This is a genomic window from Delftia sp. WSY_7 (genome assembly GCF_043104845.1).
Taxonomy (GTDB): domain Bacteria; phylum Pseudomonadota; class Gammaproteobacteria; order Burkholderiales; family Burkholderiaceae_C; genus Comamonas; species Comamonas tsuruhatensis.
In genome coordinates this window covers 391,737-503,360 of sequence record NZ_JBICLB010000033.1, presented here as the reverse complement: position 1 = coordinate 503,360, position 111,624 = coordinate 391,737, and the positions used below count along the sequence as shown (strand labels likewise).

Below are 111,624 nucleotides of genomic sequence, written 5' to 3'. Positions count from 1 at the left end.
AGCCGGCAGCGGCCCTCACAGATTGATGAACACCGACTTGGTCTCCAGGTAGGCATCCAGCGCGGTGCGGCCCATGTCGCGGCCCATGCCGGACTGCTTGTAGCCGCCGAAGGGCATGCCCGGGTCCAGGGTGCTGTGGCAGTTGACCCAGACCGTGCCGGACTGGATCTTGGGGATCAGCCGGTGGACCTTGGACAGGTTGTTGGACCAGATGCTGGCGCCCAGGCCGTAGGGCGTGTCGTTGGCCCAGGCGGCGACTTCGTCGAGGTCGTCATAGGGCATGGCCACGAGCACGGGGCCGAAGATTTCCTCGCGTGCCACGCGGTGGTCGTGCTGCACGCCGGTCATCACCGTGGGCTGCACGAAGTAGCCGCGCTGGCCTGAGCGGGCGCCGCCCGTCACCACCTCGGCGCCCTGGCTGCGGCCTATGTCGATGTAGCTGCAGACGCGCTCCATCTGCTCCTGCGAGACCAGCGGGCCCATCTGCGCGCTGGGGTCCAGGCCATGGCCCAGGGTGAGTTGGGCGGCCTGGTCGGCCACGTCGGCCACCACGCGGTCGAACATGCTCTTGTGCACGTACAGGCGCGAGCCCGCGCAGCAGACCTGGCCGTGGTTGAAGAAGATGGCATTGGCCGCACCCGCCGCCGCCGTGGCGGGATCGCAGTCATCCAGCACGATGACGGGGGACTTGCCGCCCAGCTCCAGCGTGATGCGCGTCATGTTGTCCATGCAGGCATGGCCGATGAGCTTGCCCACCTCGGTCGAGCCCGTGAAGCTGACCTTGTTGACCAGCGGGTGCGAGACCAGGGGCGCGCCGGTACCGGGGCCGTCGCCCGTGACCACGTTGAACACGCCGGGCGGAAAGCCCGCTTCCTGGATCAGCTCGGCCAGCATCAGCGCGGTCAGCGGCGTCTGCTCGGCGGGCTTGAGCACCAGGGTGCAGCCGGCAGCCAGCGCGGGCGCCAGCTTCCAGGTGGCCATGAGCAGGGGGAAGTTCCAGGGCACGACGGCGGCGACCACGCCCACGGGCTCGCGCCGGGTGTAGGTGAACATCTGCGCCTCGGGCGCGAAGGGCACGGAGTGCTCGTGCGTCATGCCTTCGATCTTGGTGGCCCAGCCGGCCATGTAGCGGATGGAGTCGATGGCCACGGCGATGTCCACGGCGCGCGCAATGGCGGCGGACTTGCCGTTGTCCAGCGATTCGACCTCGGCCAGGGCCTGGGCATGGGTCTCCATGAGGTCGGCCAGGCGCAGCATCAGGCGCTCGCGCTCCACGGGGCGCATGCGGCCCCAGGGGCCCAGGTGCAGCGCGCGGTGCGCGGCGCGCACGGCCAGGTCCACGTCCGCCGGGCCGGCGCTGGCGACTTCGGCGATCACGGCTTCGGTGGCCGGGTTGACGGTGGACAGGCGCTGGCCGGTCTGGGCCGCCACCCATTGGCCGTCGATGAAGAGGTCATGCGTGCCCCGGTTGAGGAAGGCGCTGGCGCGCTCGGTGATCTGGTGCTGGATGTCGCTGAGGTTCATGGTGTGCTCCTTGGTGATGGACAGGGGACAGGGGGTGTGGATTCAGAAAACCTGCAGCAGGCGCAGGTTGATGCGGGCGTTCTCCTTGAAGCCCTGGCGCACATGCAGGTCGCGGCCCACGGTGGCCAGCAGCTGCGTCTTCGGCGCGACAAAGACCGCGCCGCCGAAAGAGACCTTGGTGGTGGACTGGCGGTCGCCTTGCGACACGCCGTTGACCTGGGTCTCGCCGCCCGTCAGGTGCGACAGGCCCAGGCGCAGGTCCGATGTGTCCGACAGGTGGTAGCGCAGCAGGCCCTGGAACTGGAACTGCGCCTTTTGCTTGAGCGTGGCACTGTGGGCGCCGAAGTCGTCGTTCTTGCCGAAGACGGTGACATCGGCCGCCAGGTCCATGGTCACGCGCTTGCCCAGCGGCTTGATCCAGCCGGCCTGCAGGGCGGCCTTCCAGCGGTTCTCGCCCAGGCTCAGCGGGTCGTTGCGGCTGTACTGGCCCGTGGGCAGCCAGACAAAGGGGGTGATGCCGAAGTGCTCCTTGTCGCCGGGCTTGGTCAGCCACAGGGTGGCGGCCAGCATCAGGTCGCCCACGCCGGTGTTGCTGCCCATGGCCGCGATATCGCGCGATGCCGACAGGCGCCCGAAGGGCAGCAGGAACTGCGGGTCGATCACGTAGTCGCCCAGCTTCATGAAGTGCACGCCGCGCGCTATGCCGATGTCCGAGGTCAGCCTCGGCCGTATGGGCGCCTGGTCGCCATTGGCATAGAGGCTGTCCCGCGTGGCGTGCTGGTAATAGACCATGCCCAGCGTGGTGCCGGGCGGCAGGGCGGTGTAGTCGCCTGCGTCGATATCGACGGCGTGGGCATTGAAGGTGGCGCATGCGGCCATGGCTGCCAGGGCCAGGGATGCGCGGGTGAAGGGCTTGGATGGCATGGCGAAGAGTCCGGTCCGGTGTTTTCAGGCAAAGCCCTGCCCAGGCCTGCTGCAGGACAGCAGGGCCGGGGAGGGGAATGGGAGGTTGGGGGAGGGGGAGGGCGGCTCGCGCTGGCTACTTGGGCCGCACTGCGTCGGCCGTGCCCTGGATGAAGGCCTTGATCTTTTCCACGTCGTCCATGCTCAGCTTGCCCGTGAAGTCGGGCATGCCGCGCGACATGGCCGGGCCCTTGAAGATGAACTTGTCCAGGTGCTCGATATAGGCCGGGTCCAGGTAGCCCAGGTTGGGCAGGTTGCCGCCCCGGTCCACGCCGGGCACGCCGTGGCAGAAGGCGCAGTTGCTGACATACAGGGCCGTGCCTTCGGCCACCAGGCTCTTGTCGTAGGGCACGCCCTGCAGCAGCTTGCCCTGCTGGTAGGCGACGAAGGCAGGCGCCTCGGCCTTGCCGTCCAGCGCGAAGGTGTAGACCGTGCCCGGGCCCTTGCGCTCGGTGTGGCGCGCGGCCAGGCCGTAGACGCCGCCCCAGCCCACGGCGATGGAGACGTACTGCCGGCCATCGACCTCATAGGTGATGGGTGCGGCCACCACGCCCGTGCCCGTGGGCTTTTCCCAGAGCTTCTTGCCGTTGCGCGCGTCATAGGCCACGAAGCGGCCGTCGGCCGTGCCCTGGAACACCAGGTTGCCCGCCGTGGCCAGCGTGCCGCCGTTCCAGGGCGAGGCATGCTCCACGCGCCAGCGCTCCTTCTGTGCCACCGGGTCCCAGGCGATCAGGCGGCCGAAGGGCGTGCTCTTGGGCGGCTCCATGTTGACCAGCGTGGCCGTGTTCCAGCCGATATTGCTGTGCGGCTCGGGCAGGGAGCCGCCGTTGAACTTCCAGTTCTTGTTGTCCTGCAGGGTCAGCGGCACATGCTGGGCCGGCAGGTAGGCCAGGCCCGTGTCGGGGCTGTAGGACATGGAATGCCAGTTGTGCGCGCCGAAGGGGCTGGGAATCACGTCGCGCGCGCGGTCGCCGCTGCGCGCAATCGGTGTCTCGATGGGGCGGCCCTTGGCGTCGTAGCCGCTGGCCCAGTTCACGTCGACGAAGTTCTTGGCCGAGATGAACTGGCCGTTGGTGCGGTCGATCACGAAGAAGAAGCCGTTCTTGGGCGCATGCAGGATGACCTTGCGCGGCTTGCCGCCGATCTTGATGTCGGCCAGCACCATGGGCTGGGTGGAGGTGAAGTCCCAGCTGTCGCCCGGCGTTTCCTGGTAGTGCCAGACGTACTCGCCCGTATCGGGGTTCAGCGCCACGATGCTGGCCAGGTACAGGTTGTCGCCACCGGCCGGGCTGCGCTTGGCTTGCGCCCAGGGCGAGCCGTTGCCCGTGCCGATGTACATGAGGTTGAGCTCGGGGTCATAGGCCATGGTGTCCCAGGCCGTGCCGCCGCCACCGGCCTCCCACCACTTGCCGGCCGGGTCCCAGGTCTTGGCGGCGCGGGCCATGGCCTCGTTCTCGAAGGGCTTGGACGGATCGCCTGGCACGGTGAACCAGCGCCACTGCTGGGCACCGGTCTCGGCGTCATAGGCCGTGACATAGCCGCGCACCCCGTACTCGGCGCCGCCGTTGCCGATCAGCACCTTGCCCTTGATGACGCGCGGTGCGCCCGTGATGGTGTACGAGTAGGCGCGGTCGATGATGGTGTCCTGCTCCCAGACCTTCTGGCCCGTGGCCGCGTCCAGCGCCACCAGGCGGCCATCGAAGGCGCCCACATACACCTTGCCCTTGTAGACCGCCACGCCGCGGTTGACCACGTCGCAGCAGCCCTTGAAGCCGTTGGCACGGTCCACGCCGGGGTCGTAGCTCCACAGGCGCTTGCCGGTGCGCACGTCCACCGCATGCACCACGCTCCAGCTGGCCGTGACGTACATGATTCCATCGACCACCACGGGCGTGGACTCCACGCCGCGCGTGGATTCCAGGTCATACGACCAGACCAGGCCCAGCCGCTTCACATTGGCCGTGTCCAGCTGCCTGAGTTTGGAAAAGCGCGTCTCGCTGTAGTCCATGCCGTAGCTGGGCCAGTCCTTGGAACTGCGCGCGTTGTCGCGGATGCTCTGCGAGTCGATGCGCGAGGTGACGGCGCGTATGTGCTCGGGCGAGCCTTTGCTTGGCAGGCCGGCCTGTGCCAGCGCGGCGCCCGGCAGGGCCAGCACCAGGCCGGCGGCCAGCAGCGTGGAGGAAAGCACGTGGGTCTTCATGTTGTCTCGTCTCCTGTGTGGTTTGTTTTTGCGTGCATGGCGCTGGGGGCAAGGGCACCATGTGGGAGACGATAAAAAAAGCGGCCTTCGGTCACAACATTCGGACTTTCCCGGGGGCGGATGTGTACCGCCGTGGAACAGCTCAGAACGTCCGGCTGACCGTCACCCCGGCCGATAGCCCGCGTCCGGCACCCGGCTCGAAGTACCGCTGGTTGCCCTCGTTGACGATGACCGACCCTGCAAAGCGCCGGTCGAACAGGTTGTCCAGCCGCACAAAGGTCTGGGCGCTCCACTGCTGCCATTGCCGTGACCAGCGCAGGCTGGAGCCCCAGACGGTGTAGCCGGCCGCGCGGTCGGTGTTGCGGTCGTTCACGGCCACGGGGCCGCTGTGCAGCATGTCCACGGTCCAGCTCCATTGCGGCGACAGCTGCCAGGCCAGCTCGCTCCACAGGCGGCGCGGCGCGGTGCCGGCCAGGCGTGCGCCGGCATCCACCGGGGCGGTGGGCGTGGTGCAGGGCGTGGCCTCGCAGGTCAGGAAGCTGTCGCGGTAGCGGGCTTGCAGCAGGGTCAGGGCGGTGCTGGCCGTGAGCGGCCCCCATTGGGCATTGCCCGAGAATTCCAGCCCTCGGCGCAGCGTGCGGCCTGCGTTCTGGTAGGTGGCGCGCCCGCCCGTGTTGGACAGCACGGTGAGTTCGCGCTGGGTATGGGTCTCGAACAGCGTGAGGTTCCAGCCCGCGTTGCCGTGGCGCCCGCGCAGGCCGACCTCGACGGTGTTGTGGGCGCTGGCGGCCAGGCCGGTGTTCAGGCCGCTGTTCATGCCATTTTGGCCACCGGGCCGGTAGGCCACTTCGTTGAGCGTGGGCGTTTCCATGCCCCGGCCCACCGATGCGTGGGCCACCAGCTCCGGCAGCAGGTTCACGCGCAGGCCCAGCGAGGGCAGCCAGCCGCGCCAGGCCATGCTGCCGCTGTCGTCGCCATTGCCGGCTGTGATGTAGTGGTCCTCGGAGCGGTAGCGCACGCGCGCCTGGCGCAGGCCGGCGCTCAGGGCCAGGCTCTGCGTGCTCCACTCGGCCTGCAGATAGGGGTCGGCGGAGCGCGCCTGGTTGCGTTCGTCGCGGCGCAGCCGGCCCTGCACGCCGAGCTGGCTGCCGATGAAGTTCTCGTAGCCGCGCCGGGTTTCGCCCTGCCAGTCGTAGGCCAGGCCTGCCGACCAGTCCAGCCGGCCGCCGGCCACGTCCTCATGGGTGCTGCGCCAGCGCAGGTTCATGCCCGCGTAGTCGCGGTCCAGGTCGATCACGCCGCCTGAATGCGAGGGCGGTGCCTGCGTGGCCACGGGAATGGACTGGTACTGCAGCACGGAGCGCGTACCCGCATAGGCCATGAGTTCCAGGCGCTGGCCCGCGCCGAACTGGTGCTGCCAGGCGGCGCCCAGCTGGCGCTGGCGCACGCTTTTGCGCGTGTTGAAGCGCAGCGCGCTGGCCGTGGTCTGGCCGGGGTCGGCCTCGAACTCGGCGCGCGTCAGGCCCAGCGGGTCCTGGGCGCTGGCGCGATGCTCCTGGTATTGCAGCAGCCATTGGTCATCTCCTTGCTGGCGCGACAGTTTCATGTGGGCCGTGCTGCGGTCTGCGGCCGATTGGGGGCGCATGCCGTCAGTGGCGAAGCGCTCGATGTGGATGGCATAGCGCCATGGGGCGGAGCTGCCATCCGCCTGGTCCGGCTTTCCGCCCCCGATCGTTCCGCGCAGCTGGGTGGACAGGCGCCACAGCCCGTCCGGCCCCATGGCCATGCCGCTGCGCCACAGGCCCGGTTCCTCGCCGTCTTCGGTGTACAGCAGCAGTGCGCCGCCTGCGCTGTTGCCGTAGAGCACGGCGGCCGGGCCGCGCACCACGTCCAGGCGCGCGGCGTTGCCCAGCGTGAAGTTGGCGGCCTGGCCCTGGCCATCGGGCGCGCCTGCCGGAATGCCGTCCACGTACAGGCGCAGGCCGCGCACGCCAAAGGTGGAGCGCGCACCGAAGCCGCGCACCGAGATCTGCAGGTCCTGGGCGAAGTTCTGGCGGTTCAGCACCACCAGGCCCGGCACGCGCGCCAGGCTTTCGGACAGGTTGACCTGCATCTGCCCCTCGCGCAGCACCGTGCCGTCCACGCTGTCGATGGCGGCCGTGGCGCGCCACAGGTCGGGGCCGGTGCCGGGCTGGCTGGCCGTGATGACCACGGGGGCGAGCAGGGCCTCGCTGGAGTCCTGCGCTGCGTTTGCCGCCTGGGCGGGCAGGGCGTGCAGCGTGCAGGCCAGTGCGGCGCCCAGGGTGGGCAGGGCGGGCAGGGCGGGCCGGGGGTGTCTTGTGCTGTGTGGGGAGCGTGTCATTGCGGGCGGGCCTGTGGCGATGCCCGAGGTTACCGAGCCCGGCAAGCCGTTCCAACACGGGTGATTTCCCTAGTGCTGTCCTGTGCCGTGGCGGAACAACAATCGCGGCAGTTTTGATGTCCGTCATGCAACAGCCGCCTCCCGCCCCACTGCCCTCCAATCCCTTCTATGCCTCGCGCCAGGACCGGGTGGCCCTGGCGCGCGAGCGCTATTTCGAGCGTGGCGAGCGCCCATCGGGCCTGGTGTCCGAGCCCGTGCTGCAGTCCTGGACACGCTGCCTGGGCGCCAGCCGCAGCCCCGACGAGAAGATCAGCTTCGACCCGGTCAGCAAGATCCGCACGGCCACCTTGCTGACCCACAACCGCGCGCTGATCGAGGCGGCGCGCGACCCCATCGCCGAACTCGAGACTGTGATCGCGGGCAGCCAGGCGCGCGCCATGCTCACCTGCAGCGAGGGCGTGGTGCTGATCGCCTCGCGACCCACGCCGGGCGACGGCCCGCTGCTGCTCACTGCGGCTCGCGTGGGCGTGAACATCGCCGAGGATGCCGTGGGCACGGGCGCACCTGGCGTGGCCGTACGCACGGGCGAGGTCTGCCATGTGCGTGGCGGCGAGCATTTCTTTCGCTGCCTGGCCTCGCTGCACTGCGCGGCCGCGCCCGTGCGCGACGCCAGCGGGCGCACCGTGGCCATGCTGGACCTGAGCAGCGAGGCGGGCCCCTTTCGCTTCGACGCAGGCGCCATGGCCCACATGTACGCCACCTGCATCGAGAACCGGCTGCTGGTGGGCGCCGCCCGCATGCACCTGCTGCTGCGCCTCCAGTCCAGCCGCAGCATGTTCGGCACGCCGCTGGAAGGGCTGGCCGCCGTGGATGGCGAAGGCATGGTGCGGTGGTTCAACGGCGTGGGTGCCCAGTTGTTCGACTGCCCGCGCCGGCCCGCCGAGGGGCTGGCGGCAGAGGAAGTCTTCGGCCTGGGCCTGAACCAGTTGCTGGAGCTGGCCCACCACGGCCAGGCGCGCCCGCAGATGCTGCCCACGGGGCTGACGCTGTGGATGCAGGTGCAGCTGGATGAGGCATCTTCCCAGGTCGAAGAGGGGCTGCCGGCCATCGAGGCCCTGCCGCCGCCCGCCGAGGCGCCGTCCGAGGCACCGTCCTCCCTGGGCGAGGCCAGCCGCGAGCTGATCGAGCAGGCCCTGGCCCGCTGCCAGGGCAATATCTCGCAGGCCGCCCGCATGCTGGGCGTCTCCCGCGGGCTGCTGTACCGGCGGCTGCGGGAGTGGGGGCGGCTCTAGCTGGCCAGCGCGCTGCGCATCCATTCGATGAAGACCCCTGCCTGGGCCGGCAGCGCACGCCCTGCGGCGGGCACGGCGCGCAGGCCGCCCTCGAAGGGCACGAAGCCATGGGGCGCCACCAGCAGCCCCTCCTGGAGCTCGCGTGCGATCAGCCGCTGCTCCACCAGGGCAACGCCCAGGCCCGACAGTGCCGCCTCTATGCACAGGTGGGTGTGGGGGAACGCCAGCGTCTCGCCCAGGGCCACGGGCTGGCCCGTGAGGGCTTCCCACTGGTTCCAGGCGCTGGCCGTGTACTCATGTGCAATGCGCGCGCGGTTGGCGGGCCGGCGCCGGGCATAGGCCGGCGTGCAGACTGCGCCGAAGTGCACGGGCGCCAGTTCGATGGCGCGGCGGCGGTCTGCCTCGCCGTAGGTGGACAGGTCCCAGGCAATGATCAGGTCGGCGCCCTCGTGGCGCATCTCGCGCGCCGAGGTCATTGACAGGCGGATGCGGATATGCGGGTGGCTGCGGTAGAACACCGCCAGCTGCGGCACCAGCCAGCGCATGGCAAAGGTGGCGCTGCAGGCCACATGCAGCCCCGGCGCCTGGGCGTCGCGCGCCAGCTGGGCATAGGCGGCCTCCAGCTGGTCGAAGGCCGTGCGCACCGAGGCATGGAAGGCGGCGCCGGCCTCGGTCAGGCGCAGGCCCGTGCCTTCTTTCTCGAACAGCGCCGCGCCCGCGTGCTCCTGCAGCAGGCGCAGGTGGCGGCTGATGGCACCGTGGCTGCGGCACAGTTCCTCGGCCGCGCGGGTCACCGAGCCGGTACGGGCAATGGCCTCGAAGGCGCGCAGGGCGGCCAGCGGTGGCAGTTGTCTCATGGCAATCAATTCGTCAGAAAAGCTGACGCATGGGCAGAAAAACTGCATTGTCCCGCATCGCCGTGATTTCTAGCATGGAGGCCTGTTCATTGGAGTTGTGCAGGCTTGCCAACTCCTTTGCACAGTTCAATTTATTGACGAAAAGGAGTTTCCATGCAGATCACCGATATCGCGGCCCATGAGGCGCTGGACAGCCGGGGCCACCCCACCGTGGAGGTCGAGGTCGAACTGGAGGACGGCGCGCGCGGCCTGGCCCTGGTGCCCTCGGGCGCCTCCACGGGGCGGCACGAGGCGCTGGAGCGACGCGACGGCGATGCCTCGCGCCATCTGGGCAAGGGCGTGCTGGGGGCGGTGCAGGCCGTCAACACCGAGCTGCGCGATCTGCTGCGCGGCATGCAGGCCGACGCCCAGGGCCGCATCGACACGGCCATGATGGCGCTGGACGGCACGCCCGGCAAAAGCCGGCTGGGCGCCAACGCGCTGCTGGGCGTGTCGCTGGCCGTGGCCCGCGCGGCGGCGGCCAGCCAGCGCATGCCGCTGTGGCGGCACATGGGCGGTGCCCAGGCGCGCGTGCTGCCCGTGCCCATGATCAATGTCATCAACGGTGGCGCCCATGCCGACAATCCGCTGGACTTCCAGGAGTTCATGCTGCTGCCGGTGGGGGCGGACAGCTTCGGTGAGGCGCTGCGCATGGGCGCCGAGGTCTTCCACACGCTGCGCCATGCGCTCAAGGCCGCAGGCCACAGCGTCAACGTGGGCGACGAGGGCGGCTTTGCGCCCGCCCTGCGCAGCGCGCCCGAGGCGCTGGACCACCTGATGGCCGCCATCGAGCGCGCCGGCCTGCGCCCCGGCAGGGACATCGCCCTGGCCCTGGACCCTGCGGCCAGTGAATTCCATGGCGAGGACGGCTACCGCTACGCGGGCGAGGGCCTGGTGCGCAGCCGCCAGCATCAGGTGGACTACCTGGCGCAACTGGTGGAGCACTACCCCATCGTCTCCATCGAGGACGGCATGGCCGAGGACGATATCGAGGGCTGGCAGGCCCTGGGCCGGCGCCTGGGCGGACGCTGCCAGCTGGTGGGCGACGATGTGTTCTGCACGAACCCCGGCCTGTTCGAGAGCGGCATTGCCCGGGGCGTGGGCAATGCCATCCTCGTCAAGATCAACCAGATCGGCACGCTGACCGAAACCTGGGACGTGCTGCGCCTGGCGCATGGCGCGGGCTATGGCGTGGTGATGTCGCACCGCTCGGGCGAGACCGAGGACACCAGCATTGCCGACCTGGCCGTGGCGGCCCAGTGCGCCATGATCAAGACCGGCTCGCTGTCGCGCGCCGACCGCACGGCCAAGTACAACCGGCTGCTGCGCATCGAGCGTGAACTGGGCCCGGCCGCCGTCTATGCGGGGCGCCGTGCGCTCAAGGGCCGGGCGGGTCAGGAAGCCGTGTCGGCCGCTGCGGGTGTTGCGGGGGTTGCGGGGGTTGCGGGCGCCCTGTAGACCAGCACCTTGAGGCTGCGCTCGGCGTCGATGTCGGCGAAGGTGGCCGGATTGGCCAGGCGCTCGACGAATTCCAGCTCGGGCGCCACTTCCTGCATCTGCGATGTCAGGAACCGCGTGCCCATCTCGGGCGCGTTCAGGCACAGCAGCACATGGCCGCCGGGGCGCAGCAGGTCGGGCAGGCGGCGCATCAGGCGGGCATAGTCCTTGGTGGCGACGAAGCTGCCCTTCTGGTAGCTGGGCGGGTCCACCACGATCAGGTGGTAGGGCCCGCCGCGCGTGATCTTGCCCCAGCTGCTGAAGATGTCGTGGGCCAGGAAGCTGGCGCCCGACAGATCGTTGAGCCGGTGGTTCTGCTGGCCCGTGGCCAGCGCGCCCTGGGCCATGTCCATGTTCATCACATGGCGCGCCCCGGCCTGCAGGGCCACCACCGAAAAGGCGCAGGTATAGGCGAACAGGTTGAGCACCTTGATGCCGTGGCGGTGCTCGGGATGGTTGGCGACATGCTCGTGCACCCAGCGCCGGCCTTCGGCCATGTCCAGGAACAGGCCGTGGTTCTGGCCGCGCAGCACCTGCACGCGGTAGCGCGTGCCGGCCTCGGTGACGATGTGCGGGTCTGGCACTTCGCCGGCCATGAGCCGGGTTTCGGCGGGCGCGGCGGGCTGGCGCAGCTGGTAGACCCAGTTCAGGGGCTGGCCCGGTGCCAGTTCGCTCCAGCGCAGTGACAGCGCCGTGCCGATGGCGGCCAGGGCGTCTTCGTCCAGCGGCTGGAAGCTGGTGAGCACCAGCACGGGCGGAAAGGCATCGAGCACCAGATGCTCGCAGCCCGGGTACAGGCCGCCACGGCCGTGGAAGATGTGTTGGGCGTCGGAGGGCAGGGCCATCCGGGCGATGGCGTCGAGCAGGGCTTGCATGGGAAAGGCTGGGTCTGGCAGGGGCGCCGGGCATGCCCGGTGGAGCCGCTTGGAACCAGGCAGGGGCCGACGAAAAGGTCTGCCAGTGTATGCAGTTTGGGGCCCAGCCCAGGCAAACCCGGGCTCAGGCCCCATTCAGCGGTGCTGCGGGCAGGCTCAATGCCGCCAGCCGCGGCGCACCTCGAAGAAGCTGCACTCGCCATCGCCCAGGCCCTGCATGCCGGCCTCGGTGGCGGCGCGGGCGGCTTTCATCCAGCGGGTGAAGGCGAGCTTGGCGTCTTCGCTGATTTCCTCTGGAGGCATGTCCTCCAGCCCCTGTACGAGCGACAGGGTTTCGCTGACCTGCTCGGCACTGCCGAGCTGGCGTTCCAGCACGCGGGCATAGCGTGCCTCGGCCTTGTTGCGTTCCTGCTCGGGCAGGTTGGGGTAGTCACACAAGGTGACGGTGAAGGCGGCTTCTTGCATGTCCATGGTTCATGAGATGAGGATGATGACTGGCGAAATATACAGTAATAACTGGCTGCACATCCAGTACTTATCCAGTGTTTTTTTACAGTGTCGTGCCGGTGGGGTCGCTGCGGGCAGCGGCGGCAGCCATGCGGCCACAATCGCCTGCAAGGAGAAAACCACCGCCATGACGAACGAATCGACCACGGGCAGCCCGGCCTGGGACCCCGAAGCCACGGGCCATGCGCTGTTTGCCACGCGCTTGGGGCCCTGCGGCGTGGCCTGGGGCGAATGCGGCCTTGCGGCCTTTCAGTTGCCCGAGGTGGACGGCCCGGCTGCCACGCGCACGCGCATGCTGCGCGGCGTGCAATCGCGCAGGCCCGGCAGCTATGCGGCAGCGGTGCGCGCCGAGGACCTGCCGGCCAGCGTGGCACAGGCCATCGCCGGCGTGCAGGTGCTCATGGCGGGCCATGGCGAATGGACCGTGGAGCCTTCCGCGCCCAGCGCGCAGCAGTTGCGTGACGGCCCGGTGCTGCCCGATCTGCGGGCACGGCGCATGCTGCCCGCAGGCCAGGCATTGCCGGATCTGGCCGAGCTGGCGCTGGACTGGCACGGCGTGTCGGAATTTCACCGCCGCGTCTACGAGCTGACGCGTGCCATCGCTCCCGGCCATACGCGCACCTATGGCGAGATCGCGCGCGAGTTGGGCGAGGTGGGCCTGTCGCGCGCCGTGGGACAGGCGCTGGGCCTCAACCCCTTCGCGCCCGTGATTCCCTGCCACCGCGTGCTGGCCGCCGGCGCCCAGCCGGGCGGTTTTTCGGGCGGCGCAGGTGCGCTGACCAAGCTGCGCATGCTGGAGATCGAGGGTGCGGCCTGGGGCGGCACGCGCTCGCTGTTCGGGGATTGACGGGCCGGACACGCATGTGACATGCGGCATGGCGGGGCGGCTTGCACAATCGCCGCTGCAGGCCGTCCCGGCAGGGGAGGGCCGCCCTCCATTCCACCCATGACCGGCACACAAGACCCGGACCAGGAGACAGACGAATGACTCGCAATGTGCAGCAACTTTTCGACCTCACCGGCAAGACCGCCCTGGTGACCGGCGGCTCGCGCGGCCTGGGCCTGCAGATGGCCCATGCGTTGGGCGAGGCGGGCGCCAGGATCATGCTGAGTTCGCGCAAGGCTGCCGACCTGGAGGAAGCCGCCGCCGAGCTGCAGGCCGCAGGCATCGACGCCCGCTGGATCGCCGCCGACTGCGCCAACGAGGCCGACATCGAGCGCCTGGCCGCCGAGACGCTGGAGCGCCTGGGCCAGGTGGACATCCTCATCAACAATGCGGGCGCCAGCTGGGGCGCGCCGGCCGAGGAGCACCCGGTGGCCGCCTGGGACAAGGTGATGAACCTCAACGTGCGCGGCTACTTCCTGCTGAGCCAGCAGATCGCGCGGCGCAGCATGATCCCGCGCAAGACCGGGCGCATCATCAACCTGGCCTCCATCGCAGGCCTGGGCGGCAACCCGCTGGGCATGAAGACCATTGCCTACAACACCTCCAAGGGAGCCGTCATCAACTTCACGCGCGCGCTGGCCGGCGAGTGGGGCGTGCATGGCATCACCGTCAACGCCATCTGCCCGGGCTTTTTCAAGACCAAGATGGCCAGCGTGCTGATCGAGACCCTGGGCGAGGACGAGATGAAATCCCATGCCCCGCTGCGCCGCCTGGGCGACGACGAGGACCTCAAGGGCCTGACCCTGCTGTACGCCAGTGACGCGGGCAAGCACATCACGGGCCAGTGGATGGCCGTGGACGGCGGCGTCAGCGCCCTGGTGGGCGGCTGAACGCGGTGGCGCTGCTGCCGAGGTGACAGTTTTTCCCGCAGATCGTGCCGCCGCGCGCCATGGTGCCTTCGGGCGCCCTTATGCTCGCCTGCATTGCGATCTGAACTGGAGAATTTCGTGCTGGATTTTGGCCACCCCATCCCCTTCGTCGACCACCTGGGTTTCACCCTGCACCGCATGGAGGACGGGGAGTCCGAACTGCGCTTCGAGGCGCGTCCCGAGCACCTGAACACCTTTGACGTGACCCACGGCGGCGCCACCATGACCCTGCTGGACGTGACCATGGCCGTGGCCGCACGCAGCCTGCAGCGCGACATGGGCTGCGTGACCATAGAGATGAAGACCAGCTTCATGCAGCCGGCGCGCGGCCCCCTGGTGGCCAAGGGCGTGGTGCTGCACCGCACGCGTTCCATGGCCTATACCGAGGCGCGCGTGTTCGATGCCTCGGGCCGGCTGTGCAGCCATGCGACCGGAACGTTCAAGTACATGCCGCGCGTGGCCAAGCCGGCCGCCGCCGAGACAACCCTCGCCACGGACTGATCCGCACGGCGAATTTGCCAGATACCCAATGCCACACGCCAGCCCCGGCAGCACCGGGAACTGGTTTCATTGTTTGTGATGCCACCGGAGGTTTTCCCATGCCCGTGAACCAGCAGATCCTGCTCGACAACCGCCCCGAGGGCGAAGCCGTGGAAAGCAATTTCCGCCTTGTCAGTACCGAGACCCCGGCGCTGGCCGAAGGCCAGGTGCTGGTGCGCCACCACTACCTGAGCCTGGACCCCTACATGCGCGGCCGCATGAATGACAGCAAGAGCTACGCCCAGCCGCAGCCGCTGGGTGAGGTCATGATCGGCGGCACCGTGGGCGAGGTGGTGGAAAGCCGCCATCCCAAATTTGCCGTTGGCGACAAGGTCGTGGGCATGGGCGGGTGGCAGGAATACAGCGTGGTCGATGGCGATGCGCCCGGCATGCTGCGCAAGGTGGACACCACCCATGTGCCGCTGTCGCACTACCTGGGCGCCGTGGGCATGCCCGGCGTGACGGCCTGGTACGGCCTGGTCAAGATCATCGCCCCCAAGGCCGGCGAGACCGTGGTGGTCAGCGCCGCCACGGGCGCCGTGGGCAGCGCGTTCGCGGCCCTGGCCAAGGCGCGCGGCTGCCGCGTGGTAGGCATTGCGGGCGGCCCCGAGAAGTGCCGCTACGCCACCGAGGAGCTGGGCTTCGACGCCTGCATCGACTACCGCGAGCACCCCGACACCAAGACCATGGCCAAGGCGCTCAAGGACGCCTGCCCGCAGGGCATCGACGGCTACTTCGAGAACGTGGGCGGCTACATCCTCGACGCCGTGCTGCTGCGCACCAACGCCTTTGCGCGGATCGCGCTGTGCGGAATGATCGCGGGCTACGACGGCAAGCCGCTGCCCATGACCAATCCCGCGCTCATCCTGATCAACCGCATCCGCATCGAAGGCTTCATCGTCAGCGAGCACATGGAAGTCTGGCCCGAGGCGCTGCAGGAACTGGGCCGCCTGGTGGGCACCGGCAAGCTGCGCCCGCGCGAGAGCATTGCCGAAGGCATTGCTTCCGCACCCTCGGCCTTCCTGGGCTTGCTCAAGGGCAAGAACTTCGGAAAGCAACTCGTCAAATTGATCTGAACCACCACAAAAAACCAGGAGACAAGGGAATGATCAAGAACTTCAAGGGCAAGACGGCCGTGCTGACGGGCGCGGGCTCGGGCTTCGGCCTGGAGTGCGCGCGCATTGGCGCGAAGCTGGGCATGAACCTGGTGCTGGTCGATGTGCAGCAGGAGGCTCTGGACAAGGCTGCCGCCGAGTTCGAAGGGCAGGGCGTGTGCGTGCTGGCGCGGCGCGTGGATGTGTCCGACGCAGCCCAGATGCAGGCCCTGGCCGACGAGGTGCGCCAGCAGTTCGGCGCGCCGCACTTCGTGTTCAACAACGCAGGCGTGGGCGCGGGCGGGCTGGTCTGGGAGAACACGCTGGAAGATTGGCAGTGGGTGCTGGGCGTCAACCTCTGGGGCGTGATCCACGGCGTGCGGCTGTTCACGCCCATGATGCTGGAGGCCGCCAAGGCCGACCCGTCCTTCGAGGGCCACATCGTCAACACGGCCAGCATGGCCGGGCTGCTGGCGCCTCCCAACATGGGCATCTACAACGTCAGCAAGCATGCCGTGGTCAGCCTGACCGAGACGCTGTACCAGGACCTGGCCCTGGTCTCCGACCAGATCAGCGCCAGCGTGCTGTGCCCCTTCTTCGTTCCCACGGGCATCAGCCACAGCGAGCGCAACCGCCCCAGCCATCTGGCCGCGCAGCCGCTGACGGCCAGCCAGAAGATCGGCCAGGCCATGAGCGAGAAGGCCGTGGGCTCGGGCAAGGTCACGGCCCCCGATGTGGCGCAGAAGGTCTTCGACGCCATTGCGGCCAACCAGTTCTACATCTACAGCCATCCGCAGGCCCTGGGTTCGGTCCAGACCCGCATGGAGGATGTGGTGCAGGGCCGCAACCCCACCGACCCGTTCGCGCACAAGCCCGAACTGGGCGCCAGCCTCAAGGCCTCGCTGCGCGCGGCCTGAGCGTCAGTCCTCTTCGTCCGGGTCCGGCCTGTGGGGGGCTGGCCTGGCGGGAGCCTCGGCCTTTTCCTCTGGCGGCGCGGAGGGCAGGGGCCGCACCAGCCGCACCATGAGCTGGTTGCCGCGCCCCATGTCGGGCCGCGTCTCCAGGCTGTCGAGGTCAATCGCCCAGGCCTGCTGGGCCGACAGCTGCGTACCGGCGCTGCCCGAGATGTTGCTGTAGTTGTAGGGATTGACGGGCCGTGCGTTCACCGCTGCCGTGCCCGTCCAGTGCCAGCCGCGCGGCGCGCCCGGGAACAGCTCGGGCGACAGGCCTTGCGGCCGTATATCGCGCGAGATCAGCCGGCGCATCTCGTTGACGCGCGGCAGGCGCCAGCGCACGCCGTCCTGCTTGGCCCGCTCGGCGGCCAGGGCCTGCGCCTGCTTGTGCGTGAACAGCTCCGGCAGGCCCGCGCAGGTCTTGCCATTCCAGTGCATGCCTTCCACGCAGCGCGGCCACAGCAGGCGGGCGCGGCGGTCGATCACGTCGCGGCCGTCTTCGGACACTTCCAGCATGGCAGTGGCGCCGGTCTTGGCGTCACCGCGGGCCTGCGGCGGCGCCGCATGGGCCGGGCCCTGCATGCACGTGCCCAGCAGCAGGGCGGCGAGCAGGGGCCTTGGCAATGCGTTGAGGGTCGGCAGGAAGAGGGGCGTGGATGAGTGCATGGGGTGTCTATGCTGCTGTGGTGGCAATCTCGTATCCGAGCGTAACAGGGTTGCAGCCCCGCAAACTTGTGCCACGGCAAGCCGCCAGCGCCGCACGCGCCGGCCTGCCTGCCCAGGAAATGTGAGCACCGCCCTGCAGCCCGCAGCGCTTGCCGCCACAATGGCGCGTCTATGTCTGCGTCTATGCCTTCTCCCTCTTCTTCTCCCGCTTCCCCTGATTCCCACACGCTGCGCCTGGTGCTGATCCTGGGCCTGCTCTCGGCCATCGGCCCGTTTGCCATCGACATGTACCTGCCCGCGCTGCCCCAGATCGGCAGCAGCCTGGGCGCCCAGGTGGGCGCGGTGCAGGCCAGCCTGACGGCCTTCTTCCTCTCGCTGGGCGTGGGCCAGCTGCTGTACGGGCCGGTCTCGGACATGGTGGGGCGCAAGCCGCCGCTGTACTTCGGCCTGGCCGTGTTCGCGCTGGCCAGCGTGGGCTGCGCCATGGCCACCAGCATCGAGACGCTGGTGGTGCTGCGCTTCATCCAGGGCCTGGGCGCGGCGGCCGGCATGGCCGTGCCGCGCGCCGTGGTGCGCGACCTGCACACCGGCCATGCGGCGGCCCGCATGATGTCGCTGCTGATGCTGGTGTTCAGCGTCTCTCCCATCCTGGCGCCGCTGGCCGGCAGCGGTGTGATCGCCGTCAGCAGCTGGCGCGGCGTGTTCTGGGCCGTGGCCGTGGCGGCCGTGATCGGCCTGGCGGCCGTGTTCATGGGCCTGAAGGAAACGCGCGGGGCCGCCGCGCGGCTGGACAGCAGCGTGGCCGGCGCACTGCGCGCCTACGGCGTGCTGCTGCGCGACTGGCATTACCTGGGCCTGGTCTTCATCGGCGGCTGCGCCATGGCGGGCTTTTTCGTCTACCTGGCTGGCTCGCCCTTTGTGCTGATCAACTACTACGGGCTCAGCTCCACCCAGTACAGCCTGGCCTTCGGGCTCAACGCCATCGCCTTCATCGGCGCGGCGCAGTTCACGGGCTGGCTGGGCCAGCGTTTCGGCCTGGTGCGCGTGGTCAAGGTGGCGGCCACCGGCTCGGGCCTGGTGATGCTGTCGCTGCTGTCGTACTACCTGCTGGGCGGTGAGCGGCTGGCCGTGCTGATCGGCCTGTACTTCGTGGCCAGCGCGCTGATGGGGCTGGTGATTCCGACGACCTCGGTGCTGGCGCTGGAGGAGCACGGCGCCATCGCCGGCACGGCCTCGGCGCTGCTGGGCACGCTGCAGATGCTGTCGGGTGCGGCGGCCATGCAGATCGTGGGCCTGTTCTCCACGGGCAAGCCCCTGCCCATGGTGGTGGGCATGGCCACGGGCGCGCTGATCGGCGTGGCGCTGGCCTGGATCACGCTGGGCGGCGCACGTGCCCACCGCGTGGGTGCAAAGGGCCATTCATGAGCCTGGCACCCGCGGCAGAGGCTGCGCCTGTCCACGATGGACTTCCGTCAGGCCCTCGCGGCCAGGCGATGCTGGTCATCATCCTGGGGCTGACGCTGTCGGTGCTGGACAGCACCCTGGTCAATCTGGCACTGCCTGCCATGGCGCGCGAGCTGCAGGCCAGCTCGGCCCATACGCTGTGGGTGGTCAATTCCTACCAGCTTGCCAGCCTGGTGCTGCTGCTGCCGCTGGCGGCCCTGGGCGAACGCCTGGGCTACCGCCGCGTGTATCTGGTGGGCATGCTGGTGTTCTCCCTGGCCTCGCTGGCAGCCATGCTGGCCACATCGCTGCCCACGCTGGTGGCGGCGCGGGCGCTGCAGGGCCTGGGCGCTGCGGGCGTGATGAGCGTCAATGCCGCCCTGGTGCGGCTGATCTATCCGCGTGCCTTGCTGGGCCGGGGCATGGCCGTCAATTCGCTGGTGGTGGCCACGGCATCCATGGCCGGGCCTTCGGTGGCGGCGGCCATTTTGTCGGTGGCCAGCTGGCCCTGGCTGTTTGCGGCCAACCTGCCGCTGGGCCTGTTCACGCTGTGGCTGGGACGCCGGGCGCTGCCGGCCAATGCGGTGCCGGCACACGCGGGCGCGCGGCTGTCGCCGCTGGATGTGCTGCTCAACATCCTCATGTTCAGCCTGATCTTCCTGGGCGGCGAGCAGCTGGGCATGCGCGCCGGCGGTGCCCAGTCGTCCCTGCCTTCGGGCTGGTGGCTGCTGGGCGCGGGCCTGCTGGTGGGGCTGTGGTATGTGCGCCGCCAGTGGCGCCTGCCTGCGCCGCTGCTGCCGGTGGACCTGCTGCGCATTCCGGTGTTCGCGCTGTCCATGTGCGGATCGGTCAGCGCCTTCTGCGCGCAGATGCTGGCCTACCTGGCCCTGCCTTTCCTGCTGCTGGAGTCGCACGGCATGTCGCCCATCGAGGCCGGGCTGCTGATCACGGCCTGGCCGCTGGCCACGGTGATGACGGCGCCCATTGCGGGCCGGCTCATCGGCCGCTATGCGGACGGGCTGCTGGGCGGCATCGGCATGGCCATGTTCGCCTGCGGCCTGTGGGCGCTGGCGGCCATGCCCGATGCGCCCTCGACCCTGGACATGGTCTGGCGCATGCTGCTGGCGGGCAGCGGCTTTGCGCTGTACCAGTCGCCCAACAACCACACCATCGTGACCTCGGCGCCGCTGGCACGCAGCGGCGCGGCCGGCGGCATGCTGAGCTCGGCGCGGCTCACGGGGCAGACGCTGGGGGCCGTGGTGCTGGCCACCATCTTCACCGTCTCGGGCGGGCATGGCGGCCATGCCGAAATCGTGGCCCTGGCCGTGGCGGGCTGCTTTGCGGCCATGGCGGGCGTGTTCAGCATGCTGCGCGTGCGCACGGCGCCCGCCGCAAGGCACTGAACAGACCGGCAAATGGCATTGAACTTGCATGTGTCGGCGCGCTCCGACACCTGCATCATCCTGGATGGTCTTGCCACGAGACTGCGGTGGCATGCCATCCACTTTACAAACAAGAAATATGGGCACTGCACAATCGTGCGATGCCCCCAACGACTTCGCTGTTCCTATGAATTTTGACGTGCCTCTTTCGCCGAGTACGCGCCTTGCGGCGCCTTCCGATTCCCAGCCCGGCGCAGGGCACGCACAACCTTCTGCCTCGCTTGCACGCAGCAAGCGCCCCGGTGCTGCCGTGCTGTGCGCGCTGGCACTGGCCGCCAGCCTGGCCGCCTGCTCCAGGCAGGATGCAGCGCCCGCCGCCGCAGCCAAGGCTGCGCCCGAGGTGGGCGTGGTCACGCTGCAAAAGCAGAGCCAGCAGCTGGAGGCCACGCTGCCGGGCCGCACACGCGCCTCGCTGACCGCCGAGGTGAGGCCCCAGGTCTCGGGCATCGTGCAAAAGCGCCTGTTCACCGAAGGCGCCCTGGTGCGCCAGGGCCAGCAGCTCTACCAGATCGACGCGGCCTCGCTGCGCGCCACCGAGGCCAGCGCCCAGGCGGCCCTGGCCAAGGCCGAGGCCAGCGCCCGCACGCTGGAGGCCACGTCGCGGCGCAATGCCGAGCTGGTCAAGATCGATGCCATCAGCCAGCAGGCGTTTGAAGAAAGCCAGGCCGCCGCAGCCCAGTCGCGCTCGGACGTGGCCGTGGCCAAGGCCAATCTGGAGACCGCGCGCATCAACCTCAAGTACAGCCGCATCGAGGCGCCCATCAGCGGGCGCATCAGCCTGTCCACGGTGACGCCGGGCGCGCTGGTGACGGCCAACCAGACGGAGGCGCTGACCTCCATCGTGCAGCTGGACCCCATGTATGTGGACTTCACCCAGTCCACCAGCGAGCTGCTGCAGCTCAAGCGCGACTGGGATGCCGGGCGCTTCCAGAAGGTGGAGGGCGACAAGGTCGCCGTGCGTATCCGCCTGGACGATGGCACGGAATACGGCCACCAGGGCAAGCTGCAGTTTGCCGGCGTGATCGTCAATGCCACCACGGGCAGCGTCACGCTGCGCGCCGTGGTGCCCAACCCGCAGGGCCTGCTCATGCCCGGCATGTATGTGCAGGCGCTGCTGCCCACGGGCCTGGCGCCCGAGGCGCTGCTGGTGCCCCAGCAGTCGGTGACGCGCGACCTGACCGGCAAGGCCAGCGTGCTGGTGGCCAAGGCCGACGACGTGATCGAGCGCAGGCCCGTGAACATCGACCGGGCCGTGGGCAATATGTGGCTGCTGCAGGACGGCCTGTCGGCCGGCGAGCGCGTGGTGGTCGATGGCTTCCAGCGCATCAAGCCCGGCGACAAGGTGCGTGCCGTGGAGGTGGACCTGCGCGCCAAGGCCCAGGCCCGCAAGGGCAAGCCGGCCGACGGGCCGGCAGCACCTGGCGCTGCGGACAAGGCGCCTGCTACAGCTCCTGCACCGGCAGCGGCTCCTGCTCCCGCCGCCGGCTAAGCCGCAGGAACCCGTCACATGGCTCAGTTCTTCATCAACCGGCCCATCTTCGCGTGGGTCATCGCCATCGTCATCATGCTGGGCGGCGCGCTGTCCATCTTCACGCTGCCGCTGGAGCAATACCCCGACATCGCGCCGCCGCGCGTGACCATCGGCGCGCAGTACACGGGCGCCTCGGCCGAGACGGTCGAGAACTCGGTGACCCAGATCATCGAGCAGCAGCTCAAGGGCATCGACAACATGCTCTACATGAGCTCCACGTCCGACGCCTCGGGCCGCGCGCGCACCACGCTGACCTTTGCGCCGGGCACCAACATCGACGTGGCCCAGGTGCAGGTGCAAAACAAGCTGCAGTCCGCCGTGAACCGCCTGCCCGACGCCGTCAAGAGCCGGGGTGTGTTCGTGAACAAGGGCGGCCAGGACTTCCTGGTCATCTACAGCTTCTTCTCCAAGGACCCGGCCATGACCGCGGTCGACATCGGCGACTACCTGACCAGCAACCTGGTCGACGTGATCGGCCGCCTCGACGGCGTGGGCGATGTCAACGTCTTCGGCACCAACTATGCGATGCGCATCTGGATGGACCCGGCCAAGATGGAGAAGTACGCGCTGATGCCGTCGGACCTGGTCAATGCGCTGAACTCGCAGAACGCCCAGGTCTCGGCCGGCCAGCTGGGCGCGCTGCCCGCCGTGGCGGACCAGCAGCTGAACGCCACCATCACGGCGCGCACCAAGCTCAGGACGGTGGAGCAGTTCGAGGACATCGTCCTGAAGTCGTCCGTGGACGGGTCGGTGGTGCTCATGAAGGACGTGGCCCGCGTGGAGCTGGGCGCCGACAACCTGGCCATCAAGGCCAAGCTCAACGGCCTGCCGGGCGCGGGCATGGGCATCGTGCTGGCCGATGGCGCCAACGCCATGAACGTGGCCGACACCATCGCCGCCAAGCTGGCCGAGCTCAAGCCCTTCTTGCCCAACGAGATCGACTACTTCGTCAGCTCGGACTCCACGCCCTTCGTGCGCGCCTCCATCAAGGAAGTGGTCAGCGCGCTGGGGGAGGCCATGATCCTCGTGGTCATCGTGATGTTCATCTTCCTGCAGAACTTCCGCGCCACGATGATCCCCGCCATCGCCGTGCCCGTGGTGCTGCTGGGCACCTTCGGCGTGCTGTCGCTGGCCGGGTACTCGATCAATACGCTGACCATGTTCGCCATGGTGCTGGCCATCGGCCTGCTGGTGGACGATGCCATCGTCGTGGTGGAGAACGTCGAGCGCGTGATGCACGAGACGGGCATGTCGCCCAAGCAGGCCACGCGCCAGTCCATGCGCGAGATCACGCCGGCCCTGGTGGGCATCGGCGTGACGCTGTCGGCCGTGTTCGTGCCCATGGCCTTCTTCGGCGGCTCCACGGGCGTGATCTACCGGCAGTTCTCCATCACCATCGTCGCGGCCATGGCGCTGTCGGTGTTCGTGGCGCTGACGCTCACGCCGGCGCTGTGCGCCACCCTGCTCAAGCCGCCCGCAGCGGGCGGGGCAGGGCATGACCGCCCGATCCGCAGCGGCATCCTGGGGGTGAACGACCGGTTCTTCCGCTGGTTCAACCACCATTTCGATGCCACGGCCGCGCGCTACCAGGGCACGGTGGCGTACTCGCTGCGCCGCGCCAAGCGCATGATGCTGATCTTCCTGGCCGTCTGCGGCGTGGTCTGGCTGCTGATGGCGCGCCTGCCCACGTCCTTCCTGCCCGACGAGGACCAGGGCTTTGTCTTCGTCAACATCAACCTGCCTTCGGGCGCGGCCGACACGCGGCTGCAGGGCGTGCTCGACGAGGTGCGCGACTACTTTGCCAGGCAGCCCGACGTGCTGAGCTTCTACCAGGTCTCTGGCCTGAACGGCGACCAGGCCTCGGCACGCGCCTTCGTGCGGCTGAAGACCTGGGAGGAGCGCCCGCTGCCGGGCCAGTCGGCCTCCGAGATCGCGCACCGGGCGACCCGGGAGCTGGCCTCCATCCGCGATGCGCGCGTGCTGGTCATGCTGCCGCCGGCCGTGCGCGGCCTGGGCTCCAGCTCGGGCTTCAACTTCATGATCAAGGACATGAACGGCCTGGGCCACCAGGCGCTGCTGCAGGCCAAGGAAAAATTCCTGACCGAGGCCCGCAAGCGCCCCGAGCTCACCAATCTGCGCATGACCAACCTGGAGGACGCCAGCGAGCTGCGCCTGGACATCGACGACCGCAAGGCCGCCGCGCTCGGCCTGTCGTACACCGACATCAACAGCGTGCTGTCCAGCGCCATGGGCGGCACCTATGTCAACGACTTCCTGAACAACGAGCGCGTCAAGCGCGTCTACATCCAGGGCGATGCGCCGCACCGCATGCTGCCCCAGGACATCGCCAAATGGACGGTGCGCAACGGCAAGGGCGAGATGGTGCCGTTCAGCGCCTTCTCCAGCAGCTATTGGGCCTACGGTTCGCCCCAGCTCATGCGCTACAACGGCAACCCGGCCTACGAAATGGAAGGCCGCGCCGCGCCGGGCGTCAGCTCGGGCACGGCCATGCAGATCGTCGAGGACATCCTGCGCACGCTGCCGGCCGGCATAGGCTACGAGTGGACGGGGGCCTCGCTGCAGGAGCGCCAGTCGGGCGCGCAGGCGCCGCTGCTGTACGCCATCTCCATCCTCTTCGTGTTCCTGTGCCTGGCGGCGCTGTACGAGAGCTGGACCGTGCCGCTGTCCGTGATGCTGGCCGTGCCGCTGGGCGTGGTGGGCGCGCTGGCCGCCACCTATACGCGCGGGCTGACCAATGACGTGTACTTCCAGGTGGGCCTGCTGACCACGGTGGGCCTGGCATCCAAGAACGCCATCCTGATCGTGGAATTTGCGGTGCAGCTGCAGGAGCAGGGCAAGAGCATCTTCGACGCCGTGGTCTCGGCCGTGCGCCTGCGCCTGCGGCCCATTTTGATGACCTCGCTGGCCTTCGGCTTCGGCGTCATTCCGCTGGCCATCGGCACGGGTGCCGGCGCGGGCGGGCGCAATGCCATCGGCACGGCCGTGCTCGGCGGCATGCTGGCCTCCACGGTGCTGGGCATCTTCCTGGTGCCGGTGTTCTTCCTGCTGATTCGCAGCTGGTTCAAGAGCCACTCGCGCACGGATGAAGAAAGCCCGCAGCAGGCAACCGACTCACCCCATACCAATACCACCAAGGAGAGCGCAGCATGAGGCGCCGAATGCACCGTTCCACCCTCGCCGCTGCGGCCGCGCTGGCGGCCCTGCTGTCCGGCTGCAATCTTGCGCCGCAGCACCGCACGCCGGACATGCCCGTGCCCGACACGGTGGGCAGCACCGCAGCCAATCCGGCACAGGCCGACGAGGCCAGCCTGCAGGCGGCCGCCGCGCTGGACTGGGTGCAGTCCCGGCAGCTGCGCGAGGTCATTGCGCTGGCCCTGGCCAACAACCGCGACCTGCGCGTGGCGGTGGAGAACATCGAGCGCGCGCGTGCCCAGTACGGCATCACGCGCGCCGACCTGCTGCCCAGCGTCAACGCCCAGGCCCAGGCCAGCCGTGCGCGCACGGCCGCCGGCATGACCAGCGCCACGCAATCGGCATCGGTCAGCACCCAGTACACGGCCCAGCTGGGCTTTGCCAGCTACGAGATCGACCTCTGGGGCCGCGTGCGCAACCTCAGCGAGGCCGCGCTGCAGCAGTTCCTGCAAAGCGAGCAGAACCGGCGCAATGTGCAGATCGGCCTGGTGGCCGACGTGGCCAACGCCTGGCTCACGCTGGCCGCCGACCAGGCCCGCCTGCAGCTGGCACGCGACACCCTGGCCAGCCGCGAGAAGGCCTACGAGCTGACGCGGCGCATGCATGAGATAGGTTCGACTTCGGGCCTGGTGCTGGCCCAGAACCAGACCACGGTGGACACGGCGCGCGGCGACGTGGCCAGCTTCACCTCCCAGGTGGAGCGTGACCGCAACGCCCTGCAGTTGCTGGTGGGCGGTCCGCTGCCCGACAGCCTGCTGCCCGGCGCCGCCACGCTGCGCGCCGGCGCCCAGCCTGCGGCGGCGCTGCAGCCCGTGCCTTCACCGCTGCCCTCCAGCGTGCTGCTGGTGCGCCCCGATATCCAGGCCGCCGAGAACAACCTGCGCGCCATGGAGGCCAACATCGGCGCCGCCCGCGCAGCCATGTTCCCCACCATCAGCCTCACGGCCAGCGTGGGATCGGGCAGCCGCGAGCTCGATGGCCTCTTTGGCGGCAGCAGCAGCAGCACCTGGAGCTTCATCCCCCTGGTGCGCCTGCCCATCTTCGACGGTGGCCGCAACCGTGCGGGCGTGCAGGTGGCCGAGGCCAACCAGCGCATCGCCATCGCCCAGTACGAGAAGGCCGTGCAGACGGCCTTCCGCGAGACCGCCGACGTGCTGGCCGACCGCGCGCAGTGGGACGAGCGCCTGGCCGCCCAGACCAGCATGGTCGCGGCCACGCAGAAGGCCTTCGACCTGTCGGAGGCACGCTTCAAGGCCGGCGTGGACAACTACCTCACCGTGCTGGATGCGCAGCGCAGCCTCTACACGGCCCAGCAGACCCTGATCGGCCTGCGCCTGTCCGAGCAGCTCAACCGCGTCACGCTGTGGAAGGTGCTGGGCGGCGAGCAGGTGCAGGCGCCGTCCGCCTCTGAGCCGGCGAATTCCTGAGCGCGGGCGGTGTATTCTGCGGGCCCGCAGAACTTGCCGCCCGACCACGATGAGCCCCTTTGCCAACACCCCCGAGCCGCCTTACTACGCCGTCATCTTCTCGTCGCGCAGAACGCCGGACGACGATGATGGCTACGGCCTCATGGCCCAGCGCATGGTGGACCTGGCCGCGCAGCAGCAGGGTTTCCTGGGTGCGGAAAGCACGCGCGGCGAGGACGGTTTCGGCATCACCGTGTCCTACTGGTCCACGGCCGAATCCATCGCGCGCTGGAAGCAGGATGCCGAGCACCTGGTCGCCCAGCAACTGGGCAAGGACGCCTGGTACGAGCACTATGAATTGCGCGTGGCCCGCGTGGAGCGCGCCTACGGCAAGCGCTGAACCCGGGCCGCCTCCGCCTGGACCACGGCCTCGGCCAGCAGCGCGATGGAGCGCGGCGCGCAGCCCTCTGCATCGTTGCTCACCGTCACGAAGGCGGGCAGCCCGCGGCTGGTGATGCCATCGATGGTCTTGGCGAGGATGGCGCGCGTGTGCGCATCGGGCGTGCGGATCTCGTCGAAGGGGTCGTGCTTCTTTTGCGCATCGGGATAGCCGTAGGCACCGAACTCGCGGTTCAGGTTCCAGCGGCAGACCAGCGGGGTGGGCCACAGCCCGCGCAGAAAAACCAGTTGCTCCTCGATGGGGGGCATCTTGCCGTGCAGTCCCAGGCAGAAGGTGGCGCCACTGGCGCGCAGGGTGTCGGCCAACTGCGGCGTCAGCAGATCCGGGTCGCGCACCTCCACCGCCACGATGATCTGCGCGCCCAGCGGATGGGCGGCCAGCGCCGCGCGCACCGCCTCCAGCATGGCCTGCAGCCGCGCCAGCAGTTCGGTGGGGCGGCTGAGCAGGCCCCAGGTCATCGGGCTGAGCTGGAACACCAGCACGCCCAGCCGCTCGCCCAGCCCTTCGAGCGTGGGCTCGACGAAGCTGGTGACGGCCAGATCGGGTTGAAGGAACACCGGGTTCAGCGACATGCCCTTGCCGTCCTCGTCACGCACCTGCGCGTCGGTAACCACGGATGGGCACTTGACCACGAAGCGGAAATCGGCCGGCACCTGGCCCGCGAAGGCCAGGTACTGGCTGGCCGTCAACGGCCTCCAGAAGCTGCGGTCCACGCAGACCGTTCGCATCAACGGATGCCGGCCATAGGCCTCCAGCCCCTTCTTGGCCAGCACGCTTTTGTCATAGGCGCCATCCCAGATCAAGCCTTCCCAGCCCGGGTAGGACCAGGTGGAGACCCCCATGCGCAGGCCCTGCGCAAGCTGGTCCGCCAGCGCCTGCCATTGCAGGGCCTGGGGCGCCAGCTGCACGGCGCCGGCGGCCTTGCGCGGTGCCGGTGTGCGGCCGGCAGGCGCGGGCGGCGGGGCAGGGGCCGATGGTGGGGGAGAACCGAACAGATCGTCTTGCATTCGAAGCTGGTGATTGTGGCAGAGGGTGCCTGCCGCAGGGCCCCGGCAAAAGCAGGCAGTGGATTGATTTTGCAAGCCCTTGAATTCATTGGCCTGCAAGAAATGCTTGCATTTGCGGGTCGGCCGCGAGCGGCCCGGCCCGAATCGCGTGTGGCACACTTGGCCGCTTTTCCGGATTCCACGCCACGGGGCGCCTCTCGAATGCAAAAAATCATTGCCCAAATCGCCGCAGAACTGAATGTCAAGCCGCAGCAGGTGGGTGCCGCGGTCGAATTGCTTGATGGCGGAGCCACGGTTCCGTTCGTCGCGCGCTACCGCAAGGAAGTCACGGGCGGACTGGACGATGCCCAGCTGCGCCAGCTCGACGAACGCCTGGGCTACCTGCGCGAGCTGGAGGACCGCCGGGGCGCGGTGCTCAAGGCCATCGACGAGCAGGGCAAGCTGACCGACGCGCTGCGCCTGGCCATTGCCAATGCGCCCACCAAGCAGGAGCTGGAGGACATCTACCTGCCCTTCAAGCAAAAGCGCCGCACCAAGGGACAGATCGCCAAGGAATTCGGCATCGAGCCGCTGGCCGACAAGCTGTTTGCCGACCCCACGCTGGACCCGCACAAGGAGGCCGAGGCCTTCTGCAAGCCGGCCACCACCCTGGACGACGGCAAGCCGGGCCCTGATTTCTCGACCACGTTGGCCGTGCTCGATGGTGTGCGCGACATCCTGTCGGAGCGCTGGGCCGAAGACCCGGCCCTGGTGCAGAAGCTGCGCGAATGGCTGTGGGAAGACGGCCTGCTGCGCTCCAAGAAGGTCGAATCCAAGAACGAGAACGACCCCGAGGTCGCCAAGTTCCGCGACTATTTCGAATACGACGAGCCCATCGGCCGCGTGCCTTCGCACCGCGCGCTGGCGGTGTTCCGCGGCCGCGCGCTGGAAATCCTCGAGGCCAAGCTGGTCCAGCCCGTGGAGCCCGAGCCCGGCCAGCCCAGCCTGGCCGAAGGCAAGATTGCCCTGCACCTGGGCTGGAGCCACGCCAAGCGCGCCAGCGACGACCTGATCCGCAAGTGCGTGGCCTGGACCTGGCGCGTCAAGCTCAGCCTGTCCACCGAGCGCGACCTGTTCTCGCGCCTGCGCGAAGACGCCGAGAAGGTGGCCATCAAGGTCTTTGGCGACAACCTGCGCGACCTGCTGCTGGCCGCCCCTGCGGGGCAGCGCGCCGTCATCGGCCTGGACCCGGGCATCCGCACGGGCGTCAAGGTGGCCGTGGTGGACAGCACGGGCAAGCTGGTGGACACCACCACCATCTACCCGCACGAGCCGCGCCGCGACTGGGACGGCTCGCTGGCCGTGCTGGCCCGCCTGGTCGAAAAGCACCAGATCAACCTGATCGCCATCGGCAACGGCACTGCCAGCCGCGAAACCGACAAGCTGGCCGCCGACCTGATCAAGATCGCCAGCAAGGCCGACCGCCAGATCGAGAAGGTCGTGGTCAGCGAGGCTGGCGCTTCTGTGTATTCCGCCAGCGAGTTCGCCTCGCAGGAAATGCCCGACGTGGACGTGAGCCTGCGCGGTGCCGCCAGCATTGCGCGCCGCCTGCAGGACCCGCTGGCCGAGCTGGTCAAGATCGACCCCAAGAGCATTGGCGTGGGCCAGTACCAGCACGACGTGAACCAGAGCGAGCTGGCGCGCCAGCTCGACGCCGTGGTCGAGGACTGCGTGAACTCCGTGGGCGTGGACCTGAACACGGCCTCGGCGCCGCTGCTGTCGCGCGTCTCGGGCCTGTCGGGCAGCGTGGCCAAGTCCGTGGTGCGCTGGCGCGATGCCAACGGCTCCTTCAGGAGCCGCAAGCAGCTGATGGACGTGGCCGGCCTGGGCGCCAAGACCTTCGAGCAGGCGGCGGGCTTTCTGCGCATCCGCGGCGGCGACAATCCGCTGGACATGACGGGCGTGCACCCGGAAACCTACCCGGTGGTCGAACGCATCATTGCCACCACGGGCAAGAGCGTGGACCAGCTCATGGGCCGCTCCGAAGTGCTCAAGGGCCTGAAGGCCGAGCAGTTCGTGAGCGAGCAGTTCGGTGCCATCACCGTCAAGGACATCCTGGGCGAGCTGGAAAAGCCCGGCCGCGATCCGCGTCCGGACTTCGTCGTGGCCCGTTTCAATGACGGGGTGGAGGACATCAAGGACCTCAAGGAAGGCATGACGCTGGAGGGCACGGTCAGCAACGTGGCCCAGTTCGGCGCCTTCGTGGACCTGGGCGTGCACCAGGACGGCCTGGTCCACGTCAGCCAGATGAGCCACAAGTTCGTCGAGGACGCGCGCGAGGTGGTCAAGACCGGCCAGATCGTCAAGGTCAAGGTGCTGGAGGTCGATGTGGCGCGCAAGCGCATCAGCCTGACCATGAAGCTGGATGCGGCACCGGCGCGGCGCGACGGCCCCCGTGACAACCGCTTCGAGAGCGCAGGCCGCGGCAGCCAGGGCGGGCAGCGCCGTGCGCCCGAGCCGGTGCAGCAATCGGCCATGGCCTCGGCCTTCGCCAAGCTGCAGACCCGCAAGTAGTCCCGCGCACGGCAAGGCAGGAAACGCGATGGCTGCGCATGCACTGGACCTGCAGACGCTGTTGGCACAGGCCCTGGCCCTGCCGGCGCAGCCGCGCATCGTGGCCTTGCTGCTGCGCGAGCTGGTGCCCGAGCAGCCCAGCCTGCGCCGGCTGAGCCAGCTCTTCGCAGCCGATCCTGCGCTGGCCGCCGGGCTGCTGGCCCAGGCCAACGGCCCGGTGTTCGGCATGGCGGGACGTGTCACCGGCATTCCCGAGGCGCTGGCCCTGCTGGCGCCCGCGCAGCTGCGCCAGATCGTGCGGGGCATACCGCTGGGCGTGGGCGCCCATGCCGTGCCGGGCATGGCCATGCCGGCCTTCTGGCGCTACAGCGTGGAAGCCGCCCGCGTGGCGCGAGCGCTGGCCGGCACCGTGCAGGCCAGCCCCACGGCGGCCTATGCCGCAGGGCTGATGCATGGCCTGGGGGAGCTGGCCATGCACATGATCGACCCCGGCCGCGCCGCCACCATCACCGAACTGGTCGGCCCGCTGGACCCGCGTCGCGCCGAGCTGGAAATGCGGCTTTGCGGCTACACATACAGCCATGTCAGTGCGGGCCTGGCCCGCCGCTGGAACCTTCCGCCGCTGCTGGCCGATGCGCTGCAGCACCTGTACGCGCCGCTGGCCCAGCCGGGCTTCGATCCGCTGGCCTGCGTGCTGCACATCGCTGCCTGGCGCGCCCGCTCGCGCGAGGCGCAGTGGGACGAGCGTGCCCTGGCCGTGAGCTTTCCCGGCGAAGTGGGCGTGGCCCTGGGCCTGGACATCGACATGGTCCTGCGCCAGGACCCGGTGGACTGGATGGCCGACACCGGCCTGGACGTGGTGCTGTAGCGCCTCGCTCCTGCCTCAGTGCCTGTGCCAGGGCGCCGGCACCATGTCGAACAGCGGCGTGGGATCGCGCCGGTAGGGCGCGGGGCTGACGGGCGCCATGGGCTGCATGGTCATGGGGTCTATGCGCGCCAGCTGCTGCATCCATCCGATGTCCACGCCGCCGCCCGGTGCGGGGCGCGAGTAGATCAGCTCCAGCATGCGACGCGATGCCACATGGCCGTGGGAAGCGGCCTGCTGGTACAGGCGCAGCGCCTCGGTGTAGTTGGCCGGCACGCCGTCGCCGCGGTGGTAGCGCTGCGCCTGCTCCCATTGCTGCTGGGCCGTGACGGGCTGGCGCACCTGGATGTCCTGCTCGCTGGGCGCTCCACTCAGCTGCGGCGTGCGCTGCATGGCCTGCGGCCCCTGCGCTGCAGGCGTGGAGCTGCCCTGCGCCGACACCAGCTGGCCTGCGGGCCGCAGGCGCTCGCCCAGCATCTGTGCATTGGTCGCGGCGCTGGATGAGCGCGCCGCTGCCGCGCGGAACTGGCGCAGCGCTGCCTCGGGCTCGTCCTGCGCGAGCAGGGCCAGGCCCCATTCCAGCTGGGCGCCAGGGCTGCCCGAACGTGCCGCGCGCTGCAGCAGTTCCTGGTCGGGCGTGCCTGCCACGGCCAAGGCCTCGCCCACGGGCTCGGCCGTGGACAGCGGCGCCAGGCGCCGGGCCAGCAGCCATTCCAGGTACTGGGCGCGGGCCGGGTCGGTCTTGGCCAGCTGGGCGATCCAGGGCCTTGCAGCCGGTGGATCGGGGGGCTGGCCGCAGCCGTCCATGGCGCACCAGGCCAGTCCCGCGCTGGCCAGCGGATGGCCGGCGCGCTGCGCGCGCTCGAACCATTGCCTGGCCTGCGGCCCGTCCTGCGCCATGGCAATGCCATGCAGTGCCAGCAGGCCCATCACCCATTGCGCCTCGCGCTGCGTGGCCAGGCTCACGCCCTTGCCTTCGGCGCGGCTGCGTAGCTGGGACAGGGCCCGTTGCTGGGCGGTGTCCGAGGTCGAGGTGATGTTGCTGGTGCCTGGCTGGGAACCGTACACGCTGGCCGTCGCCACCCGAATGGGCATGACCGGCGTGAAGCGGGCCGCCGCCTGCACATGCGGCAGTACGGCGGGAGCCAGACCTGGCAGCACCACCAGCAGTCCGGGCAGCACAAGCCTTGCGGTCAGGCGCAGCCCGATGCGCCGCCGTGGCGGGGATTCATGAGCGCTGGAGGGCATGGCAATTGCCTCTGTTTGGCTTGTGACGTGCACCGCTCATCAGCGCTTGGCCTGGGCCGGAACCACCTGCCAGAAGCGGGCCGAGCCGGTGTACTGGTCGGCGCCCAGAGAGTTGGCCATGTACTGGTTGACATCCTCCAGGGAGCGCATGCCCGGGATGGCGATGAAGGCCTTGCCCTGGAGCAGCGTGGGTAGCTTGTCGGTCATGTTCTGCTCGGTGGCGAAGCAGGCCACGCCTTCCTTGCCGGGAGGCCCGGCGTTGATGACGTAGCCGGGGTTAGGACTCATCCAGTCTGGCAGGCGAACGGATTGGGCGGCGGTGATCCAGCCCGAGCGGTTCACATCGTTGGGCACCAGCCGGGTGACCTCTCCATCGGCACCGGCCATGAAGCACGACAGGTAGGAGGCGCGCGACACGGTGGTGGACAGGAACAGCTGCTCACCCGTCTCGAAGGAGGTGCGCGTGGGCGTGATGTTCTCCACCCACAGGTCCAGCTTGCGGTCGGGCGCGGGGGCGCCGTAGCGGTAGTCACCCGTGGCCACGGCCACGTTCTCGGAGGCGGTGGTGACCGGTGCCGCACTCTTGGTGTTCCAGCCGATGCGCGTCATGTGTCCATCGGCGCTGACGGCCACGAAGTCTCGCAGTGCGCGCTCGTAGGTGCTGAAGTCCACCACGCCATTGACCACCATGCCGCTGTCGGCCTGGAAGCGCCCTATGGCCTCGCGCCACTGCGGGTTGCCTGCGGTGAAGGCCGGTGCGTCGGGCGGCAGATAGCCCTTGCTGATCAGCGACTGGCGCACCAGCTCCTGGTGGATGCCGGCTTCGCCTTCCTCATACCAGTCGCGCAGCTGACGCTGGAAGTCGGGATGGGTCTGGTCCAGCGTCAGGCACTGCCAGTAGGGCAGGCGTGACCATTTGCCCAGCAGCTCGATCATGCCCAGCTCGACCAGGGTGCGCACGGCCGGGCCCGAGCCCTGGGCATAGTCGCGGCCCACGCTGAACTGCACGCCGTAGTTGCCGATACGGCCCGACAGGTCAAGGCCCTGGCTGCCGTTGCCGATGACGACTTCGTTGGCCGAATCCAGGCCCGGAATGATGGTGCGCGTGCGGAAGTCGCCCAGGTGCAGCTCCATGCCCAGCACGGCGCCGCTGCGGTTGGCGCTGTAGCCGGTTTCCAGGCGCGAGGCGCTGGTGCCTATGTCCACGTTGTTGCGCAGCACGTTCTGGTCCATGAAGGACACGGCGCCCGACACATACAGGGCCGGGCGCTGCAGCTGGATCTGGTTGTTGTTGAGCAAGATGGTGGTGAGGTTCTGCACCGTGTCCTGGCGGGCGATGTCCACCTCATAGTCCACGTAGCGGAAGGCGCTGCTGACGCGCGACATCTGGGACAGGGCGGTGACCACCATCTCCTTGGCGGCCACGGCCACGCGGCCCGAATAGTCGGGCAACTGCTTGCTGGTGATCAGCACCGTGGGCATGTGGCTGTTGCGGAACATCCTGTCCATGCACATCAGCGAATCGGAGAAGCTCGATATGGAGCGCACCGGCCGCACCACCGGGCGGTCGGCCGCATAGACTTTTTCCAGGTATTTGGAATCCTTGCGCGCATCCAGCGGCGCGCAACCCGACAGCAGCACGATGGATGCCGATACCGCGCAGGCCACCACCCGCATACAGCCCTGTCTGCCAGCCCATCGCTGGCGGAAAGTCCCTCGGTTGTCCGCATGTCCGCCGAATGCCGGCTGCAGCGCGGCATCGGGGCGGGGAAGTCCTGGCGTTGGAAGGCGGTTGCGCATGATGGACCTCTGCTGGAAAACGGCGAGCCAGGGCACTGGCGCCCAGGGGCACCGGCACCGGAAATGGGTTTTGGAAATGAAAGGCGGCCGGGTCGCGGGCCGCCTGGCCGCACTAGCGGCAGACGTTGATCAGGTCGCCCTTGAGGACCACGATCTGGTCCTTGGTCTGTGGCCCGTAGCGGTTGAACGCGCTGGCGTTGGTGTTGCTGGCCAGGTCCTGGGTGCAGGTGCGCTGCATGCCCGTGCTGCTCGTTGTGGTCGTGGTCACCACGTTCGCCTCGGTGGAGATGCCGGGAGCATTGGTCATGGACATGGCTTCGTAGCGCGCGATCTTGGCCTTGACGTTGATGGGGATGTCAGTGACGGTGTCCAGCCCCGACGATGTCTGCTGCTTGGCCGTGGGCAGTCTCAGATAGTCGACAGGCTTGCTGAGCACCACTGGATCTTCGCCGGGGGCTGCTGCATGAAGGGGGGGCGCTCCGAGTGCGAGCCAGGCCAGTAGGGCAGCCGAACAGAGATGGGCGGCGGTGTGCATGGTGGGCTCTCCTGGTGCGGTGAGCTGGCTATTCGCCGGGAAGGTGCTGCCGGAAGGCCTGGGGCCGTCCGGCAGTGTCCTTCGTCCGGCAGTCAGGCTCAGTGGTTGTTGTAGCAGGTCACGCAGCCGTTGTTGCTGGAGATGTTCTGTACTGCCATGGAACCGTTACCGGCATAGTTGACGATGCCCGAGTTCTTGGCAGCCACCACCTGGATCGAAGTGTTCTTGACTTCCACTTCGCCATAGTTGGAGGCCAGGTTGTTGACGGCCACTGCTGCGTAGCCATCGGCCTTGTTCAAGATGCCGCTGCCGGTGGCAGCGACGACCTGCAGAGAGCTGCCACTGCGGTCGATGGTGACGTTGCCTGCATTGCTGGCCAGGTTCTGGGAGGCCTTGCCACCGCCCGTTGCTACGTTGAGCACGCCGCTCCTGTTCAGCAGGGTGACCTGAACGCTGGGGCCGTTGATTTCGATCTGGGAACTGCTGCTGCCGCCGCCGCCACCACCGCCACCGCCACCGCCCATGGGGCCAGCCATGGCTGCTGTTGCGATCAGGCTCAGGGAAAGAATTGCAAGCGATTTCATGATGGCTCCTTGATAAGGAATCGGACTACCAGGAAAAGGTGTGTAAGCACCCGTTTTTCAGACACTTTGCGGAGGTTTCCGGCCTTGTCTCCCTGGACCCCAGCTCGTTGTCTGGACTCCAATGTGCTTGGGGTGCCCCTGCCGTTCCATCTCTTGTACGGGGTAGCCGTGAGCGCTGATCCACGTGGCGGGTACTTACCCGTGCAAACCTTTGGCTGGCGGGCTGCATCGCGTTAAAGCAGCGGCATTGGGAGGTGAATGGAGTTGGGTAGTTTCAAGGTGTAACGACAGAAAATTTGCAGTTGCAGCTTCGCTTCAGGCCGTTGATCCGGCGGGCATGGGGCCATCCAGACAACCCGGTGTATCGAATTGCATACGCTCGGTGCAGGCGCAGGAGGAAGGCGTTGAACCGGGGGCTGTCATGAGGCTGGATCAAGGGGAGGATGGCGGGCATCGGCAAGGGCATGGCCTGCCAGGCCCGACAGGCCTGCCGGTCAGGTGATCAAGAAAGTACGGACCCGGCTTCTCACACAAATGTGTTAATTTGCAAGCTACGCAATCTTTCACAAACTTCGTCAAAGATTGTGGATATCGGTGGCGATTTCTCTTAATGTGAAAGGCGCGTATGTGATCGGTTGCGTCATATACATGACGTGACATTTGAGGAGAACAGCATGAATCCATCCGACGTTCCCGCCGATGCCCGTCCCCTGATCGCCGATTCCTCGCGCGCCCAGGCCATGCTGGGCACGGGCCTGAGTTCCGCCATGTGGCCAGACTATCTGGCCGGCCAGCCCGACAAGCCCGTGCGCGTGCTGCTGGTCGATGACGATGCCCACATCCGCATGGTCATTGCCCAGGAAATCATGAACGACCCGCGCACCCTGGTCGTGGCCCAGGCCGGAAGTGTCCGAGAGGGTCGAAAGGCCATTCGCCAGCACGAGTTCGACGTGATGCTGGTCGACCTGAACCTGGGCGATGGCGAGGGCTTCGAACTGCTGGACATGATGAAGACCGTGCGGCCCACGGCCGAGGCCGTCATCATCTCCGTGATGGAAAACGACGAGCAGGTGCTGCGCGCCTTCGAGCTGGGTGCCACGGGCTACCTCGTCAAGAACTCCTGGTTCGGCAACTACCCGCAGGCCGTGCTGCAGGTGGCCAATGGCGGCGCATCCGTCACTCCCAGCCTGGCGCGCAGGTTGCTGCAGCGCTTCGACAAGACCCAGGGCGCCGAGCCCAAGCGCCGCTCGCCCGACGAGGCGGACCGCCTGTCCACCCGCGAGCGCGAGGTGCTGCGCATGGTCGCCAGCGGCTACACCAGCGCCGAGATCGGCTCGCGCCTGATGATCAGCGCCATGACGGTCAACACGCACATCAAGAACATCTACCGCAAGCTGCAGGTGCGCACACGCGCCCAGGCGGTGCGCTTTGCATCGCTGCGCGGCCTGTTCTGATTGGCTGGCGCCGCAGGGGCCCGTGCGGCCCGCCCCACCGCCGCTTCCCACCGCATGGCCATGAAGGACTCCCTTCGCGCATTGGCAGTCTGCCTGGCACTGGGCCTGCTGCAGATGCTGGCGCTTTGCGCCTGGCTTTGGCAGCAGGGCGACCAGGCTCCGCTGTGGCTTCGCCTGTGCAGCCTGGCCCTGCTGGTCTTGACGGCCTTGCTGTGTGCGATGGGTGCCTCGCGCCTGCGCAGGCTGCTGCTGTGGCGGCGCAGGCGCAGCCCCCGGCCTTCGCGCGAGGTGCAGGCCGAGCGCCGGCGCATTGCCGCCGATCTGCACGACGGCGTGGGCGGCCTTCTGGTGAATGCCATGGCCTTGCTGGAGCCGAGCGAAACCCGGCAGCGCCAGGCGCAGGAGTTGCTGGAGCAGGCCTTGCTGGACCTGCGCCTGCTGGTGGACGCCATGGACGCCGTGGAGGACGCCTTGCCCGTGCGCCTGGCGCGCCTGCGCCACCGGCTGCAGCCCGTGCTGGACCGCCGTGGCATGCAGATCCGCTGGAGCGTGGCCGATCCGCAGTCCGAGCCGGGCCTGCCCGATCTGCCCGATCTTCCTCGAGGCCAGTCGTCCCAGCACCTGCTTGCCATCACCCAGGAGGCCGTGAGCAATGTGCTGCAGCACGCACAGGCCAGCACGCTGTGGCTGGTGCTGCAGCCCCTGGAGCCGGGTATTGCGCGGGCGAATGGCGCCCATCCCGGCGCGCGCCGCGAGCTGCGCTGGGAGTTGCGCGTGGAAGACGACGGCCGCGGCCTGCCGCCCCGTACACCCGATGAGGCGCAGGGCATGGGCCTGGCAGGCATGCACCGCCGTGCCCACGCCATAGGGGCTACGCTGGACCTGGCGCCGCGTGCTGGCGGCGGCACGGTGGTGCGTGTGCGCTGGTGAGCTGGCGCGCTGTGGCAGCGACGGCGGCGGAGTTCCAGCGATTGCGGTGCCCGCTGACAGGGCCGGCCCGCAGCGCGCTGTGCAATCCCACGATGGGCGCAAGTGCGGCAGCATCCACGCACGTATCCAAGCCCTGATGCCTGTCCCCCCATGAATCCACATCCCGACCTCACACCAGCGCCTTCCAGAAAACCAGGCGCTGAGAACGCCGCAGCCGATGCGGCCGGCAACGCGGCCGCTGCCGACGCGGCTTTCGCACGCAGCGTGCGTTCGGCCCTGCCGGGCCTGGCACAGCTGGCCGACATGGTGCCTGCGCTGCGCCTGCTCACCGGCCTGCTGGTGGCCAGCATCATCATCGCGGGCCTGTATTTCGGGCAGGGACTGCTGATTCCGCTGGCCCTGGCGCTGCTGTTCGGTTTTTTGCTCGATCCTGCGGTCTCCCGGCTCAGGCGCTGGGGCCTGCCGCGCATGGCGGCGACGCTGCTGGTGGTGGTCATGGCGCTGGCAACGCTGGCCGGAATGGGTACCTATCTGGGCAGCCAGGTACAGCAGCTCAGCGCCGACCTGCCCACTTACCAGAGCACCATCCGCGACAAGCTGCGCAGCCTGCGCAGGAATGCCAACATGCCCAGCGCCTGGGACGGCGCCCTGCGCACCTATGACACGGTGGAGCGTGAGATCTCCCGCGGCGCCACCACGCCCCGCGTGCAGAAGGTGGAGATCCAGTCGCCCGAGCAAAAGCCCACGGCGCGCATGCTGCAGTGGCTGGGCCGAGTGGCCGAGCCCGTGACCACGGCCGGCATCGTGCTGCTGTTCGTGATCCTCATCCTGCTGGACCGCGATGACCTGCGCGACCGGCTGCTGCGCCTGATGGGCGGCAACCTGCATGTGGCCACCGACGCGCTGGACGAGGCCTCGCAGCGCATAGGCAAGTACCTGCGCATGCAGTTCGTGGTCAACATCACCTATGGACTGCCCATGGCGGCGGGGCTGTGGTTCATCGGCGTGCCGGGCGCCATTCTCTGGGGGGTGCTGGCGGCCATCATGCGGTTCGTTCCCTATGTGGGCGCCATGATCTCTGCCGCCTTCCCGCTGGCGCTGGCCTTTGCGGTGGATCCGGGCTGGCAGATGCTGCTGATGACGCTGGGGCTGATCATGGCGCTGGAGCTGATCAGCAACAACCTCATCGAGCCCTGGCTGTATGGCAGCAGCACGGGCCTGTCCACGCTGTCCATCATTGCGGCCGCGACCTTCTGGACGGCGCTGTGGGGGCCGATAGGGCTGATCCTGTCCACGCCGCTCACGGTCTGCCTGCTGGTGCTGGGCCGCTACATACCGGCGCTGCAGTTCATGGAGGTGCTGCTGGGCAGCTCCCCCGTGCTGGGTCCGGCCCAGCGGCTGTACCAGCGCCTGCTGGCCGACGATGTGGAAGATGCGGTCACGCTGGCGCATGAACTGGTGGACGCAAGGCTGCCAGCGCGGGCCTCGGCGGACGAACGCTCGGCCGCAGTGGCCGGCTTCTATGACGAGGTGGCGATCCCCGCGCTGCGCCTGGCCACCCAGCAGCACCTGGAGTCGGCCACGGCCGAGCACCGGCTGCGCCTGTCCAGCGGCATGGATGCCTTGGTCGAGGAGCTGCGGGAAAGCCATCCCGCGCCCGCAGACCTGTCCTCGCGGGCCCTGCGCATCCATTGCGTGGGTGCGCGCTGGGAGGTCGATGCCCTGGCAGCGGCCATGGTGGCGCACAGCGAGGCGCTGCGCGGCCACGTGGTCAGCTGCTCGGACTGGGCGCTGGCGGCCGATCCGCAATGGCGCCAGCTGGGGCAGGGCGAGGGCGGCGGCCTGCCGCAGGGCCATGCAGGCGCACAGGCCCTTGCCGAGGCGCAATTGCTGGTGCTCTCGGTCTTCAGCGCCCAGCCCCAGACCGTGGCGCGCCAGATCATGCGGCGGGTGCGCCGCCACTGGCCGCATCTGCGCGTGGTGCTGGCGCTGTGGAATGCGCCGGCCGTGGTGTCCGACCCCGAGTTCGCGCGCCGCTGCGGCGCCGCCGCCTGCGTGTCCAGCCTGCGCGAGCTGCAGTTGTGGGTGGACGCCTTGCGCCTGTCCGACGCGGCAGGCCAGGGCCTGGCCGCGCCCATTCCCGATGACGATGAGCAGCGCGTGCGCCAGCTGCGCGACAGCGGCGTGCTCGGGCCCGGCCTGCCGCCGCTGTACCACGAGGCAGCCCAGCAGGCCGCCAATGCCTTCGACGTGAAATGGGCCCAGGTCTCATGGGTCGATGCCGACCGCGTGCACACGCCCGGCAGCCTGCTGGTGGCGGATCAGGGCGACCCCGCATCGGCCGGGATGCCGCGCGGGCAGTCCATCTGCTCGTATGTGGTGCACGGCGGCGAGCCCCTGGTGGTGCACGACGCAGCGCGCGACCCCCGGTTTGCCGGCAACCCCGCACTGCAGGCCATGCGGCTGCGCTTTTACGCAGGCGTGCCGCTCAGGAACCGCCACGGCGCGGTGCTGGGCAGCTTCTGCATCATGGACGACGCACCGCGCGAGGTCTCGCCGGCAGATCTGGAGCTGCTGGCCGTCATGGCCGAGCAGCTGATGCAGACCGTGGAAGTGCGCCGCATGATGGAAAGCGGCGCAGTGCCGGCGCCGGCTCCCGCTCCCGCGTCTGTACCGGCCCAGTCACCGGAGCAGTCACCGCCCGGCCACTGAGCCCGCTCACAGCGGCTACGGCGGCTCACAGCGAGGTGGCCAGCATCTGCTCGTAGTCGTCGGCGCTGGCCAGGCGCGGATTGGTGCCGTGGCAATGGTCCTTGAGCGCCCCGCCGATCACGGCCGCGAACTGGGCGCGCTCCACGCCCATGGCGGCCAGGCCCGTGGGCAGGCCCAGGCGGGCGTTCATGTCGCGTATGGCTTCGGGAATGTCGCTGCCCGAGGCCAGACCCATGGCGTGGGCCATTCGCTGCAGGCGCTGTTCGGCGCGCACGCTCTCGGCCTCGGCATTGAAGCGCACCACGGCGGGCAGGAACATGGCGTTGAGCGTGCCGTGGTGCAGGCGCGGGTTCACGCCGCCCAGGCTGTGGCTGAGGCTGTGCACGCAGCCCAGACCCTTCTGGAAGGCCATGGCGCCCTGCATGCTGGCACTCATCAGCTGGCGGCGTGCCTCGGCGTCCTGGCCATTGCGGGTGGCGCGTTCTATGTGCGCCCAGCCGCGCGTGAGGCCGTCCAGCGCAATGCCGTCGGCAGGCGGATTGAAGGCGGCTGCCATGAAGGTTTCCATGCAGTGGGCGATGGCGTCCATGCCCGTGGCGGCCGTCAGCATGGCGGGCAGGCCGTAGGTCAGTTCCGGATCGCAGATGGCGGCGCGCGGCACCAGGTGCCAGCTGTGAAAGCCCAGCTTGCGGTGGTCGTCCACGATGATGATGGCGCCGCGCGCCACCTCGCTGCCCGTGCCGCTGGTGGTGGGCACGGCAATCAGCGGTGCCACGCGCTCGGTGATGCGCGGCGAGCCGCCCTCGATGGTGGCGTAGTGCGACAGCGGCCCTTCGTGCGTGGCCGCAATCGCCACGCCCTTGGCGCAGTCGATGGCGCTGCCGCCGCCCACGGCGATCAGGCCGTCGCAGCGCTGCTCCTGGTAGATTGCAGCGGCCGCACGCACGGCGGCCTCGGTGGGGTTGGAGGGCGTCTGGTCGAACACTGCGTGCGGCATGTCGCCCAGCCCATCCAGCGCCTTTTGCAGCACGCCGGCCGCCTTGACGCCCTGGTCGGTGACGATCAGCGGCCGCGTGATGCCCACGCGCTCGCACTCCTGGCGCAACAGGCGCACGGCGCCGAAGTCAAACTGGATCTGGGTGACGTAGTTGATGAAAGCCATGGTCGGTGACTCGTTGCGGGCCGCTGCGGCCCGTGGTGGGGATCAGGGGGAGTGCGCCGAATCTAGACCGCGCGTGCTGCACTGCAAACAAAGCAAACCCTGAGAGGGCGCCTGCGCGGTCACGAGGGCGACAGCACGGGCGTGCACTGCCATCGCATGGCTGCCAGGGCCTTGTGCTCGCGGCACAATGCCTGCTGCGCGGCGCCTGCCGTGCCTTGCCAGATGGCTCCGATCGAACCTGTCCCTGAACTTGCTCCTGAACGTGCCCCAGCCCGAATCCCGCCCCCACGCCACGCCGCTGCCGGCGTCCCTGACCCACCAGATGCGCGATGTGCTGCGCCGCATGGAGCGCGCCGCACGCACGCCCATGCACCAGCTGGGCGCCGAGGGTGCGCGCGCCGCCTATGAGGCGGGCGCCGGCGTGCTCGAAATTCCCAAGCCCGTCCTGCCGCGTGTCGAGGACCTGCAGATTCCCGCGCGCGATGGCGCCTTGCTGCCCGCTCGGCTCTATGCGCCTGAGGAGCGTGCCCAGGCACCGGCCTCTGGCCTGCCCATGCTGCTGTACCTGCATGGCGGCGGCTTCACCGTGGGCAGCGTGGCCACGCACGACGTGCTGTGCCGCCAGTTGGCCCACCTCTCGGGCGCCATGGTGGTCTCGCTGGACTACCGGCGTGCGCCCGAGCACAAATTCCCCACGGCCCACAACGACGCCTGGGATGCGCTGCAATGGCTGGCTTCGCAGGGCGCCTTGCTGGGCGCCGACCCTGCACGCCTGGCCGTGGGCGGCGACAGCGCGGGCGGCACGCTGGCCGCAGCCTGCGCCATCCATGCGCGCGATGCAGGCCTGAAGCTGGCCCTGCAACTGCTGATCTACCCGGGCACGACGGCCCACCAGGACACTGACTCGCACCGCCGTTTCGCCCACGGGCTGGTCATTGACGAGCCGGCCATCACCTGGTTCTTTGCCCAGTACCTCAACAGCCCTGCCGACCGCGAGGACTGGCGCTTCGCCCCGCTGCTGGCGCCTGACGTGGACGGCGTGGCCCCGGCCTGGATAGGCCTGGCCGAATGCGACCCGCTGGTGGACGAGGGCGTGGAATACGCCGACAAGCTGCGCATGTCGGGCGTGCCCGTGGATCTGGAGATCTACCGGGGCGTGACCCATGAATTCGTCAAGATGGGCCGCGCCATTGCCGAAGCGCGCCGTGCACATGCCGACATGGCGCGCGCCTTGGCCGACGCCTTCGCGGCCTGAGAGCCAGGGCACCCAAGACACCCAAGACAACAGGAGAGAAAAACCCATGCAACGCCAAGATTTCCGCACGCTGCAACGCATCGAAGTGCGCTGGTCCGAAGTGGACGCCCAGAAGATCGTCTTCAACGCCCACTACCTGATGTACGCCGACGTGGCCGTCACCGACTACTGGCGCCAGCTGGGCATGCCCTATGAGTCATCCTTCGCGGCCCTGGGCGGCGAGCTGTTCGTCAAGAAGGCCACCACCACCTACCACGCATCGGCCACGCTGGGCGACGTGCTGCATGTGGGCATACGCTGTGCCAGGCAGGGCAATACCTCGCTGTTGTTCGAGGCCGGCATCTTCCGGGGCATGGAACTGCTCAACACCGTGGAACTGGTCTATGTGTTCGCCGATGCCACCACGCGCCAGCCGCTGCCCGTGCCGCAGCAGCTGCGCGACGTGCTCACCGCCTATGAGGCAGGCCAGAGCGTGGTGCGCGTGGCATCGGGCAGCTGGAACGACCTGGGCCGCGACGCCGAGCGCCTGCGCCTGGCCGTGTTCGTGCACGAGCAGGGCGTGCCGCGCGAGATCGAGATCGACGAGTTCGACCCCGTGGCCCGCCACGCCGTGGTCTACAACGGCCTGGGCCAGCCCATTGCCACCGGCCGCCTGGTCAGCGACAGCCCCGGCGCGGGCAGGATCGGCCGCATGGCCGTGGACCGCAGCGTGCGCGGCGGCCGCTGGGGCCGCATCGTGCTGGATAGCCTGGTGGAGGCCTCCCGCCAGCGCGGCGACCGCGAAGTCGTGCTGCACGCGCAGCGCCATGCCGAGTCGTTCTACCTGCGCGCGGGCTTCACGCCCGAGGGCGAGCCCTATGAAGAGGCCGGCATTCCCCACATCACCATGAGGAAAGTGCTCACCGCCTGAGCTGCAGGCAGCTCAGGCGGTGCAAGGCCCAAATCTCAAATGTCCTCGCGCAACGCGTAGGGCAGGGGCTTGAGTTGCAGCGCCAAGGCCTGCGCGGCATCGGCGCGCTGGCCCTCGCCCAGGGCGGCGTGGGCCAGCAGGCGCTGCTCAGCCGAGCTGATCTGCATGGAGACAATGGCGTCCCAGCCCCCGCCGGGCGCCGGGGCGGCCTGGACCACGGTGCCGGTGGCCTGCTCCAGATCCTCGGGCGTGAAGACTTCCATGCCGGCTGCCAGCGGCTGCTGGGCATGGGCGATGTAGGCGCGGCGCTTGAGCGTGCCCCGGAACTGGCTGCGGGCCACCACCTCCTGGCCCGGGTAGCAGCCCTTCTTGAAGTTCACGCCTTCCACCGATTCGTAGTTGAGCATCTGCGGCACGAAGGCATCGACCACGGGTGTCGACAGCGTGGCGATGCCGCTGGCGACTTCGCTCCAGAGCCAATCGGCCTCACTGAGTGCGGGGCCTTCGGGCAGGGGCGCACCGACAGGGGCCACGCGCAGGGCGCGCGGCTGGCCGGCGGCCGGGTACAGGGCGATCAGGCTGGCGTCGCCGTCATCGGTCTTGGTCCAGGGCACGGCTGCCGGGCCCAGGGCCTGTACGGCGGCATCGCCAGCCAGCCCGTGGAGCGTGAATTCGGCCGTGGCGTCGCTGAGCTTGCACTTGGCGCGCAGCACGAACATGGACAGGCGCTTGAGCGTGGGTGCCAGCAGGCTGCGGTCGCACAGCAGCAGGATCTCGTCCTTGCTGCGCTTGAAGCCGATGAAGCTGGCCAGCATGCGGCCCTTGGCCGTGCAGAACGCCGCCAGACGCGCATGCTGCAGATCGAGCAGCGCGAAGTCGTTGGTCAGTTGGCCATGCAGGAATGGGGCGGCGTCTTCGCCGAGGGCGCGTATCACGCCGAGATGGGAAACGGGGGCGATGCCGTTCAGTAAAGGCTGGGTCATGGCTGAATTATGATCAGCCGCTCTATTGCTTGCTTGGACCGAGGTTGTGCGCTTTATCTTTCGCGCTTTGATGATGCTGCTGGTGCTGGCAGCCGTGCTGGCCGGTGCCGGCTGGTGGTGGCTGAACCAGCCCCTGCCGCTGTCCCAGCCCACGCTGGAGCTGGAGGTCGAACCCGGCACCACGCCGCGCGGCGTCGCCCGCGAAGTGGTCAAGGCCGGGGTGCAGACCGATGCGCGGCTGCTGTACGCCTGGTTCCGCGTCTCGGGCCAGGACCGGCAGATCAAGGCCGGCAACTATGAACTGACCACGGGTCTGACCCCCTATGTGCTGCTGCAAAAGCTCGCGCGTGGCGAGGAATCGCTCAAGGCGCTGACCCTGGTCGAGGGCTGGAACTGGCGCCAGGTGCGCGCAGCCCTGGCTCGCGAGGAATTCCTGCGCCAGGAAAGCGCGGGCATGGACGATGCGGCCCTGATGCAGGCCCTGGGCCGTCCCGGGGTGGCGCCGGAGGGCCGGTTCTTCCCCGATACCTATACCTATGCCAAGGGCAGCTCCGACCTGGCCGTGCTGCGCCGGGCCCTGCATGCCATGGACCGGCGCCTGGCCGATGTCTGGGCGCTGCGCTCGGCCGACACGCCACTCAAGAGCCCCGACGAGGCCCTGGCCCTGGCCAGCATCGTCGAGAAGGAAACCGGCCGCGCGGCCGACCGTGCCCAGATCGCAGGCGTGTTCACCAACCGCCTGCGCATCGGCATGCTGCTGCAGACTGATCCCACCGTGATCTACGGCCTGGGCGAGAAATTCGACGGCAACCTGCGCCGCCGCGACCTGCAGACCGACACGCCCTGGAACACCTACACCCGCGCGGGCCTGCCGCCCACGCCCATCGCCATGCCCGGCAAGGCCGCCCTCATGGCCGCCGTGCAGCCCAGCCAGACCAAGGCGCTGTATTTCGTGGCGCGCGGAGACGGCACCAGCCATTTCAGTGCCTCGCTGGACGAGCACAACCGCGCCGTCAACCGCTACCAGCGCGGCCAGCAAAAGCCCTGAGCAAAAGCCCTGAGATATTCCCCAGGGCTGCTGCGCTCTGCGCAGCGCTTGCGTATCCTCTCTTTCCATATGACCACTGCAACTCCCGCCGGCCTGTTCATCAGCTTCGAAGGCATCGATGGCGCCGGCAAGTCCTCGCACATCGCGTCGCTGGCCCAGGCTTTCCGTGACCAGGGCCGCACGGTGACGCTCACGCGCGAGCCCGGCGGCACGCCGCTGGCCGAAAAGTTGCGCGCGCTGATGCTGCACGACGCCATGGACCCGCTGACCGAGGCGCTGATCGCCTTTGCCGCGCGACGCGACCACCTGGTGCAGGTGATCGAGCCCGCGTTGGCGCGCGGTGAGGTCGTGCTCTGCGACCGCTTCACTGATGCCACCTTTGCCTACCAGGGCGCAGGCCGTGGCTTCGACCTGCAGCCGCTGGCCACGCTGGAGCGCATGGTGCAGACGGGCACCGCCCCCCAGCCCGATCTGCTGCGCGAGCCCCACCTGACGCTCTGGTTCGACCTGCCCGCCGAGGTGGCCGCCGAGCGCCTGGCCTCGGCCCGCGTGCCGGACCGCTTCGAGTCCGAACCCGGCAGCTTCTTCGCCCGCGTGGCCCAGGGCTATGCGTCGCGCGCTGCAGCAGCGCCCCAGCGCTTTGCCCGCATCGACTCCAACGCCAGCCGGCATGCGGTCTGGCAGCAGATCACGCAGGTCATGGTGCGCCGGGGCTGGCTGGCCATCATGGTCGGCGGCCAGGGAGGTGCGGCATGAACGAAGCCCTGCCACAGCCGGCCGAGACCGACACCTCCTGGATTGCCGAACAGCGCACACGCCTGCTCGCACAGCGCGGCCATGCCTGGCTGCTGCAGGGGCCTTCGGGCCTGGGGCAGTACGCGCTGTCGCTGTCACTGGTGCGTGCCTGGCTGTGCGAGTCGCCGTCGCCGCAGGGCGCCTGCGGCCACTGCGGCAGCTGCCATGCCATCGACGTGCGCGCCCATGCCGACCTGTGCGTGCTCATGCCTGAGGTGCAGATGATGGCGCTGGGCTGGCCCCTGCCCGAGAAGGCCCAGGCCGACATCGACGACAAGAAGCGCAAGCCCAGCAAGGAAATCCGTGTCGAGGCCATGCGCGACGCCGTGGAGTTCTGCCAGCGCACCAGTGCGCGCGGGCGCGGCAAGGCCGTGCTGGTCTATCCGGCCGAGCAGATGAATGCCATCACGGCCAATGCGCTGCTCAAGACGCTGGAGGAGCCGCCAGGCGATGCGCGTTTCGTGCTCGCCAGCGAGGCATCGCACCAGCTGCTGCCCACCATTCGCAGCCGTTGCCTGATCCACACCATGGCCTGGCCGGATCAGCAAGAGGCCCTTTCCTGGCTGGACACGCAGGGCGTGCCCCCTGAAGCGGCCGCCGTGGCGCTGCGCGCAGCAGGCGGGCGGCCCGGCGATGCACTGGCATTGGCGCAAAGCGGTGGCGGCAGCGACATGGCGTCGTGGTCACAGCTGCCGCGTGCGCTGGCCAAGGGCGATGTGGCGGCCCTGGCCGCCTACGCGCCGCCCCATGCCGTGGAGGCCTTGCAAAAGATCTGCCACGACCTGATGGCGCTGGCCGCAGGCGCCGCGCCGCGCTACTTCACGCCGGCCGACCTGCCTTCGCGGCCGCTGGACATGGGCCTGCTGGCCGAATGGTCGCGAACCCTGGCCCAGGCCGCGCGCACGGCCGACCATCCCTTCAACGCAGGCCTCATGGCAGAAGCCCTGGCCGCAGAGGCGCGGCGCGTGCTCATGTCCGGCCAGCCTGCCCGCCAGCGCCGGGCATGAAGGGCGGGGCACGGGAGAACATGGCCAGGCGCTTTTCGCCACATGAAAGCCCGGCCTGTTAACCTACGGCCCTGGGCCCGGTGCCGATTGCGCCGGCCGCTCACCGAACCAATGTCTGCAAACCATCCATGAGCACCGCACCCTCCACACCCCGTCCCAGCGTGATGCAACTGGCGATCAAGGAAAAGGCCGCGCTGTACGCCGCCTACATTCCCATGTTCGCCGAAGGGGGCGTTTTCGTGCCCACGCAGCGTGAGTACCGTCTTGGCGATGATGTCTACGTGCTGCTGACCCTGCCCGACGAGCCCCAGCGCTATCCCGTGGCCGGTCGCGTGGCGTGGATCACGCCCGCACGCGCCTCGGGCAACCGCACGCAGGGCATAGGCATACAGTTTCCCAAGGACGAGAAATCCGCCGAGCTCAAGGCCAAGATCGAGAACATCCTGGGCGCGGCGCTGAGCTCGGACAAGGCCACGCAGACGGTCTGATGGCTGCACCTGTTTCAGGTGCACCTGCCTGCCATGCATGCCGACAGGGAGGACAGCTCCCGGGTCGGCATGGCTGTTTCTGAACCACGAGATTCCATGTTTACCGATTCCCACTGCCATCTGAACTTCCCCGAGCTGCAAAGCCGCCTGCCCGAGATCCGCGAGGCCATGGCGGCCGCGCGTGTCACCCGCGCGCTGTGCATCTGCACCACGATGGAGGAGTTCGGCGATGTGCACCAGCTGGCGCTGGACCACGACAATTTCTGGGCCACCGTGGGCGTGCACCCCGACACCGAACACATGACCGAGCCCAGCGTGGGCGACCTGGTGGAGCGCGCCGCGCTGGCGCGCGTGGTCGCCATCGGCGAGACGGGCCTGGACTACTACGGCATGGAAGACCGCAAGGGCGGCCGCACCATTGCCGACCTGGAGTGGCAGCGCGAGCGCTTTCGCGTGCACATCCGCGCGGCGCGCCAGACGCAAAAGCCCCTGGTCATCCACACCCGCAGTGCCTCGGACGACACGCTGGCCATCCTGCGCGAAGAAGGCGAGGACGGCTCGGCAGGCCAGGCCGGCGGTGTCTTCCACTGCTTCACCGAGACCATGGAGGTCGCGCGCGCGGCGCTGGACCTGGGCTACTACATCTCGATGTCGGGCATCGTCACCTTCAAGAACGCCCAGCACCTGCGCGACGTGGCCGCCTTCGTGCCGGCCGACCGCCTGCTGATCGAGACCGACAGCCCTTATCTGGCGCCCGTTCCCTATCGCGGCAAGACCAACAATCCGTCGTATGTGCCGTACGTGGCCCAGCAGATTGCACAGGTGCGCGGCATTCCGGTCGAGGAGGTGGCGGCCCTGACCAGTGCCAACTTCGATCAGCTTTTCAAGGGGGTTGTCGCATGAGACTGAATGCTGCGGCCGTCGGCCGCGTGGACCGTCGCCGCTGGCTGGCCCGGGCCGGCCGCGCCCTGACGGCCGTGGCTGCAGCCGGTGCCGGGCTGGCGCACGCCAGCCAGTACGACGACTACGTGCGTGCCATCGTCAGCGACAACGAGCGCGCCATGGTCAACCTGATCTTTCGCGGCTTCGATCCCAACACGCGCGACACGCGCGGCCGCCCGGGCCTGGTTGCGGCCCTGCACCAGGGCTCCCTGGGCGTCTTCGACGTGCTGCTCAAGTCCCCCGGCATCAAGGTCAACGAAGCCTCGCAGCAGGGCGAAACGCCGTTGATGATGGCCTGCATCAAGGGTCACCTGGACCTGGCCAAGGAACTCATACGCCGGGGCGCCGATGTCAACCGCCCCGGCTGGACACCGCTGCACTACGCCACCTCGGCCGACCTGCCCCAAACGCTGGACATCATCAAGCTGCTGCTGGACAAAAGCGCCTACATCGACGCCGAATCGCCCAACGGCACCACGCCGCTGATGCTGGCTGCCCAGTACAGCAGCGAAGCCGTGGTGGACCTGCTCATCGCCGAAGGCGCCGACGTCATCCTGCGCAACCAGCGCGGCTTCACCGCCGCCGACTTCGCCAGGCAGGTGGACCGCCAATACATGGTCGACAAACTCACCAAGGCCATCAAGGCCGAACGCAAGACCCAGCCCTCGCGCGGGAGCTGGTAGCCGCCAGCTGCAAGCCGCAAGCGAAAGCGGCATGGCCGCCCCCACTCCTGTCCGCTCAGGTGGCGTGGTTCCTGCTCAACCTGGCATACAGCCCGTCGCGCGCCAGCAGTTCGGCATGCGTGCCTTGCTCGGCGATGCGGCCGCGCTCCATCACCACCACACGGTCGGCATGTTCGATGGTGGACAGCCGGTGGGCGATGACCAGGGTCGTGCGGCCCTGCATCAGCCGTGTCAGCGCCTCCTGCACCAGGCGCTCGGATTCGTTGTCCAGTGCCGAGGTGGCCTCGTCCAGGATCAGGACCGGCGCATCCTTGTACAGCGCCCGCGCAATCGCCAGCCGCTGGCGCTGGCCGCCGGACAGCTGGCTGGCGTTGTGGCCCACCACCGTCTGCAGGCCCTGGGGCAGGCCGCGCACGTGCGAGCCCAGGTTGGCGGCGTCCAGCGCCGCCCACAGCAGTGCCTCGTCTTCCACGCCACCCAGCGCCACATTGGCGGCAATGGTGTCGTTGAACATCACCACGTCCTGGCTGACCATGGCGAACTGCTGGCGCAGGGCGGCCAGATCCCATTCGGGCAGGGGGGTGCCGTCCAGCAGCAACTGCCCATCCGTGGGCTGCAGAAAGCGCGGCAGCAGGTTCACCAGCGTGGTCTTGCCCGCGCCGGAGGGGCCGACCAGGGCCACTACCTCGCCCGGGCGCACGCGCAGGTCCACATGGCTCAGGGCGGGCGCCTTGTCCTCGCCAAACTGAACGGACACGTCGCGCAGCTCGATCTCGCCACGCGCCTTGCCGGGCACCTGGGTGCCGCCGGTCTCGTCGCCCGAGCCTTCGAGCAGATGCAGGCCGCGCTCCAGCGCCGCCACGCCGCGCGTGATGGGGTTGGCCACATCGGCCAGGCGGCGGATGGGGGCAATCAGCATCAGCATGGCCGTGATGAAGGCCGCGAAACTGCCCACCGTCACATCCTGCACATTGGCCGCGGTGGCTCCCGTGCCCCGGCTTTGCCACAGCGCGATGCAGATCACGGCCGACAGGGCAGCAGCGGCCAGCAGTTGGGTCAGCGGCGTCATCGCGGCAGAGGCGATGGTGGCCTTGATGGCCAGCTTGCGCAGTTGCCCGCTCAGGCCGCCAAAGCGCTTTTGCTGGCCCTGCTGCGCGCCATGCAGGCGCACCATGCGGTGGGCCAGCACGTTCTCCTCCACCACATAGGCCAGGGAGTCCGTGGCTTCCTGGCTGATCTTGGTGATGCGGTACAGGCGGCGCGACAGCGTCTTCATGATCCAGGCCACGCCCGGCACCACGGCGGCCACCACCAGCGTCAGCTGCCAGTTCAGATACAGCAGGTAGCCCAGCAGCGCCACCAGGGTGAAGCCATCGCGCGAGATGCCCAGCATGGCCTGCACCAGCAGGGTGGAGCCGGTCTGCACCTCATAGACCACGGTGTTGGACAGCGATGAGGCCGACTGGCGCGAGAACAAGGCCATGTCGGCCGCCAGCAGCCGCTCGAACAGGCGCCTGCGCAGCGCCAGCATGCCCTCGTTGGCAATGCGCGCCAGCGCGTACTGGCCCACGAACTGCGACAGGCCCCGCACCAGGAACACGCCGATGATGGCCAGCGGCACCGACCACAGGGGCAGCGTGCCGTCGGTGAAGCCGCTGTCCAGCAGCGGCTGCAGCAATGCCGGTATCAACGGCTCGGTGACCGCACCCACCAGCGTGGCGGCCACGGCCATCGTCCAGGCCAGGCGCTGACCACCAAAATAGGGGGACAGGCGCTTCAGGCGCTGCGACAGGGTCAGGGTGCTGGCGAGATCATGGGCCGCCGGTGCGGCGGACGGCGCAGGGGCCGGCGGCGGTGAGGATGGTGCGTGCATGAAGCGCGGATTTTACGGCGGGCTTGCCTGGGGCTGCCCCATGGGGAACCGATGCGGCTGGCGGGGATCGACAAAGCCTGGGCCGACAGACCCTACAGTGCACGTTCTTACATCGTGACGCATCCAGTGTGTGTAACATTCGCACCTGTGCAAGTACCGGGGTCTTCCCGTAGATATTGATGAATGCCAATGACTATTGACCGACTCCTTTCTCCTTCCTCCCTGGCGGCCGTGCCGCGCCCTTCGCGCCGAACCCTGCTGGCCGCTCTTGCCTCCACTCCTGCAATTCCCGCGCTGGCCCAGTTCCGCGTCGAAGTGACGGGCGTGGGCCTGACCCAGTTGCCCATCGCCATTGCAGCATTCAAGGGAGAAGGGCAGGCGCCCCAGAAGATCTCGGCCATCATCCAGGCCGACCTGGAGCGCAGCGGTCAGTTCCGCGCCGTGGACACGGCCGGCGTGCAACTCGATGAAACCTCGCGCCCCGATGTCGCCATGTGGCGCCAGAAAAGCGCAGATTCCCTGGCCGTGGGCAGCATCACGCGCCTGGCCGATGGCCGCTACGACGTGCGCTTTCGCCTCTGGGACGTGGTCAAGGGCCAGGACCTGGGCGGCCAGGGCTTTGCCGTCACCACCGGCGACCTGCGCCTGGTGGCCCACCGCATCTCCGACTACATCTACGAGAAACTCACGGGCGAGAAAGGCGTGTTCTCCACACGCATCGCCTACGTGACCAAGGCAGGAAGCAACTACCGCCTGTGGGTGGCCGATGCCGATGGCGAGAACGCGCAGTCCGCCCTGTCCAGCCCGGAACCCATCATCTCGCCTGCCTGGTCGCCCACCGGCACCCAGCTGGCCTACGTGTCCTTCGAGTCGCGCAAGCCCGTGGTCTATGTGCACGATGTGGCCAGCGGCCGCCGTCGCCTGGTCGCCAACTTCCGGGGCTCCAACAGCGCGCCGGCCTGGGCGCCCGATGGCAACTCGCTGGCCGTCACGCTCAGCCGTGATGGTGGTTCGCAGCTGTACCTGATCAGCGCCCAGGGCGGCGAGCCCCGCCGCCTGATGCAAAGCAGCGGCATCGACACCGAGCCGAACTTCTCCAGCGACGGCCGCTCCATCTACTTCGTCAGCGACCGTGGCGGCGCCCCGCAGATCTACAAGGTGCCGGCTTCCGGCGGCAGCGCGGAGCGCGTCACCTTCACCGGCAACTACAACATCTCGCCCAGTGTCAGCCCCGATGGAAAGTGGCTTGCGTACATCTCGCGCGTGGGCGGCGGCTTCAAGCTCCATGTCATGGACCTGGGCACCGGCACCGTGAATGCCATCACCGACACCACGGCGGACGAAAGCCCCAGCTTCGCTCCCAACAGCCGCCTGATCGTCTACGCCACGCTGCAGCAGGGCCGCGAGTCCCTGATGACCACCACGCTGGACGGCAAGATCAAGGCGCGGCTGGCAGGGCAGGGCGGAGACATCCGCGAGCCCGACTGGGGTCCGTTCCAGCGCCAGTGATAGCCCGGCTTCCTCGATTTCTTTTCAGTCAACAAGTCAACTCAGCACGAAGTCCATCCGGACATACGGAGATTTTTCATGATCACCATCAAACGACTTTCCCTGGCACTTGCAGTCACCGCACTCATGGCAGGTTGCAGCTCGGGCGTCAAGCTCGACGAAACCCCGGTCACCGACGCGGGCGCCTCCAGCACGGGCCAGGGCAGCGGTGCCGGCACCGGCAGCACCTCGCAAAGCGGCATCTCGGGCGTGGACCTGACCGGCTCGGCTGCCGACAAGGCAGGTCCCCAGGGCGTCAGCCGCATCGTCTACTTCGACTTCGACAGCTACGTCGTCAAGGCCGACGCCCAGCCCCAGATCGAAGCCCATGCACGCTTCCTGAAGGCGTCTTCTGCACGCAAGGTCCAGATCGAAGGCCATACCGACGAGCGCGGCGGCCGCGAATACAACCTGGCTCTGGGCCAAAAGCGCGCCGAAGCCGTGCGCCGCTCGCTGGGCCTGCTGGGCGTGAGCGACGCGCAGATGGAAGCCGTGAGCTACGGCAAGGAAAAGCCTGCCTCCGAAGGCCATTCCGAAGACGCCTACGCGCAAAACCGCCGCGCAGAACTGTCCTACCGTTGATGAACATGCAGCGCTCCCCGATCCTGCATCGCACCGCGCTGCGCACGCTGCTGGCTGCCGGCCTGATGGCCGGCTACGCCGCCAGCGGCCATGCCGCGCTGTTCGGCGATGACGAGGCGCGCCGCGCCATCCTGGAAATGCGCCAGCGTGTCGACAGCATGCAGCAGTCGCAGCAGCGCATGACCGAGGAAAGCGCGCAAACGCGCCGTGGCCTGCTCGAACTGCAGTCGCAGATCGAGCAGCTCAAGTCCGAGCAAGCCAAGCTGCGCGGCCAGAACGAGCAGCTGCTGCGCGATGTGGCCGAGCTGCAGCGCGGCCAGCGCGACATCGCCAAGGGCGTGGACGAGCGCCTGCGCCAGTTCGAGCCGGTCACGGTGACGGTGGACGGCCAGGAATTCGCGGCCGACCCGGCCGAGAAGCGCGACTTCGAAGCCGCGCTGGCGCAGTTCCGCGCCGGCAGCTTTGCCGAAGCCGGCACGGCATTCTCGTCCTTCCTGAACCAGTGGCCCAAGAGCGGCTACGTGCCCTCGGCACGCTTTTGGCTGGGCAACGCGCAGTACGCCAATCGCAACTACAAGGACGCGATCTCCAACTTCCGCGCGCTGCTGGCGGCAGCCCCCATGCATGGCCGGGCGCCGGAGGCGGCGCTGTCCATCGCCAACTGCCAGATCGAGATGAAGGACACCAAGGGCGCGCGCAAGACGCTGGAAGACCTGATCAAGGCCTATCCCAACGCCGAAGCCACAGCCGCGGCCAAGAACCGTCTCGCCAGCCTCAAGTGATGAGCGATACGGCCTCTTCATCCCCTGCGGGAGAAGACAAGACAGCGCCTGAAGCAGGCGCTGTTTTTTCTGATGCCGACCTGCAGCGCCGCTTCGGCGGCCTGGAGCGCCTGTATGGCGTGCCGGGCGCCGCGCGCATCCGCGCCGCGCACGTCGTCGTGGTGGGCATCGGCGGCGTAGGTTCGTGGACCGCCGAGGCGCTGGCGCGCAGCGGTGTGGGCGAGCTCACACTCATCGACATGGACCATGTCGCCGAGTCCAACATCAACCGCCAGATTCACGCGCTCTCCACCACCGTGGGCCAGGCCAAGATCGAAGCCATGCGCGAGCGCATTGCCCAGATCAACCCGGCCTGCCGCGTGCACTGCATCGACGACTTCGTGGATCCGGACAACTGGCTGCACCTGCTGCCCCAGAACGCGGACGCCGTCATCGACGCCTGTGACCAGGTCAAGGCCAAGACTGCCATGGCCGCCCATGCGCGCGCCACGCGCCAGTGCTTCATTTCGGTCGGAGCGGCCGGCGGCAAGCGCCTGGCGCACAAGGTGGACATCGAAGACCTCAGCGCCACCACGCACGACCCCCTGCTGGCCCAACTGCGCTACCGCCTGCGCCGCGAGCATGGCGCACCCAAGGAAGGCAAGCGCATCGGCATCGCCTGCGTCTTCAGCCGCGAGGCCGTCGCCCCGCCCGATGCCTCTTGCGCCATCGAAGGCGACGGCACGCTCAACTGCCACGGCTACGGCTCGGTGGTAGCCGTCACCGCCACCTTCGGCCAGTGCGCCGCAGGCTGGGTCATCGATCAACTGAGCCGCATCAAGAATTGAGGCGTAAAATTTGGTGCTAGAATCTATGTCTTCGCTGAGCAGCATCTGATGCATGCAAAGCGTGGTTCGGGTCTTTAGCTCAGTCGGTAGAGCAGCGGACTTTTAATCCGTTGGTCGCGAGTTCGAATCTCGCAGGACCCACCAACAAACACGCGGAAGCCGCGCTATCGTAAAGGTAGCGCGGCTTTTGTTTTATTCCCAATTTGGGAATAGAGGTCAGCCCAGGGACTGTCGTTTTGAGACCTTCGAGCGGTCGTAGACCCGGGCCGTGGTGGCCGAGCTGGCGTGAAGCTCGGGCAGGGCGCCATACCGTGCCTTGTGCTGGGTGGTGTAGTAGGCCCGAAGATCGTGGAAGGTGAAACGCCTGCTGATCACCTTGGTCTCCAAGGCCTCGACCATCGCCCGCTGCCAGCCCGTGGTGAAGCCCGATTCGGTGAGCGGGCTACCGTGCTGGTTGATGAAGACGTGCAGCGATGTCTCGGGACGCGGCAGCTGCAGCAGCCTTTTGGCCAGGTCCAGCATGGCCGGACCCATGGCGATGTTCTCGGCCCGCTTGGTGCCGCCGTGCTGCTTGGCGCGCATCAGCCGGATCTCGCCGGCCTGCATGTCGATCTGCGGCACCTGCAGGGCCAGGAACTCCACGCGTCGCGAGCCAGCCAGGGCGGCAAACTCCGCCATCAGGGCCAGGGTCTTGCGCGCAGGGCTGCCGGCCTCCAGCCAGTCCAGGAACGCGCGCAGCTCGGCCGGCTCCGGCGCCTCTGTCCGGGCTCGCTCGCTGTTTTTCTTGACCTGCTTGCATGGGTTGGCGTCGATCAGCCCGCGCTCGATGGCCACGTTCATCAGGTTGGAGAGCAGGGCGATCTCTCGGTTGCCCCGGACGGGTGCGTCTGCACGCTCCACGCGCAGGAACCTGGCGATGTCGGTGGGACGCACCGCGGCGGCAGGCACCTCGCCCATGACCTCGATGAGCTTCACGCTATAGGACTCGTAGTCCTTTTTCGTGCGCTCCCCCAAGACCGTCCAGCGCGCGGTCTTCTGGTACAGGCCCCAGAGCTCGCGTATCGTGCCCTGGGAGTTGGGCGCGTGGTTCATCTCCAGCACGGCCTGCATGGCCGCCGTGCGGTCGGTGCCCAGGTTGATGGGCTTGCCGCCCACCGGGTGATATCGGTAGGTGACAAGCCCATTTTTGCGAGGCCGGGCCTCCATCCTCGGCAGCAGGCCGAAGCCTGATGCTCGCTCTCTTCTGCGACCCATCACTTACTCCATTTGAATCCGCGTTCGGACGCGGACGGCTTTTTGTTGTTGAGCTTTTCGTCCGCCATGGTGCGGCCCACCAGGGGCAGTCCATCCGGACGGATGCCGGCTATCGGGAGGCCCAGCACCTGCTCGATGTACCGGCGCTGGGCGAAGCGCTGCTTCAGGGGCTTGCAGAGGCCGTCGATCTCCTCTTCGGTCAGGTAGAGGCTGGTGGTGATGGCTTCTGCTGTCACGGCTTGGGCCCTCCTATCGTGCGCTGGGGGCGTTCGGCCCGGGTGCTTGGGCGCCGGCCCATCTCTTCGCGCAGCTTGTTCGCCTTGCGCAGGGCACGACGGGCACGCGCCAGTTGGGCCTCATCTTCAGCGAGATGCTCGGGGTATACGCCCTCCAGCTTGCGGGTGGCCTCGAGGATGTCCGCCATAGCCTTGACGGCATGCCAGAGCGCTGTGGTGTCCTCCCGCGTGAGGCGGTTTTCTGCTCGGCGGCCGGTCATTGATCAGTCTCCCGAGAGGGGCAGGCGCACTGCGGCGGGGTGGCGCCATCGGCCTCGGCCTTCTTTCCACGCTCCTTTGCGGCCAAAGCGATCTGAGCCACGTCAGTGGCAAATATGACCACCATGCAGACGCAGAACGCGAAAATGCCACGCCGGATTGATTTCCAATTCTTCTCGTGATCAAAAGGGGTGCTCATGGGTGAATCTCCTGGATCTGCTTGCGCGCCACGTTGAGCACGCCGGCCGCTTGGTTCAACGTGCCGGCCGTCTGCGGGTAACGCTTCGAAGCGGCCTCCATTTCCCCCAGCCGGCGAGACAGCAGGGCCAGGATGTCGGTATGCATGGCCTGCCGGCCGGCGTTGAACTCATGGCTGGCGAGCCCGCGCACCAAGTCCTGCACGGCCTCCTGGCCCTCGCCAGGATGTGGTTCGGTGCTGGTCGTCTGGTCCAGGGCCTGCTGGATGCGGGCCGCCAGCTCAGCCGACGGCGACGTGCCCTGAGCCATGCAGGACTGCGCCAGGGCCAGCAGATCCCGGGCCTGGGCGCCCGCGATGTGTGCAGCCTGCAGCTCGGCCTGCAGCACTGCCACCTTGGCGCGAGCCTCGGACAGCTTCTCGAACGGGATTTCATGGCGGCCATCGGCGGCCAGCACCACGGGCACCGCATCGCCCACCACCTGCTTGGCGTGCGTGCGCAGGGCCGTGTATGCCTGGGCAATGGGCTGCAGCGCCCCGTCCGTGGCACGGCCGGCCGGCTTGGCCAGGGCGCGCGCCATCATGTGCAGCAGGTGGTGGGTCAGCGCTTCGTGCTGCTCCAGCCAGGCTGAGCCGTTGAGCGTGCGCGGCGCCATGGCCAGGAGGGCCTGGGCGCTTGTCTTGGGTTTGCGTGCTTCAGCCAAGGCACAGCCCTCCGGCGAAGATGTGTTGCAGTTCCTTCAACGGCGGCGTGCCCGCTTCCGCCGGGTCTTCGCCATGCAGTCGCCCTGCGGAGTAGACGATCTCGGAAAGCTGAGCAATGCGAGCCGCCAACCCATGGAAGACGGGCTGCGCATCAAGGTCCAACTGATCGGCCAGCCGCACCATGGTCTGCGCCAGGCGCTGAACTTCGTAGTTGGCACTGCAGGCGAGCTTCCGCCATTCGACCTGGTCCTGTTGCTGGGCTGCTGGTGCTGCTGCGTCTGCCATCAGCTCGGCCACGGGCATGTCCGCGATCCAGGCCAGGTCGGCCATGGCCTGGTCCAGCAGCTTCTTGGCTTCGGCAGGTTCTGCTGGTCCGGGAGCACGGCGCGCGGCCTTGATCAAGGCCACGATATCGAAGGCAAAGTCGCGTGCACTGGACAGATCGTTGATGAATCTCTCGGCATAGTGCTCGATGTCATCTTTTGCCGTGAGCAGCAGCCTCACTGGCTCGCATCGCTCAGTTTTGTCGGGCCAGCAGTTGCTGGAGACTTCCAAGGAAGAACCTATGCGGAAGAAGGTCGCCAGCATGCTGGCAGGCGTGCGTATGGGGTCGGTGGTCCCGGAAGCGGGGCGGGGCGCAGCGGCCGGCTGCTGGATGCGGGGCGTTGCCCGAGTCCGGGCCTTTGCAACGGCGGTGCTCATTGAAGATCCTCCAGCTTCGAAGTGTTCGCGCCTCGATACAGCATGTGCTTCATGTCCAGCACGCGCAGTGCGTCTTCGTCAATGAAACTCATCAGGATGCTGTTCAGGTCCCGGATGCGCGTGCCATAGCAGCGCAGCAGGGCAGTGATGCGTGTGAAGTTCACAGCCTCATCGTCCAGTTCGTCGCCCATCAACGTGACGGCATCCGCCAGACCCTGGATGTCATAGGAGCAATCGAGGGCGAAGAGGCGGATGGTTTCGAGAGGCGACTTGCCAGCGCCCTGTTGTGCGGGTCGGGCTTCAGCTTGAGCGCCCACCATGGAGGCGCCCTGGATCGTCGCAAGCGCCCGCAGCTGCGGCAAGTCCTGGCTGGTGTAGGCCTCCTCCAGTGCCTTTGTGAGTGCCATGGCGTGGCCGGCGGCCAGCATGCAGTGAACAGTCAATCCCACTGCAGCGGGATTTCGTTCTCTTGCTTCGGCAATTGCGCTATCCAGGAGGGTGTAGCCCAGGCGCAGCTGTCCCAGCATATCGGCCGGCATGTCATCGATGCCGGCTTCGAAGTCCGTGTCGTACACATGCCGGAAGAGCAGAGCGGCGTCTTGCAGCGACTTGATGCGCCAATGGTCCGACAGCCTCTCGGCTGCGCGGGCCATCTCCGCGATGTTGCAAATCACTATGGCTGCATCACGGCAGAGCGTTTCGGCTTCTGACTTGGGCGCTGTTTTCTGCGCGGCAACCGGGGCAGATGTGGTCCGGCGTGCATTGGGTTTGAGGGCTGCCGTGCTCATTCGTACCTCCAAGCGGTGCTGTTGACGGGCTTGAGGACCTCGGTAATCTCGCCCAGCACTTTGATTCGAGCGCGCAGGTCTTCATCGACTTCGCGCCAGTCCCCTCGGTTGCTGTCGTTCACCCAAAGCGCGCTGGTCCCGCACGGAGTGGGCTTGAGCTGGAACTTGCGGGCACCGTGCCATGGAGGGGAATGGGGATAGCTGACGACCACAAGGTAGAGGCCGTCGTAGCGGATCTCGCGTCGCTCGAAGTTCACCTCGATGACATCGCCGCGCCCGATCTCCGGATAGAGAAGGGTGTTGGTGATCCACAGTCGCTGCAGCCCCATGAAGCAGTCCAGCTGCGAGGGCTCGGCGATGGGCTCTACGAGCTTCGCCGGGAGGGACCAGTCGCCCGTCGTTTGGGCGCCAGAGCATTGTTCCTGGGCGCAGCGGGGTGCTGCGACAACGGCTTGGGCATGGCCCGGCCTTGCGCCCGTAGCTGGGCGCGCGATAATCGCGTTCATGATTCGGTTTCCTGGGAAGGGTTCGGATCTAGAAGCCCTGAAGCGCTCTCACCTGCTTCGGGGCTTCGCCTTTTTTGGCCTGCTTCGGCCAGGGGGGCGGGTGTGGGGTGGTCACTGGTTGGTGCCCTTCTCCTGGCGGGCTCTGCTCTCCTCAAGGCGGTGCACTACCTCGGCCGTAAGGCTGCGCCGGGCCGTCTCCGCCTGTTCTTGCAACCAGGTCTTTAGTGCAGCGGGCAGACGCACATTAGTCTGGACTTCGCTTTGTGCCATAGCTTTTCCTTTCATGTAGCACTTTGCTTGGATGTCAATGTAGCAGTCTGCTTGGTTGCGTGCAAGCACTTTGCTTGGATAATCGCGGCATGGCCTCTGATGACGTACAAACCAACCTTCGCCTGTCGGCTGATCTCAAGGATCGGCTGGTGGCCTCTGCAGCCAAGAACAATCGTTCTTTGAGCGCTGAGGTTTCCTCTCGGCTCGAGGAATCTTTTGCTCCCAACCTTGACGCGGTCAGCGTGATGGACTGGATACGCCTGACCGGGGTAATCGGTCGCTTGGCTGCGTACATTGATGAACGCAGATATGAGACCGGCGCCGATGCGAGCACGGCCGCTATGGCCTCCGCAGTGGCGCATGCCGACTTCGAGAAGATTCAGGCCTCCTTGGCGGAGGATCTGGACCGCCCTGCAGACGACGAAAGCGTGCGCGACTTCGCCACGACCATATGGCGCGCGGGTGTGGCCAGTCTGTACGCCAGCAAAGGCATGTCGCCACCCACGCACCCCAAGGCAACGACCTACGAATACCGTCGCAGAACCCATCTTCCACCCTATGAAATCGTGGAGTCTGGCAATGCGGTGGAGATGGGCAGCGCGGAGAAGCCGGCGCCTGCTGCGAAGCGGACTCGCAAGCCCAAGGCCTGACGCCAGGCGCCGACGAATTTCGTCGCCACCTCGCGTGGTGCAGCTTCCAGGCTCGAACCTGGGAACCCCAGCCCGAGGTAATACGTCGGCTTGGTTCATGGCCTGCTGCTGGGTGTTCCGACGAATTTCGTCGCAACCCGTCTGGACCTTTTCCCCAGAATTGGTGAAAAGTCCATGGAGATGGTGCAGATCTGCACCATGAACAAAATCAACAGCTTGGACCGTTGTGGAAATCACAATAGTTGCCATCACTCCACCGCCTTCGGCCAGCGGCGCAGGCGCTTCAGCGTGCGGCTGTGGGTCATGACGCGGTAGACGGCCAACACACCGCCCAGATTGCGCAGCACGATGTAGTCGAAGCCGCCGGCCGTGGCCGGGCCGCTCAGGTCGGCCGCCGGCTGCAGTGCGCCTGGCTTGCGCAGGTGGAACGCGATGGCGCGTGTGGTGAGGTCGTTCAGCTCGTTGCTCATGCCCAGCCTCCCGAGATCAGATTGCGGATGATGTCCGGGCCTTCGGCGCGGTCGGCTGCGTCGCGCTCCTCCAGGTGTTCAAACACAGCCAGGGCCTCGGCTTTGGTGCGCGGCTTGATCTGGGCGAGCTGCCGAAAGCAGAAATCGGCATGTTCCTGGAATTCCGGCCAGTGGTCGCCAGCCATGTCCACGCTGGCCTGGCGAAGTCGATAGAGGGCGCTCTCGTACTCCCGGGCGTGCAGGCAATCAGCCAGCGTTGACGGCACGAGCGCCGGATGCTTCAAGAAGCGCGCGTCTGCCTTGTCCGCGTCGTATTCCCAAGAGGAGCCCTTCTTTTTTCGCAGGCCCCTCAGCGCGGTCTTGCACGCTGCTTCAGACGGCGTGTCGGCGAAAAGGCCATCCACAGTGCCGAAGCGGGACATTGCCTCATCCTTCCGCGCTTGCCGTTGCAGCGTGTTCTCGGCCAGCGACTCTAGGTTGGCGAAACCGAAGGTCATCAGCACAGCCGCGAAGTGGCCATTGGAGACGCGGGCGACGTACTGGCGGTACCGGTCCTCAAGGTCTTTGGAAGGGGTCTTGATCTGCTTGAAGGCCAGCAGTGCCTTGTCGATCAGGGCCGGATGGGCGGTCTTGATGCAGTCGCGCAGCCAGAGGACTGCATCCAGCTCGCGATCGCCGGTCTCGTTCTTGGGTGCCGGCGTTTCGGGTATCGAGAGGGCGGTGCTTGTGCTGGTCTGCATTGGCGGCAGCGTGAAAAGCGCCCGGAATGCTTGGTTGTCTTGCATGGCAGGCCTCACTGCAGGGTGTGAACGTTGCCGGCGATCTCGAACAGGTCGCCATGCTCCGCGACGAAGCGGGGCACGTCCTCGTCAGGGATGCCGAAGACCTTGGCGATCTGGTGAGCACTGAAAACCGGGCAGCCTGCGTCATCGACCAAGCGAGCCTCTGGCAGCAGTCCGAGCTCCTGAGCTTTCGCCCAGGCGGCTTCCTGCAGCTCCGGCGGTGCGTATTCCATAGCCTGTCGCACCCATGCTCGGTAAGCGGGCATGCGCCGCGCCTCTTCGCCGTAGATGGTGCGCAGCGCTTCGAGGCCTTCGCTTGCCTCCATGAACTTCGTGTGGCCGACAGCAGCCATGAACAGCCCGGACTGGGCCAGGGCTTCGCGGAAGTCTTCGTCGGACATGGCATGGGCAAACTGCATTGCCAGGGGGCGTAATTGAGCCGGCGGCGCGCCATCTCGCGCCGCTTGCTGGAAGCGGGCAATGCTGTCCTTCGGGACGGAATCGATAGCGTGCAGCTTCTCCATCAGCGCCTCGAAGGCGTTGCGCAGCTGACGGCTGGCGGCAAGATCCTCTTCGTCCTGCTCCGAATGAAAGGCATTGGCGGCGATGGTGTACAGGATGGCCACCTTCAGCTCATCGTTGCTTGGCAGATTCATGCTGCCTCCCGCTCGAACTGCTCCAGGCGCAGCTGGAAGGTGACGGACTGCTCGGTGGCAGCGGCCACGTTGAATCGCAACCAGGAACGGACCGCGGCCAGCTCGATGGGCGACAGGTCGGCGTGCGCGACCCAGACCACCTCGCCGCCACGGATGACGGGATAGGTCTGGCCCTCGGCCTCGAAGGCGATGTCGTGGGACGCAAGGTCGCGGACCCGGGGCACCAGCGGCAGGAAGTGCTGGTCCAGCGCGTTCGCGGCGATGGTGAGGCATTCCAGCGCGGCCTTGCCGCCCAGGTATTCGGTCGAAATCGTGCCGTTCTGCCATTCCGCTTCCACGTTCAGGGCGCGTGCGGTGATGCGCTCCAGGATCTCGCGCGGCACGGTGGCCAGGTCCAGCGCCATGACGGGACCGTCGGCTGTGAAGGATGTGAGCAGGGTGGGGTGGCCGGGGCAGGTGGCCACGCTGAGCATTGCTTCGGGCATTTCAGCTCCTGTGGGTTAAAGGCGTTGACGGGCGGCGCGCTCCACTTCGGCGCGGCGGTCCAGGTGCTTTCGACGCTGGCTGCTCAGGTGGTTGCGCCACAACAGGCCGGCGGCCCAGCGCAAAGCCGCGATGGGCCCGGCGCCAGTGCTGCGGCGCATGACCATCAGGCGCCAGAGGCAGCGGATGGATTGGCGGCTCATGACGGGTCCGCCTGCTCGAGGCTGCTGCTGTCCAGCGCGGCGCCGAGTGCGGCGGCCTGGGGTGGCAGAGAGGCGGGGGCATGGGCGGCCTGCAGCACGCCGTTCATCGCGCGGCGGACGCGGGCGGCGTGCTCGCGGCCCAGGCCATGCGCCAAGGCCAGCAGGCCGGCTTCCAGGGATTCGAGAGTGGGGGCCCCGGCAGGGCCCAGCAGATCTGCCGGTGCGTGGCAGTCCAGCGCAGTGGGCACGGCGGAATGCACGCGGCCGCTCTCGCCCTCGGCTTCGCACCAGGTGGCCAGGACGCGGGCTTGAGCGGCCCATTCTTGGGCCATCGTCGCCTGGGTCCTGAGCAGGGCGGCAGCACTCGGCCAGCGACGGCCTTGGATGGCATCAGCCGCCAGTGCGCATTGCTGGCTGTGCTGTTGGGGTGCCGCCTTGAGGATGGCAGCGATCTCTGTGGTGGGCATCTTCACTCCATGCGCCGGTGAACAAGGCGCTGATAGAAGTATGCTTCATGCATAACTTTTTCGTCAAGCAGTTTGCATAACTGATATGCGACGTGCTTTCGTCAGGGCATAAAAATGGCCACCGATCAGGTGGCCGATTCCACAAAGTCCGGGCCTACTCCTTGACCCACTTCCCGATGACCACGCCGCAGATGGACGCGTTCCCGTTGATCTCCATGTACCGGGGCTTCCAGTCCGGATTGATGGCCTTCAGCATTCGTCTGCCGTCTTCCTCGATGAGCTGCTTGAAAGTCGCCTTTTGCTGGTCGTCGAGGCGGACCACCACGCGGTCGCCATGCTGGGCGTCTTTTGTGGGGTCCACAAAAATGATGTCGCCTGACCTGTAGCTGTGCCTGGCTGAAGGGTCATACATGCTTTCCCCCTCCACTTCAAGACAGAAGGTCCCCCGGCCATGCCGAACCGGGCACGGCAGCCAGTCGAGCGCATCGCCGGGCTGAAGACTGTCCACCATGTCGCACCACTCCCCGGCTTGCACAAAGGAGATGAGCGGCACAAGGCCTTGTACCGCCGGCCCGGCCACGACATTGGGCGCTTCCACGGGCTGGTCGAGCCATCCAGCGGGTTTGCCGTAGGCCTCTTCGATCCGGGCGGCCAACTTATCCCCAAGACCTCTCCCGCCGTTCTGGATGGCGCTCAGGTAGGACTTGGGCGATCCGATCGCCCTGGCGACCTCGGCCTGTCCGCCGTTTTCATCGATCAGCACGCTCAGCCAGTGCCGTCGGCGCTCCATGCGTGGATTTTCTTTTTCCATGCGCACATGGTAAGCGTATTGCATAACTCTTGGGTATGCAGTACGCTTCGGGTGTCGTTCAGCATTTTGTATAACCATGAACCTACGCTCCTTTCTCGACGCGCAGCCGCGCGGCTACCTCAAGCAGCTTGCCAAAACGCTGGGCGTGACATCTGTTTATCTCTCCCAACTGGCGGCAGGCCAGGGCGGCCGCGAGCCGAGCCCCGCGCTGTGCGTAGCCATCGAAGTGGCCACCGGACGCCAAGTGATGCGTTGGGATTTGCGCCCAAAAGATTGGCGCCAGATTTGGCCTGAACTCATCGCACAGGCTGGTGCGCCTGTCGTTGCAGAGGCCATTGCCCATGCGTGAGCGCCTTGCCATGGCCAGGGCTCAGAACGGCGAGCGCCGGCCGCGCTGCTGCTGGTGGTCTGCGTCCACAACGACCCGGCTGCCACGCGCCTTGATCACCAACTCGCCGGTAGACCAGGCCAGTTCCAAACGCGAGACGGTCATGACCTGCTCGCGTCGGCCTGTCGCCGGGTTGATGTTCTCGCTGAACGCAGTGTGCGAGGAGCGGTGGAAGGGCGTGACGGCTGCGGATTGGTTGTTCATGTCTGCGATTCGGTTGAGCTGTTTTTCAGCGGTGACCGAATCGTCTTTTTTTTGCCCCGAAAAAGCACCCCTCACGTCCCCTCAGATTGAGGAGGGTCGAGGGGTGAAAAGAAAACTGCAGAAAAATCAATAGGTTAACGCCATGAAGTCCATTTATGAAGACGAGTACGACGCGCTGGCTCAAATGATCGCCAATAGCGAAAAGTCGGCAAAGGAACTGGCCGTTTATCTGTTCCCGCACATGAAGCTGGAATCGGCACACGCGCGCTTGCGCGCCTGCATGAATGCTGAAAAGGACGAGCGCCTGACGTTCGGCCAGATCATCGCGGCCATGCGGTTCTGCGGCCGGTACGACCCGCTCATGTACGCCTGCGACGAGACGCTGCATGCCCGGCCTGACCGCAAGGCGCCAGAGGACCAGGCGGCGCGCATCGCCGAATCCATCGACAGCGCCACGGCCACGCTGAACCAGGCCCTCAAGGCGCTGGCAGCCCTGCAGGCGCACAGCGGTGGCCAGGGCGCGAGGGCCGCTGGATGACTGATGGCCCAGGAAAAGGGAACTCGAACACCATGAGCGCAGATCTACCCCCGCCCATGACGCCGCCTGACTGCAACCTGCGCGGCCTGCCATGGATGCCCCTGGAGACCGGGCGCCTGCTCGACTCCGACCTGTTTCTGCTCAGCACTGGGGACGAGTTCAAGGCCGCCGTGGCCTTGTGGTGCAAGAGCTGGAACCAGATTCCTGGCGGCAGCCTGCCCAGCGATGAGCGCCTCCTCGAAGCGCTGTCCGGATCTCGCAGCTGGAAGAAGGTGCGCGACATGGCCATGCGCGGCTGGGTGAAGTGCTCAGACGGCCGCCTCTATCACCCCGTGATCGCTGATTTGGCGGTCCAGGCCTGGGACGGCCGGCAGGTTCATATGGAAGGCGTGGATTCGAAAAAGGTCCGCCAACAACGTTGGAGAGAGCAATTGAAGGAGCTGTCAGCGCGCCTGCGAGACGCTGGCGTGACGCCTCCCGCCAATCCGACAAAGGCAGAACTGGAGCGTCTCATCGCTCTACATGTAGACGGTCATGTAGACGCTCAACCGTCTACCAAAGCGTCTCGCGCACCGTCTACCAGAGACGCGACTGAGATGGCTAATAAGGGAGAGGGACAGGGAGAGAGACAGGGAGAGTTAATACCTCCCGTACCTGACGGTACGGCCCCTCCATCCGGCGTCTCCAGCCATGGCGCGGCTCCTGGCGACGGAACCCGCAAGCGCAGCAGTGGCGAGGCAACACGGCCCGAAGACGTGCCCGAAAAGGTCTGGCAGGACTATCTGGCCTTGCGGAAGAAGCATCGCGCACCCCTGACCGACACCGCACTGGACGGCATTGCCCGAGAGGCCGCGACGGCCCGCATCACCCTGACCCGGGCGCTTGAGGTCTGCTGTGAAGCGGGATGGCGAGGCTTCAACGCGAGCTGGTACGCCAAGCGAATCGGCGATGACCGTGGGCCGTCTGGTGGCCACGGCCAGCCCCGAAGCAATGCCGGCCGCCACAGCGGCTTCACCCATGAACACAGCGATTACTACGACCAAGGTGTCCCGGATGACGGATCAATTCCAGCATGAGCGCGATGAGCGCATTGCCGCAGCGATGCGTGAGCAAAAAGAGGCAGAACGGAAGGATCGGCTGAGCAGCCGGATGGCACGCAGTGGCCTGGTGGGCCGGATGCTGGAGTGCTCGTTTGCCAACTATCGCCCGTTCCATCCCGGCCAAGCGGATGTGCTGGCCGCGTGCCGCAAGTTCGCCGAGGAGAACGACTTCCGCTCGGGTGGTGGCCTGTGGATGATCGGCCCGGTGGGTACGGGTAAAACCCACCTCGGCTGCGCCATGGTGAACCACGTCATCCACGAGCGTGACCTGGGCGCCCGGATCCTCAGCAGCCGGCAGATCGTGCGCATGCTGCGCGCTACGTGGGGCAGCAGCGGGTTCCAGGCCAGTTCCTGGGACCGGCCGGAGACCGAGAGCGAGCTGATCGCGAGCCTCGGCAGCGATGCTCTGCTGGTCATCGATGAAGTCGGGGCCAGCATGGGCACGGACGCAGAGCGCCTGCAGCTGTTCGAGGTGATCGACAGTCGCTACGCCATGCAGCGGCCCACGGTGCTGCTATCCAACCTGGCGATCAACGACATCAAGGCCTCGGTCGGCGAGCGCTCGTTCGACCGGCTGCGCGAAGGAGCGAAGGCGCTGAAGTGCAACTGGCCCAGCCACCGCGGGGGCGCTGTCGAATGCTGATAGACGAGTTTCCAGCCGACGAGAAGGACCGCGCAGAATTGCGCAGTCGTCCCACCGAGCGCCGCATGCCTGCCAGCGTGGCCTCGGAAGCCGCGCTCCTGGGCGGCCTGATGCTGGACCCGGAGGCGTGGGCAGCGCTGCCTGAGCTGGACGCCATGGCGTTCTATGCGCCCATGCACCGCGAGGTGTTCCGTGCCGTCCGGGCCCTGGCCACGGCTGGCGCGCCCACGGATCCGGTGTCGGTCTTCGAGGAGCTGCGGCGCCAAGAGGCAGAGACCACGCTGCCGCAGCTGACCGACCTCGCACAGTTCCTGCCGGGCCAGGCCAGCATGCGGCGCTACGCCGACGAGATCCTGGACCAGCACCGCCTGCGGCAGCTGATCCAGGCCGGCACGGCCATGGTGGACGCGGCCATGGAGCCCGGCGCCCTGGCTGCGGCCGAGATCGACAAGGCCCAGATGCTGCTGGCCCAACTGGCCACCAGCCGGGGCCGGCGCGGCCCCAGGCGCATCAGCGATTCCGTGACCGAGTACCTGGTGCTGCTGCAGGAGCTGAGCGACGGGCGCAACCCGGCCATGGCCACCGGTATCCGGGGCCTGGACAAGTTGCTGAACGGCGGCCTGCGCCGCGGCGAGCTCCTGGTACTGGGCGCGCGGCCCAAGCACGGCAAGACCGCGCTGGCCCTGGCCATCGCCCGGCACCTGGCCCTGCGCCAGAGCGTGCTGTTTCTGAGCCAGGAGATGCCCATCGCGCAGCTGATGCACCGGCACACGGCGGCGGCCGCTGCCTTCGACCTCAGCCGCATCCTGGCCGCCGATCCCCAGGACGCGGACATGTGGCCGGCGGTGACGGCGGCAGCCCACCACCTGGAGCGGCTGCACCTGCACCACGACGACCAGACCAGCCTCACGCTGGGCGACATCCGGCGCAAGGCCCTCAAGGTCAAGCGCGAGGCCGGCCTGGACGTGATCTTCGTGGACTTCCTCCAGCGCATGGCTGCATCCGAGAAGGACAACCGCTCGCGCGACCTGGACCTGATCGTGAACGGCATCAAGGACCTGGCCATGGACCTAGACATGGCGGCCGTGGTGCTGAGCCAGATGAACCGCAAGGCCGACGAGACCTATGGCCGGCCCAACATGTCCCACCTGCGCGAGTCGGGCGCCATCGAGGCTGCTGCCGACCAGATCGCGCTGCTGTTCACGGACTGGGCGCACCCGCAGAGCAAGCGTCTGCCCGAGCTGCAGGGCTACAGCGAGCTGGAGATCGTGGCCCACCGCAACGGCCCCCAGGGCCTGGTGCCGCTGCGCTTCATCGGCCGCCACCAGCACATCACCGATTGGGACGGGCCTCTCCCGCGCCGCATGGCCGCCGGCCCGTCCACCCCTGTTTCCAAGCACTGGCAAGACCGCGAAAAGGAGCAACCATGACCAGGACCCCTACCAATCCTGCTGACGCGCAAAAGCCTGCGCGCCCAGTCCATCCAACGCGGCAGCGAATACTGGACACGATTGAGGAGTTGGTACAGCAGAACCAGGTGGTCACACGAGAGACGCTGATGGAGCTGACAGGCCTGTCCTATCACGTCATCGACGATCACGTCAGCCGCATGGTCAGTGACGACGGCACCCTGCGCCGGGTACGGGCAGGCGTTTACGTGCCGTGTGAACCGCCGCCAGAGCCGCGCGCCGTGTCGGTGACAGACCTTCCGGATGGCACATCCCTTATCGAAATCGGGGAGCTGGTTGCGAGGGTCTACCCACGCGAGCGTCGGGCACTTGCCACTCGGCTTGCAGGGGACGCTATGCAGCTGAGCAATATCCAGAACGGAGAAAACGTAAATATGCTTCTAAACGAGGTCATGCGTGATCTGAAGAAGATGAAGCGCGATCGTCGGGGAGAATGAAAATGGGTAGAAATCATCTGTGGACGCCCGAAGAGATTGCATTGCTCGGCACGATGAGCGATGAGAAGATAGCTCATCTGGTGGGATTATCTGCAAAGACAGTTTTTATTGAGAGGAATGCGAGAAATATTCCGCCTAGTCAAATACATAATAAGCCGGTTATTGATGAATTTTGGACTTCTGAAAAGATAGCTTTGCTTGGGAAAGAACCAGATCTCAACATAGCAAAGAAGTTTGGTATAGGTAAATGCATAGTGAATATAAAGAGGCGGAAGCTTGGTATTCCGCCATATGATCGATTATCTGAAAGATGGACGCCCGAAGTAGTTGGGTTGCTTGGAACAATGTCCGACGCCAAGTTAGGGAAGTTGATTGGTGCAAATAGAAGAACTGTTAAAGCAAAACGAGAGAGCTTGGGGATACCTGCAAATCAGGGGAGGTGCCAGTGGACTGCGGAAAAGATTGATTTGCTGGGGACAGCTTCAGACTTTGAAATAAGCAAGCACCTTGGAATTAAAGAGGATACCGTTGCCTACGCGCGTCGAAGCAGGGGAATTGCGCGTTGGAAATCCGATACTTGGGCGGATGCGGTCTTGGCGCAGTTCGGGGTTATACCAGATGGCCAAATTGCTCTATTAGTTGGTAAATCCGTGAATGCGGTTATTCGCGCACGAAGAAAAAGAGGCATACCCAGCATGGGGCGGCCGAAGGCGAAGGCTGAGGAAAGCCTGGAGATCCTGGGAACAAAGCCGGACTCACAGATTGGCCGGGAGTTGGGAGTGAGCTTGCACGCAGTCTACAAGGTGAGAAAGGCTCACGGGATCACTGCGTATGCCAAGCGCAGGCCGTGGACGCCTGAGGAGGTAGCGCTGTTCGGCAAGCTGTCGGACGCGGAGATCGGGCGAAGGACCGGACGAACTAAGGCCGCCGTGAAATTAGAGCGAACTAATAGGCGCATCCCTGGGATCGATCCTGGAAAGGCGACATTTCTGAATCGGCTGGCGAAGGCCGGAAAGATCTGAGTCAGCGGGGCACAACGTGCCCCGTGTGGCACACTCGCTTGGCTCCTGGCGGAGGAGCGGCTGAAGAGGCATGCTACTGCTGTGCCACCGTGGTGCTAAAAATAGTCTTTCAAAAACTGCCACGCAGAAACCAAGAGCGAAGCAAAGGCTATCCAAAGTGATATCCGAACATTGCTCTGCGCTTTGCTTGCATCTGCTTTGGCCTCTGCTACTTGTTCTTCTGAGATTTCCACACTGCGACGCAAAAGCGCCAATTGCTCCTGTTCCCGCCGCACTCTTTCGCGCTGGGGCTTGTGGATGGTTTCTTCTACGTATTTGGCGTGATCCATCTGCTGCTGAATGAAGTCGGCTTCGCGCTTGACTTGAAATTCTTTTGAATCTAAGGCTGGCACGTCAGTGATGGCCGAAAGCATTTGATCGGCTGCTTTCTGGATCGCCTCTGGGCTGTCTGGATATTGATCCTTGAAGAAATCGGCCGCATTTTTGGATAGGGCTGCGCCAGTGACGACGTCAGCCCAATCAGAAGGCGTGATGCCTGCGGCATGGCCCGCAGCCCAGTTCAAGCTTCGAAGAATTTCGCCTGCAGTCAACGCAGCGTGGTCTTCAGGGCGAAGACCAAACATGGCCGCAGCATCCTGTGGAGTGGTTCCCGCCGCCACTCTTCCAAGATTTTCTATGCCATGCTGCGCTTCGTATAGCGCTGCCGCTTTCTTTTCGAAGGTTTCCGCAGGATCGAACCCAGGCAGTGAAGTATGAAATGCAGTTGCCGCCGCGCTTTTTAGGTTCAAGGGGTCTGACATAGATTCAAGAGCCTTACGTCTGCTTTCGTCCGCATCGAATTGCCGGGCAATGAACTCTGAAACTGCCTTTTTCTGGTCGAAAGTGGAAAAGGCACCTTTGAGCGCTTCTTCATACGCAGTCAGATGGTTTTCGGATGGGAAGGCCGCGGCGAAGAGGTCTGGAAGATGACTGGCAGCATCTTCGCGCCGCAAATATGTTGCACCTTCGGACTGATCAGTCGATGGGGATACGGCACGCTTTGGTAGTGCAGCTAGAAGCTGGACCAAGCGTGTTATCGCTTCCGATTTGTTGGCGTCGTGTTGCGGCTTTTCCGAGTCCATCATCCCTGCCTCTGGTGGTGACTGTGTTTGCGCATTGTGTCATCACCCCTCTGGGGTTTCCATTCCGTCGCCACACCAGGAACCATCCTGGCTGTGGAAACCCCAGCTATCCCCCCATCTTCAAGCGCTCCCAATGCGGAGGGCGCGACACCGGCCAGCACCGATTGGACGGAGATCGAGCGCGTCTACCGCACCACGAACCAATCCCTGCGGGAGATCGCTGAAGCCCATGGGCTGACGCACTCTGCCATTGGCAAGCGCGCCCGGGCCAGTGGCTGGACCCGGCCTGACAAGCCCGGCGCCACGCCCAAGGAGATCGCCAAGCTGGATCCACGCCAGCAGCGCTTCGTCCGCGAGTACCTCATCGACCCCAACGGCACGCAGGCGGCCATCCGGGCGGGCTACAGCGCCCACACGGCCACGGTGCAGGCGTCGGACCTCTTGAGGAGACCTCACGTCCAGGATGCGATCCAGGCGGGCCAGAAGAAGCTGCAGGACAAGCTGGACATCAAGGCTGAGAACGTGGTGCGGCAGCTGGCCCTGATTGCCACCGCTGACCCCCGAGAGCTGATCGAGGTGCGTGTCGGCTGTTGCAGGTGCTGCCATGGCCAGGGCCACCGGTTCCAGCGCACCGAGCTGGAGATGGCCGAGGACCGCAAGCGCTGGGTCGCTGCGGGCAAGCCGGCGGAAGAATTCGACGAGCAGGGCGGGGCGGGGTACAGCCCCCACCTGCTGCCCCATCCCGAGTGCCCAGGCTGCGGTGGTTGCGGCGAGCCGCGCACGGTGCTGAAGGACACGCGCCACCTGAGCCAGCGCGCGGCCGCGCTCTATGCCGGCGCCAAGCAGACCAAGTACGGCGTGGAGATCCAGATGCACTCGCAGCTGGAGGCCTGGGAGAAGCTGGCCAAGAACCTGGGCCTGTACGCCCGGGACAACTACCAGCGCTCTGATCCGCTCTCGCTGCGCGACATGTCGGACGCTGAGCGCGCGATGCGCATGCAGCGTGTCCTGGCCGCCAACCCCGAGCTGATGTCCACTCTGGGCCTGGTGCTGGGCGGAGGGCTGCCCGAATGACGGCGCCTGCCATCCCCACCTCGGCGGAGATCCTGCGCCGCCTGAAGCTGCTGCCCGAGGCACAGCGCGCGCAGCTGGACAGCTTCCTGCGAGTCGCGGACCCGGGCATCTGGGTGCCCCAGCCCGGCCCGCAGACCATGGCCTACAACTGCCAGGCCGACATCCTCTTCTACGGCGGCGCGGCCGGCGGCGGCAAGACCGAGCTGCTGCTGGGCCTGGCCCTGACCGCGCAGGAGCACGCCATCATCTTCCGGCGCCAGGGCGTGCAGCTCAAGGGCCTGGTGACCCGCATGGCCAAGATCCTGGGCACGCGCGACGGCTACAACAGCCAGGACAAGCTCTGGCGCCTGCCTGGCGACCGCCTGCTCGAGCTGGGCAGCGTGAACGAGCCCGAGGACTGGGAGAAGTACGCCGGCCGCCCGCACGACGCGAAGCTCTACGACGAGATCTGCCACTTCACGGAGACGCAGTTCAGGACGCTCAACGCCTGGATGCGCACGGACAACCCGAAGGTGCGCCAGCGCATCGTCTGCGCCGGCAACCCGCCCACGGGCCCGGAGGGCGAATGGGTGAAGCGCTTCTGGGCGCCGTGGCTGGACCCGCGCCACCCGAACCCCGCCAAGCCCGGGGAGCTGCGCTGGTACATCTCCAACGAGAAGGGCGAGGACCAGGAGGTGCCTGGCCCGGAGCCCGTGATGGTGTCCGGCGAGCTGATGCAGCCCAAGAGCCGGACGTTCATCCCCTCGCGCGTGGATGACAACCTGTTCCTGATGGCGACCGGCTACAAGGCCCAGCTGCAGGCCCTGCCCGAGCCCCTGCGCTCCCAGATGCTGCGCGGCGACTTCAGTGCCGGCGCGGCCGACCCGGTGTGGCAACTGATCCCCACGGAGTGGATCAAGCTGGCCATGGCACGCTGGAAGGAGCCCGAGAAGAAGGGACCGATGACGGCCATGGGGTTCGACCCGTCGCGCGGCGGCCTGGACAAGTCCTCCGCAGCGCGGCGCCACGACCGCTGGTTCGACCGCTTGGTGACAGCGCCGGGCGTGGTGACGCATGACGGGCCCACAGCCGCGGGCTTCGTGACGCCCCTTGTGCGCGACGGCGCGCCCATCGCGGTGGACAGCATCGGCTGCGGCTCCAGCGCCTACGACTTCCTGGTGGGACTGGGACTGCATATCCATCCAGTGGTCGCATCCAACGCCAGCGAGCACATGGACAAGGCCGGCCAGCTGCACTTCCGCAACAAGCGCGCAGAGATGTACTGGCGCCTGCGTGAGGCCCTGGATCCGCACGGGCCCGAGCCCATCGCGCTGCCTCCAGACCCCGAGCTGGAGGGCGACCTGGCCGCACCCCGGTTCAAGGTCGTGACCATGGGCAAGGGCACGGCCATCCAGATCAACAGCAAGGACGAGATCCGCGAGGTGCTGGGTCGCTCCCCCGACAAGGGCGACAGCGTGGCCATGACCTTCGTGGACGACCTGCCGGCGCCCATCCCCCTGATCCCTGGCCATGGCCCGCGCCAGAGCCTGCAAGACCGTGTGCGCGCCATGGCGCGTGGTGGCCGCCGTGGCTGGGACCAATCAGCAGCATGACCATGAACAACACCATCTCCATCACCAGCAGCCTGGACGACGCGGCGCGTGCCAACTGGAACCGCTACCAGTACGGCAAGGACCGTGGGCACCTCGACTACCTGCCGCAGGCCCAGCGCTGCGAGGACATGTACATGGGCCAGGGCAAGCAGTGGACGCCCGGGGCGCGCGCGCAGCTGGAAGAGGAGCGCCGGCCCTGCTACGAGCTCAACGAGATCAAGCCCTCCATCAACGCGGCCATCGGCTACCAGATCCAGAACCGCGTGGACATCGCCTTCAAGCCGCGCGGCGGCGACGCGGACCTGGACCGCGCCACGATCTTGTCCAAGGTCGCCATGCAGGTGGCCGACATGGTGGGCCTGCACTGGCACGAAACCCAGGTCTTCAGCGACGGCGTGATCCAGCAGCGCGGGTACTTCGACCTGCGGATGTGCTTCGACGACAACGTCCTGGGCGAGATCGCCCTCAGCACGCTGGATCCTATGGATGTGATCCCGGATCCGGACGCCAAGAGCTACGACCCGGACCAGTGGAGCGATGTCATCATCACGCGCTGGCTCACCCTTGATGAGATCGAGCAGCTGTACGGCAAGGACGCGCGCAAGAAGGCCGAGGACAGCCACGACGGGGGCGTGGACTTCGGCGAGCTGGACGACGAGGAATCGCGCAGCAAGTTCGCGAGCCGCAACCGCCTGGGCGCCTACGACGCCGGTTCCGTGGCCGAGGATGGTCTGGTGCGCTACCGCATCATCGACCGCCAGCGCTGGGTCTTCGAGCAGACGGCCTGTATGGTCTGGCCCAACACCGGGGACGTGCAGATCGAGGAGCACATGGCGCCGGACTCCATCGAGGACGCGCTGGCCCAGGGCGCGGTGCGTGCCAAGCGCATGCGTCGCCGGGTGAAGTGGACCGTCACCACGCTGACCGCGACGCTGCACGACACCTTCAGCCCCTACGAGCATTTCACGGTGGTGCCGTACTTCGCCTACTTCCGGCGCGGCCGTACCGGCGGCATGGTGGATGACGCCATCGGCCCGCAGGAGATCGTCAACAAGGCGATGTCCCAGATCATCCATATCCTGAGCAGCTCGGCCAATGGTGGTTGGATCACGGAGCAGGGCAGCATCACCAACATGAGCCCCGACGAGCTGGAGATGCGCGGCGGCGCCACTGGGCTGCACATCGAGGTGAAGAAGGGAGCCAGGAAGCCGGAGAAGATCCAGCCCAACCAGGTGCCCTCTGGGATGGACCGCATCCTGGACCGGGCCAGTGGCGTGCTCAAGGACGTGACGGTGCCCGAGGCCATGCGCGGCATCGGCGGCGCCAACGAGCCCGGCATTGCCATCCAGTCCAAACAGTTCGCGGCGCAGCAGCAACTGGCCGTGCCGCTGGACAACCTGGCGTACACGCGCCGGCTGCTGGCCAAGCGAATCCTGAAGCTGATCCAGCGCTACTACGACAGCTACCGGGTGTTCCGTATCACCGAGACCGATCCGCTGACCGGCAAGCCCACGGACCAGACCCTGGAGATCAACCGCTTCGATCCCGGTACGGGCCGCTACTTGAACGACGTGACCATCGGCACCTATGACGTGGTGATCACGGAGCAGCCGGCCCAGGTCACCTTCGAGAACTCGCAGTTCAAGCAGGCACTGGAGATGAAGCAGGCCGGCGTGGCCATCCCGGATCCGACTCTGATCAAGCACTCCAACCTGGCCGACAAGCAGGAGATCCTGGCCAGCATGCAGGGCCAGCAGCCGCCGGTCGATCCGCGCGCCGAGGCACAGGCCCGGCTGATCGACGCCCAGGCCCGCAAGACCGATGCACAGGCCGTGGACGTGGCCATCAAGGCGCAGTACAGCGGCACGCAGGCTGCCCTGGAGATCGCGCGCAACCCGGGCGCGGCGCCCATCGCCGACTCCATGCTGCGCTCTGCCGGCTACGTGGACCGCGACGCCGGACCCATCGTGCCGCAGCCCGGCCAGGTGCTGCCGGGCCTGGATGCCCCACAGCGCAACACCGACCCGCTGACACCTGCCGGCCCCGCCAGTCCGGCGGCGGGCCAGGAGGCCGGCATCGAGCGACCCGGCCCGGACCTGGGCTGACACCACCACGAACTGAAGGAGAACCCCATGGCCAAGGCCAGCACCACATCCATCCCATCGGACGCCGACTGGCGCGCGGACGAAGACATGCGCACCCTGGCACGCGCCGAGGAGATCCGCAAGGACCCGAAGCGCCTGAAGGCCGCCCTGGCCAAGGCCAAGGAAAAGATCGCCGAGCTGCAGAACCTGCAGACCCCCGGCAAGAAGTGACCCACCAATCCACCACCGAAGAGGAAGAACCATGAACCCGCTGCTGAAGAAGATCCTGTTCCGCTACATGGCGCCTGCTGGCGAAGAGGGCTCCGACACCACCGGCACCGACACCGCCGTGGCAGATTCCGACGACGACTACCTGGCCCTGCCCGAGGAGGAGCGCCGCAAGCTGCGCGGCGACCTGGACGGCGACGACCTGAGCCAGGAATCCCTGCAGGCTCTGGTGGCCAGCGAAGGCGGAGAGGGCGGTGGCCAGCCGCCCGCCGGCGGTGACGCGGCCCATGGCGCCGAAGATGATGGCACTGGAGGCCAGGGCACGCGCGGCGGCGGCATCCCTCGGGCCCGCTTCAACGAGGTCAACGACGAGCGCAAGGCCGCGCTGGAGCGTACTGCAGCGCTGGAGGCTGAGCTGGCTCAGCTGCGCGGCGGCCAACCGGTCCAGACGGCCGCTCCTGCTGCTGCACCAGCACCGGCCGCTGAGCGCCGGGAGCTCGATGTCGCCCAGGCTGAGGAGCAGTACGCCCAGCTGATGCTGGATGGCGACACCAAGGAAGCCGCCAAACTGCGCATGCAGATCAATGCGGCCATCGAGGACGCCGCTTTTGAGCGCTACCGCCAGGCCAACGCCGCCAGCGCGGCGCAGGCACGGGCCACCGAGACCGTGGAGAGCCTGATCCAGGCCTATCCGTGGCTCGAGGAGCCCGAGGGCGCGGAGGCGATGGACCTCATCGAGGCCTCCGTGGCGTTCAAGACCAGCCGCGGCATGCCCCTGCACCAGGCCATGACAGAAGCAGTCCAAACCATCGCGCCGCGTTTCGCGCCGGCAGGTCACCCCCCTGGGGGTATCCAGGGGCAGGGTGGTTCTGTTGATATACGCCCTGAGCGAGCCGCACGGCGCGGGGCCCAGCACTCGATGCTCCAGCCCCCCAGCGTGCAGGCCGGCCTTGGAAACCGCTCCACGGCGGCGGCGATTGATCCCACCAAGATCACTGACGACGAATACATGGAGCTTCCAGAGGCCGAGCGCAAGCGCCTTCGCGGCGACTGAGCGCGGCTCAACCAGCCGGCAAGGCTTCACCCACCTTGCCGGCGCGGCATCAACGGGTTGTCGCCCTGGGCGGGCGTAAAGCTGCCTGGCGCCCTTGGCCGCCCAAAGCCATGTCTCTCGCAACTGGGCGGCGTCATGTCCCGAAAAGTGAACCAACTTCCAGGAGCATGAAATGGAAACCAATTTTGCTGCATTGACCCCAGTCCAGAAGCTGGCCTGGGCCCGTGAGACCTGGGGCGCCGCGCGCGACCTGATGTTTCTCAAGAAGTTCGCGGGCAAGGGCGAGAACAACATCATCCAGGTGGTCAAGGAACTGACCAAGAACGAGAAGGGCGCCGAGGCCTGCGTGATCCAGCTGGTGGCTGACTTGGTCGGAGACGGCGTTCGCGGCGACAACGAGCGCGAAGGCAACGAGGAATCCATGCAATCGCACAGCCAGATCATCACGTATGACCTGCTGAGCCACGGCGTGAAGAACACCGGCAAGCTGTCCGACCAGCGCAGCACCATCAACTTCCGCCAGCAGGGCCGCGACAAGCTGTCCTACTGGCTGGCCAACCGCTGCGACCAGCTGGCATTCCTGACCATGTCGGGCATCAGCTACGAGTTCAACAACGACGGCTCCCGGCGCGATGCCGGCTCGGTCTTCCCCAGCCTGGACTTCGCGGCCGACGTGCGCCCGCCCAGCGCCAAGCGCTCGCTGATGTGGGACGGCTCGGGCCTCGATCTGTCGAACACGGGCGCTATCGCCTCGTCGTTCAAGCCCAACTACAACATGATCGTGCAGGCGACCACCTACGCGAAGGAGAACCGCATCAAGCCGCTGATGGCTGGTGGCAAGCCTCACTACGTGGTGTTCGTGCAGCCCGGTACGCTGGGCCTGCTGAAGCAGGATCAGGCCTATCGTGAGGCAGTGACGGCTGTGGCGGCGAAGGATGGCCAGAACTCTCCCTTCTTCACAGGCGCGACCGTCACCCTCGACGGTGCCGTGATCCACGAGTTCAACCTGGTCTACAACACCAAGGGCGCGGCCGCCGGCCAGAAGTGGGGCGCGGGCGGCAACGTCAACGGCACCCGCACGCTGGTCTGCGGCGCCCAGGCCCTGGGCATGGCGGATCTGGGCCCTGGCGACTGGGACGAGAAGACGTTCCAGTACAACAGCCAGGTGGGCCTGAACATCGACAAGCTGGTCGGCTTCCTCAAGCCCCAGTTCTACTCGATCTACAACAAGTCGGTCGAGGACTTCGGCCTCTTCACCATCGACCACTACCTGCCCTAAGCAGGCCTCTCACCGGGGCCTGCGGGTCCCGGTGCTCTCTCCCTTTGCTGTTGAAGGAGCGCACCATGCCCATCAAAAAGAACCCCTCGCGCCAGGAGCTGATCGTCGCCTATCTGGACATCGGTTTCGGCGATCCAGCTGCCTACGGCACGGCAGAAGCTGCCATCGACCTGCCGGGCAATGCCATCCTGGTCGGCGGCGATGTCACCGTGCTGACGGCCTGGAACTCGGCAACGAGCGCCACGCTGAAGCTGGGCGACACGGCCGACGACGACCGCTACACCGCCACGCCCATCGACCTGAAGACCGCAGGACGCACGGCGCTGACCATCACTGGCTGGCGTCACCCCATCGCCGAAAGCCTGAAGGCCCTGCTGGCCCAGGCCGGCGCGGCTGCCACGGCCGGCCAGGCCCGCATCTCCATCCAGTACTACGTGCCGGGCCGCTCGGCCTTCACGCAGGCCTGATTCTTTCTCGGTGGCCAGGGCTTGTAAGGGCCCTTTACCCGGTGGCCACGTGCCGCCGGGCCTTTTCTCCGAAAGGACAAGACCATGAACTCCATGAAATTCCGTGCCCCCGGCACTGATCCTCTCCCCGTCTCGCTGACATCCGGCCACACGATGGTTGTGCCGGCCACGCCCGAGGGCATTGATGTGCCCCAGCGATTCCAGCGCGAAGCCATGGCGCGCGGCGCCGTGCTGGTCGAAGGCGGCACCGCCGAGGTGAAAACCCAGATCCTGGCGCGGCAGTTGGCCATTCGCGAGGCCCTGCAGGCCATGATTGCGGGCGGCAGCAAGGATGACTTCACCGGCGACGGCAAGCCCAATCTGGTGCGCCTGAAGGCCGTTACAGGTTTCCCGGTTTCCCGCGAGGAAGCCGATCAGGTCTTCGCCGAGCTCGGCGGCGACGCCCAGGCGTAAGCAGCCATGCGGGTCGAAGAGATCATCCGGCGCTTCCGCGAAGCGGTCCGCGACACGGCCGACCCGCCGTTCTGGTCCACGGAAGACATCGTTGATTACCTGAACGAGGCTGTACAGGAGGCGTGCGAGCGGGCCAAGCTGATTGAGGACCGCGCCACGCCAGCCGTGTGCACCATCACCCTGGAGCCCGGCAAATCCTCCTACGACCTGCACCGCAGCGTGCTGCAGGTCAAGCGCCTGGTCTTTCGCGGCCGCGTGCTGGAGGAAACCAGCGTCGAGGAACTGGATTGCAGCCATGGCGCCTGGGAGACCCGCTCTGGCATGCCCCGCTACTGGGTCTTCGACGGCGCCAACAGCCGCGGCACGCCCCGCATCAGGCTGGTGCCCACGCCCGTGGAGGCCGGCGAAATCGCGCTGACCGTCTACCGTGGCGCGCTCAAGCCCATCGACCCGTGCAACACCCAGGCCCAGCCCGAGATCCATGAGCGCTTCCACATGCGTCTCATGGACTGGATGCTGCACCGGGCCTATCTCAAGCAAGACGCGGACGCCTTCGACCCGGCCAAGGCCGCCACATCGCTGGCCCTGTTCGAGCAGGCCTTCGGGGAAAGGCCGGACGCCAACGTGCAGCGCAAGCACAGGGACCGCCGGCCGCCCATCGTGCAGAGCAACTGGTGAGTGCCCCCTCTGGGGTTTCCAGTTTCCACAGGAGCCATAGAGACTGCATTGGGTAACACCCAAGAGGTCTCCCATGGCACAAGTTCAATCTCCGGCGGCGCGCCGGCTCCTGGCCCTCGGCAACGGTGGCCACATTCGCGGTCCCGGCACCGGCACCTCCGACTCCATCGACATCAAGGCATCCGACGGCGAATTCATTCTGCCCGCCGACACGGTGAAGAAGGTGGGCGTGAAAAGCCTGCGCGATCTGGTGGCCAGCACGCACACCCCCACGGGCAAAGGCCAAGCTGACCACTACGCAGACGGCGGATTGGTGGACGATCCCAGCGCTGTGACGCGCACCGGCAACAGCTACAGCGGCACCGACATTCGCGGGAACATCACCATCAACGGTCGCGCGCCTGGTGGAACCTACAGCGAGAACCCGGGCATGCGGCCTCCGCCGGCCGCCGCTCCTGCGGCACCGGGTGCTCAGCCAGCAGCATCTACTGGTGCTACACCTGCAGTTCCCGCCGCTGCCACTCCAGCACCTGCACCGGCCGCACCCATGGATTGGGCAGCACGCAACGCGCAGCGCAACCTCGAAGTCACCGCCAGCTCCATCGTGCCGAGCAGAGACCGTGATGCCGCGCAGGCAAGGCTGAATGCGATGAACCAGCCTGCAGCAGTGCCAACGCCTGGTGCACCGCAGCAGCCTGGTGTGCCGGGCCTGCCCCAGTACCAACAGCCCGCCGCCACTGGCACACAGCCTCGCCCTCTGTATGGCACGCAGCCGCGGCCAGGATTCGCCGACGGTGGCTTGGTCAAGGCCGACGACCAGGGTGGTCGGCTGCGCAGTCTTGCTGAGCGTGTGGCGCAAATCCCCACCGATGGGTACCAAGCGGGGCCCGTCGCACGCGGCTCGCAGGATAGCGTCTGGGATTCAGAGTTGGGGCGCAATGTTCTGAATACGGCGAATGCGCTTCCAGCTGCAGGGTCCATGCTTAAGGCCGGGCGCATGGTGGGCGCTGCCGCCCAGTCGTTGAGTGCGGCGCGTGAGGTGGGGGCCGCGAACGCAGCTATCGCCGCCGGTCGTGCGTTCACCGCACCAGCCCTTGGGGCCGCCTCGCTTTCCAGTGCTGGCAGCACAGAGCGGCCTGCCGTTTCCTCGGCAAACGCTGCCCCCGCTGCCGCAAACCGTGCGGCTGACCTGGGCCACTACAACGAAGGCGAGCTGATGGGACCGCCCAGCGAAGCCATGCCGTCGCGGGCCACAGCAGCCGCTCCGACACCCGCGCCTGCGCAACCGGCCGGCAACGGCGCTGGCAACGAAGCCTACAGCCGGCTTCTGGCCCTGGCCACTGGATCTGCCGCGCCCGCCCCTGGTGTGTCAGTCCCCACGATGCGCCACAGCGGCAACGATTGGCAGGCCCGCAACGACCTGCGCAACGCCTCCGTATCGGCCAGCTCGATCATGAGTACGCGGCGCTGGGGCGGTCGAGGTGCCGAGAACAATCCCGCCATGCAGGAGTACCGGGCCATGCTGGCCACGGACCAAGCGCTGCGCCAGGCTGAACCAGCAATCCAGATCGCGGGCATGCGCGAGCGCGGGTCGCTGCAGCGCGAGGGCGTCCAGCAGCAGGGGGCCAGCCAGCGTGCAGCCCTCGGCGCGCTGGGCACGGCAGATTCCAATGAGATCGCTCGTGGTCGCTTGAGCCTGGAGCAGATCGCGTCGGGCTACCAGAGCCGTTCTGCTGCCCGCCTTGAGGCGGCTCAGCAGGCAGTGGAAAACGCCCAGACGCCAGCCGAACAGCGCAGCGCCCGCCAACGCCTGCTGACGCTGCTGGGCAAGGACGGCGAGGACCGCTGGAAGTCTGTTGCTCTGCAAGGCGGTACTGACGCTCAGGGCAACAAGACCGAGAGCATCCTGGGTGCGGTCAATGAGCGCACCGGGGAAATGCGGCGCATGCCGACCCAGGCGCAGCCCGCAGCCGCGCCGCCCGACGGCAGCATGGTGCGCGGCAAGGATGGCCGGCTGTACGAAGTGAAGAATGGCCAGCCCGTGCTGGTGGGAGGCTGAGCCATGGCGGACGTGAACTGGAACGATTACACGCCCGTGGGCGGTGGCTCTGCTCCTGCAGCGGAGCCTGTGGACTGGGCGCAATTCGATGTGGTCAAGCCGGCCAGCACTGGGCGCAAGCTGGCGGACATTGCCACGGCCTTTGCCGGCGGCGCCGTGGGCGCCACGAAAGCCATCGCTGACGCCGGCGGCGCGGGTAATGCTGTATCCCAGCAGCTGGGCAGCGCCCAGGACACGGTGCAGAGCTGGCTGAGTCCCCAGCGGCAGGCCGAGAAAGCCGCGCGGGCACAGACCATCCGCGAGGCCGAGCAGTCCGGCTCCGTGCTGCGCGAAGTGGGCGCGCAGCTTGGCGGTATCGCTGAGGCGCCTGTCAGCACCGTGGCGGAAGCAGCCGGCTCTGTGGTGCCCATCGTGGCATCCATGTTCACGCCGGTGGGCCGCAGCGCGGCAGCCCGCACGGCGCTGGGCGCCGGCCTGGGTGCAGCGCAGGGCGCGGGCTCGGTGAAGGGCAGCATCCACGAAGCGGTGGAACAGCAGCAACGGGAGCAGGGCGCCACGCCGGAAGCCGCACGCCAGGCTGCAGACCGTGCGCAGGCGTACATCGGCCCCAACGCCGACAACATTGCCTTGGGCGCTGGGCTGGGCCTGGTGACGGGCACGACCGGCGTGGAGCGGCTGGTGAGCGGTGCGCTGGCCGGCCGGGCCACCAATCAGGCGCTGCTGCGGCGCGCGGCCACGGGCGCCGTGACCGAAGGCCTGCCCGAGGCGGTGCAGGGTGGCCAGGAGCGCTTCGCTTCCAACGTGGCCCAGCAGCGCGAGGGCGGCGACGTGCCGACCTGGCAGGGTGTGGCAGGGCAAGCAGTGGCCGAAGGCGTGGCCGGCGGCCTGCTGGGTGCCGGTACCGGCGCAGCGGTGCGCGGTGGTCATGGGGCGACCGGGCAGACCCAGGGTGAGCCGGGCCAGCAACCGATTGCCGAGCCCGCCCCAGACGCCGCGCCGGCGCCGGCGGCAGCACCAGCGATCGACCCCAACGCCGGCCCATTGTCCAAGGCTGCTGTCATGGCCGGCGACCTGGGCCTGGCGCCCACGCCCGTGGCACCCGCACCCGCCAGCGCGCAGGAGACCATGGCCGAAGCCATGCCGCGCATGACCGAGGAGCAGCAGCGTGCCGCGCGCATCGTGGAGGCTGACCTGGCCCGCGACATCCCCGCAGGCGTCCGAGCAGCGCGCGAGGCGGAGGCGCGCGACCTGGCCGCCGCCGCGCCGGCCGCTGAGGTGGACCTGGGCCCCGCCGACATGGAGCAGGGGCGCATCCTGCGGAACTTCGAGCCGCGCGGGCCGCTGCCCGACGTGGCCGAGTACGCGCCGCTGATCGAGCAGGCCATCAAGCCGGAGCTGCGGCCACAGTACCGGCGTCTCCTGGCTGAGGCCATGGACGAGAACAGGGCGCCCAGGAAGGGGCTGGTGCCCGGCGCGCGCGAGGCTGCCGCGCAGGCGCTGCACGCGACGTTCTCCCCTGATGCTTTCATGGCGTCGCGCGCTGCCCGGCCGGATGAACGGCTGACACTGACCCCAGCCGAGCGCCTGGCCTTCGGCAACGAGATCGACTTCGCGCCCGCTGCAGCTCCAGCCGTCGCCGATCCGGCGGCCGAGCAGATCAACCAGCTGGCCCTGGCGCAGCAGCTGCAGCCCGGCGCGCCGCTGCGTCTGGACCAGGCCCACGGCCTGCGCCGCCAGGCCGCCGCCGCCGGCATTCCCGTGTCCGTGGTGCCACACCCCAGCGGCCGGGGCTACGACGTGCAGCCCACCGTGCGCCTGCCCGAGGAACAACGCGCCGCAGTGCCGCAGGCCGGCCCTGCGGTGCTGGGGTTCGATGCCGGGCCATCTGGCCGTATGGTGGCGGGCCCCGAGGGCGTGCGTCCCGAGACGCGGGCTGAAGCAGTGGCGAACATCAATGCCATCCAGGCAAAGCGCCAAGCGCTCGATGCTGAGCGCCAACGCCGAGCCGACCTGGGGATGAGCAATATCACGCCCGTGCGCTCTCTGCCCGTGGAGCCCGTCACGCCAGCACTGACCTACGACAACTCGCCCTCTGGTCGCATGGTTGCCGGTGCCGATGGCGTGCGCCCGGAGACCCGCTCCGAGGCCGTCTCCCTGATCAACCAGCAGCGGCAGCGGCGGCAGGAGGTGGAGGCCGAGCGCGCGCGCCGCGCTGATCTGGGTCTGAGCAACCTGACGCGCATCACACCGCTGGACGAGCAGCAGGATGGTGCAGCGCCTGGCCCGCAGCCGGCGCCCACGCCCAGCCCCGAAGTCATCGAAGCGCCCGTGCGCGAGGTCGGCGCCGGCCCGGCCAGCACCATCACCATGCCCGACGGCCGCCCGTTCGCCACGCGCGAGCAGGTGCAGGCCGAGCTGCAGCGCCAGGGCCTGACCAGCACCCACGAAGCCGCGCCCGCCCAGGGTGACCCGTCACTGGGGTTCGTGGGCCAGCAGCGTACTGCCGCCCGGCCAGCGAACTGGCGCACCAACGCCATGCAGGCCGGCCGTGTGGCCCGTGGCCTGGGCCTGGAGCCGCGTGGCAAGCGTCTGGCGGAGATCGTGGCCGACATCGATGCGGCAGATACTGCGCGCCAGCTACAGCCTGCTGGAGTGGATGCTGCGGAAACAGGAGCGTTGAGCGGCAACGCTTTGAAGCGGGAAAATCCCGTTGCAAGCAGCGCGGCTGCGGCGGCCGCACAGGAGCAGCGCAATGCTTTTCGTGAGGTGGAACGTCGCCGCACAGCGCCGGGCAATAGGGCGCGGGCCCAGTCGGCTGAAGCCAACCCTATGCGCGCATTCCTAGGCAAGTATGGCGTGGCCTTGGGCCTGCGCGCGGAGTTCGCGCCCGGCCGGGCAGAGCAGCGCGCCGCAATGGTGCCGGGCTACGGCCCCATTTTCCGGAAGACCGGCATCCAGCTTGATGCGCTGGCCCAGGCCGCCGTGGAGGAAGGCTTTCTGGTCGAGCCAGACACCGCCCAGCTGCATGGCCTTATCAGCCGGGCGCTGCGCGGGGAGCGCGTGATCGCCCAGTATGCGGATGGGGTGGCCGATGCCGAGATGCAGGCGCTTGTTGCACGCCAACGTGCATTCGATGAAGATGCTCGTGCTGAAGAGTTGGCATCAGGCCTCAACGATGCTGAGGTCCTGGCCCTTACGGATGACGACATTCCCTGGGATTCCAAGGGCAACACTACTACCGAAGCGGCCATGCGCTCGCTCGGCTTTTCAGAACAGGAAATTCAAGATGCCATTGCCCAAGAGTCCCGAATCGCGCAAGAAGGTGGCGCAGGCGATGGCGGCGCTGATGAAGCTGCCGCCCGCGCGGCGCAAGGAAATCCTGCGCAACGAACTGAACAAACGCAGCCTGGACGTGCCGCAGACGCTGGCCCAGTAGCCGGTCAGCAGCCCAGCACTGCGCCTGAAGAGGCCCGCGGCCCGGCCAACAAATCCAATCAGCGCCCCAGCGATGATGGCGAGGCGGTGCTCTACAGCGCGACCAGCGACGTGCCGCCGGGCTCAGGCCTGACGCTTGAACAGGCCCAGAAGGCGGTGGACGATGCCCTTGCGGGCCTGCGGAACCCGCCACCAGTTCGCGTCGTGCTTCGGAGCGATGAGCTTGGGGTCGATGCGCCCGACGGTGTAATGGGTGCGGCGATACCAGGCGAGGGACGGATCGTCATCGTTGCTTCCGCCCACCGCAGTGCTGACGCTGTTGTCGAAACCCTGTTTCATGAGATGTTCCACCTGGGTGTGCGCAATGTCTTGCCAGGCTCCGATTATGTGCAGGCCATGCTGGATCTGGCAAAGCGCGATGCCAGGGTGCGGCAGTATGCCATCGACTGGAAGGAGCAGGCCCCCGACGCGCCGCTGCAGCTGCAGGTGCTGCGGGACATGGGCTTGCGCGGCTCCGACCTGACGGCTCGCTACGAGGCCCTGGCCATCGAGGAGGGCCTGGCCGTGGTGGCCCAGGAGCTGCGCGCCCAGCAGCAGGCCGGCACCAGGATGGGCCTGCGCATCCGCGCCCTGGCCAACTGGCTGGCCGGCGTGGCCGAGCGCATGGGCATGCAGCGCCTGGCCGGCCGGATCCGCAACATGACCTACAACGAGGCCGAGCGGTTCGTGCTGCGCGCCATCGAGAGCGCGGGCGAGGGCCGCACCCCCGCGTCGGCTGGTGGGCCAGCAGGCCTGGCGCGCTACCGCACCCTGGGAGATAACCCGGCGAGCCAGCGCGTGGGCGCCACGCTGCAGGCCATGACGGCGACCAACGCCAAGAAGATTGCCCACCACAAGGCGACGGACCTGCGACCCCTGGGCCTGGGCTTCCTGGGCCGCCGGCAGCTGGTGGACGTCTACGGCGACATGCTGCCCGAGCTGCGCACGTACAGCGACCTCATGGCCAGGATGGACGCCGACAAGAACGAGGCCGGCGCCGGCGCGGACCAGTTGGCCCAGAACTGGGCCAAGCTGGCCGACGAGCGCGCTCTGGCCGAGCTGATGCACGATTCGACCCTGGCGCAGATGGATCCGGCCGCCGACTACATGGCCAGCGACAACCGCGTGCAGTACGGCGCGCTGCGCCGCCGCTTCGAGGCCCTGACGCCCGAGGCGCGCGAGGTCTATACCAAGGCCCGGGATACCTACCGCCAGCACATGCGCGACGTTCGCGCGGCCATCAAGGAGCGTATCGAGCGCGCCGGCGGCATGAGCAGCGAGCGCAAGGCGGCCATGCTCAAGCGGATGGATGACGAGTTCTTCGGGCAAATCAAGGGCGTGTACTTCCCCCTGGCGCGCTTCGGCCAATACGTGGTGGTGGTCAAAGATGCCGAGGGAAAGACCGCCAGTGTCAGCCGGGCCGAGACCATGGCCGAGGCCGATGCCATGCGCGGCCAGATGGCCACGGCCTTCCCCAAGGACAAGGGCTTCAGCGTGGGCAAGGTGCTCAAGGCCAAGGACTTCGTGGCCGAGCGCGACACCGTGGGCCGGGGCTTCATGGAGCAGCTGTATGGCGTGCTGGACAAGCAGGGCATGGACGCCGCCCAGCGGGCCGAGCTTGAGGATGCGCTGGGCCAGCTCTACCTGTCCTCGCTGCCGGACCTGTCCTGGGCCAAGCACGGGATCCACCGCAAGGGCACGGCCGGGTTCAGCCAGGACGCGCGCCGGGCCTTTGCCCAGAACGTCTTCCACGGGGCCAGCTACCTGGCCAAGCTGCGGTATGGCGACCAGCTGCAGGACCAGCTTGGCGAGATGCAGCGCCGCGTGGACCAGGGCGCGGGCGATGCCGGCTTCGACTCGGTGAAGGGCCAGCAGGTGGTGGACGAGATGGTCAAGCGGCACGACGCGGCCATGAACCCCAAGACCAATGCGCTGTCCACGGCGCTGACCAGCGTGGGCTTCATGTTCCACCTGGGCCTGTCCCCGGCCTCGGCCATGGTCAACCTGACCCAGACCGCCCTGGTGGCCTACCCGGTCATGGGCGCACGCTGGGGTTTCCGTAAGTCGGGCGCCGCGCTGCTCAAGGCCAGCCAGGAGGCGGTGCGCGGCAAGAACGACATCACCGGATCGCTTAGCCCGGACGAGAAAGCCGCCTTCGACGAGGCCGTGCGCTCGGGCGTCATCGACGTGACCATGGCGCACGACTTGGCCGGCATTGCCCAGGGCGAGGACCGCAACGTGTCGCACAAGCTGCGGCCGGTCATGAACGCGGCCAGCTGGATGTTCCACCACGCCGAGAAGTTCAACCGCCAGGTGACCTTCGTAGCGGCCTACCGACTGGCGCGCGAGACGGGCATCAGCCAGCAGCAGGCCTATCAGGATGCCGTACAGGCCACCTACGACGGCCACTTCGACTACAGCGCGAATAACCGCCCGCGCGTCATGCAGGGCAACGTGGCCCGGGTGCTGCTGTTGTTCAAGCAGTATGGCCAGAACATGGTCTACACACTGGTGCGCAACGCCCAGCAGGCCCTGACCGCCGGCAAGCCCGAAGACCGCGCCGCCGCGCGCAAGGCGCTGGCCGGCCTGCTGACCACGCATGCCATGGCAGCCGGCGTGCTGGGCCTGCCCATGGTCACCACGCTGCTGGCCGCGGCCTCGATGCTTGGCGGCGACGATGACGAGCCCTGGGACGCGCAGGTTGCCATGCAGAACATGCTGGCCGACGCCTTCGGGCAGAAGCCGGCCGAGGCGCTGTCCCATGGCCTGTCCCGCCTGACGCCCTGGGACATCTCGGGTCGCGTGGGGCTGAACCAGCTGATCCTGCCGGACCTGCAGGAAGGCCTGGAGGGGCAGCGCCTGGGCGAGTCGGCGATGGCCGCCGCCCTGGGCCCCGTGGCCGGCATCGGCATCAACGCCCTGAAGGGCCTGCAGGAGATGAGCGAGGGCCGGTACCAGCGAGGGCTGGAGACGATGGCGCCCAGCGTGCTGCGCGGACCGCTCAAGGCCTGGCGCTACGAGACCGAGGGCGTCAAGGACAAGACCGGCATCGTGGTGCAGGACCAGGTGGACGCCGCCGCCGTGGCCGGGCAGGCCGTGGGCTTCTCGCCATCCAGCGTGCGCAACGCCTACGAAGGCAAGTCCGCCATCGTGGGCCAGGACCGCGCGCTGCAGGCACGGCGCAGCGCCTTGGTGGAGCAGTTCGCCATGGCCGCCATGGCCAAGGACGAGGAGGGAAAGACCGAGGCTCGGGAAGCCATCCAGCGCTTCAACGAGAAGAACCCGGCCCGCCGCATCCAGCCCATGCAACTGGCCCAGAGCGTGCGCATGCGCGAGAAGCGGATTCGGGAGGCTGAGGATGGGGTCTACCTGCCGAAGAAGCGGCGCGATGCCATGGAGGCAGGGCGGTTCGCGGTCGAGGAGTAGGGTCAGCGGAGGAGGGGCCTGGGCTGCCCCTCTAACCCGTTGATTTCATTAATCTCCTGCAGAAAGCAGGAAATGCCCTCCCTGTTCCTTGCCGGCATCCAGAGGACGTAAATCGTTGTTTTTGTTCAATTCCGGCACAACCCCGGAGATGCCGCTTCGCGGTGCCTACAGGACAACGGTAACTGTCAACTCTGGCAAAGCGCCAGGAATGGGCAGTCATGGAAGCATGGCAAGCCTCAAAAGAAAAACAGCCAAGTCAGCAGGGGTCCACCTATCAAGGCAGCCACCGCAGTAATCATGGCCTCGCTCTCTGGCGTGTGGCGCCCGCTGGATTGCAGCACCTCTCGAGTGGCCCAGCCCACAGCGCAAGACAGCACTACCAGCCAGACTATGTTTTCGACGCCTATAAAGCCGACGGAGCCCGGCGCTTGATCAAGTGCAGCCTGCGCACCGAATGGAAGGCTGGCGAATACAGGTAAGCTCCACCTCATGCCTATCTCCATCATTCAAGTTGATATGGCAACATTGTGCCAGATCGTCGGCTAAGCACTTGATCTGGCCTTGACTATTTTCTACGCTAATTACATCTGCCCTGGTGCATTTATGGCCTGGGATGATATAGGCATCTGTAGAAATTTATTTCGTTGAACTGTATCGAAGGAGACTGGAATATGAGCGATTGGGAAAGTAATTTCGGGTCAGGTGTTTCCGCAGAAGGTGTTATTGGTTCAATTAACGCTTGGAATAGCTATGAAGAGCGCGAAGAAATGTTAAGAATTAAAGAGGAGCGCTCTTTAAATTCTATGGCTTTTAGAAGTGATCCAGATATAAAACTAGAATTCTTAGAAAAATTTAAATCTCTTTGTGGTATTGGAGATTTAATTGCGGAAGATCGCGACTTAAATAAAATTTTTAGCCAATATGATGATGCAATTTCGGAATTGGAAGTTAATTACCGTATTCCCAAGGATCTTGTCTTATTGGCCAATATGATATTCACGGGTTTGCGGAATGAGCGTCGATCTTCTATGGCGACCGTAAAGGATGATGCGGAAGCTGCTCAGTGGTTGTGTGATTTTTTTGACTCGATTGTGCCTGGAACAGATCTTCGATTTATTGGCCAGCGGTTCAAGGTTACTTTGGCTTCTGCGGCGCTGGCTTGCTTGCAAGGTACATATGGTAATGAGAATAAAGATTGCGGGAGAATTGCTTACGATATTCTATGTGTTCAGGCGCGAGGTGTGAAAGTTCAATCTGAATTAGTGGAGGTGGTAAAAAGAGTTCTTTCCAAACAGTTTGAATTTAGTGATATTGATTTTGCGCTCCAGTGTGGTTGGGATAGATCCTCTTTGGGATTTCTGATTTTGTGGTTCCTTCTGGATGAGCAGTTGGATATGGCTGCAGAAGTTGGCGCTGTAGAGAGGGTATATAACGTTGGCGATGGGGGTCGGCGCATGATTTGGTGGAGATATGCCAGAAAGTTAATTGAACTAGTTAAAGTTGCTCCGGCACAAAGGATTAAATTGATCGATCTGAATTCGCTGGAGAGATTGGCGGGGTCTTTCGATAAATCTTAGTATGTTATATTTTCCGTATATGCTGCTTTTTCGGTTTGCTCTGAGTAAAATTGATAATTTCTAGAGGATTGAAATGATAAATATTGCTAGCTACCTGTCGGATTATTTGGCGCCGGCTGCTGCTGCACTTGCAGCTGTGGTTGCTTATTTGGCTGTTTATAAAAACTCTCAGCCGCAAGTTGTGGCATATTATCAATCAAGTGGTCGCCAACAATCGATTATTGAGTTGGTTATTGAGAATGTTGGCACTGGAAATGCATTTAATATAGCGTTCTCGCACCCTATACCTATTGGTTTTTTTGGTATTAAACACCCAGACGGCAAAGGGAAATATATACCGGCATCGGGTATTCCATCTCTTGCGCCAAGACAAAAATTGGTTTTTTGGGGAGGGCAATATGGAGGATTGTTAAATGAGATTGGGGAGAAAGGTTTAAGAATAGATATTTCGTATGAGTTTAATCCGCCTTTGTGGCGCAATAAAAAAGCTAATGACACATGTGTTTTGTCGGTGAAGCATCTTGAGGGAATGACGACAGTGAAGAGTATGGAGGAGGCAGTGGTTAACGCAATTGATGGGAAAAATGCGAGTACGATTTCTGATATTCGCAGCGCACTTCAGGGCATCGAAAGCCACTTGGCAAAACTTGCAGCGTCTACTGACGATGCAGCTGAGTGAGGCAGTGAATGAGCGATAAATTTGACATAGGAGGTTCTGGGAATAAGACTGCAGGGGCCGCATAAACGCTTCTGCAAATCTAGGTTTATATTCCCAAAAATTGATTTAACCTATTGATTTTTATGGATTGAGAGTCTGACTTTTAATCCGTTGGTCGCGAGTTCGAATCTCGCAGGACCCACCAAAGAACACAAGGCCTCGTAGCAATACGAGGCCTTTTTTCTTTGCTATCGAAGAAGTAGCAAGATGGGGCCGAAATTTCCAGGCCGCGTTCCGCAACTCTGGGCGTGTTCCGCAATTCACCGAACGGGCTTCACCTTCTTGCCCACCTTGTGGCGGATGTACTGGGCGGTCATGCGCTCCGTCGTGTGCTCCAGCCGTATCCCGCCGTCGTCATCCAACGTGTTGGCGGCCGTGGCGCGCAGGCCCCGTGGCTGGAACTGCGCCTTGGGAATGCCGGCGGCATCCCGAGCGGCGTCGAAGCGGTCCCGGAGCATGTTCTTGGTCAGAGGCTGCCGGCTTCGTTGAGCTGGCCGAGCAGGATTCGAACAAGCCGAGCATGTGTTGTGCGTGTCTGCGGGACGAGCAGGTTGTGGATCGTCTGGACACCGCGCTACGTCAATCCACTACGGAAATCTTGAGCGCGTACGCCGAAGACTTGCCTTGGCGGGCGGCTGCGCGGTTGAGGAAGACACGCACACGGTAGTCACCGCTGGCGGGCAATGCACCGGTCCATGTGGGGCCGTCTGCCACCTCGCCCCGGTACAGCGCTTCCTCGCTGCCGGGCGGCAGCACGTTGAAGTAGGTGGAGGTGGATTTCGTCTCCATGTGCACGGTCATCTTCTGCCCGGCAACCGCACGCACTATGTAGTCGCGCGCCTGCTCCTTGTTGCCTTGGAGCTTGCCTTGGACAGTCGCGCCCGACGTGCCTTTCTTGAAGGTCACCGCAGTGGACGGAACGTCCGCCTGGGCGATCGCCGGCATTTGTACAAGCGTGATGGCAGCGAAAAATGCAGCTGCGCAAATTCTGGAAAGCATGCTGATCCTTTCTAAGAGGCACTGATCGCCTCGCTTGCATGCAGGCTACCAGATGATTTTCCGCTTGGGCGCACCCGACGGGCGTGGTTTGCAGGAAGAACTCCGATCGGTGCCGAGGCCTGCATTGACAGGTCCTCCCGTCGCGCCGCCCCCGCCGATGACGGTCATGGTTGTGATGCCTGCAGGCACCGTGCAAAGTTGGGGGCCGCCAGCGGCCGTTGTTGATTTGGTGTTTCTGCTCGCTTTTTTTTTCCCTAGATGCCTAGAAATTGAAACGGTAATGATTCCTGAAACTGCCGCGTGGCATCGCCCGAGAAGGTGTGGTTCTGGTCTGGGCCCAGATCCAGCTTGAGAACCTTGCCGGTTTTCTGGCTGAAGTCGAGTGCCTTGAGGTCTATCCAGAAGGTATTTGGCGTCAACGCTGATTCGAAGAAGTAGAGCTTGCGCTGGTGGTCGAAAACGGTTCTCCAGCGGGTTGACGAGATATTGGGCTCCTCCGGCGTATTCAGGCCGTAGGGCACCGAGGCGTTGCGGATCACGCTGAAGACGCTGGCCAGCGCCTTGTTGGGGTCCTGACTTTTGGGGATGGCGTTGACGTAGAAGGATGCGCGGGCAAATCGATCGGCGGCGCGATTGGTGCCGGGCAGCATGGTGGTGCCGCCCACTTGCTGCCAATAGGTGTTGAGAGCCAACTGCTGATCAAACGTCGGTGAATTGGTCATGACCTGGTATTGCCGGCCGTGATGTATCACCTGCCGGCCATTGATGTACTCGACGATGGCGCTGTCGCCGCTGGCGTCGGACATCGAGAGATGCAGCGTCGTCAGCCGGTTCTCTCCGGGAACGTTGTCGGAGACGATGGTGAAAGGTTCTTTCTCCAGCGCCGCAACGGCTTCCTGGACGGTGGCGAAGTTGTCCAGCACGTATTGCGCCCAGGCTGCAATGGTCAGGCCAGGCTTGCTGCCCGCACCGAAGGCCGGGTATTGGGACTCCACCAGCCAGAGCAGGTTGGCGTTGAGGCCGGCTTCATTGACTCCATCGGTGGTGGAGACGTCATAGCCCGAGGTGATGACGCTTCCGTATTTGGACGTCCAGCGCAACGAGTTGGGGCCTGCCTTGCCTGAGCGCTCCATTCCACGCGGGAGCACCCAGAGATTGCTGACGATGTCGCTTTTCCAATCCATGGAGCGCGCGGTGACGACCTGGCCATTCGCACCAAGAAAGACAAGGCGGGTGCAGGCCCAGGTGCCGGGCAGGGCCGTAAGGCCGGCAATTCCCATCAGCAATGCGCCCACTACGGGGTGAATCTGCAGTCTGCGTTTCTTCATGGCAACTCCTTTGCAGGCAAATGGACTGGCGCAGTGTAGTGCGTCATTCGTACCCAGGTCAGAAATGGCCGCCTTGTGAAAAGGCGGGCCGGCAAACTGGCGGTCATTGGAGATGCCGCGCATGGACCTGCGCGCATGCGGGTGCAGAGGGCACCGCTGTCAGATGGCGTGGCTGAACATGGGGCTGGCCAGCATCGCCACCGCAAAGGAGATGGCGCAGATTGCAGACCACAGGAATACGAGGAAGAGGTGGCGCATCGTGCAGCTCTCGGGAGTGTTTGGTGGTTCTTGCCAGTTCAATTGCGGATGCGGTTCAGAATGCGCAGCCCGAGCATTGAAAGGCGTTCCAGCAGAGGCCGTGGCTCCATGCGCAGCAGCAACAGCTGCTGGCCGCCGCGCACGGGAAAGGCTTCCAGCAGGCTGCGGTGGTAGCGGGCATCCGGGTCCGGGTTGAAGCTTTCTGTGGGAACGACTCGATGCATCTTGTATCTCCGTCATGTGATTTCGGAAGCCTTTGGGGAGCGCGGCCTCTGACGGGATCTATTTCAATTGGTTTCGCGGCGTTTCCGTGCGGGTCAAGTTTGTGGCCGCATGTAGGCCGGGTCTGTACGCTGCGTATGTGTTTTGCGCACGCGCTGTGCGGCCTGTCCGCAGGTCTTCACAGGTGTGAGCAGCGCGTCGGCAACGGCTTTGCGGCGGCTGGCAGTCCCTAGAATTCGGGATCCCCATCTCATTTGCCAGGAGTTCCATGTCCTCCGTTCCCACGCTTCAGATCCGGCCCGTTGCACAGGCGGACCATCAGCAATGGCTTCCTCTTTGGCAGGGCTACAACGCCTTTTACGGGCGCGCTGGCGAGACGGCGCTGCCCGAGGACATCACGCAGGCGACCTGGGAGCGCTTTCTCAATCCGCTGGAGCCGGTGTTTGCGCTGGTGGCAGAGAGCGAGGGTGAGCTGGTGGGCCTGGCGCACTACCTGTTCCACCGCAGCACCACGCGGCTGGAGCCCGTGTGCTATTTGCAGGATCTGTTTGCCGATGCACGCCGGCGCAAGCAGGGCATAGGCAAGTCGCTCATCCGCGCGGTCTACGAGCAGGCATCCTTGGCGGGAGCGCGCCGTGTCTACTGGCAGACGCAGTCTTCCAACGAAGCGGGCCGTGCGCTGTATGACCAGGTGGCCGAGCATCGTGGCTTCATCGTCTACGGGCACGAACTCCAGGGCAGAGCCTGACGCTTTGTTGTCAGGTTGGCGATCCAGAGAAGAAACCTGTTGAAACAGCGGGTGCGCGCAGCCGATGCAGGTCCGCCGGGGGGGCTTGGCAACCCTAGAATCACGCGTTGTCCTTTCGCTGCTTGCGCTGCACCCCCATGTCCAATCTCATCGTCCACGGCGGCACGCCCTTGCGCGGCCGCGTCGTTCCTTCCGCCAACAAGAATGCCGTGTTGCCGATCCTGTGCGCCACGCTATTGACCGATCAGCCGCTGCGGCTGCATGGCGTGCCGGACATCACCGATGTGCGCAAGATCCTGGACATCTTCCGCACGCTGGGCAGCGAGGTGCAGCTGGACGAAACCACACGCACGCTGCAGTTGCATCATCGCGATACGCGCTTTGATGCATCGTCGCATCGCCTGCCGGAGGAGATGCGCTCTTCCATCATGCTGGTGCCGCCGCTGCTGGCGCGCTTTGGCGTGGCGCGGCTGGAGGACAACATCAAGGGCTGCACGCTGGGCGTGCGTGAGATCGATCCGCACGTGGACATCTTCCGCTCCTTCGGAGGTGAGGTGGAGCGCGCCAGCGGCTCGCTGCTGATCCACAGCGCACAGCCGCTCAAGGCCGTGCGCCACTGGCTGGACTACGCCTCCGTCACGGCGACAGAGAATTTCGTGCTGTGCGCCGTGGCCGCGCAGGGCGAGTCCATGCTGACCAATGCGGCCTGCGAGCCGCATGTGCAGGAGTTCTGCCGCTTCATGGTGATGATGGGCGCCGACATCGACGGCATCGGCACCTCGCGGCTGACGGTGCGTGGCGGCGCGCCGCTGAGCGGCGGCGAGTTCAGCTTCGAGGAAGACTTCCACGAGATCACCACCTTTCTCGCGCTGGGCGCGATCACGGGCGGCGATGTGGAGGTGCGCAACAGCACGCCGGACAACTTTCCGCTGATCGACCGCACCTTCGCCAAGTTTGGCGTGCAGGTGGAGCACAAGAACGGCTGGTCACGCGCGCTGCGCTCGGGGCCGCTGAAGGTGCAGACGCCGTTCACCAGCAATGTGCTCACCAAGGTGGAAGCCGCTCCCTGGCCGTACTTTCCGGTGGATCTGCTGCCCATCTTCATTGCGCTGGGCGTGCATGCGCAGGGCAATGCGCTGTTCTGGAACAAGATCTACGACGGCGCGCTGGGCTGGACGGGAGAGCTGTCCAAGTTCGGCGCCCATGTGTTTTCTTCGGACCCGCATCGTGTGGTCACCTTCGGCGGCAATCCGCTGACGCCGGCCGTGGTGGAGAGCCCCTACATCATCCGCGTGGCGATTGCGCTGTTCATGGTCGCCAGCAGCATCGAGGGCCGCTCGGAGATCCGCAACGCCACGCCGATCCGCCGGGCGCATCCGCACTTCGTGGAGAACCTGCGCAGTCTGGGCGCTCGGGTGGAGTGGACCAACGAGGAGTGATGGAAAGCGGCGATGCGCAGGCTGCTAGGCCTGCGCCGCCGCATCCGAGAATCTCTTGGCCGCCCTGAGCAGGTAGCTCACGGCATAGAGGATGGGGTCGTCCGTCTCGTCGTCGTTCACGCGGTCAATGATTTCCAGCAGGCCCTGAAGGTCGGCGGACATCTGTGGCAGCACGCTGCTGGCCAGGGCCTCCACCGGCTGCTCGGCAGCGGCGCGGTCCGCCTTGTGGTGATAGCCGCGCAGCAGGTCGCGGACACCGATCACCATGGCGCGGCTGGATCTTTCCACATGCATTTCCAGCACGCTCAGCGCTGCGCTGATGTGGCATAGCGCGTCTGTTGCCAGGGTCTCCGGGTCGGGCGGGCTGGCGACGGCCTGCGCAGGATGCACGGAGGCTGGCATGTCTGTGTCCGGCATGGTTCTGTCCTTGCGCAATGTGTCCTGGATTCAGGGCTGGTGGTTCGAGGGCGTGGATGTGGGCTTGCACAGCCCCCGGGCGGGTCGTTTCGAGTTTTATGCCAACTTGGAATCATGTCAACTAGGCATGAATCTGAATTTGCATCCGGCAGGTACCATCGCGCAATGCAACGCAAACCCTTTCCCAGCGAAACCCAGGAGCGCTTCATCGTCCGTTTTCCGGATGGCATGCGTGATCGCATCTCGGAAGCGGCAAAGGCCGGCCACCGTTCCATGAATGCAGAAATCGTTGCGCGCATACGGCGCAGCTTCGAATTGGACGAAGCCGGCGATGCCGACCAGGCCGGGGTCGAGCAGGGTGCGGCGGGATTGAGAGAGGAAATTTCGCGCCTGTGCCAGTTGCTGCAAGAGCACAAGGACGCTGCGGCAGGCTTGTTCGAGGCGCACAAGGAAGCGGTGGTGGACGAGGCACTGAAACGCCTGCGCTCCGAAACAGGCATGGCGGCAGGCCGCGCTCCGGGGAAGAGATGAGGCTGTAGGCCTGAGACCACGCTCATCGTTGCCGAGCGCTGGCGGCTGTCCTTGCGGGGCGCGCTTATCGTTGCGTCGGGTCTGCAAGGATCCATCCCTTTTTTAGAAGCTCTTGCAGCAAAGGACGCAGCTATGAACACGGATCAGATCAAGGGCACGCTCAAGGATGCCGCAGGCAAGGTGCAGCAAAAGGCTGGCGAGTTGATCGACAGCCCCGAACAGCAGGCCAAGGGCATTGCGAAGCAGGTCGAAGGCACGGCTCAGAAAAAGCTGGGCGATGTGAAGGAAGCCCTGAAGGATGCGAAAAAGTAAGGCGCCCACGCTGCCTTGATGACGAACAAGCCCGCCACTCCCTGGCGGGCTTTTCTTTTCAGCGAGTTTTGACGGGCGCAAGCCCGAGCAAGGCGTTCCTTGCTTCCTTTGTCAGGCGGTCTGGGGCAGCTTGCGGCCGGGGTCCGAGGCCACGTGCACACGGTCACGGCCTGCCTGCTTGGCGGAGTAGAGCAGGGCGTCGGCGCGCGTCAGCGCATCGGTCAGGGCGGTGTTGGCGGCCACGGGGGCGATGCCGAAGCTGATGGTGATCCGCTGGCCGGCTGCCAGCACATAGCCGTCCGCGCTGAGCTGAGCGCGTATGCGCTCGGCCACGCGCTCGGCCTCCTCGGGCGTGGTGCGCATCAGCAGCAGCACGAATTCCTCGCCGCCAAAGCGTGAGACCAGATCGTCGCTGCGCACATGCTGCTGCAAGGTCCTGGCCACGGCCTGCAGAACGCGGTCGCCACAGTCATGGCCCCAGCTGTCGTTGATGCGCTTGAAGTGGTCTATGTCGCCGATCAGCACGGAAACCGGCGCCATGTGCGAATCGGCCAGGCGCAGCTCGGCGGCCTCCTGGAAGGCGCGACGGTTGAGCAGGTTGGTCAGCGAGTCGTGGTTGCGCTCCTGGCGCAGCGCGGTGAAGACATCGCGCACCGTGCAGGCCAGCAGCATCAGGGTGAACAGCAGAGCAAACGACAGCGTGCTGACCAGAGTCACCAGCCAGTAGGTGGAGCGAGCAATCTCATTGAGGTCGGTGCTGCCCAGGGCCAGCACCAGCAGCGGCCGGGCGGCGGTGTAGCCGGCAAACACCACGTAGGACCAGTAGAGCATTCTCTCCAGCCAATCCTGCGGTGGCCGGCGCCGCAGCATGGCGGGCGCCGGCAGCAACTGCAGCAGGCCCAGGCCTGTGTTGAGCCAATGCACGCGTACCCACAGATCGACCTGGATCCGGCTGTAGTAGTACAGCGCGGCCAGAACCACCGCACCTATGAGCAAACCCAGCACGGGATGGGCCGAGACCCCGTAACGCCCCGCCATGCAGCGCGCAAAGCACCAGGTGCCAAACAGGTACATGGCGCCTGTGTACACGGCCCAATGGTGGAGTTGTTCGCGGGGGGCAATGCTCTGCCATGCAAGCGCCAGGGAAACCAGGGCATAGCCGCCGGCGATCCACAGCAGATAGCGCTGGCGACGCTGCACCAGCCAGCACACGGCCAGCGTGCAACTGAGCAGCAAAATGCTCAGCGGCGCAATCAGTACATAGAGGCGATCGGTATCGAGTGACACATCCACAGCGTGTTATGCACTTGCAGGTGCGAAAGACGGCGGCTGGCAGCTTCCAAGCCCAGGCATTCAATGGCGCGGCAGCCGCAAGCGTCATTGCATTTTGCATCCGATGTCACCGGCGCTTGCCACTGCATATGCACTGTTCCGCGTTGTGCACAGCGGGTGATATCGGGTCTGCCCGCGCGCAGCCTCAAGTTCCCGGTATTTCTGACGAAAAAGCAAGTCATCTTTTCCGGATTGATGGGCCATGTCGATATGGCGGGGCTTTTCACCGGAAGACGGCCGGCGCTAGTGCGCGTGGCCTGTTGTTTCACCTTTCCTCTGTTCAGTTTTTCCGACGAGAGTTCTACGAATGAAATTTGATCAATGGAGCGTGTCCGCCAAGCTTTGGGGCACGCTGGGCGGCTTGTTGGCGATGATGCTTGCGGTATCGCTGTGGGCACAGTTTGCGGCGGCCCGCGCCATGGACCAGGGCATGCAGACGCTGTCCGAATATGAGAACCGCATCGGTCTGGCCATTCAATGGAAGGGCGCAACGGAAACCACGGGCGAGCGGGTGCTGGCCAGCAATGCCTCCACCGATGAGGAATTGACTCGCCTGCTCGACGGCCGGGTCAAGGAGGGCTCTGGCCTGATCACCAAGCTGCAGGCCGAGATCGTCAAGGGTGCCAGCGAGGCCGACAAGGCTGCGCTGGAGCGCATCGCCAGCATCCGTGCCGAGGTGCTGGCGCTGAACAAGCGGGCCCGCGAGATCAAGTTGACGGGCGATGCCGCGGCGTTCCGCGAGTTCGTCCAGCAACAGTACCTGGGTGCCATCGGCCGCTATGTGGACTCGCTGGAAGTCTTCGTGCAGCTGCAGCGCAGCCAGCGCGATGCGGCCATGGAGCAGGCCCAGGCCGCGCGCCAACAGGCCAGTGTGCTGGCCTGGATTGTCCAGGGCGTGGTGCTCCTGGCCGGACTGGCGCTGGCTTTCGTGCTGACGCGTGCCATCACGCGTCCGCTCGAGCGAGCCGTGCAACTGACCGATGCCATTGCGCAGGGCGACCTTACCGTGTCGGCCGAGGACAGCCGCAAGGACGAATTCGGTCATCTGCTGCGCTCGGTCTCGGGCATGGCGGCACGGCTGCGTGGCCTGGTGACGGAGGTGCGTGACAGCGTGCACTCGATCTCCACTGCATCCACCGAGATTGCCGCCGGGAATCACAACCTGTCTTCGCGCACCGAGCAGACGGCGTCGAACCTGGAGGAAACGGCCGCCAGCATGGAGCAACTGACCGCGACCGTGGGCCAGGCCGCCGACACCGCGCGCCAGGCCAATCACCTGGCCGGCAGCGCCGCCCAGGCGGCCGAGCGCGGGGGCGCCGTGGTGGGCCATGTGGTGGCCAGCATGGACCGCATCAGCGACAGCGCACGCCGCATCTCCGACATCATCGGCGTGATCGACTCCATTGCTTTCCAGACCAACATCCTCGCGCTCAATGCCGCCGTGGAAGCGGCCCGCGCGGGTGAGCAGGGCCGTGGCTTCGCTGTCGTGGCTGGCGAGGTGCGGGCCCTGGCCCATCGCAGCGCAGAGGCTGCCAAGGAGATCAAGGGGCTGATCAGCACCTCGGTCGATGCCGCGCAGGAAGGCTCTGCCCAGGTCGCCCAGGCCGGCCAGGTGATGGATGACATCGTGGGCAGCGTGCGCAAGGTCTCGGACATGATTGGCGAGATCACGGCGTCTTCCACCGAGCAGCGCGACGGCATTGGCCAGGTCAACCAGGCCGTCAGCCAGCTGGACCAGATGACGCAGCAAAACGCTGCCCTGGTGGAGGAGTCCGCAGCGGCAGCGGCCGCACTGAGCGACCAGGCGCAGCGCCTGTCGGGCATGGTGGCCGTGTTCAAGGTTGGCAACGCTGTGCCAGCCCTGCGATAGCGCGTGCAGAAAAAAAAGGACCGCCGTGGGCGGTCCTGTTGCAGAGAAAAGCCGTGGCCCTTGCGGGCCTGCCAGGGTAAGTCAGTGAGAGGGGAGGGAGGAGATAGTCTCCCTGGCTCGGCTGGAAAATGGTTCGTGGTGGTGGCGGATTGCTCCAGTGGCCGTTGGGGCCTTGCCGTTGCGTGACGGGATGCCCATGGCTTGCGGGTGCTGCAATGACGTGGGCATCATGATTTTGGAGAGTGCAGGTGTAGGACAGTTCCCTGTGCGATACCTGCTGTTTCCCTTGTTGTGATTGCTTGGGTACCGAAACATGCAGGCACCTCTCGGCTCACACATCGGCACTACATTGAAGAATTTGTAACTTCTGGGCAATAGGGTTAACCCCTTGCTTCTGGCAACAAAAAGCCCGCACTTGGCGGGCTCTGTCGCAGCTTCGTGGCTGCCGGAAGGCGTGGCAGGCCGCATCTCATATGGCGAAGGGAGTGCGGTCCCTGCCTTCAATCCAGCGGGGCTGCTTGCCGCGGCCGGTCCAGGTCGCACCGGTGGCGGGATCGCGGTACTTGGGAACGCCGACCACGCGGAAACCAGCGCCAGTCTTGGCTTTGGACGAGGGAAAGACATCGGCCTCGGTCAATCCGTATTGGTCGATGATGGTGCGCACCTGGGCAATGGCTCCGGACTTTTCGGTCTTGAGCACTTCGGCGATCTGGGCTTCGAGCTGGGCTTTCTGCTGCAGCAGTGTCTTGTAGTCTGTGGTCATGTATATCAATGAATGTTGATCTGCCAATATAAAGGAATCCGGGAGAGCTTTTGGCAAAGTGAGCCTACACTGCCGCGCAACACCCGGATGACGACAGGCGTATTGTCAGAGAGCCTGTTTGAGAACAGGTTCCCATGTTGCCTGAGTCTAGGCGAGTCTGACGCTGATTTTTGTGGCGTATGGAAACCGGGTCATCGCATCTGCCACCGCTGCGCAGGTGCTGGGAAACAGGGCCGTGTAGCAGGCGCCGGCCACTTTGATGATGCATCGCTTCATGTTTCTCTCCCCTTGAATGACAGGTCTGCCTGCTTATCGGCATCTTTGCATCAAGATGAAACATTTTGTATCCTGCTCCCTGCCGATCCTGGTCAGGGGCCTTCATGGATCCATGGCAGTCCAGGAAGGGCAAGAAAAGGCCGCATGGTGCACCCCAAAAATATGAGGGAGGGAAAAACACAGGGTGCGCGGCGCAAACGGCAGGACCCTGGTGCAAGGCCCTGGCGTTTGCGACAAAAAGATCCCGCCTGCAGGGCGGGAAATGTCTGTGTTACAAATTGACACTATAGCATGCATCCGTCCAGGAAGTGACGATAACTTGCAAAAACCTGACGACTCAGGCCCCGGTGGCGTTGCGAGCAAAGCGCTGCTTGCTCGAAGGGGGCAGCGGATCACCTGCAGCCAGGAAGCGTGCAATTGCAAGGGCAAGTACGCACTCTTTGAGCTCTGGCGGCCGGTGTGTCTCGGATAGGCTCGGTGGGCATCCACAGCCCTCGTTTTTGCCTTTACTACGCATCATGTTTCAAACACTTCGTGCCCGCCTGATCCTCATCTGCGTGGCAATCACAGTGGCCGCGCTGTTCGCGCTGTCCATGGCCACCTTCTGGACGGCGCGCGGCAGCACGCTGTCCGGCATCGACGAAAACATCGGCCAGCTCACGCAGGCCCATGCAGCCGCATTGACCGACTGGGTCCAGGACAAGCAGCGCATCACCGGCTCGCTGAAAACGGCGGTGCAACAGCCTGACCCGATTCCTTTCCTGCTGGCAGGCCAGCAGGCCGGCGGCTTCGATGACGCCTACTTCGTGCATGCGGACAAGCGTGCCGTGTTCACCCATCCCATGCCGGAGAACTACGACGGCACCCAGCGCGACTGGTTCAAGCAGGCCGTGCGGGAAGGCCGTCCGGGCGTCACGCCGGCCTACGTGGACGCCAGCACGGGTGAGCTGACGATCAGCTTTGTCGATCCGGTCGGGGCCTCGGGCGCGATCACGGCCGTCGTCGGCACCGATGTGCGGCTGGCGGCCATGTCCAGGAAAGTGGCGGCCATACGCCCCCAGGAAAAGAGCTTCGCCTTTCTGATGGACGGCGAAGGCCGTCTGCTGGCCTACGCCAGGCCCGAGCTGGCGCTCAAGCCCGCTTCGGCGATTGCACCGGAGCTCGATGCGGCCCTGATCAAGCGCCTGGCCGAGCAGGGCGGACGTGCCGACCTGGTGCTCGATGGAGAGCCGCAGATGGTCTATGCCGCCAAGGTGGAGGGCACGCCCTGGACGCTGGCCGTGGTGATCGACCGCGCACAGGCCACGCATTCCGTAAGCGCGCTGCTGCAGGTGGCCGCCTTCATCACCGCGCTTTCCGTGCTGGGTACGGCCGTACTGTTGACCGTGGTGCTGCGCCGGATGCTCATGCGCCTGGCCGTGGCGCGCGATGCCTTGCAGGACATTGCTTCCGGCGAGGGCGATCTGACCCGCCGCCTCACGGCGGCAGGCCGGGACGAACTGGCGCAGATCGGCCAGTCCTTCAATCAGTTCGTGGACAAGATCGCCACGGTGCTGCTGCGCATTCGCGAATCGTCGGAATCGGTGCGCATGGCGTCGGCCGAGATCGCGGGCGGCAACCAGGACCTGTCGTCACGCACCGAGCAGCAGGCCAGCTCGCTGGAGCAGACGGCAGCCGCCATGGAGCAGATCACGGCAACCGTGCAGCAAAACGCGGCCAATGCCCGCCAGGCCAGCGAGCTGGCCACCAGCGCCTCGCAGATCGCCACGCAGGGCGGTGAGGCCGTGGGCCAGGTGGTGCAGACCATGGGTGGCATCGAGGCGTCGGCACGCAAGATCGAAAGCATCATCGGCGTGATCGACTCCATCGCCTTCCAGACCAACATCCTCGCGCTCAATGCTGCCGTCGAAGCGGCCCGTGCCGGCGAGCAGGGCCGTGGCTTTGCGGTGGTGGCCAGCGAGGTGCGCACGCTGGCCCAGCGCAGCGCCACGGCGGCGCGGGAGATCAAGGCGCTGATCGACGATTCCGTGGGCCAGATCGACACGGGCAGCCGGCTGGTGCGCAATGCGGGCACCACCATCGACCAGGCCGTGGACGGCGTGCGCAAGCTCAGCACGCTGGTGGCCGAGATCAGCAACGCCAGCCAGGAGCAAAGCCGTGGCATTGCCGAGGTGGGTAGCGCCATTGGACAGATGGACCAGGTCACGCAGCAGAACGCCGCCCTGGTGGAAGAGGTCACGGCGGCTGCGCAATCGCTGCAGCAACAGGCCGTGCAGCTGGCCCAGGCCGTGGCGGGCTTCAAGCTCGACGAAGGAAACGGCGCCCGCCGCCTGCGCTGAGCGCGGGCAAAACGCCGAGGCGGCGCCTGGTGTCAGGCCGCCTTGGCGCCCCCGGAATGCTCGCAGGCAAAGGCCGGTGTACCGGCCTCGTCCGGCCGCTCGCCCGCCACGAAATACCGGTCCCGGCCGCTGGCCTTGGCCTGGTACAGCGCCGTGTCGGCCGTGCGCAGCAAGGCGCTCAAACCCAGCGGAGGCTGGGCCATGTTCGTGCAGGCGATGCCAATGCTCAGCGTGGGGCAGATGGTTGCGCCATCGCTTGTCTCGATGCGGATTTCGCGCGTGGCTTCGCACAGCCGCTGGGCCACGGTGCTGGCCGTGGCGCAGTCGGCGCCAGGCAGCAGCACGGCGAATTCCTCGCCGCCCAGGCGGCCTATGAGTTCATGCGGGCGCAGCGCCTGCGACAGGCGGGCCGAGACTTCCTGCAGCACCCGGTCGCCAGCGGCATGGCCGTGGCGGTCGTTGGTGTGCTTGAAGTGGTCCAGGTCCAGCATCAGCATGGCGCCCGACTGGTGCTCGCGCTGCAGGCGCTCCAGCGTGCGCTGAGCGCGCTCCAGAAAGCTGGTGCGTGCCAGCAGGCCGGTCAGCGCATCGTGGTTCACTGCATGGCGCAGTTTGCTGAGCATGTCCTTGAAGGCCATGAGCGTGCAGGCCACGGCCAGCGGGCCTATGGACAGCATGGCCAGGCCCAGGCGGAACGAGAACGTGGTCTCCAGTTCGGAACTGGGCGAGTTGAGCAGTACATCTGAAAATGTGGCCAGCTTGATGGCACAGCTGGCGAGGTTGAGCAGGGCGACCACGAACAGCCGGTAGCGCATGGCACACAGCAGCATGGCCGGCATGCTCAGGGACAGCGCGCCCGGCCCGCCCAGGTAGATGGCAATGGCCTCGGAGATCACCAGGGCCAACAGCGGCAGCAGGGCCTGCACGGTCTGCCTGAACGGCTGGCCACGCCAGGACAGCGGCTCCAGGCTTGCGGGAAAGCTCAACAGAACGGGCAGCAACAGGGTCATGTGCATCAGCTCGCTGCTGAACCACATGGCCATCATGGGCTGCCAGGGCCAATGCATCAACTGGTGCATGCCCACCGAGCCCAGCACGGCGCCGACCACGCTCACAAGCAGGCTGCACATCACCAGGTGCAGCACCGATGAGGGGGAGCGCATCTGCCGCACCCGCAGCGGCAGGCGCCGCATCATCACCCAGCCGCAGGCCACGGCTGCCAGATCGGCGAAAGTCAGCCACAGGGTCTGGTCAAGCGGGCTGCCCGACAACCATTCGGCCAACGCCATGGCCACGGCGGCCGCCGTCCAGCAATGCCTATGGCTGTAGGCGGGGCTGCGCAGCATCCAGCCCAGGAGCAGGGCGTTGGACAGCCACAGAGATGACAGATGCCCCGGAGAGCGCAGGCCCAGCGCCACGGCCGAGCACAGAAACAGCACCCCGCCCAGCACAAAGCTGTCCCGCCAGGGCGTTGCAGCTTGTGAAATCCACGGATCTCCAGATACGGCGCGATATGACATATGTCTCCCCTGTGGAGACTGAATGGAGGCACCGGACACTGCGCGCGTTCGTCGGGCATGCCGGGCATGCCCTTGTCATGGGGAACGAGCGGTCCGGCGGGCAGCGGGAAATCGGAAAACCCTCCTTTGGCGTGCTGCGGCAAGCCGCGTAACTGCGGGCAGGCCCTGCGTCGGAAACCGACGGATGCGGGGTAACTTGAGTTCACAAAATTTACGCCTGCGGGGCCAATCTAGCGGAAATGCATGTATTTGCAAGTACTGATCCATCATGCGTGCTGCGCCTTCCCAAGCGGTTTGCCGTGTTCCGTCGAGCCCGGCCAGTACGGCCGCAGGCAGGCAGCCCTGCCCGCGGGGCAGCGTCGCCAAAGGAAGGATGGGATGCATGCTAAGTATTTATGCGAGGTCCCAGCCGGGTGATATGCAGCGGCGGAGCATCGGGGTGTGTCGGGGGATTTGTAATTAGTTACTTTTGTTTCTGATAGCCATTACTCTTGCCTGGTGGTGCCCATGTGCCGTCGCTGCTGGGCGATGCGGGATGGGGATGCATTCCAGATGCGGCGGTTTCGGATGAAACGAGGATCTTGTTGATGAAAGCGACGATTTGCAGCGCATAGAATTGCCGGATTGGTGGATATCTCTGCCGAAATGTTGAACACGTCCGAGCCGCCGCCATAGGCTCTTGCCGTTGACGTCCAGGGAGCTGCATGGAATACCGTCTTGATGAAACCGACCGCCAACTGCTGCGCCTGCTGCAGACCAATGCGCGGGCTTCCACCGCGCATCTGGCCCGGCAGATGAATCTGGCGCGCACGACGGTGGTGGCCCGCATTGCCCGGCTGGAGCAGGAAGGCGTGATCGCCGGATACGGCGTTCGCCTGGGTGCGCGCGTGGAGCAGTCTGCGGTGCGCGCGTACTGCGGCATTCGCGTGCAGCCCAAGACGGCCACTTCAGTAATGCAGGCACTCAACCGTTTCACCGAGGTCGAGGAGGTCTCCGCCGTCAGCGGCCAGTACGACTACATGGTGTTCGTGCGCTGCGAGAGCAACGAAAAGCTCGACGCGCTGCTGGACCGCATAGGCCTGATCGACGGCATACAGCAGACCTATACCTCGGTGGTGCTCAGCCGCAAGATCGACCGGCGCATGACGGCGGCGCTGAGCCAGCTGGCTGAATCTGCCGCCTGAGTCTTCTGCCCGTGCCGGCCGATGGAGAGCCGGGTGGCTGTCCGCATCGACTGTCGGGCATCAGACATTTCCTAGTGAAACTGCCGGGTAGGCAGTGCCTTGCCTCGCTCCTATGCTGATGCGGGCCCCGTGGCAGACCGGGGCCTTTGTGTACGCATAACACCAGGAGACAAAGCATGCACCCAGCGCTTCGCAGTGGATGGAAACCCTTGTCATTGATAGCCCTGGCCGCATTGGCGGCCTGCGGCGGTTCGGGAGACGGCTCCGGCAGCAAGTACAGCGCAGAGATCCGCCGCACGGAGATGGGCATTCCGCACATCAAGGCCAAGGACTGGACGGGCCTGGGCTACGGTGCGGGCTATGCCCAGGCGCAGGACAACCTGTGCACCATGGCCGACTCCTTCCTGACCTACCGCGGGGAGCGTTCGCGCCACTTCGGCGGCGATGCCCAGGCCGTCTATGACAGCACCATCGACCGGCCGCGCAACATCGATTCGGACTTCTTCTTCCGCCATGTCGTCTCCGATGACGCCGTGGCCGCCATGATCCAGGCCCAGCCCGACAAGCTCAAGCAACTGGTCGATGGCTTCGTGGCAGGCTACAACCGCGTGGTGCGCGAGACCCCGGCCGGTGCCAAGACCAATGCGGCCTGCGCGGGCCAGCCTTGGGTGCAGGCCATCACGGCCCAGGACATCTGGCGGCGCATGTATACGGCCAATCTTGCCGGCGGCTACAGCAATTTCGTGGCCCAGATCGCCAATGCCGTGCCGCCTGCAGCGGCTGCGGCGGCAACGGCCTCGGCCAAGCCGGCGAAGGTCCGGTCGGCCGCGACGCAGCTGGCCGCGCTCAAGCCGGGCCAGGTGGTGGCGCCATCGTTGCAGGTGGGCGGCACCACGGGCATAGGCAGCAACATGTACGGCTTCGGCCAGCAGGCCACGGGCGGCAGCAGCGTGCTGTTCGGCAATCCGCACTGGTACTGGAAGGGGCCGGACCGCTTCTACCAATCGCAGCTCACGATTCCGGGCGAGATCGACGTCAGTGGCGCCAGCTTCCTGGGTATCCCGATGGTGCTGATCGGCTTCAACAACGACGTGGCCTGGAGCCACACCGTGTCCACGGCGCGGCGCTTCGGCCTGTTCATGTACCAGCTGGCCCCCAATGATCCGACCCGCTATGTGCGCGACGGCAAGACCGAGGCCATGCAGGCCAGCAGGATCACGGTGAGCGTGCGCAATGCCTCCGGCGGGCAGGACCAGGTCACGCGCACGCTGTACAAGACCGTTCACGGCCCGGTGGTCAACCTCGGCGCCATGGACCCGGCGCTGGGCTGGACCACGCAGAGCGTGTTCGCCATCCGCGACATCAACGCCTACAACTACCGCACTTTCCGCAACTGGCTGCGCTGGAACCAGGCCAAGTCGCTGGACGAGTTCATCCGCATCCAGAAGGAGGAGTCGGCCATTCCCTGGGTCAACACCGTCGCTGCGGGACGCGGCAACGCCCAGGTCTGGTATGCCGACATAGGCGCCGTGCCCAACGTGCCGCCCGCGCAGCTGCAGGCCTGCGCCACGCCGGCCTCGGCAGCCATCAACGCGGCGCTGCCCCAGGTGCCGGTGCTGGCCGGCGGCAGCAGCCAGTGCGACTGGGGCTCGGATGCGGATTCGGTGCAGGCCGGCGCCATCGGCCCGGCACGCATGCCCAGCCTGCTGCGTGGCGACTACGTGGGCAACATGAACGACAGCTACTGGCTGTCCAATGCCTCGGCACCGCTGACCGGCTATCCGGCCATCTTCGGCTCCACCTCTTCTGCCCAGAGCCTGCGCACGCGCCTGGGCCACACCATGGCGCTGCAGCGGCTGGCGGGCACGGACGGCTATCCGGGCAAGATGGCCACCAGCGACATCGTTCGCCAGATGGTGCTGGACAGCCGTGTGTACAGCGCGCGTTTCAAGGACGAGGCATTGGCCCAGGTCTGTCCAGGCCCCGTGTCCTCGGCGGGTGAAACGGTGGACGTATCGGCTGCCTGCACGGCGCTGCAGGCCTGGGACGGCACGGGCACGGCGGCATCCAGGGGCTCCCATGTCTGGGACGAGTTCTGGAAGCGCGTGGCCAGCCAGATCAAATCGGCCGACCTGTATGCTGCGCCCTTCGATGCGGCCGACCCCGTCAACACGCCGCGCGGCATCAAGCCCACGGCCAAGGCGGCGCTGCAAAAGGCGTTCGCCGAAGCAGTGAAGGCCGTGCAGGCCAGCGGCTTTGCCATGGATGCGGCGCGTGGCACCGTGCTGTTCTCGCAGCGTGGCGGAGAGAAGACGGCGCTGTATGGCGGATGCGGCGAGGTGGGCTACTTCACCATCACCTGCTCGGAAAACAAGATAGAGCAGGGCGGCTACAGCATGGACGGGCAGCCGCACGGCAACAGCTACATGCAGGTGGTGAGCTTCCCGGCGGCCGGAGTGGAGGCCCATACCTTCCTGACCTTCTCGCTGTCCGACGATCCTGCCTCGGCCCACTATGCGGACTACACCAAGGCCTACGGTGCGCGCCAGTGGCTCAAGCTGCCGTTCACCGACAGCGCCATCCAGGCCAGCCCGGCCTACAAGACGCAGACCGTGAGCGAGTGACATCCGCTGTCCGGCGTGATGCAGTGCCCGCCTGAAGGGGCTGCATCCGGCATGCAATGCAAACGGGGGCCCAGGCCCCCGTTTCGCTTGACTGGTTGCCTGGCTCAATCCACCACGACGCGGGCCTGGCCCGCTTCCATGCGGCCCACGATGGCTGCATCGCCAAAGCCCTGTTCGGCAAACAGCGCAAGCACCTGGTCCGCCACATCGGGCGTGCACGATACGAGCAGGCCGCCCGAGGTCTGCGGATCGGTCAGCAGCGCGCGCTGGGCATCGGTGATGCCGGCGCCCAGCACCACCTGCGTGCCATATGAGGCCCAGTTGCGGCCCGAGGCGCCCGTAATGACGCCCTGCTCGGCAAAGCCCTGCACCGTGGGAAGCACGGGCAGGCTGCGGCTGTCGATGCGCGCCGTCAGGCCCGCGCCGCGTGCCAGTTCCAGGCCGTGGCCCAGCAGGCCGAAGCCCGTCACATCGGTCAGCGCGTGCACGCCGTCCATCTTGCCCAGCGCCGTGCCGGGGCGGTTGAGCAAGGTGGTTGCCTCCACCATGGCGCGGTAGCCGGCTTCGTCCAGTAGGTTCTTCTTGAGCGCGGCCGACAGAATGCCTACGCCCAGCGGCTTGCCCAGGATCAGCACATCGCCGGCCTTGGCGTCGGCGTTGCGTTTCATCTGGCGCGGGTTGACGATGCCGATGCCCACCAGGCCGTAGATGGGCTCGACCGAGTCGATGGAGTGGCCGCCGGCCAGCGGAATGCCGGCATCGCGGCAGACCGACTCGCCGCCTTCCAGGATCTTGGCAATGGTGTCGTGCGGCAGCACATTGATGGGCATGCCCACGATGGCCAGGGCCATCAGCGGCTGGCCGCCCATGGCGTAGATGTCGGACAGCGCATTCGTTGCGGCGATGCGGCCGAAGTCATACGGATCGTCCACGATGGGCATGAAGAAATCCGTGGTCGCCACGATGGCCTGCTCGTCGTTGATGCGGTAGACGGCGGCGTCGTCAGCGGTCTCCGTGCCCACCAGCAGGTCCGGGAAGAACTGCTTGGGCAGCGCGCTCTTGCCGATCAGCTCCGCCAGCAGGCCCGGCGCGATCTTGCAGCCGCAGCCGCCGCCATGGGACAGCGAGGTGAGTCGGGGAGCTTGGGAGGTGTCTGTGGTCATGGAGCAATCCGGCGAACGGGGGCGATCGCAGTAGTGGAAAAGAGTGCCTGCCGCCAGCGCGGCGGCGCGGCGGCGCGGCGGCGCGGCATATTATGGGCGGGCACGGCGTGCGGCCATGGTACAAGCGGGCATGTCCAAGTCTTTCGCTCATGACCGCGCATCCGTGGACTGCGATCCCGAGACGGTGGTCGGCGTGGAGCAGCGCGGCTTCAACGCCTGGCCAGCCCAGCGCACCGTGCTCTGCGGGGACTGGCTGCTGCGCGCCGCGCAGGGCCATACCAAGCGGGCCAACTCGGCCAATGCCCATCAGCCCGGCGCCCGCCTTGGCGCCTTGTTGGCGCAGATCGAAGCCTTCTACCAACGCCAGGGCCTGCCGCCCGTCTTCCGCCTCTCGCCCCTGGCCAGCCCCGAGGCCGATGCCCAGCTGGCGCAGGCCGGCTACCTGCTGGCCGATCCTTCGCTCGTGATGCGCGCAGCCTTGGCGGACATGGCGCAGCCGGCGGACGAAAAAGGCTGGACCCTCGC

Annotated in this window: 103 protein-coding genes and 1 tRNA gene (1 of these 104 cut by a window edge); 61 read left to right on the top strand and 43 right to left on the bottom strand. The window is 66.5% G+C overall.

Annotation, left to right across the window (positions count from 1 at the left end; genetic code table 11):
- Nucleotides 1-15: 15 nt before the first annotated feature.
- The 4 genes from ACF8ME_RS14415 to ACF8ME_RS14400 all read right to left on the bottom strand — a co-directional run bounded on the left by ACF8ME_RS14415 (nt 16) and on the right by ACF8ME_RS14400 (nt 7,049).
- Nucleotides 16-1,524, bottom strand: coding sequence for an aldehyde dehydrogenase family protein (locus ACF8ME_RS14415; RefSeq protein ID WP_392417077.1), 1,509 nt, complete (start codon nt 1,522-1,524; stop codon nt 16-18).
- A 42-nt stretch (nt 1,525-1,566) separates the two neighbouring features.
- Nucleotides 1,567-2,448 carry a transporter gene (locus ACF8ME_RS14410; RefSeq protein WP_151019967.1) on the bottom strand — a complete coding sequence of 294 codons (882 nt, stop codon included), beginning with the start codon at nt 2,446-2,448 and terminating at the stop codon, nt 1,567-1,569.
- A 115-nt stretch (nt 2,449-2,563) separates the two neighbouring features.
- Nucleotides 2,564-4,687 (bottom strand): PQQ-dependent dehydrogenase, methanol/ethanol family, encoded by a 2,124-nt coding sequence (locus ACF8ME_RS14405; RefSeq protein WP_074922833.1) that lies wholly within the window; start codon nt 4,685-4,687, stop codon nt 2,564-2,566.
- A gap of 142 nt (nt 4,688-4,829) precedes the next feature.
- The gene (locus tag ACF8ME_RS14400; protein ID WP_392417075.1) at nt 4,830-7,049 is read right to left on the bottom strand and encodes a TonB-dependent receptor domain-containing protein; all 2,220 of its coding nucleotides are present in this window, start codon (nt 7,047-7,049) and stop codon (nt 4,830-4,832) included.
- Between the two features lie 125 nt (nt 7,050-7,174).
- Between ACF8ME_RS14400 and ACF8ME_RS14395 the strand changes: the two genes are divergently transcribed.
- On the top strand, nt 7,175-8,341 hold the full coding sequence (locus tag ACF8ME_RS14395; RefSeq protein WP_392417073.1) for a helix-turn-helix domain-containing protein: 1,167 nt from the start codon (nt 7,175-7,177) through the stop codon (nt 8,339-8,341).
- On the opposite strand, the gene ACF8ME_RS14390 is transcribed toward ACF8ME_RS14395, so the two are convergent.
- The gene (locus tag ACF8ME_RS14390) at nt 8,338-9,246 is read right to left on the bottom strand and encodes a LysR substrate-binding domain-containing protein (protein WP_392417072.1); all 909 of its coding nucleotides are present in this window, start codon (nt 9,244-9,246) and stop codon (nt 8,338-8,340) included. The two genes, ACF8ME_RS14395 and ACF8ME_RS14390, sit on opposite strands and share 4 nt — an antisense overlap.
- A gap of 105 nt (nt 9,247-9,351) precedes the next feature.
- Here ACF8ME_RS14390 and eno point away from each other — a divergent pair, with 105 nt between their 5' ends.
- Entirely contained in the window at nt 9,352-10,695 is a 1,344-nt protein-coding gene (gene eno, locus ACF8ME_RS14385) for a phosphopyruvate hydratase (RefSeq protein WP_392417070.1), read from the top strand.
- Here the strand turns inward: eno and ACF8ME_RS14380 are convergent.
- Together ACF8ME_RS14380 and ACF8ME_RS14375 are read right to left on the bottom strand one after the other, a co-directional pair.
- A complete protein-coding gene (locus ACF8ME_RS14380) occupies nt 10,632-11,609 on the bottom strand; it encodes a class I SAM-dependent methyltransferase (protein ID WP_392417068.1) in 978 nt (325 codons plus the stop codon). The two genes, eno and ACF8ME_RS14380, sit on opposite strands and share 64 nt — an antisense overlap.
- A 156-nt stretch (nt 11,610-11,765) precedes the next feature.
- Nucleotides 11,766-12,080, bottom strand: a complete 315-nt coding sequence (locus ACF8ME_RS14375) for a hypothetical protein (RefSeq protein ID WP_016446792.1) — start codon at nt 12,078-12,080, stop codon at nt 11,766-11,768.
- A 163-nt stretch (nt 12,081-12,243) separates the two neighbouring features.
- On the opposite strand from ACF8ME_RS14375, the gene ACF8ME_RS14370 reads away from it, so the two are divergent.
- The 5 genes from ACF8ME_RS14370 to ACF8ME_RS14350 all read left to right on the top strand — a co-directional run bounded on the left by ACF8ME_RS14370 (nt 12,244) and on the right by ACF8ME_RS14350 (nt 16,482).
- The gene (locus ACF8ME_RS14370) at nt 12,244-12,963 is read left to right on the top strand and encodes an MGMT family protein (protein WP_338496349.1); all 720 of its coding nucleotides are present in this window, start codon (nt 12,244-12,246) and stop codon (nt 12,961-12,963) included.
- A 137-nt stretch (nt 12,964-13,100) separates the two neighbouring features.
- Nucleotides 13,101-13,892: an SDR family oxidoreductase gene (locus ACF8ME_RS14365; protein WP_016452876.1), complete on the top strand. Its 792-nt coding sequence runs from the start codon at nt 13,101-13,103 to the stop codon at nt 13,890-13,892.
- 117 nt (nt 13,893-14,009) lie between these two features.
- Complete coding sequence (locus tag ACF8ME_RS14360; RefSeq protein ID WP_016446794.1) at nt 14,010-14,432, top strand: PaaI family thioesterase; 423 nt, start codon at nt 14,010-14,012, stop codon at nt 14,430-14,432.
- A gap of 98 nt (nt 14,433-14,530) precedes the next feature.
- Nucleotides 14,531-15,547: an NADP-dependent oxidoreductase gene (locus ACF8ME_RS14355; RefSeq protein ID WP_392417066.1), complete on the top strand. Its 1,017-nt coding sequence runs from the start codon at nt 14,531-14,533 to the stop codon at nt 15,545-15,547.
- Nucleotides 15,548-15,576: 29 nt separating this feature from the next.
- On the top strand, nt 15,577-16,482 hold the full coding sequence (locus ACF8ME_RS14350) for an SDR family oxidoreductase (RefSeq protein ID WP_392417064.1): 906 nt from the start codon (nt 15,577-15,579) through the stop codon (nt 16,480-16,482).
- Nucleotides 16,483-16,485: 3 nt separating this feature from the next.
- Here the strand turns inward: ACF8ME_RS14350 and ACF8ME_RS14345 are convergent, their stop codons facing one another.
- The gene (locus ACF8ME_RS14345) at nt 16,486-17,184 is read right to left on the bottom strand and encodes a DUF1566 domain-containing protein (RefSeq protein ID WP_343739588.1); all 699 of its coding nucleotides are present in this window, start codon (nt 17,182-17,184) and stop codon (nt 16,486-16,488) included.
- Nucleotides 17,185-17,367: 183 nt separating this feature from the next.
- Between ACF8ME_RS14345 and ACF8ME_RS14340 the strand changes: the two genes are divergently transcribed.
- From ACF8ME_RS14340 to ACF8ME_RS14315, 6 genes are all read left to right on the top strand, one after another.
- Nucleotides 17,368-18,609 (top strand): multidrug effflux MFS transporter, encoded by a 1,242-nt coding sequence (locus ACF8ME_RS14340; RefSeq protein WP_034363958.1) that lies wholly within the window; start codon nt 17,368-17,370, stop codon nt 18,607-18,609.
- Complete coding sequence (locus tag ACF8ME_RS14335; protein WP_074922840.1) at nt 18,606-20,030, top strand: MFS transporter; 1,425 nt, start codon at nt 18,606-18,608, stop codon at nt 20,028-20,030. The genes ACF8ME_RS14340 and ACF8ME_RS14335 overlap by 4 nt, the downstream gene beginning before the upstream one ends.
- A gap of 166 nt (nt 20,031-20,196) precedes the next feature.
- A complete protein-coding gene (locus ACF8ME_RS14330) occupies nt 20,197-21,558 on the top strand; it encodes an efflux RND transporter periplasmic adaptor subunit (RefSeq protein WP_016446799.1) in 1,362 nt (453 codons plus the stop codon).
- A gap of 18 nt (nt 21,559-21,576) precedes the next feature.
- Nucleotides 21,577-24,771: an efflux RND transporter permease subunit gene (locus ACF8ME_RS14325; protein WP_392417061.1), complete on the top strand. Its 3,195-nt coding sequence runs from the start codon at nt 21,577-21,579 to the stop codon at nt 24,769-24,771.
- Between the two features lie 8 nt (nt 24,772-24,779).
- Nucleotides 24,780-26,240 (top strand): efflux transporter outer membrane subunit, encoded by a 1,461-nt coding sequence (locus ACF8ME_RS14320; protein WP_392417059.1) that lies wholly within the window; start codon nt 24,780-24,782, stop codon nt 26,238-26,240.
- Nucleotides 26,241-26,289: 49 nt separating this feature from the next.
- A complete protein-coding gene (locus tag ACF8ME_RS14315) occupies nt 26,290-26,619 on the top strand; it encodes an antibiotic biosynthesis monooxygenase (RefSeq protein WP_016446802.1) in 330 nt (109 codons plus the stop codon).
- Here the strand turns inward: ACF8ME_RS14315 and ACF8ME_RS14310 are convergent.
- On the bottom strand, nt 26,604-27,686 hold the full coding sequence (locus ACF8ME_RS14310; protein ID WP_392417057.1) for a DUF72 domain-containing protein: 1,083 nt from the start codon (nt 27,684-27,686) through the stop codon (nt 26,604-26,606). The two genes, ACF8ME_RS14315 and ACF8ME_RS14310, sit on opposite strands and share 16 nt — an antisense overlap.
- Nucleotides 27,687-27,887: 201 nt before the next feature.
- Here ACF8ME_RS14310 and ACF8ME_RS14305 point away from each other — a divergent pair, with 201 nt between their 5' ends.
- Nucleotides 27,888-30,239, top strand: coding sequence for a Tex family protein (locus tag ACF8ME_RS14305; protein WP_016446804.1), 2,352 nt, complete (start codon nt 27,888-27,890; stop codon nt 30,237-30,239).
- 28 nt (nt 30,240-30,267) lie between these two features.
- On the top strand, nt 30,268-31,107 hold the full coding sequence (locus ACF8ME_RS14300; protein WP_016446805.1) for an HDOD domain-containing protein: 840 nt from the start codon (nt 30,268-30,270) through the stop codon (nt 31,105-31,107).
- Nucleotides 31,108-31,122: 15 nt separating this feature from the next.
- Here the strand turns inward: ACF8ME_RS14300 and ACF8ME_RS14295 are convergent, their stop codons facing one another.
- The 4 genes from ACF8ME_RS14295 to ACF8ME_RS14280 all read right to left on the bottom strand — a co-directional run bounded on the left by ACF8ME_RS14295 (nt 31,123) and on the right by ACF8ME_RS14280 (nt 35,271).
- Nucleotides 31,123-32,352, bottom strand: a complete 1,230-nt coding sequence (locus ACF8ME_RS14295) for an SEL1-like repeat protein (protein ID WP_043790349.1) — start codon at nt 32,350-32,352, stop codon at nt 31,123-31,125.
- A gap of 39 nt (nt 32,353-32,391) precedes the next feature.
- Entirely contained in the window at nt 32,392-34,029 is a 1,638-nt protein-coding gene (locus tag ACF8ME_RS14290; protein WP_043790348.1) for a DUF4384 domain-containing protein, read from the bottom strand.
- Between the two features lie 235 nt (nt 34,030-34,264).
- Entirely contained in the window at nt 34,265-34,588 is a 324-nt protein-coding gene (locus ACF8ME_RS14285) for a hypothetical protein (protein ID WP_227472563.1), read from the bottom strand.
- Between the two features lie 197 nt (nt 34,589-34,785).
- Nucleotides 34,786-35,271, bottom strand: coding sequence for a hypothetical protein (locus tag ACF8ME_RS14280; protein ID WP_392417055.1), 486 nt, complete (start codon nt 35,269-35,271; stop codon nt 34,786-34,788).
- Between the two features lie 674 nt (nt 35,272-35,945).
- On the opposite strand from ACF8ME_RS14280, the gene ACF8ME_RS14275 reads away from it, so the two are divergent.
- From ACF8ME_RS14275 to ACF8ME_RS14265, 3 genes are all read left to right on the top strand, one after another.
- Nucleotides 35,946-36,725 (top strand): response regulator transcription factor, encoded by a 780-nt coding sequence (locus tag ACF8ME_RS14275; RefSeq protein WP_016446810.1) that lies wholly within the window; start codon nt 35,946-35,948, stop codon nt 36,723-36,725.
- Nucleotides 36,726-36,785: 60 nt separating this feature from the next.
- A complete protein-coding gene (locus ACF8ME_RS14270) occupies nt 36,786-37,655 on the top strand; it encodes a sensor histidine kinase (RefSeq protein ID WP_223275273.1) in 870 nt (289 codons plus the stop codon).
- Between the two features lie 150 nt (nt 37,656-37,805).
- Entirely contained in the window at nt 37,806-40,367 is a 2,562-nt protein-coding gene (locus tag ACF8ME_RS14265; protein WP_392417053.1) for an AI-2E family transporter, read from the top strand.
- 25 nt (nt 40,368-40,392) lie between these two features.
- Here ACF8ME_RS14265 and ACF8ME_RS14260 read toward each other — a convergent pair whose 3' ends face one another.
- Entirely contained in the window at nt 40,393-41,529 is a 1,137-nt protein-coding gene (locus ACF8ME_RS14260; RefSeq protein ID WP_016446813.1) for an iron-containing alcohol dehydrogenase, read from the bottom strand.
- Nucleotides 41,530-41,779: 250 nt separating this feature from the next.
- Here ACF8ME_RS14260 and ACF8ME_RS14255 point away from each other — a divergent pair, with 250 nt between their 5' ends.
- Nucleotides 41,780-42,784 (top strand): alpha/beta hydrolase, encoded by a 1,005-nt coding sequence (locus ACF8ME_RS14255; RefSeq protein WP_392417051.1) that lies wholly within the window; start codon nt 41,780-41,782, stop codon nt 42,782-42,784.
- A 46-nt stretch (nt 42,785-42,830) separates the two neighbouring features.
- Entirely contained in the window at nt 42,831-43,694 is an 864-nt protein-coding gene (locus ACF8ME_RS14250) for a YbgC/FadM family acyl-CoA thioesterase (protein ID WP_013802704.1), read from the top strand.
- Nucleotides 43,695-43,729: 35 nt separating this feature from the next.
- Here ACF8ME_RS14250 and ACF8ME_RS14245 read toward each other — a convergent pair whose 3' ends face one another.
- Nucleotides 43,730-44,677: a YgfZ/GcvT domain-containing protein gene (locus ACF8ME_RS14245; protein ID WP_392417049.1), complete on the bottom strand. Its 948-nt coding sequence runs from the start codon at nt 44,675-44,677 to the stop codon at nt 43,730-43,732.
- A 46-nt stretch (nt 44,678-44,723) separates the two neighbouring features.
- Here ACF8ME_RS14245 and mltG point away from each other — a divergent pair, with 46 nt between their 5' ends.
- The 6 genes from mltG to ACF8ME_RS14215 all read left to right on the top strand — a co-directional run bounded on the left by mltG (nt 44,724) and on the right by ACF8ME_RS14215 (nt 49,640).
- On the top strand, nt 44,724-45,725 hold the full coding sequence (gene mltG, locus ACF8ME_RS14240; RefSeq protein WP_392417048.1) for an endolytic transglycosylase MltG: 1,002 nt from the start codon (nt 44,724-44,726) through the stop codon (nt 45,723-45,725).
- 69 nt (nt 45,726-45,794) lie between these two features.
- Nucleotides 45,795-46,481 carry a dTMP kinase gene (tmk, locus tag ACF8ME_RS14235; protein WP_016452861.1) on the top strand — a complete coding sequence of 229 codons (687 nt, stop codon included), beginning with the start codon at nt 45,795-45,797 and terminating at the stop codon, nt 46,479-46,481.
- The gene (locus tag ACF8ME_RS14230) at nt 46,478-47,527 is read left to right on the top strand and encodes a DNA polymerase III subunit delta' (protein ID WP_016446818.1); all 1,050 of its coding nucleotides are present in this window, start codon (nt 46,478-46,480) and stop codon (nt 47,525-47,527) included. Before tmk ends, ACF8ME_RS14230 begins: the two co-directional genes overlap by 4 nt.
- 128 nt (nt 47,528-47,655) lie before the next feature.
- Complete coding sequence (locus ACF8ME_RS14225) at nt 47,656-48,015, top strand: PilZ domain-containing protein (RefSeq protein ID WP_016446819.1); 360 nt, start codon at nt 47,656-47,658, stop codon at nt 48,013-48,015.
- Nucleotides 48,016-48,111: 96 nt separating this feature from the next.
- Nucleotides 48,112-48,918, top strand: coding sequence for a TatD family hydrolase (locus ACF8ME_RS14220; protein ID WP_016446820.1), 807 nt, complete (start codon nt 48,112-48,114; stop codon nt 48,916-48,918).
- Nucleotides 48,915-49,640, top strand: a complete 726-nt coding sequence (locus tag ACF8ME_RS14215) for an ankyrin repeat domain-containing protein (protein ID WP_016446821.1) — start codon at nt 48,915-48,917, stop codon at nt 49,638-49,640. Before ACF8ME_RS14220 ends, ACF8ME_RS14215 begins: the two co-directional genes overlap by 4 nt.
- 55 nt (nt 49,641-49,695) lie before the next feature.
- Here the strand turns inward: ACF8ME_RS14215 and msbA are convergent, their stop codons facing one another.
- Nucleotides 49,696-51,513, bottom strand: a complete 1,818-nt coding sequence (gene msbA, locus ACF8ME_RS14210; protein WP_154834477.1) for a lipid A export permease/ATP-binding protein MsbA — start codon at nt 51,511-51,513, stop codon at nt 49,696-49,698.
- A 189-nt stretch (nt 51,514-51,702) separates the two neighbouring features.
- Here msbA and tolB point away from each other — a divergent pair, with 189 nt between their 5' ends.
- The 5 genes from tolB to ACF8ME_RS14185 all read left to right on the top strand — a co-directional run bounded on the left by tolB (nt 51,703) and on the right by ACF8ME_RS14185 (nt 55,396).
- Complete coding sequence (tolB, locus tag ACF8ME_RS14205) at nt 51,703-53,022, top strand: Tol-Pal system beta propeller repeat protein TolB (RefSeq protein WP_016446823.1); 1,320 nt, start codon at nt 51,703-51,705, stop codon at nt 53,020-53,022.
- A gap of 78 nt (nt 53,023-53,100) precedes the next feature.
- Entirely contained in the window at nt 53,101-53,643 is a 543-nt protein-coding gene (gene pal / locus ACF8ME_RS14200; protein WP_016446824.1) for a peptidoglycan-associated lipoprotein Pal, read from the top strand.
- Entirely contained in the window at nt 53,643-54,425 is a 783-nt protein-coding gene (gene ybgF / locus ACF8ME_RS14195; RefSeq protein ID WP_034363943.1) for a tol-pal system protein YbgF, read from the top strand. Before pal ends, ybgF begins: the two co-directional genes overlap by 1 nt.
- Nucleotides 54,425-55,252: a ThiF family adenylyltransferase gene (locus tag ACF8ME_RS14190; protein ID WP_392417044.1), complete on the top strand. Its 828-nt coding sequence runs from the start codon at nt 54,425-54,427 to the stop codon at nt 55,250-55,252. Before ybgF ends, ACF8ME_RS14190 begins: the two co-directional genes overlap by 1 nt.
- A 68-nt stretch (nt 55,253-55,320) precedes the next feature.
- Nucleotides 55,321-55,396: transfer RNA gene (locus ACF8ME_RS14185), tRNA-Lys, on the top strand.
- Nucleotides 55,397-55,468: 72 nt separating this feature from the next.
- On the opposite strand, the gene ACF8ME_RS14180 is transcribed toward ACF8ME_RS14185, so the two are convergent.
- The 9 genes from ACF8ME_RS14180 to ACF8ME_RS14140 form a co-directional block, all read right to left on the bottom strand.
- Nucleotides 55,469-56,407, bottom strand: coding sequence for a tyrosine-type recombinase/integrase (locus ACF8ME_RS14180; protein ID WP_392417042.1), 939 nt, complete (start codon nt 56,405-56,407; stop codon nt 55,469-55,471).
- Between the two features lie 98 nt (nt 56,408-56,505).
- Nucleotides 56,506-56,742 (bottom strand): hypothetical protein, encoded by a 237-nt coding sequence (locus ACF8ME_RS14175; protein WP_392417041.1) that lies wholly within the window; start codon nt 56,740-56,742, stop codon nt 56,506-56,508.
- Nucleotides 56,739-57,002 carry a hypothetical protein gene (locus tag ACF8ME_RS14170; protein WP_088164961.1) on the bottom strand — a complete coding sequence of 88 codons (264 nt, stop codon included), beginning with the start codon at nt 57,000-57,002 and terminating at the stop codon, nt 56,739-56,741. Before ACF8ME_RS14170 ends, ACF8ME_RS14175 begins: the two co-directional genes overlap by 4 nt.
- Nucleotides 56,999-57,199: a hypothetical protein gene (locus tag ACF8ME_RS14165; protein WP_392417040.1), complete on the bottom strand. Its 201-nt coding sequence runs from the start codon at nt 57,197-57,199 to the stop codon at nt 56,999-57,001. The genes ACF8ME_RS14170 and ACF8ME_RS14165 overlap by 4 nt, the downstream gene beginning before the upstream one ends.
- On the bottom strand, nt 57,196-57,900 hold the full coding sequence (locus tag ACF8ME_RS14160) for a hypothetical protein (protein WP_392417038.1): 705 nt from the start codon (nt 57,898-57,900) through the stop codon (nt 57,196-57,198). Before ACF8ME_RS14160 ends, ACF8ME_RS14165 begins: the two co-directional genes overlap by 4 nt.
- Nucleotides 57,893-58,489 (bottom strand): hypothetical protein, encoded by a 597-nt coding sequence (locus ACF8ME_RS14155; RefSeq protein WP_392417036.1) that lies wholly within the window; start codon nt 58,487-58,489, stop codon nt 57,893-57,895. Before ACF8ME_RS14155 ends, ACF8ME_RS14160 begins: the two co-directional genes overlap by 8 nt.
- 110 nt (nt 58,490-58,599) lie before the next feature.
- Nucleotides 58,600-59,391, bottom strand: a complete 792-nt coding sequence (locus tag ACF8ME_RS14150) for a hypothetical protein (protein ID WP_392417035.1) — start codon at nt 59,389-59,391, stop codon at nt 58,600-58,602.
- Complete coding sequence (locus ACF8ME_RS14145; RefSeq protein WP_392417033.1) at nt 59,388-59,897, bottom strand: hypothetical protein; 510 nt, start codon at nt 59,895-59,897, stop codon at nt 59,388-59,390. The genes ACF8ME_RS14150 and ACF8ME_RS14145 overlap by 4 nt, the downstream gene beginning before the upstream one ends.
- 111 nt (nt 59,898-60,008) lie before the next feature.
- On the bottom strand, nt 60,009-60,167 hold the full coding sequence (locus tag ACF8ME_RS14140; RefSeq protein WP_392417030.1) for an Arc family DNA-binding protein: 159 nt from the start codon (nt 60,165-60,167) through the stop codon (nt 60,009-60,011).
- Between the two features lie 89 nt (nt 60,168-60,256).
- Here ACF8ME_RS14140 and ACF8ME_RS14135 point away from each other — a divergent pair, with 89 nt between their 5' ends.
- Nucleotides 60,257-60,817, top strand: a complete 561-nt coding sequence (locus ACF8ME_RS14135) for a TraY domain-containing protein (protein ID WP_392417029.1) — start codon at nt 60,257-60,259, stop codon at nt 60,815-60,817.
- A 248-nt stretch (nt 60,818-61,065) separates the two neighbouring features.
- Here ACF8ME_RS14135 and ACF8ME_RS14130 read toward each other — a convergent pair whose 3' ends face one another.
- From ACF8ME_RS14130 to ACF8ME_RS14100, 7 genes are all read right to left on the bottom strand, one after another.
- Entirely contained in the window at nt 61,066-61,287 is a 222-nt protein-coding gene (locus tag ACF8ME_RS14130; RefSeq protein ID WP_392417027.1) for a hypothetical protein, read from the bottom strand.
- Nucleotides 61,284-62,072 carry a hypothetical protein gene (locus ACF8ME_RS14125; protein WP_392417025.1) on the bottom strand — a complete coding sequence of 263 codons (789 nt, stop codon included), beginning with the start codon at nt 62,070-62,072 and terminating at the stop codon, nt 61,284-61,286. Before ACF8ME_RS14125 ends, ACF8ME_RS14130 begins: the two co-directional genes overlap by 4 nt.
- 8 nt (nt 62,073-62,080) lie before the next feature.
- Nucleotides 62,081-62,725 carry a hypothetical protein gene (locus ACF8ME_RS14120; protein ID WP_392417022.1) on the bottom strand — a complete coding sequence of 215 codons (645 nt, stop codon included), beginning with the start codon at nt 62,723-62,725 and terminating at the stop codon, nt 62,081-62,083.
- Nucleotides 62,722-63,210, bottom strand: coding sequence for a hypothetical protein (locus tag ACF8ME_RS14115; protein ID WP_392417020.1), 489 nt, complete (start codon nt 63,208-63,210; stop codon nt 62,722-62,724). The genes ACF8ME_RS14120 and ACF8ME_RS14115 overlap by 4 nt, the downstream gene beginning before the upstream one ends.
- A 15-nt stretch (nt 63,211-63,225) precedes the next feature.
- Entirely contained in the window at nt 63,226-63,411 is a 186-nt protein-coding gene (locus ACF8ME_RS14110; RefSeq protein ID WP_392417018.1) for a hypothetical protein, read from the bottom strand.
- On the bottom strand, nt 63,408-63,878 hold the full coding sequence (locus ACF8ME_RS14105; protein ID WP_244387340.1) for a hypothetical protein: 471 nt from the start codon (nt 63,876-63,878) through the stop codon (nt 63,408-63,410). Before ACF8ME_RS14105 ends, ACF8ME_RS14110 begins: the two co-directional genes overlap by 4 nt.
- Before the next feature lie 154 nt (nt 63,879-64,032).
- Nucleotides 64,033-64,713, bottom strand: a complete 681-nt coding sequence (locus ACF8ME_RS14100; RefSeq protein ID WP_244387337.1) for a LexA family transcriptional regulator — start codon at nt 64,711-64,713, stop codon at nt 64,033-64,035.
- 52 nt (nt 64,714-64,765) lie between these two features.
- Between ACF8ME_RS14100 and ACF8ME_RS14095 the strand changes: the two genes are divergently transcribed.
- Nucleotides 64,766-65,038 carry a YdaS family helix-turn-helix protein gene (locus ACF8ME_RS14095; RefSeq protein ID WP_244387334.1) on the top strand — a complete coding sequence of 91 codons (273 nt, stop codon included), beginning with the start codon at nt 64,766-64,768 and terminating at the stop codon, nt 65,036-65,038.
- A 21-nt stretch (nt 65,039-65,059) separates the two neighbouring features.
- On the opposite strand, the gene ACF8ME_RS14090 is transcribed toward ACF8ME_RS14095, so the two are convergent.
- On the bottom strand, nt 65,060-65,281 hold the full coding sequence (locus ACF8ME_RS14090) for a hypothetical protein (RefSeq protein WP_392417015.1): 222 nt from the start codon (nt 65,279-65,281) through the stop codon (nt 65,060-65,062).
- A gap of 142 nt (nt 65,282-65,423) precedes the next feature.
- Between ACF8ME_RS14090 and ACF8ME_RS14085 the strand changes: the two genes are divergently transcribed.
- Genes ACF8ME_RS14085 through ACF8ME_RS14060 form a run of 6 tightly spaced genes read left to right on the top strand, consistent with a single transcriptional unit; the run spans nt 65,424 to nt 70,490 of the window.
- Nucleotides 65,424-65,819, top strand: a complete 396-nt coding sequence (locus tag ACF8ME_RS14085; RefSeq protein ID WP_392417014.1) for a hypothetical protein — start codon at nt 65,424-65,426, stop codon at nt 65,817-65,819.
- 56 nt (nt 65,820-65,875) lie between these two features.
- Nucleotides 65,876-66,895: a DUF1376 domain-containing protein gene (locus ACF8ME_RS14080; protein WP_392417012.1), complete on the top strand. Its 1,020-nt coding sequence runs from the start codon at nt 65,876-65,878 to the stop codon at nt 66,893-66,895.
- On the top strand, nt 66,873-67,562 hold the full coding sequence (locus ACF8ME_RS14075; protein ID WP_392417009.1) for an ATP-binding protein: 690 nt from the start codon (nt 66,873-66,875) through the stop codon (nt 67,560-67,562). The genes ACF8ME_RS14080 and ACF8ME_RS14075 overlap by 23 nt, the downstream gene beginning before the upstream one ends.
- A complete protein-coding gene (locus ACF8ME_RS14070) occupies nt 67,556-68,992 on the top strand; it encodes a replicative DNA helicase (RefSeq protein ID WP_392417007.1) in 1,437 nt (478 codons plus the stop codon). Before ACF8ME_RS14075 ends, ACF8ME_RS14070 begins: the two co-directional genes overlap by 7 nt.
- Complete coding sequence (locus tag ACF8ME_RS14065; RefSeq protein ID WP_392417005.1) at nt 68,989-69,468, top strand: hypothetical protein; 480 nt, start codon at nt 68,989-68,991, stop codon at nt 69,466-69,468. Before ACF8ME_RS14070 ends, ACF8ME_RS14065 begins: the two co-directional genes overlap by 4 nt.
- 2 nt (nt 69,469-69,470) lie before the next feature.
- A complete protein-coding gene (locus ACF8ME_RS14060) occupies nt 69,471-70,490 on the top strand; it encodes a hypothetical protein (RefSeq protein ID WP_392417002.1) in 1,020 nt (339 codons plus the stop codon).
- A gap of 95 nt (nt 70,491-70,585) precedes the next feature.
- On the opposite strand, the gene ACF8ME_RS14055 is transcribed toward ACF8ME_RS14060, so the two are convergent.
- Nucleotides 70,586-71,614 carry a hypothetical protein gene (locus tag ACF8ME_RS14055; protein ID WP_392416999.1) on the bottom strand — a complete coding sequence of 343 codons (1,029 nt, stop codon included), beginning with the start codon at nt 71,612-71,614 and terminating at the stop codon, nt 70,586-70,588.
- 90 nt (nt 71,615-71,704) lie between these two features.
- Here ACF8ME_RS14055 and ACF8ME_RS14050 point away from each other — a divergent pair, with 90 nt between their 5' ends.
- The 13 genes from ACF8ME_RS14050 to ACF8ME_RS13990 all read left to right on the top strand — a co-directional run bounded on the left by ACF8ME_RS14050 (nt 71,705) and on the right by ACF8ME_RS13990 (nt 91,735).
- Nucleotides 71,705-72,685, top strand: coding sequence for a terminase small subunit (locus tag ACF8ME_RS14050; protein WP_392416997.1), 981 nt, complete (start codon nt 71,705-71,707; stop codon nt 72,683-72,685).
- Complete coding sequence (locus ACF8ME_RS14045; protein WP_392416994.1) at nt 72,682-74,277, top strand: terminase; 1,596 nt, start codon at nt 72,682-72,684, stop codon at nt 74,275-74,277. Before ACF8ME_RS14050 ends, ACF8ME_RS14045 begins: the two co-directional genes overlap by 4 nt.
- A gap of 2 nt (nt 74,278-74,279) precedes the next feature.
- A complete protein-coding gene (locus ACF8ME_RS14040) occupies nt 74,280-76,382 on the top strand; it encodes a genomic island protein (protein ID WP_392416991.1) in 2,103 nt (700 codons plus the stop codon).
- 27 nt (nt 76,383-76,409) lie between these two features.
- Entirely contained in the window at nt 76,410-76,592 is a 183-nt protein-coding gene (locus ACF8ME_RS14035; protein ID WP_244387309.1) for a hypothetical protein, read from the top strand.
- A gap of 31 nt (nt 76,593-76,623) precedes the next feature.
- A complete protein-coding gene (locus ACF8ME_RS14030; protein WP_392416989.1) occupies nt 76,624-77,643 on the top strand; it encodes a hypothetical protein in 1,020 nt (339 codons plus the stop codon).
- A 172-nt stretch (nt 77,644-77,815) separates the two neighbouring features.
- Nucleotides 77,816-78,922 carry a N4-gp56 family major capsid protein gene (locus tag ACF8ME_RS14025; RefSeq protein WP_392416986.1) on the top strand — a complete coding sequence of 369 codons (1,107 nt, stop codon included), beginning with the start codon at nt 77,816-77,818 and terminating at the stop codon, nt 78,920-78,922.
- A gap of 65 nt (nt 78,923-78,987) precedes the next feature.
- Entirely contained in the window at nt 78,988-79,389 is a 402-nt protein-coding gene (locus tag ACF8ME_RS14020; RefSeq protein ID WP_088165496.1) for a hypothetical protein, read from the top strand.
- An 84-nt stretch (nt 79,390-79,473) separates the two neighbouring features.
- A complete protein-coding gene (locus ACF8ME_RS14015) occupies nt 79,474-79,842 on the top strand; it encodes a hypothetical protein (RefSeq protein ID WP_244387301.1) in 369 nt (122 codons plus the stop codon).
- A 6-nt stretch (nt 79,843-79,848) separates the two neighbouring features.
- On the top strand, nt 79,849-80,520 hold the full coding sequence (locus tag ACF8ME_RS14010) for a DUF6682 family protein (RefSeq protein ID WP_392416985.1): 672 nt from the start codon (nt 79,849-79,851) through the stop codon (nt 80,518-80,520).
- Between the two features lie 73 nt (nt 80,521-80,593).
- Nucleotides 80,594-82,579: a hypothetical protein gene (locus ACF8ME_RS14005; protein ID WP_392416983.1), complete on the top strand. Its 1,986-nt coding sequence runs from the start codon at nt 80,594-80,596 to the stop codon at nt 82,577-82,579.
- Between the two features lie 3 nt (nt 82,580-82,582).
- Nucleotides 82,583-89,479 carry a PLxRFG domain-containing protein gene (locus ACF8ME_RS14000; RefSeq protein ID WP_392416981.1) on the top strand — a complete coding sequence of 2,299 codons (6,897 nt, stop codon included), beginning with the start codon at nt 82,583-82,585 and terminating at the stop codon, nt 89,477-89,479.
- A gap of 671 nt (nt 89,480-90,150) precedes the next feature.
- Nucleotides 90,151-91,056: a hypothetical protein gene (locus ACF8ME_RS13995; protein ID WP_392416979.1), complete on the top strand. Its 906-nt coding sequence runs from the start codon at nt 90,151-90,153 to the stop codon at nt 91,054-91,056.
- A 73-nt stretch (nt 91,057-91,129) separates the two neighbouring features.
- Nucleotides 91,130-91,735 (top strand): hypothetical protein, encoded by a 606-nt coding sequence (locus ACF8ME_RS13990; RefSeq protein ID WP_392416977.1) that lies wholly within the window; start codon nt 91,130-91,132, stop codon nt 91,733-91,735.
- Between the two features lie 299 nt (nt 91,736-92,034).
- On the opposite strand, the gene ACF8ME_RS13985 is transcribed toward ACF8ME_RS13990, so the two are convergent.
- The 4 genes from ACF8ME_RS13985 to ACF8ME_RS13970 form a co-directional block, all read right to left on the bottom strand.
- Nucleotides 92,035-92,232, bottom strand: coding sequence for a hypothetical protein (locus tag ACF8ME_RS13985; RefSeq protein ID WP_016454860.1), 198 nt, complete (start codon nt 92,230-92,232; stop codon nt 92,035-92,037).
- A 121-nt stretch (nt 92,233-92,353) separates the two neighbouring features.
- Nucleotides 92,354-92,773, bottom strand: coding sequence for a hypothetical protein (locus ACF8ME_RS13980; protein ID WP_016446828.1), 420 nt, complete (start codon nt 92,771-92,773; stop codon nt 92,354-92,356).
- A gap of 254 nt (nt 92,774-93,027) precedes the next feature.
- Nucleotides 93,028-94,101 (bottom strand): linear amide C-N hydrolase, encoded by a 1,074-nt coding sequence (locus ACF8ME_RS13975; RefSeq protein WP_209800626.1) that lies wholly within the window; start codon nt 94,099-94,101, stop codon nt 93,028-93,030.
- Between the two features lie 296 nt (nt 94,102-94,397).
- Nucleotides 94,398-94,583 carry a hypothetical protein gene (locus tag ACF8ME_RS13970; RefSeq protein WP_017405224.1) on the bottom strand — a complete coding sequence of 62 codons (186 nt, stop codon included), beginning with the start codon at nt 94,581-94,583 and terminating at the stop codon, nt 94,398-94,400.
- A gap of 266 nt (nt 94,584-94,849) precedes the next feature.
- On the opposite strand from ACF8ME_RS13970, the gene ACF8ME_RS13965 reads away from it, so the two are divergent.
- Together ACF8ME_RS13965 and ACF8ME_RS13960 are read left to right on the top strand one after the other, a co-directional pair.
- Nucleotides 94,850-95,329 carry a GNAT family N-acetyltransferase gene (locus ACF8ME_RS13965; protein WP_016446832.1) on the top strand — a complete coding sequence of 160 codons (480 nt, stop codon included), beginning with the start codon at nt 94,850-94,852 and terminating at the stop codon, nt 95,327-95,329.
- A 137-nt stretch (nt 95,330-95,466) separates the two neighbouring features.
- Entirely contained in the window at nt 95,467-96,768 is a 1,302-nt protein-coding gene (locus tag ACF8ME_RS13960) for a UDP-N-acetylglucosamine 1-carboxyvinyltransferase (RefSeq protein ID WP_392416973.1), read from the top strand.
- Nucleotides 96,769-96,792: 24 nt separating this feature from the next.
- Here ACF8ME_RS13960 and ACF8ME_RS13955 read toward each other — a convergent pair whose 3' ends face one another.
- A complete protein-coding gene (locus tag ACF8ME_RS13955; protein WP_209671306.1) occupies nt 96,793-97,185 on the bottom strand; it encodes a hypothetical protein in 393 nt (130 codons plus the stop codon).
- Nucleotides 97,186-97,350: 165 nt separating this feature from the next.
- Here ACF8ME_RS13955 and ACF8ME_RS13950 point away from each other — a divergent pair, with 165 nt between their 5' ends.
- Together ACF8ME_RS13950 and ACF8ME_RS13945 are read left to right on the top strand one after the other, a co-directional pair.
- Nucleotides 97,351-97,716 (top strand): Arc family DNA-binding protein, encoded by a 366-nt coding sequence (locus ACF8ME_RS13950; protein ID WP_016446835.1) that lies wholly within the window; start codon nt 97,351-97,353, stop codon nt 97,714-97,716.
- Between the two features lie 132 nt (nt 97,717-97,848).
- The gene (locus ACF8ME_RS13945; RefSeq protein WP_016446836.1) at nt 97,849-98,028 is read left to right on the top strand and encodes a CsbD family protein; all 180 of its coding nucleotides are present in this window, start codon (nt 97,849-97,851) and stop codon (nt 98,026-98,028) included.
- A gap of 111 nt (nt 98,029-98,139) precedes the next feature.
- Here ACF8ME_RS13945 and ACF8ME_RS13940 read toward each other — a convergent pair whose 3' ends face one another.
- Entirely contained in the window at nt 98,140-99,315 is a 1,176-nt protein-coding gene (locus ACF8ME_RS13940) for a diguanylate cyclase (RefSeq protein ID WP_392416971.1), read from the bottom strand.
- Between the two features lie 352 nt (nt 99,316-99,667).
- Here ACF8ME_RS13940 and ACF8ME_RS13935 point away from each other — a divergent pair, with 352 nt between their 5' ends.
- Nucleotides 99,668-101,230: a methyl-accepting chemotaxis protein gene (locus ACF8ME_RS13935; protein ID WP_043790553.1), complete on the top strand. Its 1,563-nt coding sequence runs from the start codon at nt 99,668-99,670 to the stop codon at nt 101,228-101,230.
- A 469-nt stretch (nt 101,231-101,699) separates the two neighbouring features.
- On the opposite strand, the gene ACF8ME_RS13930 is transcribed toward ACF8ME_RS13935, so the two are convergent.
- A complete protein-coding gene (locus ACF8ME_RS13930) occupies nt 101,700-101,993 on the bottom strand; it encodes an H-NS family nucleoid-associated regulatory protein (protein WP_392416968.1) in 294 nt (97 codons plus the stop codon).
- 794 nt (nt 101,994-102,787) lie between these two features.
- Here ACF8ME_RS13930 and ACF8ME_RS13925 point away from each other — a divergent pair.
- A complete protein-coding gene (locus ACF8ME_RS13925; RefSeq protein ID WP_016454855.1) occupies nt 102,788-104,608 on the top strand; it encodes a methyl-accepting chemotaxis protein in 1,821 nt (606 codons plus the stop codon).
- Between the two features lie 32 nt (nt 104,609-104,640).
- Here the strand turns inward: ACF8ME_RS13925 and ACF8ME_RS13920 are convergent, their stop codons facing one another.
- On the bottom strand, nt 104,641-106,128 hold the full coding sequence (locus tag ACF8ME_RS13920) for a diguanylate cyclase (protein WP_392416966.1): 1,488 nt from the start codon (nt 106,126-106,128) through the stop codon (nt 104,641-104,643).
- 704 nt (nt 106,129-106,832) lie between these two features.
- On the opposite strand from ACF8ME_RS13920, the gene ACF8ME_RS13915 reads away from it, so the two are divergent.
- On the top strand, nt 106,833-107,312 hold the full coding sequence (locus ACF8ME_RS13915) for an Lrp/AsnC family transcriptional regulator (RefSeq protein ID WP_016446843.1): 480 nt from the start codon (nt 106,833-106,835) through the stop codon (nt 107,310-107,312).
- A 176-nt stretch (nt 107,313-107,488) separates the two neighbouring features.
- The gene (locus ACF8ME_RS13910; RefSeq protein WP_392416964.1) at nt 107,489-109,936 is read left to right on the top strand and encodes a penicillin acylase family protein; all 2,448 of its coding nucleotides are present in this window, start codon (nt 107,489-107,491) and stop codon (nt 109,934-109,936) included.
- Nucleotides 109,937-110,040: 104 nt separating this feature from the next.
- On the opposite strand, the gene selD is transcribed toward ACF8ME_RS13910, so the two are convergent.
- Nucleotides 110,041-111,099, bottom strand: coding sequence for a selenide, water dikinase SelD (gene selD / locus ACF8ME_RS13905; protein WP_016446845.1), 1,059 nt, complete (start codon nt 111,097-111,099; stop codon nt 110,041-110,043).
- Nucleotides 111,100-111,214: 115 nt separating this feature from the next.
- Here selD and ACF8ME_RS13900 point away from each other — a divergent pair, with 115 nt between their 5' ends.
- A protein-coding gene (locus tag ACF8ME_RS13900; protein WP_047218171.1) for an N-acetyltransferase crosses the window boundary here: on the top strand, nt 111,215-111,624 show its 5' portion. Its footprint extends 403 nt past the window's final position; only the first 410 of its 813 coding nucleotides appear in the window; its start codon is at nt 111,215-111,217; the stop codon falls past the right edge of the window.

Bases quoted from the DNA above. Each gene is read 5' to 3' on its own strand.
- ACF8ME_RS14415 (WP_392417077.1), bottom strand. From the start codon at position 1,524: ATGAACCTCAGCGACATCCAGCACCAGATCACCGAGCGCGCCAGCGCC.
- ACF8ME_RS14410 (WP_151019967.1), bottom strand. From the start codon at position 2,448: ATGCCATCCAAGCCCTTCACCCGCGCATCCCTGGCCCTGGCAGCCATG.
- ACF8ME_RS14405 (WP_074922833.1), bottom strand. From the start codon at position 4,687: ATGAAGACCCACGTGCTTTCCTCCACGCTGCTGGCCGCCGGCCTGGTG.
- ACF8ME_RS14400 (WP_392417075.1), bottom strand. From the start codon at position 7,049: ATGACACGCTCCCCACACAGCACAAGACACCCCCGGCCCGCCCTGCCC.
- ACF8ME_RS14395 (WP_392417073.1), top strand. From the start codon at position 7,175: ATGCAACAGCCGCCTCCCGCCCCACTGCCCTCCAATCCCTTCTATGCC.
- ACF8ME_RS14390 (WP_392417072.1), bottom strand. From the start codon at position 9,246: ATGCAGTTTTTCTGCCCATGCGTCAGCTTTTCTGACGAATTGATTGCC.
- eno (WP_392417070.1), top strand. From the start codon at position 9,352: ATGCAGATCACCGATATCGCGGCCCATGAGGCGCTGGACAGCCGGGGC.
- ACF8ME_RS14380 (WP_392417068.1), bottom strand. From the start codon at position 11,609: ATGCAAGCCCTGCTCGACGCCATCGCCCGGATGGCCCTGCCCTCCGAC.
- ACF8ME_RS14375 (WP_016446792.1), bottom strand. From the start codon at position 12,080: ATGGACATGCAAGAAGCCGCCTTCACCGTCACCTTGTGTGACTACCCC.
- ACF8ME_RS14370 (WP_338496349.1), top strand. From the start codon at position 12,244: ATGACGAACGAATCGACCACGGGCAGCCCGGCCTGGGACCCCGAAGCC.
- ACF8ME_RS14365 (WP_016452876.1), top strand. From the start codon at position 13,101: ATGACTCGCAATGTGCAGCAACTTTTCGACCTCACCGGCAAGACCGCC.
- ACF8ME_RS14355 (WP_392417066.1), top strand. From the start codon at position 14,531: ATGCCCGTGAACCAGCAGATCCTGCTCGACAACCGCCCCGAGGGCGAA.
- ACF8ME_RS14350 (WP_392417064.1), top strand. From the start codon at position 15,577: ATGATCAAGAACTTCAAGGGCAAGACGGCCGTGCTGACGGGCGCGGGC.
- ACF8ME_RS14345 (WP_343739588.1), bottom strand. From the start codon at position 17,184: ATGCACTCATCCACGCCCCTCTTCCTGCCGACCCTCAACGCATTGCCA.
- ACF8ME_RS14340 (WP_034363958.1), top strand. From the start codon at position 17,368: ATGCCTTCTCCCTCTTCTTCTCCCGCTTCCCCTGATTCCCACACGCTG.
- ACF8ME_RS14335 (WP_074922840.1), top strand. From the start codon at position 18,606: ATGAGCCTGGCACCCGCGGCAGAGGCTGCGCCTGTCCACGATGGACTT.
- ACF8ME_RS14330 (WP_016446799.1), top strand. From the start codon at position 20,197: ATGAATTTTGACGTGCCTCTTTCGCCGAGTACGCGCCTTGCGGCGCCT.
- ACF8ME_RS14325 (WP_392417061.1), top strand. From the start codon at position 21,577: ATGGCTCAGTTCTTCATCAACCGGCCCATCTTCGCGTGGGTCATCGCC.
- ACF8ME_RS14320 (WP_392417059.1), top strand. From the start codon at position 24,780: ATGCACCGTTCCACCCTCGCCGCTGCGGCCGCGCTGGCGGCCCTGCTG.
- ACF8ME_RS14315 (WP_016446802.1), top strand. From the start codon at position 26,290: ATGAGCCCCTTTGCCAACACCCCCGAGCCGCCTTACTACGCCGTCATC.
- ACF8ME_RS14310 (WP_392417057.1), bottom strand. From the start codon at position 27,686: ATGCAAGACGATCTGTTCGGTTCTCCCCCACCATCGGCCCCTGCCCCG.
- ACF8ME_RS14305 (WP_016446804.1), top strand. From the start codon at position 27,888: ATGCAAAAAATCATTGCCCAAATCGCCGCAGAACTGAATGTCAAGCCG.
- ACF8ME_RS14300 (WP_016446805.1), top strand. From the start codon at position 30,268: ATGGCTGCGCATGCACTGGACCTGCAGACGCTGTTGGCACAGGCCCTG.
- ACF8ME_RS14295 (WP_043790349.1), bottom strand. From the start codon at position 32,352: ATGCCCTCCAGCGCTCATGAATCCCCGCCACGGCGGCGCATCGGGCTG.
- ACF8ME_RS14290 (WP_043790348.1), bottom strand. From the start codon at position 34,029: ATGCGGGTGGTGGCCTGCGCGGTATCGGCATCCATCGTGCTGCTGTCG.
- ACF8ME_RS14280 (WP_392417055.1), bottom strand. From the start codon at position 35,271: ATGAAATCGCTTGCAATTCTTTCCCTGAGCCTGATCGCAACAGCAGCC.
- ACF8ME_RS14275 (WP_016446810.1), top strand. From the start codon at position 35,946: ATGAATCCATCCGACGTTCCCGCCGATGCCCGTCCCCTGATCGCCGAT.
- ACF8ME_RS14270 (WP_223275273.1), top strand. From the start codon at position 36,786: ATGAAGGACTCCCTTCGCGCATTGGCAGTCTGCCTGGCACTGGGCCTG.
- ACF8ME_RS14265 (WP_392417053.1), top strand. From the start codon at position 37,806: ATGAATCCACATCCCGACCTCACACCAGCGCCTTCCAGAAAACCAGGC.
- ACF8ME_RS14260 (WP_016446813.1), bottom strand. From the start codon at position 41,529: ATGGCTTTCATCAACTACGTCACCCAGATCCAGTTTGACTTCGGCGCC.
- ACF8ME_RS14250 (WP_013802704.1), top strand. From the start codon at position 42,831: ATGCAACGCCAAGATTTCCGCACGCTGCAACGCATCGAAGTGCGCTGG.
- ACF8ME_RS14245 (WP_392417049.1), bottom strand. From the start codon at position 44,677: ATGACCCAGCCTTTACTGAACGGCATCGCCCCCGTTTCCCATCTCGGC.
- tmk (WP_016452861.1), top strand. From the start codon at position 45,795: ATGACCACTGCAACTCCCGCCGGCCTGTTCATCAGCTTCGAAGGCATC.
- ACF8ME_RS14230 (WP_016446818.1), top strand. From the start codon at position 46,478: ATGAACGAAGCCCTGCCACAGCCGGCCGAGACCGACACCTCCTGGATT.
- ACF8ME_RS14225 (WP_016446819.1), top strand. From the start codon at position 47,656: ATGAGCACCGCACCCTCCACACCCCGTCCCAGCGTGATGCAACTGGCG.
- ACF8ME_RS14220 (WP_016446820.1), top strand. From the start codon at position 48,112: ATGTTTACCGATTCCCACTGCCATCTGAACTTCCCCGAGCTGCAAAGC.
- ACF8ME_RS14215 (WP_016446821.1), top strand. From the start codon at position 48,915: ATGAGACTGAATGCTGCGGCCGTCGGCCGCGTGGACCGTCGCCGCTGG.
- msbA (WP_154834477.1), bottom strand. From the start codon at position 51,513: ATGCACGCACCATCCTCACCGCCGCCGGCCCCTGCGCCGTCCGCCGCA.
- tolB (WP_016446823.1), top strand. From the start codon at position 51,703: ATGACTATTGACCGACTCCTTTCTCCTTCCTCCCTGGCGGCCGTGCCG.
- pal (WP_016446824.1), top strand. From the start codon at position 53,101: ATGATCACCATCAAACGACTTTCCCTGGCACTTGCAGTCACCGCACTC.
- ybgF (WP_034363943.1), top strand. From the start codon at position 53,643: ATGAACATGCAGCGCTCCCCGATCCTGCATCGCACCGCGCTGCGCACG.
- ACF8ME_RS14190 (WP_392417044.1), top strand. From the start codon at position 54,425: ATGAGCGATACGGCCTCTTCATCCCCTGCGGGAGAAGACAAGACAGCG.
- ACF8ME_RS14170 (WP_088164961.1), bottom strand. From the start codon at position 57,002: ATGACCGGCCGCCGAGCAGAAAACCGCCTCACGCGGGAGGACACCACA.
- ACF8ME_RS14165 (WP_392417040.1), bottom strand. From the start codon at position 57,199: ATGAGCACCCCTTTTGATCACGAGAAGAATTGGAAATCAATCCGGCGT.
- ACF8ME_RS14155 (WP_392417036.1), bottom strand. From the start codon at position 58,489: ATGCTGGCGACCTTCTTCCGCATAGGTTCTTCCTTGGAAGTCTCCAGC.
- ACF8ME_RS14150 (WP_392417035.1), bottom strand. From the start codon at position 59,391: ATGAGCACGGCAGCCCTCAAACCCAATGCACGCCGGACCACATCTGCC.
- ACF8ME_RS14145 (WP_392417033.1), bottom strand. From the start codon at position 59,897: ATGAACGCGATTATCGCGCGCCCAGCTACGGGCGCAAGGCCGGGCCAT.
- ACF8ME_RS14140 (WP_392417030.1), bottom strand. From the start codon at position 60,167: ATGGCACAAAGCGAAGTCCAGACTAATGTGCGTCTGCCCGCTGCACTA.
- ACF8ME_RS14135 (WP_392417029.1), top strand. From the start codon at position 60,257: ATGGCCTCTGATGACGTACAAACCAACCTTCGCCTGTCGGCTGATCTC.
- ACF8ME_RS14130 (WP_392417027.1), bottom strand. From the start codon at position 61,287: ATGAGCAACGAGCTGAACGACCTCACCACACGCGCCATCGCGTTCCAC.
- ACF8ME_RS14125 (WP_392417025.1), bottom strand. From the start codon at position 62,072: ATGCAAGACAACCAAGCATTCCGGGCGCTTTTCACGCTGCCGCCAATG.
- ACF8ME_RS14120 (WP_392417022.1), bottom strand. From the start codon at position 62,725: ATGAATCTGCCAAGCAACGATGAGCTGAAGGTGGCCATCCTGTACACC.
- ACF8ME_RS14115 (WP_392417020.1), bottom strand. From the start codon at position 63,210: ATGCCCGAAGCAATGCTCAGCGTGGCCACCTGCCCCGGCCACCCCACC.
- ACF8ME_RS14110 (WP_392417018.1), bottom strand. From the start codon at position 63,411: ATGAGCCGCCAATCCATCCGCTGCCTCTGGCGCCTGATGGTCATGCGC.
- ACF8ME_RS14105 (WP_244387340.1), bottom strand. From the start codon at position 63,878: ATGCCCACCACAGAGATCGCTGCCATCCTCAAGGCGGCACCCCAACAG.
- ACF8ME_RS14100 (WP_244387337.1), bottom strand. From the start codon at position 64,713: ATGCAATACGCTTACCATGTGCGCATGGAAAAAGAAAATCCACGCATG.
- ACF8ME_RS14095 (WP_244387334.1), top strand. From the start codon at position 64,766: ATGAACCTACGCTCCTTTCTCGACGCGCAGCCGCGCGGCTACCTCAAG.
- ACF8ME_RS14090 (WP_392417015.1), bottom strand. From the start codon at position 65,281: ATGAACAACCAATCCGCAGCCGTCACGCCCTTCCACCGCTCCTCGCAC.
- ACF8ME_RS14085 (WP_392417014.1), top strand. From the start codon at position 65,424: ATGAAGTCCATTTATGAAGACGAGTACGACGCGCTGGCTCAAATGATC.
- ACF8ME_RS14080 (WP_392417012.1), top strand. From the start codon at position 65,876: ATGACGCCGCCTGACTGCAACCTGCGCGGCCTGCCATGGATGCCCCTG.
- ACF8ME_RS14075 (WP_392417009.1), top strand. From the start codon at position 66,873: ATGACGGATCAATTCCAGCATGAGCGCGATGAGCGCATTGCCGCAGCG.
- ACF8ME_RS14070 (WP_392417007.1), top strand. From the start codon at position 67,556: ATGCTGATAGACGAGTTTCCAGCCGACGAGAAGGACCGCGCAGAATTG.
- ACF8ME_RS14065 (WP_392417005.1), top strand. From the start codon at position 68,989: ATGACCAGGACCCCTACCAATCCTGCTGACGCGCAAAAGCCTGCGCGC.
- ACF8ME_RS14060 (WP_392417002.1), top strand. From the start codon at position 69,471: ATGGGTAGAAATCATCTGTGGACGCCCGAAGAGATTGCATTGCTCGGC.
- ACF8ME_RS14055 (WP_392416999.1), bottom strand. From the start codon at position 71,614: ATGATGGACTCGGAAAAGCCGCAACACGACGCCAACAAATCGGAAGCG.
- ACF8ME_RS14045 (WP_392416994.1), top strand. From the start codon at position 72,682: ATGACGGCGCCTGCCATCCCCACCTCGGCGGAGATCCTGCGCCGCCTG.
- ACF8ME_RS14040 (WP_392416991.1), top strand. From the start codon at position 74,280: ATGAACAACACCATCTCCATCACCAGCAGCCTGGACGACGCGGCGCGT.
- ACF8ME_RS14035 (WP_244387309.1), top strand. From the start codon at position 76,410: ATGGCCAAGGCCAGCACCACATCCATCCCATCGGACGCCGACTGGCGC.
- ACF8ME_RS14030 (WP_392416989.1), top strand. From the start codon at position 76,624: ATGAACCCGCTGCTGAAGAAGATCCTGTTCCGCTACATGGCGCCTGCT.
- ACF8ME_RS14025 (WP_392416986.1), top strand. From the start codon at position 77,816: ATGGAAACCAATTTTGCTGCATTGACCCCAGTCCAGAAGCTGGCCTGG.
- ACF8ME_RS14020 (WP_088165496.1), top strand. From the start codon at position 78,988: ATGCCCATCAAAAAGAACCCCTCGCGCCAGGAGCTGATCGTCGCCTAT.
- ACF8ME_RS14015 (WP_244387301.1), top strand. From the start codon at position 79,474: ATGAACTCCATGAAATTCCGTGCCCCCGGCACTGATCCTCTCCCCGTC.
- ACF8ME_RS14010 (WP_392416985.1), top strand. From the start codon at position 79,849: ATGCGGGTCGAAGAGATCATCCGGCGCTTCCGCGAAGCGGTCCGCGAC.
- ACF8ME_RS14005 (WP_392416983.1), top strand. From the start codon at position 80,594: ATGGCACAAGTTCAATCTCCGGCGGCGCGCCGGCTCCTGGCCCTCGGC.
- ACF8ME_RS14000 (WP_392416981.1), top strand. From the start codon at position 82,583: ATGGCGGACGTGAACTGGAACGATTACACGCCCGTGGGCGGTGGCTCT.
- ACF8ME_RS13995 (WP_392416979.1), top strand. From the start codon at position 90,151: ATGAGCGATTGGGAAAGTAATTTCGGGTCAGGTGTTTCCGCAGAAGGT.
- ACF8ME_RS13990 (WP_392416977.1), top strand. From the start codon at position 91,130: ATGATAAATATTGCTAGCTACCTGTCGGATTATTTGGCGCCGGCTGCT.
- ACF8ME_RS13985 (WP_016454860.1), bottom strand. From the start codon at position 92,232: ATGCTCCGGGACCGCTTCGACGCCGCTCGGGATGCCGCCGGCATTCCC.
- ACF8ME_RS13980 (WP_016446828.1), bottom strand. From the start codon at position 92,773: ATGCTTTCCAGAATTTGCGCAGCTGCATTTTTCGCTGCCATCACGCTT.
- ACF8ME_RS13975 (WP_209800626.1), bottom strand. From the start codon at position 94,101: ATGAAGAAACGCAGACTGCAGATTCACCCCGTAGTGGGCGCATTGCTG.
- ACF8ME_RS13970 (WP_017405224.1), bottom strand. From the start codon at position 94,583: ATGCATCGAGTCGTTCCCACAGAAAGCTTCAACCCGGACCCGGATGCC.
- ACF8ME_RS13965 (WP_016446832.1), top strand. From the start codon at position 94,850: ATGTCCTCCGTTCCCACGCTTCAGATCCGGCCCGTTGCACAGGCGGAC.
- ACF8ME_RS13960 (WP_392416973.1), top strand. From the start codon at position 95,467: ATGTCCAATCTCATCGTCCACGGCGGCACGCCCTTGCGCGGCCGCGTC.
- ACF8ME_RS13955 (WP_209671306.1), bottom strand. From the start codon at position 97,185: ATGCCGGACACAGACATGCCAGCCTCCGTGCATCCTGCGCAGGCCGTC.
- ACF8ME_RS13950 (WP_016446835.1), top strand. From the start codon at position 97,351: ATGCAACGCAAACCCTTTCCCAGCGAAACCCAGGAGCGCTTCATCGTC.
- ACF8ME_RS13945 (WP_016446836.1), top strand. From the start codon at position 97,849: ATGAACACGGATCAGATCAAGGGCACGCTCAAGGATGCCGCAGGCAAG.
- ACF8ME_RS13935 (WP_043790553.1), top strand. From the start codon at position 99,668: ATGAAATTTGATCAATGGAGCGTGTCCGCCAAGCTTTGGGGCACGCTG.
- ACF8ME_RS13930 (WP_392416968.1), bottom strand. From the start codon at position 101,993: ATGACCACAGACTACAAGACACTGCTGCAGCAGAAAGCCCAGCTCGAA.
- ACF8ME_RS13925 (WP_016454855.1), top strand. From the start codon at position 102,788: ATGTTTCAAACACTTCGTGCCCGCCTGATCCTCATCTGCGTGGCAATC.
- ACF8ME_RS13920 (WP_392416966.1), bottom strand. From the start codon at position 106,128: ATGTCATATCGCGCCGTATCTGGAGATCCGTGGATTTCACAAGCTGCA.
- ACF8ME_RS13915 (WP_016446843.1), top strand. From the start codon at position 106,833: ATGGAATACCGTCTTGATGAAACCGACCGCCAACTGCTGCGCCTGCTG.
- ACF8ME_RS13910 (WP_392416964.1), top strand. From the start codon at position 107,489: ATGCACCCAGCGCTTCGCAGTGGATGGAAACCCTTGTCATTGATAGCC.
- selD (WP_016446845.1), bottom strand. From the start codon at position 111,099: ATGACCACAGACACCTCCCAAGCTCCCCGACTCACCTCGCTGTCCCAT.